107 protein-coding genes (2 of these 107 cut by a window edge) are annotated in these 115,343 nt (G+C 42.5%); 60 read left to right on the top strand and 47 right to left on the bottom strand.

Annotated elements, in window-relative coordinates; translation table 11 throughout:
- From AN394_RS00825 to AN394_RS00805, 5 genes are all read right to left on the bottom strand, one after another.
- Positions 1–1,893, bottom strand: the 5' portion of a protein-coding gene (locus tag AN394_RS00825; protein ID WP_055020577.1) for an ABC transporter permease. The gene continues 558 nt to the left of window position 1, outside the view; only the first 1,893 of its 2,451 coding nucleotides appear in the window; it begins with the start codon at positions 1,891–1,893; its stop codon lies off the left edge, out of view.
- Positions 1,893–2,645, bottom strand: coding sequence for an ABC transporter ATP-binding protein (locus tag AN394_RS00820; RefSeq protein ID WP_054562941.1), 753 nt, complete (start codon positions 2,643–2,645; stop codon positions 1,893–1,895). The genes AN394_RS00825 and AN394_RS00820 overlap by 1 nt, the downstream gene beginning before the upstream one ends.
- Positions 2,642–3,919 (bottom strand): efflux RND transporter periplasmic adaptor subunit, encoded by a 1,278-nt coding sequence (locus AN394_RS00815; RefSeq protein ID WP_054562940.1) that lies wholly within the window; start codon positions 3,917–3,919, stop codon positions 2,642–2,644. Before AN394_RS00815 ends, AN394_RS00820 begins: the two co-directional genes overlap by 4 nt.
- A 153-nt stretch (positions 3,920–4,072) precedes the next feature.
- Positions 4,073–4,735, bottom strand: coding sequence for a response regulator transcription factor (locus AN394_RS00810; RefSeq protein WP_054562939.1), 663 nt, complete (start codon positions 4,733–4,735; stop codon positions 4,073–4,075).
- Between the two features lie 112 nt (positions 4,736–4,847).
- Positions 4,848–7,139 carry a TonB-dependent receptor gene (locus AN394_RS00805; RefSeq protein WP_055020576.1) on the bottom strand — a complete coding sequence of 764 codons (2,292 nt, stop codon included), beginning with the start codon at positions 7,137–7,139 and terminating at the stop codon, positions 4,848–4,850.
- A gap of 295 nt (positions 7,140–7,434) precedes the next feature.
- Between AN394_RS00805 and AN394_RS00800 the strand changes: the two genes are divergently transcribed.
- From AN394_RS00800 to AN394_RS00740, 13 genes are all read left to right on the top strand, one after another.
- The gene (locus AN394_RS00800; RefSeq protein WP_055020575.1) at positions 7,435–8,736 is read left to right on the top strand and encodes a GntP family permease; all 1,302 of its coding nucleotides are present in this window, start codon (positions 7,435–7,437) and stop codon (positions 8,734–8,736) included.
- Between the two features lie 9 nt (positions 8,737–8,745).
- Entirely contained in the window at positions 8,746–9,933 is a 1,188-nt protein-coding gene (locus AN394_RS00795) for a homoserine O-acetyltransferase (RefSeq protein ID WP_054552325.1), read from the top strand.
- Between the two features lie 4 nt (positions 9,934–9,937).
- Complete coding sequence (locus tag AN394_RS00790; protein WP_055020574.1) at positions 9,938–10,699, top strand: 3-hydroxybutyrate dehydrogenase; 762 nt, start codon at positions 9,938–9,940, stop codon at positions 10,697–10,699.
- Between the two features lie 9 nt (positions 10,700–10,708).
- On the top strand, positions 10,709–11,416 hold the full coding sequence (locus AN394_RS00785) for a CoA transferase subunit A (protein WP_054552327.1): 708 nt from the start codon (positions 10,709–10,711) through the stop codon (positions 11,414–11,416).
- Between the two features lie 11 nt (positions 11,417–11,427).
- Entirely contained in the window at positions 11,428–12,087 is a 660-nt protein-coding gene (locus AN394_RS00780; protein ID WP_054562936.1) for a 3-oxoacid CoA-transferase subunit B, read from the top strand.
- 227 nt (positions 12,088–12,314) lie between these two features.
- Positions 12,315–13,556, top strand: coding sequence for an OprO/OprP family phosphate-selective porin (locus tag AN394_RS00775; RefSeq protein ID WP_055020573.1), 1,242 nt, complete (start codon positions 12,315–12,317; stop codon positions 13,554–13,556).
- 12 nt (positions 13,557–13,568) lie between these two features.
- Positions 13,569–14,534, top strand: a complete 966-nt coding sequence (locus AN394_RS00770) for a tripartite tricarboxylate transporter substrate binding protein (protein WP_370316435.1) — start codon at positions 13,569–13,571, stop codon at positions 14,532–14,534.
- A gap of 9 nt (positions 14,535–14,543) precedes the next feature.
- Positions 14,544–15,008: a tripartite tricarboxylate transporter TctB family protein gene (locus tag AN394_RS00765; RefSeq protein WP_054562934.1), complete on the top strand. Its 465-nt coding sequence runs from the start codon at positions 14,544–14,546 to the stop codon at positions 15,006–15,008.
- Positions 15,009–15,011: 3 nt separating this feature from the next.
- On the top strand, positions 15,012–16,550 hold the full coding sequence (locus AN394_RS00760; RefSeq protein WP_054552331.1) for a tripartite tricarboxylate transporter permease: 1,539 nt from the start codon (positions 15,012–15,014) through the stop codon (positions 16,548–16,550).
- Between the two features lie 14 nt (positions 16,551–16,564).
- Positions 16,565–18,187: a sensor histidine kinase gene (locus AN394_RS00755; protein WP_055020572.1), complete on the top strand. Its 1,623-nt coding sequence runs from the start codon at positions 16,565–16,567 to the stop codon at positions 18,185–18,187.
- Between the two features lie 37 nt (positions 18,188–18,224).
- Positions 18,225–18,953: a response regulator gene (locus tag AN394_RS00750; RefSeq protein ID WP_055020571.1), complete on the top strand. Its 729-nt coding sequence runs from the start codon at positions 18,225–18,227 to the stop codon at positions 18,951–18,953.
- Between the two features lie 209 nt (positions 18,954–19,162).
- Positions 19,163–21,250 carry an elongation factor G gene (fusA, locus tag AN394_RS00745; RefSeq protein WP_054552334.1) on the top strand — a complete coding sequence of 696 codons (2,088 nt, stop codon included), beginning with the start codon at positions 19,163–19,165 and terminating at the stop codon, positions 21,248–21,250.
- Between the two features lie 434 nt (positions 21,251–21,684).
- On the top strand, positions 21,685–22,101 hold the full coding sequence (locus tag AN394_RS00740) for a hypothetical protein (RefSeq protein ID WP_150114711.1): 417 nt from the start codon (positions 21,685–21,687) through the stop codon (positions 22,099–22,101).
- Positions 22,102–22,186: 85 nt separating this feature from the next.
- On the opposite strand, the gene AN394_RS00735 is transcribed toward AN394_RS00740, so the two are convergent.
- The 12 genes from AN394_RS00735 to AN394_RS00680 form a co-directional block, all read right to left on the bottom strand.
- Positions 22,187–24,973, bottom strand: coding sequence for an ExeM/NucH family extracellular endonuclease (locus AN394_RS00735; protein ID WP_055020569.1), 2,787 nt, complete (start codon positions 24,971–24,973; stop codon positions 22,187–22,189).
- A gap of 132 nt (positions 24,974–25,105) precedes the next feature.
- A complete protein-coding gene (gene hemB, locus AN394_RS00730; RefSeq protein WP_055020568.1) occupies positions 25,106–26,116 on the bottom strand; it encodes a porphobilinogen synthase in 1,011 nt (336 codons plus the stop codon).
- 13 nt (positions 26,117–26,129) lie between these two features.
- A complete protein-coding gene (locus AN394_RS00725; protein ID WP_082422923.1) occupies positions 26,130–27,986 on the bottom strand; it encodes a diguanylate cyclase in 1,857 nt (618 codons plus the stop codon).
- A gap of 1 nt (position 27,987) precedes the next feature.
- The gene (locus AN394_RS00720; RefSeq protein WP_055020567.1) at positions 27,988–28,770 is read right to left on the bottom strand and encodes a TatD family hydrolase; all 783 of its coding nucleotides are present in this window, start codon (positions 28,768–28,770) and stop codon (positions 27,988–27,990) included.
- Positions 28,770–29,309 carry a hypothetical protein gene (locus AN394_RS00715; RefSeq protein ID WP_054562926.1) on the bottom strand — a complete coding sequence of 180 codons (540 nt, stop codon included), beginning with the start codon at positions 29,307–29,309 and terminating at the stop codon, positions 28,770–28,772. The genes AN394_RS00720 and AN394_RS00715 overlap by 1 nt, the downstream gene beginning before the upstream one ends.
- Complete coding sequence (gene tatC / locus AN394_RS00710) at positions 29,310–30,050, bottom strand: twin-arginine translocase subunit TatC (protein ID WP_054552341.1); 741 nt, start codon at positions 30,048–30,050, stop codon at positions 29,310–29,312.
- A 50-nt stretch (positions 30,051–30,100) separates the two neighbouring features.
- Complete coding sequence (gene tatB / locus AN394_RS00705; protein WP_054562925.1) at positions 30,101–30,433, bottom strand: Sec-independent protein translocase protein TatB; 333 nt, start codon at positions 30,431–30,433, stop codon at positions 30,101–30,103.
- Positions 30,434–30,438: 5 nt separating this feature from the next.
- The gene (gene tatA / locus AN394_RS00700; protein WP_054562924.1) at positions 30,439–30,678 is read right to left on the bottom strand and encodes a Sec-independent protein translocase subunit TatA; all 240 of its coding nucleotides are present in this window, start codon (positions 30,676–30,678) and stop codon (positions 30,439–30,441) included.
- 76 nt (positions 30,679–30,754) lie between these two features.
- The gene (gene ubiB / locus AN394_RS00695) at positions 30,755–32,356 is read right to left on the bottom strand and encodes a ubiquinone biosynthesis regulatory protein kinase UbiB (protein ID WP_054562923.1); all 1,602 of its coding nucleotides are present in this window, start codon (positions 32,354–32,356) and stop codon (positions 30,755–30,757) included.
- Between the two features lie 17 nt (positions 32,357–32,373).
- Positions 32,374–32,979, bottom strand: a complete 606-nt coding sequence (locus AN394_RS00690) for an SCP2 domain-containing protein (protein WP_055020566.1) — start codon at positions 32,977–32,979, stop codon at positions 32,374–32,376.
- A gap of 28 nt (positions 32,980–33,007) precedes the next feature.
- Positions 33,008–33,763 (bottom strand): bifunctional demethylmenaquinone methyltransferase/2-methoxy-6-polyprenyl-1,4-benzoquinol methylase UbiE, encoded by a 756-nt coding sequence (gene ubiE, locus AN394_RS00685; RefSeq protein WP_055020565.1) that lies wholly within the window; start codon positions 33,761–33,763, stop codon positions 33,008–33,010.
- A gap of 121 nt (positions 33,764–33,884) precedes the next feature.
- Entirely contained in the window at positions 33,885–34,871 is a 987-nt protein-coding gene (locus AN394_RS00680; protein WP_055020636.1) for a GGDEF domain-containing protein, read from the bottom strand.
- A gap of 359 nt (positions 34,872–35,230) precedes the next feature.
- Here AN394_RS00680 and AN394_RS00675 point away from each other — a divergent pair, with 359 nt between their 5' ends.
- Positions 35,231–37,009 carry a DUF885 family protein gene (locus tag AN394_RS00675; RefSeq protein ID WP_055020564.1) on the top strand — a complete coding sequence of 593 codons (1,779 nt, stop codon included), beginning with the start codon at positions 35,231–35,233 and terminating at the stop codon, positions 37,007–37,009.
- Between the two features lie 112 nt (positions 37,010–37,121).
- Complete coding sequence (locus AN394_RS00670; protein ID WP_055020563.1) at positions 37,122–38,606, top strand: FMN-binding glutamate synthase family protein; 1,485 nt, start codon at positions 37,122–37,124, stop codon at positions 38,604–38,606.
- Positions 38,607–38,657: 51 nt separating this feature from the next.
- On the opposite strand, the gene mtnK is transcribed toward AN394_RS00670, so the two are convergent.
- A complete protein-coding gene (mtnK, locus tag AN394_RS00665) occupies positions 38,658–39,875 on the bottom strand; it encodes an S-methyl-5-thioribose kinase (RefSeq protein ID WP_055020562.1) in 1,218 nt (405 codons plus the stop codon).
- A 146-nt stretch (positions 39,876–40,021) separates the two neighbouring features.
- Here mtnK and mtnA point away from each other — a divergent pair, with 146 nt between their 5' ends.
- A complete protein-coding gene (gene mtnA / locus AN394_RS00660) occupies positions 40,022–41,050 on the top strand; it encodes an S-methyl-5-thioribose-1-phosphate isomerase (RefSeq protein WP_055020561.1) in 1,029 nt (342 codons plus the stop codon).
- Position 41,051: 1 nt separating this feature from the next.
- On the opposite strand, the gene AN394_RS00655 is transcribed toward mtnA, so the two are convergent.
- The 5 genes from AN394_RS00655 to AN394_RS00635 form a co-directional block, all read right to left on the bottom strand.
- On the bottom strand, positions 41,052–43,214 hold the full coding sequence (locus AN394_RS00655; protein ID WP_055020560.1) for a winged helix-turn-helix domain-containing protein: 2,163 nt from the start codon (positions 43,212–43,214) through the stop codon (positions 41,052–41,054).
- Positions 43,215–43,309: 95 nt separating this feature from the next.
- Positions 43,310–43,651 carry a gamma-glutamylcyclotransferase family protein gene (locus AN394_RS00650; protein ID WP_055020559.1) on the bottom strand — a complete coding sequence of 114 codons (342 nt, stop codon included), beginning with the start codon at positions 43,649–43,651 and terminating at the stop codon, positions 43,310–43,312.
- A 1-nt stretch (position 43,652) separates the two neighbouring features.
- Positions 43,653–44,195, bottom strand: a complete 543-nt coding sequence (locus AN394_RS00645) for an acireductone dioxygenase (RefSeq protein ID WP_055020558.1) — start codon at positions 44,193–44,195, stop codon at positions 43,653–43,655.
- On the bottom strand, positions 44,192–44,878 hold the full coding sequence (mtnC, locus tag AN394_RS00640) for an acireductone synthase (protein ID WP_055020557.1): 687 nt from the start codon (positions 44,876–44,878) through the stop codon (positions 44,192–44,194). Before mtnC ends, AN394_RS00645 begins: the two co-directional genes overlap by 4 nt.
- Positions 44,875–45,504 carry a methylthioribulose 1-phosphate dehydratase gene (locus AN394_RS00635; protein ID WP_055020556.1) on the bottom strand — a complete coding sequence of 210 codons (630 nt, stop codon included), beginning with the start codon at positions 45,502–45,504 and terminating at the stop codon, positions 44,875–44,877. The genes mtnC and AN394_RS00635 overlap by 4 nt, the downstream gene beginning before the upstream one ends.
- A gap of 99 nt (positions 45,505–45,603) precedes the next feature.
- Here AN394_RS00635 and AN394_RS00630 point away from each other — a divergent pair, with 99 nt between their 5' ends.
- The 3 genes from AN394_RS00630 to AN394_RS00620 all read left to right on the top strand — a co-directional run bounded on the left by AN394_RS00630 (position 45,604) and on the right by AN394_RS00620 (position 48,988).
- Positions 45,604–46,746 (top strand): methionine aminotransferase, encoded by a 1,143-nt coding sequence (locus AN394_RS00630; RefSeq protein ID WP_055020555.1) that lies wholly within the window; start codon positions 45,604–45,606, stop codon positions 46,744–46,746.
- On the top strand, positions 46,734–47,507 hold the full coding sequence (locus tag AN394_RS00625) for an amidohydrolase (protein ID WP_054562910.1): 774 nt from the start codon (positions 46,734–46,736) through the stop codon (positions 47,505–47,507). The genes AN394_RS00630 and AN394_RS00625 overlap by 13 nt, the downstream gene beginning before the upstream one ends.
- Positions 47,508–47,572: 65 nt before the next feature.
- Positions 47,573–48,988 (top strand): mannose-1-phosphate guanylyltransferase/mannose-6-phosphate isomerase, encoded by a 1,416-nt coding sequence (locus AN394_RS00620; protein ID WP_200910006.1) that lies wholly within the window; start codon positions 47,573–47,575, stop codon positions 48,986–48,988.
- A 365-nt stretch (positions 48,989–49,353) separates the two neighbouring features.
- Here the strand turns inward: AN394_RS00620 and AN394_RS00615 are convergent, their stop codons facing one another.
- Both AN394_RS00615 and AN394_RS00610 read right to left on the bottom strand, forming a co-directional pair.
- Positions 49,354–49,785, bottom strand: a complete 432-nt coding sequence (locus tag AN394_RS00615; RefSeq protein WP_055020553.1) for a TIGR02444 family protein — start codon at positions 49,783–49,785, stop codon at positions 49,354–49,356.
- The gene (locus tag AN394_RS00610; RefSeq protein WP_054562907.1) at positions 49,772–51,691 is read right to left on the bottom strand and encodes an ATP-binding cassette domain-containing protein; all 1,920 of its coding nucleotides are present in this window, start codon (positions 51,689–51,691) and stop codon (positions 49,772–49,774) included. Before AN394_RS00610 ends, AN394_RS00615 begins: the two co-directional genes overlap by 14 nt.
- Before the next feature lie 129 nt (positions 51,692–51,820).
- Here AN394_RS00610 and AN394_RS00605 point away from each other — a divergent pair, with 129 nt between their 5' ends.
- On the top strand, positions 51,821–52,024 hold the full coding sequence (locus AN394_RS00605) for a YheV family putative zinc ribbon protein (protein ID WP_054562906.1): 204 nt from the start codon (positions 51,821–51,823) through the stop codon (positions 52,022–52,024).
- Between the two features lie 23 nt (positions 52,025–52,047).
- On the opposite strand, the gene AN394_RS00600 is transcribed toward AN394_RS00605, so the two are convergent.
- Positions 52,048–52,260 (bottom strand): SlyX family protein, encoded by a 213-nt coding sequence (locus AN394_RS00600; RefSeq protein WP_054554490.1) that lies wholly within the window; start codon positions 52,258–52,260, stop codon positions 52,048–52,050.
- Positions 52,247–53,245 (bottom strand): WD40 repeat domain-containing protein, encoded by a 999-nt coding sequence (locus tag AN394_RS00595; protein WP_055020552.1) that lies wholly within the window; start codon positions 53,243–53,245, stop codon positions 52,247–52,249. The genes AN394_RS00600 and AN394_RS00595 overlap by 14 nt, the downstream gene beginning before the upstream one ends.
- A 200-nt stretch (positions 53,246–53,445) precedes the next feature.
- Between AN394_RS00595 and fkpA the strand changes: the two genes are divergently transcribed.
- Positions 53,446–54,201, top strand: coding sequence for an FKBP-type peptidyl-prolyl cis-trans isomerase (gene fkpA / locus AN394_RS00590; protein WP_054562904.1), 756 nt, complete (start codon positions 53,446–53,448; stop codon positions 54,199–54,201).
- A gap of 54 nt (positions 54,202–54,255) precedes the next feature.
- On the opposite strand, the gene AN394_RS00585 is transcribed toward fkpA, so the two are convergent.
- On the bottom strand, positions 54,256–55,302 hold the full coding sequence (locus tag AN394_RS00585; RefSeq protein ID WP_200910005.1) for an LD-carboxypeptidase: 1,047 nt from the start codon (positions 55,300–55,302) through the stop codon (positions 54,256–54,258).
- A gap of 142 nt (positions 55,303–55,444) precedes the next feature.
- Positions 55,445–55,915, bottom strand: a complete 471-nt coding sequence (locus AN394_RS00580; protein ID WP_055020550.1) for an Rsd/AlgQ family anti-sigma factor — start codon at positions 55,913–55,915, stop codon at positions 55,445–55,447.
- 612 nt (positions 55,916–56,527) lie between these two features.
- Here AN394_RS00580 and hemE point away from each other — a divergent pair.
- Positions 56,528–57,592: a uroporphyrinogen decarboxylase gene (gene hemE, locus AN394_RS00575; protein ID WP_054562901.1), complete on the top strand. Its 1,065-nt coding sequence runs from the start codon at positions 56,528–56,530 to the stop codon at positions 57,590–57,592.
- Positions 57,593–57,651: 59 nt separating this feature from the next.
- On the opposite strand, the gene sthA is transcribed toward hemE, so the two are convergent.
- Both sthA and AN394_RS00565 read right to left on the bottom strand, forming a co-directional pair.
- Entirely contained in the window at positions 57,652–59,082 is a 1,431-nt protein-coding gene (sthA, locus tag AN394_RS00570) for a Si-specific NAD(P)(+) transhydrogenase (protein WP_055020549.1), read from the bottom strand.
- A 13-nt stretch (positions 59,083–59,095) separates the two neighbouring features.
- Positions 59,096–60,229, bottom strand: a complete 1,134-nt coding sequence (locus AN394_RS00565; RefSeq protein WP_054562899.1) for a fatty acid desaturase — start codon at positions 60,227–60,229, stop codon at positions 59,096–59,098.
- Positions 60,230–60,345: 116 nt separating this feature from the next.
- Between AN394_RS00565 and fabR the strand changes: the two genes are divergently transcribed.
- The 7 genes from fabR to AN394_RS00530 all read left to right on the top strand — a co-directional run bounded on the left by fabR (position 60,346) and on the right by AN394_RS00530 (position 67,790).
- Positions 60,346–60,975, top strand: a complete 630-nt coding sequence (fabR, locus tag AN394_RS00560; protein ID WP_054562898.1) for an HTH-type transcriptional repressor FabR — start codon at positions 60,346–60,348, stop codon at positions 60,973–60,975.
- 357 nt (positions 60,976–61,332) lie between these two features.
- Entirely contained in the window at positions 61,333–62,880 is a 1,548-nt protein-coding gene (leuA, locus tag AN394_RS00555; RefSeq protein WP_054562897.1) for a 2-isopropylmalate synthase, read from the top strand.
- Positions 62,877–63,953, top strand: coding sequence for a 3-isopropylmalate dehydrogenase (gene leuB / locus AN394_RS00550; RefSeq protein ID WP_054554475.1), 1,077 nt, complete (start codon positions 62,877–62,879; stop codon positions 63,951–63,953). The genes leuA and leuB overlap by 4 nt, the downstream gene beginning before the upstream one ends.
- A gap of 58 nt (positions 63,954–64,011) precedes the next feature.
- Positions 64,012–65,412, top strand: a complete 1,401-nt coding sequence (leuC, locus tag AN394_RS00545) for a 3-isopropylmalate dehydratase large subunit (RefSeq protein WP_054562895.1) — start codon at positions 64,012–64,014, stop codon at positions 65,410–65,412.
- Positions 65,412–66,011, top strand: coding sequence for a 3-isopropylmalate dehydratase small subunit (gene leuD / locus AN394_RS00540; RefSeq protein ID WP_054562894.1), 600 nt, complete (start codon positions 65,412–65,414; stop codon positions 66,009–66,011). Before leuC ends, leuD begins: the two co-directional genes overlap by 1 nt.
- A gap of 168 nt (positions 66,012–66,179) precedes the next feature.
- Positions 66,180–67,106, top strand: coding sequence for a hypothetical protein (locus AN394_RS00535; protein ID WP_327077748.1), 927 nt, complete (start codon positions 66,180–66,182; stop codon positions 67,104–67,106).
- Between the two features lie 90 nt (positions 67,107–67,196).
- Positions 67,197–67,790, top strand: a complete 594-nt coding sequence (locus AN394_RS00530; RefSeq protein ID WP_055020547.1) for a hypothetical protein — start codon at positions 67,197–67,199, stop codon at positions 67,788–67,790.
- Between the two features lie 2 nt (positions 67,791–67,792).
- Here the strand turns inward: AN394_RS00530 and AN394_RS00525 are convergent, their stop codons facing one another.
- On the bottom strand, positions 67,793–68,158 hold the full coding sequence (locus AN394_RS00525) for a hypothetical protein (protein ID WP_055020546.1): 366 nt from the start codon (positions 68,156–68,158) through the stop codon (positions 67,793–67,795).
- 127 nt (positions 68,159–68,285) lie between these two features.
- On the opposite strand from AN394_RS00525, the gene AN394_RS00520 reads away from it, so the two are divergent.
- Positions 68,286–68,732: a TerB family tellurite resistance protein gene (locus AN394_RS00520; RefSeq protein WP_054554468.1), complete on the top strand. Its 447-nt coding sequence runs from the start codon at positions 68,286–68,288 to the stop codon at positions 68,730–68,732.
- 16 nt (positions 68,733–68,748) lie between these two features.
- On the opposite strand, the gene AN394_RS00515 is transcribed toward AN394_RS00520, so the two are convergent.
- The gene (locus AN394_RS00515; RefSeq protein ID WP_055020545.1) at positions 68,749–69,318 is read right to left on the bottom strand and encodes an NADPH-dependent FMN reductase; all 570 of its coding nucleotides are present in this window, start codon (positions 69,316–69,318) and stop codon (positions 68,749–68,751) included.
- A gap of 130 nt (positions 69,319–69,448) precedes the next feature.
- Here AN394_RS00515 and AN394_RS00510 point away from each other — a divergent pair, with 130 nt between their 5' ends.
- A complete protein-coding gene (locus AN394_RS00510) occupies positions 69,449–70,342 on the top strand; it encodes a LysR family transcriptional regulator (protein ID WP_054562888.1) in 894 nt (297 codons plus the stop codon).
- Here AN394_RS00510 and norR read toward each other — a convergent pair.
- Positions 70,339–71,901, bottom strand: a complete 1,563-nt coding sequence (gene norR, locus AN394_RS00505; RefSeq protein WP_055020544.1) for a nitric oxide reductase transcriptional regulator NorR — start codon at positions 71,899–71,901, stop codon at positions 70,339–70,341. The genes AN394_RS00510 and norR overlap by 4 nt on opposite strands.
- A gap of 156 nt (positions 71,902–72,057) precedes the next feature.
- Here norR and AN394_RS00500 point away from each other — a divergent pair, with 156 nt between their 5' ends.
- Both AN394_RS00500 and hmpA read left to right on the top strand, forming a co-directional pair.
- Complete coding sequence (locus AN394_RS00500; RefSeq protein ID WP_055020543.1) at positions 72,058–73,290, top strand: NnrS family protein; 1,233 nt, start codon at positions 72,058–72,060, stop codon at positions 73,288–73,290.
- Between the two features lie 20 nt (positions 73,291–73,310).
- Positions 73,311–74,474 (top strand): NO-inducible flavohemoprotein, encoded by a 1,164-nt coding sequence (hmpA, locus tag AN394_RS00495; RefSeq protein ID WP_055020542.1) that lies wholly within the window; start codon positions 73,311–73,313, stop codon positions 74,472–74,474.
- Positions 74,475–74,507: 33 nt separating this feature from the next.
- Here hmpA and AN394_RS00490 read toward each other — a convergent pair whose 3' ends face one another.
- The 3 genes from AN394_RS00490 to AN394_RS00480 all read right to left on the bottom strand — a co-directional run bounded on the left by AN394_RS00490 (position 74,508) and on the right by AN394_RS00480 (position 77,250).
- The gene (locus tag AN394_RS00490; RefSeq protein WP_055020541.1) at positions 74,508–74,882 is read right to left on the bottom strand and encodes a hypothetical protein; all 375 of its coding nucleotides are present in this window, start codon (positions 74,880–74,882) and stop codon (positions 74,508–74,510) included.
- Positions 74,875–76,497, bottom strand: coding sequence for a S41 family peptidase (locus AN394_RS00485; RefSeq protein ID WP_055020540.1), 1,623 nt, complete (start codon positions 76,495–76,497; stop codon positions 74,875–74,877). Before AN394_RS00485 ends, AN394_RS00490 begins: the two co-directional genes overlap by 8 nt.
- A gap of 99 nt (positions 76,498–76,596) precedes the next feature.
- Positions 76,597–77,250: an endonuclease gene (locus tag AN394_RS00480; protein WP_082422930.1), complete on the bottom strand. Its 654-nt coding sequence runs from the start codon at positions 77,248–77,250 to the stop codon at positions 76,597–76,599.
- A gap of 116 nt (positions 77,251–77,366) precedes the next feature.
- Between AN394_RS00480 and AN394_RS00475 the strand changes: the two genes are divergently transcribed.
- A complete protein-coding gene (locus AN394_RS00475) occupies positions 77,367–77,720 on the top strand; it encodes a VOC family protein (RefSeq protein ID WP_054562881.1) in 354 nt (117 codons plus the stop codon).
- On the opposite strand, the gene AN394_RS00470 is transcribed toward AN394_RS00475, so the two are convergent.
- Positions 77,695–78,420, bottom strand: coding sequence for a hypothetical protein (locus tag AN394_RS00470; protein WP_055020538.1), 726 nt, complete (start codon positions 78,418–78,420; stop codon positions 77,695–77,697). The two genes, AN394_RS00475 and AN394_RS00470, sit on opposite strands and share 26 nt — an antisense overlap.
- A 158-nt stretch (positions 78,421–78,578) precedes the next feature.
- Between AN394_RS00470 and AN394_RS00465 the strand changes: the two genes are divergently transcribed.
- Positions 78,579–78,959 (top strand): hypothetical protein, encoded by a 381-nt coding sequence (locus AN394_RS00465; RefSeq protein ID WP_054554459.1) that lies wholly within the window; start codon positions 78,579–78,581, stop codon positions 78,957–78,959.
- A gap of 7 nt (positions 78,960–78,966) precedes the next feature.
- Here AN394_RS00465 and AN394_RS00460 read toward each other — a convergent pair whose 3' ends face one another.
- Positions 78,967–79,404 carry a PaaI family thioesterase gene (locus tag AN394_RS00460; protein ID WP_054562879.1) on the bottom strand — a complete coding sequence of 146 codons (438 nt, stop codon included), beginning with the start codon at positions 79,402–79,404 and terminating at the stop codon, positions 78,967–78,969.
- Between the two features lie 161 nt (positions 79,405–79,565).
- Between AN394_RS00460 and lexA the strand changes: the two genes are divergently transcribed.
- From lexA to AN394_RS00435, 5 genes are all read left to right on the top strand, one after another.
- Positions 79,566–80,183 carry a transcriptional repressor LexA gene (gene lexA, locus AN394_RS00455; protein ID WP_054554457.1) on the top strand — a complete coding sequence of 206 codons (618 nt, stop codon included), beginning with the start codon at positions 79,566–79,568 and terminating at the stop codon, positions 80,181–80,183.
- A 437-nt stretch (positions 80,184–80,620) separates the two neighbouring features.
- Positions 80,621–81,763 carry a cytochrome c oxidase subunit II gene (gene coxB, locus AN394_RS00450; RefSeq protein WP_054562878.1) on the top strand — a complete coding sequence of 381 codons (1,143 nt, stop codon included), beginning with the start codon at positions 80,621–80,623 and terminating at the stop codon, positions 81,761–81,763.
- A complete protein-coding gene (gene ctaD / locus AN394_RS00445) occupies positions 81,763–83,358 on the top strand; it encodes a cytochrome c oxidase subunit I (RefSeq protein WP_055020537.1) in 1,596 nt (531 codons plus the stop codon). The genes coxB and ctaD overlap by 1 nt, the downstream gene beginning before the upstream one ends.
- Complete coding sequence (locus tag AN394_RS00440) at positions 83,358–83,888, top strand: cytochrome c oxidase assembly protein (RefSeq protein ID WP_054554454.1); 531 nt, start codon at positions 83,358–83,360, stop codon at positions 83,886–83,888. Before ctaD ends, AN394_RS00440 begins: the two co-directional genes overlap by 1 nt.
- A gap of 37 nt (positions 83,889–83,925) precedes the next feature.
- Positions 83,926–84,801, top strand: coding sequence for a cytochrome c oxidase subunit 3 (locus AN394_RS00435; RefSeq protein ID WP_055020536.1), 876 nt, complete (start codon positions 83,926–83,928; stop codon positions 84,799–84,801).
- Here AN394_RS00435 and AN394_RS22470 read toward each other — a convergent pair.
- Positions 84,701–85,012 (bottom strand): DUF2909 domain-containing protein, encoded by a 312-nt coding sequence (locus tag AN394_RS22470; protein ID WP_082422922.1) that lies wholly within the window; start codon positions 85,010–85,012, stop codon positions 84,701–84,703. The genes AN394_RS00435 and AN394_RS22470 overlap by 101 nt on opposite strands.
- Before the next feature lie 14 nt (positions 85,013–85,026).
- Here AN394_RS22470 and AN394_RS00430 point away from each other — a divergent pair, with 14 nt between their 5' ends.
- The 13 genes from AN394_RS00430 to AN394_RS00370 all read left to right on the top strand — a co-directional run bounded on the left by AN394_RS00430 (position 85,027) and on the right by AN394_RS00370 (position 97,084).
- A complete protein-coding gene (locus AN394_RS00430; protein WP_055020535.1) occupies positions 85,027–85,776 on the top strand; it encodes an SURF1 family protein in 750 nt (249 codons plus the stop codon).
- On the top strand, positions 85,757–86,251 hold the full coding sequence (locus tag AN394_RS00425; RefSeq protein ID WP_055020534.1) for a hypothetical protein: 495 nt from the start codon (positions 85,757–85,759) through the stop codon (positions 86,249–86,251). Before AN394_RS00430 ends, AN394_RS00425 begins: the two co-directional genes overlap by 20 nt.
- Positions 86,252–86,271: 20 nt before the next feature.
- Positions 86,272–87,261 carry a heme A synthase gene (locus tag AN394_RS00420; RefSeq protein WP_055020533.1) on the top strand — a complete coding sequence of 330 codons (990 nt, stop codon included), beginning with the start codon at positions 86,272–86,274 and terminating at the stop codon, positions 87,259–87,261.
- Between the two features lie 9 nt (positions 87,262–87,270).
- Entirely contained in the window at positions 87,271–88,179 is a 909-nt protein-coding gene (gene cyoE / locus AN394_RS00415) for a heme o synthase (RefSeq protein ID WP_054562873.1), read from the top strand.
- A complete protein-coding gene (locus tag AN394_RS00410; protein WP_055020532.1) occupies positions 88,176–88,793 on the top strand; it encodes an SCO family protein in 618 nt (205 codons plus the stop codon). Before cyoE ends, AN394_RS00410 begins: the two co-directional genes overlap by 4 nt.
- 169 nt (positions 88,794–88,962) lie before the next feature.
- Positions 88,963–89,235, top strand: a complete 273-nt coding sequence (locus AN394_RS00405; RefSeq protein ID WP_055020531.1) for an STAS domain-containing protein — start codon at positions 88,963–88,965, stop codon at positions 89,233–89,235.
- A gap of 9 nt (positions 89,236–89,244) precedes the next feature.
- Positions 89,245–89,607 (top strand): response regulator, encoded by a 363-nt coding sequence (locus AN394_RS00400; protein ID WP_054562870.1) that lies wholly within the window; start codon positions 89,245–89,247, stop codon positions 89,605–89,607.
- A gap of 15 nt (positions 89,608–89,622) precedes the next feature.
- Positions 89,623–91,704: a chemotaxis protein CheA gene (locus AN394_RS00395; protein ID WP_055020530.1), complete on the top strand. Its 2,082-nt coding sequence runs from the start codon at positions 89,623–89,625 to the stop codon at positions 91,702–91,704.
- On the top strand, positions 91,701–92,186 hold the full coding sequence (locus tag AN394_RS00390) for a chemotaxis protein CheW (protein WP_054562868.1): 486 nt from the start codon (positions 91,701–91,703) through the stop codon (positions 92,184–92,186). The genes AN394_RS00395 and AN394_RS00390 overlap by 4 nt, the downstream gene beginning before the upstream one ends.
- A 29-nt stretch (positions 92,187–92,215) precedes the next feature.
- A complete protein-coding gene (locus tag AN394_RS00385) occupies positions 92,216–94,543 on the top strand; it encodes a methyl-accepting chemotaxis protein (protein WP_055020529.1) in 2,328 nt (775 codons plus the stop codon).
- Between the two features lie 65 nt (positions 94,544–94,608).
- Complete coding sequence (locus AN394_RS00380; protein WP_054562866.1) at positions 94,609–95,427, top strand: protein-glutamate O-methyltransferase CheR; 819 nt, start codon at positions 94,609–94,611, stop codon at positions 95,425–95,427.
- Entirely contained in the window at positions 95,424–96,041 is a 618-nt protein-coding gene (gene cheD / locus AN394_RS00375) for a chemoreceptor glutamine deamidase CheD (RefSeq protein WP_054562865.1), read from the top strand. Before AN394_RS00380 ends, cheD begins: the two co-directional genes overlap by 4 nt.
- An 8-nt stretch (positions 96,042–96,049) precedes the next feature.
- A complete protein-coding gene (locus tag AN394_RS00370) occupies positions 96,050–97,084 on the top strand; it encodes a chemotaxis response regulator protein-glutamate methylesterase (RefSeq protein WP_055020528.1) in 1,035 nt (344 codons plus the stop codon).
- On the opposite strand, the gene AN394_RS00365 is transcribed toward AN394_RS00370, so the two are convergent.
- The gene (locus AN394_RS00365; protein WP_055020527.1) at positions 97,071–98,102 is read right to left on the bottom strand and encodes a polysaccharide deacetylase family protein; all 1,032 of its coding nucleotides are present in this window, start codon (positions 98,100–98,102) and stop codon (positions 97,071–97,073) included. The genes AN394_RS00370 and AN394_RS00365 overlap by 14 nt on opposite strands.
- On the opposite strand from AN394_RS00365, the gene dinF reads away from it, so the two are divergent.
- Positions 98,079–99,413 (top strand): MATE family efflux transporter DinF, encoded by a 1,335-nt coding sequence (dinF, locus tag AN394_RS00360; RefSeq protein ID WP_082422921.1) that lies wholly within the window; start codon positions 98,079–98,081, stop codon positions 99,411–99,413. The genes AN394_RS00365 and dinF overlap by 24 nt on opposite strands.
- Before the next feature lies 1 nt (position 99,414).
- Here dinF and AN394_RS00355 read toward each other — a convergent pair whose 3' ends face one another.
- Together AN394_RS00355 and nfuA are read right to left on the bottom strand one after the other, a co-directional pair.
- Positions 99,415–99,684, bottom strand: coding sequence for a hypothetical protein (locus AN394_RS00355; protein WP_054562862.1), 270 nt, complete (start codon positions 99,682–99,684; stop codon positions 99,415–99,417).
- Positions 99,685–99,698: 14 nt separating this feature from the next.
- Entirely contained in the window at positions 99,699–100,274 is a 576-nt protein-coding gene (gene nfuA / locus AN394_RS00350; protein WP_054554437.1) for a Fe-S biogenesis protein NfuA, read from the bottom strand.
- Positions 100,275–100,418: 144 nt separating this feature from the next.
- Here nfuA and AN394_RS00345 point away from each other — a divergent pair, with 144 nt between their 5' ends.
- The gene (locus AN394_RS00345; RefSeq protein ID WP_055020526.1) at positions 100,419–102,971 is read left to right on the top strand and encodes a M14 metallopeptidase family protein; all 2,553 of its coding nucleotides are present in this window, start codon (positions 100,419–100,421) and stop codon (positions 102,969–102,971) included.
- 6 nt (positions 102,972–102,977) lie between these two features.
- On the opposite strand, the gene AN394_RS00340 is transcribed toward AN394_RS00345, so the two are convergent.
- On the bottom strand, positions 102,978–103,694 hold the full coding sequence (locus tag AN394_RS00340; RefSeq protein WP_055020525.1) for a ComF family protein: 717 nt from the start codon (positions 103,692–103,694) through the stop codon (positions 102,978–102,980).
- A gap of 58 nt (positions 103,695–103,752) precedes the next feature.
- Between AN394_RS00340 and bioH the strand changes: the two genes are divergently transcribed.
- The 5 genes from bioH to AN394_RS00315 all read left to right on the top strand — a co-directional run bounded on the left by bioH (position 103,753) and on the right by AN394_RS00315 (position 112,022).
- On the top strand, positions 103,753–104,490 hold the full coding sequence (bioH, locus tag AN394_RS00335) for a pimeloyl-ACP methyl ester esterase BioH (protein ID WP_055020634.1): 738 nt from the start codon (positions 103,753–103,755) through the stop codon (positions 104,488–104,490).
- A 101-nt stretch (positions 104,491–104,591) separates the two neighbouring features.
- The gene (locus AN394_RS00330; protein ID WP_054554434.1) at positions 104,592–104,900 is read left to right on the top strand and encodes a hypothetical protein; all 309 of its coding nucleotides are present in this window, start codon (positions 104,592–104,594) and stop codon (positions 104,898–104,900) included.
- 5 nt (positions 104,901–104,905) lie between these two features.
- Positions 104,906–105,772, top strand: a complete 867-nt coding sequence (locus tag AN394_RS00325) for a putative metalloprotease CJM1_0395 family protein (RefSeq protein WP_055020524.1) — start codon at positions 104,906–104,908, stop codon at positions 105,770–105,772.
- A gap of 208 nt (positions 105,773–105,980) precedes the next feature.
- Positions 105,981–106,712: an outer membrane beta-barrel protein gene (locus AN394_RS00320; RefSeq protein WP_055020523.1), complete on the top strand. Its 732-nt coding sequence runs from the start codon at positions 105,981–105,983 to the stop codon at positions 106,710–106,712.
- Positions 106,713–107,021: 309 nt separating this feature from the next.
- A complete protein-coding gene (locus AN394_RS00315; RefSeq protein WP_235576227.1) occupies positions 107,022–112,022 on the top strand; it encodes a S8 family serine peptidase in 5,001 nt (1,666 codons plus the stop codon).
- 123 nt (positions 112,023–112,145) lie between these two features.
- Here the strand turns inward: AN394_RS00315 and AN394_RS00310 are convergent, their stop codons facing one another.
- The 3 genes from AN394_RS00310 to AN394_RS00300 form a co-directional block, all read right to left on the bottom strand.
- A complete protein-coding gene (locus AN394_RS00310; protein ID WP_055020521.1) occupies positions 112,146–114,461 on the bottom strand; it encodes a Tex family protein in 2,316 nt (771 codons plus the stop codon).
- A gap of 135 nt (positions 114,462–114,596) precedes the next feature.
- The gene (locus AN394_RS00305; RefSeq protein ID WP_054562855.1) at positions 114,597–115,178 is read right to left on the bottom strand and encodes a CBS domain-containing protein; all 582 of its coding nucleotides are present in this window, start codon (positions 115,176–115,178) and stop codon (positions 114,597–114,599) included.
- A 49-nt stretch (positions 115,179–115,227) separates the two neighbouring features.
- Positions 115,228–115,343 carry the final stretch of a hypothetical protein gene (locus AN394_RS00300; RefSeq protein ID WP_054562854.1) on the bottom strand. Its footprint extends 190 nt past the window's final position, so 116 of the gene's 306 nt are visible here — the last part of the coding sequence; its start codon lies beyond the right edge, outside the window; its stop codon occupies positions 115,228–115,230.

Genomic DNA, 115,343 nt, shown 5'->3' with positions numbered 1-115,343 from the left:
AATGTGACGACCAAACGATTCATCGTAGTATTTAGGGTGATTAAAATCTTCGGTTACACCCACTACTTCATACATCTTTTCTTCTAAGCCTTGGTAGCTCTTGCCGATGATATTTCGATAGTCTTGGCTTGGTAATAAGTTCTCTGCAACGCTAACTGATACCAGTATCTCGTTGGTTTCACCACGTATAGCTTGTTCGCTAAAGGTGCGGCCAGCGAGAATTTTGGTGTTAACTAACGCAAAGTAATCAGGCCCTACCCACTGACTAGGGAAGAAAATTGAGCTTTTACCGTTTACATCAGTCAGGGTGTTGGCATTTTGTCTTTGCGAAACAGGGCTGTGACCCAGGGCAACATCATCAATACCTTGGCTATCAAGCAAAACCTGCTTGTATTGCAGCATGTGTTCGTAGCGTTCAGCCAATGACATTTGATTATTTGGCTGGAACAGGTTGGCAAAATATAGGTTTTCGGTATCACTGCCGAGCGGACGGTTTATCGTGCCCATGGCTTTACTCACTACCATCACTGAAAAGCTAACGAGCAACGCGGCAACAAACATTTGTGAGCCAATTAAAATACGCACTGTACGACCTGATACCTGCGAAACTCCGCCTTTACCACTGTTCTGCATTTGCGTATTTAGGGTTTTGTAATTTACCAAACGCGCTGTAATTACAGAGAAAATATAAGCAAGAGCAATACAAAGTATGATGGCAACAATGACCAACGTGCTATCCACGGCCAAGCTATTAACCAGTGGTAATCGGCCTTCTGCTAGTACTTTAAATAAACGTATGCCCCATACCGATAAAAACAGCGCAATGCTTACCGATAAGGTCATTAAAATCAGTGACTGTAAAAAGATACTTTTAAATAATGTGCTGCGTTTTGCACCTAACACCGCCTGCAAAGCGAGGGTTTTATGTTGAGCAAGAGCGCGCGAGAAGAATAAAGTGCTTACATTAAGTACCGCAATAATCAGTAGCCCTACTGCACCGGCTAACATCATTAAGCTTAAGTCATCGTTATTACCCAGCTCAACGTCACGATACGGGGTTACTTCAGGTTTTACATCGGTGATACCACCATTGTTTAGCCACTCCGATTTAACCGTATCAATTTGCTGTTTTAAATCGACTTTAACTTGATCTATGGTGACCCCAGGCTTTAAAACTGCAATCAGTTTTAGGTTTTTAAAAGTGTTTGTCCATGGGCTTTGCCAATCATCATTGTGAAAGAAACGGCGGTCAGCACTTGATGGAAACCATACTTCAACATCGCTTGCTTTAAACATGTAAGGAGGGCTGAATGAGTCATCAACAACACCCACGATACGGTGAACATAATCGGTTTCACCCGCCATGACTGAAAGTGTTTTACCAATAATGTTCGGGTCGCTGTTGTAATGCTTGCGCCAAAAGTTAGCAGAGATAACAACGCGGTCATCAGGTGTTTCTAGCGTTTCTCCAAGGTCAAAACCTTGTCCCATTAAAAATGGTGTGTTTAATAAGTCAAAATAGTTGCCGCCAACATACAGCACAGGCTCTTTCGGTTCGCCATCTAGGTTTGCAAAGATTTGCTCACCCGCATTGATCATCATACTTTGTTCAAAGCTTTGATTATGCTTAAGCCAATGCACCATCGATTGATAGCTTTGAAAGCCAGTAGCATCGTAGTCATCATAGGTAAGTGATTGCTCAACCACTACCATGCGGCTTTCATCGTACACATCAAGGGGCTTTAAAAAGTAGCTGTTAACAAGGCTAAGCACCACAAACAAGGTGGCCAATGTTAAAGCAAGTGTTGCGATAACTGCAGTGACAAAGCCCGGTGCATTCATTAATGATGCCCACGCTAAGCTTAATTGGGCGCGTGTTTTGGTTAATTTCATTACATCACCTCAGCGCTTTCAAGTGCATGCTCAGTATTGTCGCTGCTAGGTGCTTGGCGAGCTTCAGAGTAGGAAACAATTTCACCATCTAGCAATTTAAGTTGCGTTTTAGCACGTCCGGCATAACGTAAATCATGGGTTACCATGCAAATCGTGGTGCCTTTTTTATTCAGCTCATCAAGCAAGTCCATGACGGCATCACCATTTTTTGAATCTAAGTTACCAGTTGGCTCATCCACCAATAAAATGCTTGGCTTGCCTGCCAGTGCGCGGGCAATAGCAATACGCTGTTGCTGACCACCAGATAATTGATTTGGTTTGTGCTGAGAGCGGTGGCCCATCTCAACTTCATCAAGGGCCTGTTTTACCGCAAGCTCAATTTCGCTCGGGCTCATGGCTGGCTCTCGATAAGTGAGCGGCAGTGCTACGTTGTCAAACACCGATAATTCATCAATTAGGTTAAACGACTGAAATATAAAACCAATGTGAAGGTTTCTAAGTTCAGCTTGCTGATCCATATCAAGTGTTTTTGTGTCGACTTCTTTAATGAAATAGTCGCCAGCAGTTGGGCTATCGAGTAAGCCTAATAATGACAGCAACGTCGATTTACCACAGCCAGATGGGCCGCTAATGCAGATATAGTCACCTTGATTAATATTCAGGCTGATGTCTTTTAATGCATAGGTTTCAACATTTTGGCCGCGATAAACTTTGGCGATTTTGTTTAATGAGATAAGCGTATTGGTTTTCATAAACTGTCCTGTTCGATTTTTATTGTTGCCAAATGCTGCCATTTAGAAAGGTCTGAAATGATCAGCTGTTCGCCCACGGTGGCACCGCTCAAAAGTTGAATTTGATTGTCACTGAGTGTACCAAATTCGATATAGGTTGGCGTTGCTAACTGGGTATTTGGATTAAGTTTAAATAGCGTGGCTTCGCTATTTGCTTGTGCTTTTTGCGGCACGTTAATGGTTAACGCATCGGGAATAATGTTGCTAACCACATAGCCTTCAATGCTTAAATCGGGGCGGGCATTGGCTGGTAGTGTGCCCTGTAAATCAAGTTCGATAATGACTCGACCATCGGTAACGATAGGGTCAATTCGGGTGACTTTGGCATCAACTTCACCGTGATCTGCTTGGCTAAAGGTGTTTACTTTCGCTGCCATATTGAGTGCCACTTTTTCGGCATCAGCTTGCTTAACGCTTAGCTCTGCTTTGAGTGCTTTGTTTGATCCAACCACCGCAAGGCGGGTACCGGGCACGAGATTTTGGCCAAGTTCAACATTCAATTCTTGCAGCATGCCATCGATACCTGCCGTTATTTGCAGCTGATCAAAAGCGTGTTGCTCAACTTGATAATTAAGCTCAAATTGGCTTAATAGTTCTTGCTGTATTTTGCTACGTTGTAAGTGCATTTCTTTAAGCTGTGCAAGGCGTTGCTGCTCGATACTTACGCGCTCTGTAAGCTGTGCAACGTTTAGCATGCTTCGTTTGTAATCGAGGCTTGAAACAATCCCTTGCTCGATCAGTTTGCTTTCAGCATCGACTCTAAGTTCTGCACTTTGCAGCTCACTTTTTAATATGGCGAGATTTGCTTGGCGCTCAAGTAGTTCACTTTGCTGGTTAATTCTTTGCTCATTAACACTGGCTTTTTGGCGAGCAAGTTCTAGCCGAGCGACCGATAAACGCTGCGCTTGCTGTGGGTTGACGAGGCTTAAAATCACTGTGTCTTTTTTAACGATAGTGCCGGGGTAAACATGGATAGCTTCGACCATTGCAGTATCGGTATTGGTTAAATAACGTTGATACTTTGGCTTTAAACGGCCAAAGCCACGTATTTTTACCACAAAATCGGCTTGTTCTACGGTTGCTATTTGCAGTTGGCTTGCAGCAACCACAGTGGGTGTCGCCCATTGATACACCATTAAAGCGCCAAGAGCCGATACGCCAATAGCTGCACTAGCCAGCCATTTTTTAGCTTTTGATTGCTGAGGTTTGCGTTTTAGTGTGCTGTCTAAATCCATGATACTGAGAAATGTAAATAATCATGGAGTAGCTAAGGCGAGTTCTGTGCCAAAAATTAAGGTGTTGAAAAGTAATAACTTTTCGTTTTTTGGAACGTGAGCTTTTCCCATTACTGGGAAAGCGAGTTTTAAAACTGGGAGTGAATGCTTAAATTAGCTTTCTTCGATTTTGCCAACCTGCGAAAGCTGATTAAACAAAATGCCCGCTTGAGTACGGTTATAAACATTGAGTTTGCGTAAAATCGCTGACACATGTTGTTTGATTGTGGTTTCTTGAATCGACATTTCAAAGGCGATTTGTTTATTCAATAAACCGTCGGCAATCATCGCTAGTACGCGGTATTGCTGGGGGGTTAGTTTTTCAAGGTTACGAGCAAATTCGCTTTGTTCGTCGTTGATCACCACATCGGTTAAATCCACTTCAGGTGGTAACCAAGTGTCGCCATTGAGTACATGACTAATTGCTTCACTGATAACATCTAAAGAAGATGACTTTGGAATATAGCCAGCAGCGCCAAGGCTCATAGCTTGTTTGATTATGGCGGGTGTCTCATTGGCTGAGACCATGATCACTAAGATATCAGGGTAGTGGTTACGCAGTTGCGAAAGGGCTTGTAGGCCATTTGCACCAGGGATCGTAAGGTCTAAAAATATTAGTTCAATCTCAGGGTGAGCGCTTAACAGTGTAAACAAACCATCAATGTCACTGGTCTCTTTAATATGTTCTTCAGGCACTGATGTCGCCGCAGCTTGACGCAGCGCACTTCTAAATAACGGGTGATCATCGGCGATTATAGTGTTCACAGCTAAAGACATTCCCTCGATTCTCCAATGCGTTATGTTATAAGTGATTTTGCGCTTTGAAACAAGGTTTGCCTGAAGGGAAGTTTCAGACAAACCTTTCTCACACAAGGATTTAGATTCTATTTTAGAAACGGTAACCAACAGTGAAGGCTACAGTGCGAGGATCGCCGTAATAACCAATCAGGGTATTATCACCACCTAAACCTGGGGTGTATTTGCTGATATCTGTTGGGTCTGTTGGATCAGGTGCCACGAATTGGTAACCACCAATCATGTACTCTTCATCCGTTAAGTTTTTACCGTAAAGACCTGCAGTCCAGTGACCATCTGTGCTGTACCAAGTGATACCCATATTAAAGATACCGTAAGCATCTTGCGTTAATAGGCTATCTTCTTCGAATAGCGCGTAGTCGCCTCTGTGGTAGTAGTTACCATTGACAACAAAATCACCCATTTCTGTGTACATACGGTACGTTGCACCCAGGTTAAAGGTTAAATCAGGTGTGTTTGATACCGTAAAGCGGTCTGATTTATCGAATGCTTCACCGGTTTCTGGGTCGTAATCAATTACGTTATCAAAGCTACTATCAATGTAACCCACTGACGCATCAAAGCTGAGTGATTCTGTTGCAACATAGTTAAGTTCAAGTTCAATACCATCTGATGTTGACTCACCAATGTTACCTAAGCGTTGATTTAGATCTGCTGCGCTATCACCCGGTAATACCGAAATATATTGACGATCTTTATGGTCAAGGGTGAATAAGGTGACGTTTGCACGTAAGTTGTTGTTCCACTCACTCTTCATACCGATTTCGAATGAATCAACGATTTCTGGTTTTGCTGCTGGCTCTGCAGTCGTTGCACGTGGGTTGAAAGTACCTGACTTAAAGCCTTGCGCGTAACTTGCAAAGAACATGATGTCACGATTGTATTGGTATTCAACACCTGCACGTGGTGTGAAGCGTGACCATTCTTCTTCATCATCGAGTACTGTTGGAACCAGTTGGCCTTCTGGGCGAGTATAACCTGGTACCCAACCTGATTCTGGGTAAACAATGTCAAAGATTAGACCGTTGTTAACCTGTGCTTCTTTTTTGTCTTTGGTGTAACGCGCACCGAGTGTCATTGACCATTTATCGGTTAAATCAATTGAGCTTTGGATATACGCTGCTTTACTGTTTGAGTTACTACAGCCGCTTACTTCACGAGTTAGACCCGGTGCGCCTAGGCTTTGACCTAAAATACCTAAAATTGCCTCAAATTGACCGCAAGATTCACCATCATAGTAGTAAAGGCCCGAAACCAGTTTATAGTTATCGCCTTGATGATTTAGCTGTAACTCATGAGTGGTTTGCTCATCATCGTAAATAGCAGGTACATCGAAAATTTGCAGTGACGTGTTATCAAAGTCGATATTAGTCGGTGAGTAGCTCTCACGGCTTGAACCAATATATTTAATGCTAGTGCTGTCAGTCATATCCCAACGAGCAGTTAGGCTATAGCCTTCTAGTTCAACTTTATTCCATGTTGGCAAGCTGGTATATGAGTCATACACGCTGTCTGGAACTGGTGCATCAGTAAGAATACTTGGTAGTAAACGGTAACCACCTTTTGCGTTTGATTTGTCTTCTGTTTTATCCCACGCGAAACGGAAGAATAAGTCATCAGTCGGAGTGTATTCGAGTGTAACGCGAGCTGCGGTTACGTCTTTGTTGTAGTTTTCGCGGTCTTGGTTATCAAGAGCCGATGTTAAAAACTCACCAAAGCCGTCACGGTTAAGCGTTGCAAAACCAAAACCCACGTAAAGTTTTTCGTCAACAATCGGTAATTGGCCAGTGATTTTTAAATCTTTCTGGTTATAGCTACCTACAGTGCCTTGAATATTTAAGGTAGCATCACCGCTCATTTCTTTGGTGACATATTTAATCGCACCACCTATGGTATTTTTACCATATAGCGTCCCTTGTGGACCACGTAATACTTCGATTTGTTGCACATCAAGCAGATCAAGCACGGCACCTTGAGGGCGAGCAAGATAAACATCATCAATATAGATACCGACACCTGGCTCATAGCCCCAAAGTGGATCTTGTTGACCTACACCACGAATAAACGCGGTAATTGTAGAGTTAGTACCACGGCTTGCTTGCAAGGTGGTATTTGGCGAGAACTGCTGAACTTCGGTCATAACGACGATGCCATTTTCAGCCAGCTCTTCAGCACCCACTGAGGTTACAGCAACAGGAACTTCTTGCAGGTTTTCAACAGTTTTACGTGCTGTTACCTGAATACGTTCAAGTTCACCTTTTTTTGCTGCAGGTTCGGCTTGTTCTGCCGCTTGAGCACTGACACCTGCCAAAGCAAGTGATACAGCCAGAGTAAGTGGCGCGACTTTTGGGTTAAGCTTTATCATGTTGTATTCCTTGTTATTGTTGTCATTAGTCTTATGGCCACTCACATTGATGTTGCCGAAGACTGAATAAGATTTGCCCGTGTCACCTGTCAGTTAATGTAGAAGATAGTTGCAGAAATTGAATTAGTACCATAGTGCTATACCCGCCACAGCCCTTTATTTATCAAGCAATTAAGCTATTTTTAAAGCAGATAGTACCTTAGTGTTATGTATTTTTTGAACGCTTAGGGTAAGACTGAAAGCATTATTCCGATGTCACCTCATCTGTGTAATAACAATAATTATAGGAATGTCTATGCTGAGCATGATAGGACTGTTAGGCGGTTTAATACTGCTGATCATTTTAACGCTGCGTGGGGTAAATTTATTTATCGCTGCGCCAATCTGTGCACTGTTAGTTGCACTTAGTAGTGGCATGGCCATTTTCCCTGTATCGGCAGATACAAACTTTATTAACGCCTATATGGATGGCTTTGCAGGCTTTTTAAGTGCGTGGTTCTTTATGTTCTTACTGGGTTCTTTATTCGGTAAGTTCATGGAAGACACCGGTGCTGCAGACAGTGTTGCGAGCTACATTGTGGGTAAACTAGGTATGAAGCACGCCGTTCTTGCGGTTGTGATTGCCTGTTCAGTTTTAACCTACGGTGGCGTGAGCGTCTTTATTGTTGCGTTTTCTGTCTACCCAATGGCATTAAGTCTGTTTAAAGATGCAAACTTACCGCGCCGCTTTATTCCAGCAACGCTGGCATTTGGTTCGGTGACCTTTACCATGACTTCGGCAGGCTCGCCAGAAATTCAAAACTGGATCCCGGTTAAGCACCTTGGTACGTCACCCTATGCGGCATGGGAAGTGAGCTTAGTCGTGGCTATTTTTATGGCCACAGCAGGTTACTTTTGGTTAAACAAGATGATCAAAAAGGCCGTTGCTAATGGCGAAACCTTTGAAGCGCGCGATGATGATCCTGTCATTATTGAGCGTCGTCGTCCGCATCCAATTACGGGTGTGATCCCACTGATTGTGGTGCTGCTTTTATCATTTACGCTACATGATGTACTGCAGCAAACCGCGCTTATTGTTGCCTTACTTGGTGGTGTGCTGAGTATTGTGATTATTAACTTTAAGCATTTTCACGATATGGGTAATGCCATTAACGTTGGTACAACCGGTGCTTTAGTGGCAATCGGTAATACCGCTGCAGTGGTTGGCTTTGGCGCTGTGGCGAAAGTATCACCAGCATTTACCGCCGCTGTCGATGTGATGACCCATATGCCGGGGAATGAACTGGTTGGTGCTGCGGTTGCGGTCAGTGTAATTGCCGGCTTAACAGGGTCTGCTTCTGGCGGGCAAGCCATTGCATTACCCCTTGTCGCACCAGGTTATTTAGACATGGGTGTAAACCCTGAACAACTGCACCGAGTAGTGGCAATTAGCTCTGGAGCCCTCGATACCTTGCCGCATAATGGTTATGTGGTCACAACAATACGCGCTATCTGTAAAGAAACGCATCAACGAGCGTATTGGTCAATGGCAGCACTCACTGCGGTTATTCCGCTTATCGGTGTCGCATTGGCACTTGGACTCTTTATTATCTTTTAAGGAACAGCAATGAAAACCAAATTAATAATTTTGCTATGGCTGGTTGTATTTAGTAGCACTGCGTTTGGCGCTGCAAATAAAGCCGACACCATGCTGGTGGAAAAACAGCATTTTACGACAAAAGATTTTACCACTGTGTCTGGTGTGACTTTAGATCAAGTTGATATTGGCTGGGAAAGTTACGGAAAACTAAACGCCAATAAAGATAACGTGATTTTAATCACTCATTACTTCTCAGGTACTTCTCATGCCGCAGGTAAATATAAAGCGGATGACGCCCTACCGGGTTATTGGGATGCGATTATCGGCCCAGGTAAAGCTATCGATACGAATAAATATTATGTGATTAGCTCAGATACCTTAGTGAATGCCAACTGGCATGATGAAAATGTCATCACCACAGGCCCTGCGTCAACGAATCCAAAAACAGGCAAACCTTATGGCTTAGATTTTCCTGTGGTTACGATTACTGACTTTGTGAATGTGCAAAAGCGCTTACTCGACAGCCTAGGTATCACTAAATTACATGCTGTGATGGGCGCATCAATGGGCTCGTTTCAAGCACTTGAGTGGGCAACACGTTACCCAGATAAAGTAGAGCGTTTAATTCATGTGATTGGCGCTGCAACTATGGATGCATGGACAGTTGCGGCACTTGAAAAATGGGCGTTACCAATTCGTTTAGATAAAAACTGGCAGCAAGGTAATTACTACGGCAAAGAGCGCCCGTTAGATGGCTTAGCGGCAACCATGCTTAATATTACACAAGATGCGATGCATCCAATTATTTATAACGCGAGCTTCCCTGACTTTAATGTATTGGATGAAGGTGCATTAAAAGATATTCGCACCTTGCCTAAGTTAAACCAAGTACTCGCTCAACGCGCAATGGCACGAGCGAAAACGCAAGATGCCAACCATGTACTTTATTTGGTCCGGGCATCACAACTATTTACAGCTGGCATGCAAAGTGATTTAACAACGGCACTTAAAAATGTCTCTGCCAAAACATTATTACTACCCGCAACGAACGACTTACTGCTTCGCCCTGAAAACATGCGTACTGTGTTTGACACCATGAAAGCGGCAGGTAAAGACGTTGAGATTTCAGAAATAGAAGGGGGCTGGGGACACCTTGATGGCATTTTCTCAATCGCCCCGAAAGCGCAGCTTATCAGTGAGTTTTTAGAGGAGTAACCCGATGAGCAAAACAGTTTTAATTACCGGTGCAGCCAGTGGTATTGGTCTATATGTTGCCCAGCAACTGGCGATGCAAGGTCACACTATTATTGTGACTGATTTAAATCAGCAAGCAGCACAACAAGCGGCGATAGGCATTGTTGAGCAAGGTGGTAGCGCCGAAGGGTATGCCCTTAATGTGGCAGATAGTGATGCAATAGAGCAGTTTTTCACTGAGCTTAATCAGCCAATTGATGTACTTATTAATAATGCGGGTATTCAGCACGTGGCAAAGCTTGAAGATTTCCCGGCTGATAAATGGCAGTTCTTACAGCAAGTTATGCTCGTTGGCCCAGCGATGATGACCAAGGCGGTACTCCCTCGTATGCGTGAGCAAGATTTTGGTCGCATCATTAATATTGGCTCAATTCATGCCATGGTGGCGTCTAAATATAAGTCGGCTTATATCGCTGCAAAACATGGCTTAATCGGCTTTGCTAAAACCATGGCACTCGAAACGGGTGATGCCAACATCACGATTAATACTGTGTGCCCAGCCTATGTAAAAACGCCGCTTGTGGAGCAACAAATTGCCTCGCAAGCTAAAGAACATGGCATTTCTGAGCAACAAGTGATCGACACAATTATGTTAGCACCGATGCCGAAAAAAGCATTTATCGGCTTAGATGAGATCCTGCATACCGTTAGCTTTTTAATGGCCGATGCAGCACGCAATATTACCGCCCAAGCAATCGCCATTGATGGCGGTTGGACTGCACAATAGGAGGAGCCAATGGCAGGTTTTGATAAAGTAGTTACAAGTTATAGCGAAGCGATGGCTGGCCTTGAAGATGGCATGACAGTGATAGCCGGTGGTTTTGGTTTATGCGGTATTCCTGAAGGACTAATTGCGCAAATTAAACGTCAAGGCACTCGTGGTTTAACAGTGGTATCGAATAACTGTGGCGTTGATGGTTTTGGTTTAGGAGTGCTACTTGAAGACAAGCAAATCAGTAAGATGGTTGCCTCTTACGTTGGTGAAAACGCGCTATTTGAGCAGCAACTATTAAATGGTGAACTTGAAGTTGAGCTCACACCGCAAGGCACTTTAGCTGAAAAAATGCGTGCTGGTGGTGCGGGTATTCCTGCATTTTATACCGCAACGGGTGTCGGTACACCGGTGGCTGACGGTAAAGAAACCCGCAATATTAATGGTCGCGATTATTTATTAGAGCCAAGCATTACTGGCGACTTTGCGATAGTTAAAGCGTGGAAAGCAGATCGCTACGGTAACTGCATTTATCGTCATACGGCGATGAACTTTAATCCGATGGCAGCAACCGCAGGCAAAATTACGGTTCTTGAAGTTGAAGAAATTGTTGAGCCAGGGGAACTAGAGCCAAGCCAAATTCACACGCCGGGTATCTATATTGACCGAGTGATTAAAGGTGAATTTGAAAAGCGCATCGAGAAAGTTACCACTAAGCAAGAGAATCAATAAGGAGCACGCTGATGGCATTATCACGAGAACAAATCGCTAAACGCGTGGCGATGGAACTACAGGATGGTTACTACGTTAACTTAGGTATAGGTATTCCAACCTTGGTTGCTAATTACGTCCCTGATGGCATCGAAGTGATGCTGCAATCTGAAAATGGTTTACTCGGTATGGGGCCATACCCAAGTGCAGACCAAGTTGATGCCGATATGATCAACGCAGGTAAAGAAACGGTCACCGCTGCAACGGGGGCGGCTATATTTAGCTCCGCAGAAAGCTTTGCCATGATCCGCGGCGGCCACGTTGATTTAACCGTGCTGGGCGCGTTTGAAGTAGACCAAAACGGCAACATAGCTAGTTGGATGATCCCGAAAAAGCTGGTTAAAGGAATGGGCGGTGCGATGGACTTGGTGGCTGGTGCTAAAAACATTATTTGTACTATGACCCATGCCAACAAGCATGGCGAATCAAAACTGCTGACCGAATGTAGTTTGCCGTTAACGGGCGTTGGTTGTATCAATAAAGTGATCACCGATTTGGCACTTTTAGAAATTAAAGACGGTGCATTTCATTTATTAGAGCGTGCGCCAGGTGTCTCGGTTGATGAGATTATTGCTAAGACACAGGGCAAACTTATTGTCTCTGGTGACGTTCCTGAGATGACTTTTAGCTAGTTTTGCGACTTTTAAGCAGCTAATTTGCCTAGATTTTATACTAACCCCCAGTAATGTGCTTTTTGTTCATGGGTTTTATGAACAAAAAGCCATTTATCATCATCAATGCAACTTACCCCCTAAACATTTCGTTAATCTATCGTTAACACTATGCTCCAAACCAGATCGCCGTTTGCAGTCGGCCGATCAACGACAACAAATAACTATAATCTGGTGTGGAGTAATTCATGAAAGCAAGTAACACACAGCTCGCTTTAGCCGTTGCAGCGGCGTTAGCAAGTACATCAGCATTCGCACAAAGCGACACTGAACAACTACAGCAACAACTCGATGCACTTCAAAAAGAAGTGGATTCATTAAAAACATCTAGCGGCTTCAACCTAGAATTTGGTGGTCGCGTGCAACTTGATTACAACTATTTCGACGGTGCTTACAATGCCGACAATGATGGCGCTGGAGGCAGCGACTTCTTCCCACGTCGTATCCGTACTTATGTTGAAAGTGAACATGGCAACTGGGATCACAAATTACTACTCGAATTTTCTGAAGGCACGGCTGAAATCGTGTTAGCGCGTGTACGTTATGCATTCGACAACGGCTTAAAAGTAAAAGCCGGTAAAATTCGTGAAGACATGTCGCTCAATGCGCTAACTAGTTCTAAACACATTAATACTATTGAGCGTAGCACCCTTGCTAACACCTTCTCGCCTTTCTTCCGCTGGGGTATCTCAGCTTATCAATACTTTAAAGATTCAGGCTTACGTTACGCCGTGGGTGTTTACAAAAACGATGCGTTTGGTGCATCGGGCCATGACGAAGATGACAAACTGACATTGGCTGTAACAGGTCGCTTAACTTGGTCTAGTGCAGCACCGGGTGATGTGATTCATTTAGGTGCTTGGCACTCTTATCGTGATATGGGCGACAATGATTTAAGCGCTCGTTTTGCCCGTGGTGAAGTGCGTGAAACCAATGTTCGCTTAGTGGATTACGCAGTCGGTGGTGAAACCGCAGCGCTAAATAGCATGTCGCAAAGCGGTCTTGAATTTGCCTACCAAGCGAATGCATTCACTCTAGAGGCTGAATATGCCAGCCGTTACCTTGATACGGTAGATAGTAGCAACGAGCTTGATGGTGAACGTCTTGATGGCTTTCATGTATCGGCAAGTTACTTCTTAGGCGGTGAGCAGCGCCGTTACAAAGCAGGCTCAGCATTATTTGTACAACCAAAAGGGATTAAAGATGCATGGGAGCTTGTTGCCCGTGTGTCACAAATGAACGCTAGCAGCAAACAGCAAGGTACCGACGTAACCACTTATACATTAGGCACATCATATTACCTAAGCAGCGATATCAAATTTATGGGCAACCTGATTTACAGCGATGTTGATGGTGCTGGTGCTTCTACGCTGGTAGGTGATGAAGATTCAGGTATGGGCATCAGTGCTCGTATGCAGTACTTATTTTAGGAGTCGTGCATTATGACTATGTTTAAATCATTAAAAAGATCTGTTTTAGCAGCTTCATTATTAGTAGCCAGCCCACTGGCATTAGCAAACTTACACTTTTTGGTACCGGGTGGCCCAGGCGGCGGTTGGGATACCACAGCACGTGGTGTTGGTGAAGCAATGGTAAAAGCGGGCATTGAAGATAATGCATCGTTTCAGAATATGTCGGGCGGCGGCGGTGGCCGTGCAATTGCTTACTTGATTGAGTCGGGCACTAAAAAAGGCGATATGTTGATGGTTAACTCAACGCCTATCGTACTGCGCGCATTATCAGGCAAAATTCCTTACAGTTATCGCGATTTAACACCAGTTGCCAGCATGATTGCTGATTATGGTGCATTTGTGGTGCGTAATGACTCGCCATTTAAAACATGGCAAGACGTTATTGATGCAATGAAAAAAGACCCAGGCTCTGTAAAAGTAGCAGGTGGCTCTGCGCGCGGCAGCATGGATCACTTAGTGGCTGCACAAGCGGTTAAAGCGGCGGGTCTTGATGGTCGTCGATTACGTTACATTCCTTACGATGCCGGTGGTAAAGCGAAAGCTGGTTTACTGTCGGGTGAGGTCAACTTACTTTCAACAGGCTTAAGTGAAGCACTCGAAGTCGCTAATGGTGGTCAGGCACGTATTTTAGCGGTGACTTCTGCAGATAAATTGCCAGATTACCCAGCAATTCCAACCTTAAAGTCGCTCGGTTACGACATGGAGTTCGTAAACTGGCGCGGCTTTTTTGCAACCCCAGATTTACCGGCAGACAAACTAGCCGAGTACACAGAAAAGCTACGTAAGCTGCAACAAACTCCTGAATGGGAAGCGGTTCGTGCCCGTAATGGTTGGCTAAATCTATTTCAAGAAAAAGAAGCGTTTATTAAATCGCTTGAGCAGCAAGAAGCGCAATTACGCGTTGTAATGAAAGAACTTGGTTTTATCCGAGGCTAAGGTTAGACGATGTTAAACCGTGAACTAATTGGACCAAGTTTATTCTTGGTCCTCTTTACCCTCTACGCCCTTGTGGCTTGGCAAATTCCACTTATGCCATTTGAAGAGTACGAAAGCGTTACTTCTGCAACCTTACCAAAAGTGTATGCAGTATTTGGTATCGTGGTGTGTGTACTATCGATTGGTGCCAACTTATTAAAGCAAGCGCCTGCAGAAAAAGCAGAGCTACTCAGTAAGGGCAACTTACTACGTACCTTTGCATTGTTGGTTTTAATGGTTGCTTATAGCGCCATGCTTGAACCGTTCGGTTTTTTAATTGCCACCAGTGCATTTTTAATTACGGGCTTTTTTATCATGGGCGAACGCCGTAAGGCAGTGTTGTTGTTTGCTTCTGTGCCTGTGGCCGTGGTTTTTTGGTTTTTAATGACACAAGTACTGGGCATTTACTTAGTACCTGGCAATCTGTGGAGTTAAGTTATGCTTGATGGAATTATGTTAGGTTTGTCGACCGTACTCGACTGGAACAACTTGTTATATGTAATTGTTGGCTGCTTTGTTGGCACGTTCATCGGTATGCTACCGGGCCTTGGCCCAATTACCGCGATTGCGTTGATGATCCCAATAACTTACAGCATCGGTGCTGATTCGGGCATGATTTTAATGGCCGGTGTTTACTATGGGGCTATATTCGGTGGCTCTACTTCTTCTATTTTGATTAATGCGCCGGGTGTGGCAGGCACGGTAGCGTCATCGTTTGATGGTTACCCACTAGCAAAACAAGGTAAGGCAGGTAAAGCCCTTGCGATTGCAGCTTATTCATCCTTTATAGGCGGGACCATTGGCGCCATTTTATTGATGGTGGCTGCGCCATTATTAGCGAAAGTGTCATTAAGTTTCCAATCGCCTGATTATGTTGTACTGATGTTTTTAGGCTTAACGGCTATCGCTGCGTTCTCTAATAAAGGGCAATTCTTAAAAGCCATGATGATGACGGTATTTGGCTTAATGCTGGCAACGGTAGGTATTGATCCCTCTTCAGGTACCGAGCGCTTTACTTTTGGCCAAGCTGATTTATTAGATGGTATTAGCTTTTTATTAGTAGCGATGGCAACGTTTGCGTTGGCTGAGGCGCTGATTAATGTGGCACGCCCTGAAGCTGAACCAGATAAAAAAATTGATGATCCTGATACGCCAAAAATTGGCTCAACAAAACTGACTAAAGAAGAAGTAAAAGACATGGCTCCTGTGGTTGGTCGCTCATCTTTACTTGGTTTTATAGTCGGTGTGTTACCGGGCGCAGGGGCAACCATTGCCAGCTTTATGGCCTATGCCACTGAGCGTAATCTTGCTCCAAAAGCGCTGAAAGATAAATTTGGTAAGGGTTCGATGCGTGGCTTAGCGGCACCCGAGTCGGCTAATAATGCAGCTTGTACTGGCTCATTTGTACCATTACTGACTTTAGGTATTCCAGGCTCTGGTACAACAGCTATTATGCTAGGTGCATTAATTGCCTACGGTATTCAGCCGGGCCCTATGTTAATGCAAGAAAACCCAAGCGTGTTTTGGGCTGTCATTGTCAGTATGTACTTTGGCAATATTGTACTGCTGATTTTGAATCTGCCGTTGATCCCATATTTCGCTAAAGTGTTGGCAATGCCTAAATCTGTGCTGACAGTGATGATTTTATTCTTCAGCTTAATTGGTGTGTACTTAGTGTCATTTAACACCTTTGATTTATTTATGATGGTGGGCTTTGCGCTGGTGGCCTTGGTGCTTCGCTTGTTAGCTTTCCCGATGGCGCCTTTATTACTTGGCTTTATCCTCGGTGATATGATTGAGCGAAACTTCCGTCGTGCCATGATGATTTCAGATGGTTCACTAAGCTTTTTATGGGACCGCCCATTAACACTGAGTATTTTTGTGATTTCGATCTTAGTGTTGTTGTTCCCACTGAAAGACTATATTGTCCAACGTCGTAAAGAAAAAGCAGCTACGCAAGCAGAGCAACATGCGTAGAACAAGGCACTGATATGAGATACACCAATAAGCTAAACCCATTTCAGCATGTGGTTAAAAAACCTAAGCGCTTAGAAACGCGGCTCATCATTTGGGTTACCGGTCTATGTGTTTTACAGGCTGTATTGTTTGGCGCTTTGGTGTATCAGATCACCGCAGAAAGCTTACATAACCACATGGGCGATAAAGCGCTTGCGCTCGCAACCAGTATAGCCTCACGGGATGACGTGCAAAACGCATTGCAAACCAAGCAAGGGCTTGATGAGTTAAATATGCAAATAGAGCATATTCGTGAACTCACCGCAGCCAGCTTTATCGTGATTGGCGATAACAATACCCGCCGCATTGTTCACCCAGACCCCGACAAGCTCGGTAAGCCGATGGTGGGTGGTGACAGTAAAGCGGCACTGCGTGGTGAGCGTTATGTGTCGATTGCAAAAGGAAGTTTGGGCGAGTCTATTCGTGGCAAAGTCCCTGTGCTCTCAGAGCGAGGCGAAGTCATCGGCTTGGTATCGGTTGGCTTTTTAGTGCAATCAATTGAACCGCTTATTCGTGCTCGCAGTGCTGAAATTATGCTTTGGGGTTTGTTGTTAGTCGGTTTAAGTATTTTGGCCGCGGTGTATATTGGTCAACGGGTTCGTAATGCTATTTTTGGTTTACAGCCTGATGAAATAGCACGGTTGTTCTCTGAGCAAGATGCTATTTTGAATACTGTTCGTAGCGGCATTATCGCCCTCGATCCTGAAGGTAATGTACGTAACTTAAATCAACGTGCCTGCGAAATCCTCGGTAAACCGACCAGCTGTATTCATCAACCACTTAAACTTGCAGACTTACTTCCTGAACATAGTGAGTTTTTAATGCATAACCAACAGCGTCCGATTGTTGGTTTTGAATTATTTGCCGCCGATAAACGCATTGTGTTGTCGCGATATGCATTGCAAGTGCAAGGTCAGGCTGATGGTATTTTATTGAGTATGCGCCCTGCGGATGAGCTTGAATATTTATCGCAGCAATTAACCAAAGTGCAAGCCTTTGCTGAGTTATTACGAGTGCAAACGCATGATTACTCGAACAAGCTAAACTTAATTGGTGCGTTAATTCAGATGGGGCAAACGGATCAGGCGATTGAGTTAATTGGTCAAGAAAGTAAAGGCTCGCAAGCGCAGATCCATCATTTACTCGAAAGGATCCAAGATCCGGTACTAGCAGGTTTATTGGTTGGTAAATACCATAAAGCCCGTGAATTAAACGTGATACTTGAGCTTAATCCAGATAGCTTATTAGGATCGATCACCCGTAAAGATATGCTTGAACGGGTTGTCTCGATACTTGGCAATTTGATTGATAACGCAATTGAAGCTGCTATTCGAGCTAGCGATACACGTACCCCTAAGGTTCGTGTTACGGTTGATGAAACCAGCAAAACATTATTGTTTGATGTTGAAGACAGCGGTTTTGGTTTAGGCGATGACAAGGATGTGATATTTACACCACAATACAGTTCTAAGTCAGGGGCTGAGCATGGTATCGGCCTTTATTTAGTTAAAACCAACTTAGATTCGTGTCGTGGTAGTTTAGAAATAGGTGAGTCTGATCTGATGGGGGCACGCTTAAGTGTCTACATTCCAAAATAATAAAAAATGATCAGCCTATAAATAAAAGGTAAAGAACATGACTTACTCAGTTGTCATTGTTGAAGACGAAGTTGAAGTAGCCCAATTATTGGCGCAATACTTATTACTTCCTCATGGCGTTGCTGGCCAACAAGGGACGCGGCAAACACTGCGTCAGGGGCAATATCAGGTTGTGGGTATTGCAGGCAATCTTGCCACTGCGAAAGCGTTATTATCGGCGATTAACGCCGATTTAATTTTGCTCGATATTCATTTACCCGATGGTAATGGCCTTGATTTACTCAATGAATTACGCCGCGAAGAAATGAAAAGCGAAGTAATGCTGTTAACCGCAGCAAAAGAAGTAGAAACACTGGAAAAAGCCATGCAGCTTGGTGCCTGTGACTTCTTAGTTAAACCATTAATGCTAAATCGCTTAGATCAAGCGCTAGCGCGATTTGAAGCAAGGCAACAATGTTTGTCAGATGCCGATGAAGTAACCCAATCTATGGTCGATACTTTATTTGGATCGCAAGAACAGTTAAAAGCCCCAGTTAGGCTGCCAAAAGGGGTGGATCAGCTTACTTTGCAAAAGATCTTAAAAGCTTTTAGAGCGAATATTGGCACGGCTTTTACTGCTCAGCAAATGGGTGATTTAGTCGGCGTAAGCCGCTCAACAGCCCGTCGTTACCTCGAATACTTGCTTGAAGCTGAGCAAGTCAGTGCTGATCAGAGCTACGGAAGTATCGGGCGACCTGAGCGCTGTTATAAAATGACAAGCAGCTAATCGCATCATTTAATAGCCAAATCAGTGCTAAATTAGCGATTTTAGTAGCATAAATTCACTGTTCGGCACGTTAAAAAGTGCCGCTTATCCTGAGCATAGAAAAATTTTATAAAATTGATTGCATTTTAAGCGACTTCGATGGTGATGTTCGCTTTAAGTAATGCTATACTCCCGCCGAATAATTTTTCGACTTTATTAAGAGTAAAATAATGGCAGATTTATCGAAGTACAGAAATATTGGTATTTTCGCCCACGTTGACGCGGGTAAAACTACCACCACTGAGCGTATCCTTAAGCTTACGGGTAAAATTCATAAGACTGGTGAGGTACACGACGGTGAGTCTACTACTGACTTCATGGAACAAGAAGCTGAGCGCGGTATTACAATCCAATCAGCAGCTGTAACTTGTGAGTGGAAAGGCCACCGCTTAAACGTTATCGATACTCCGGGACACGTTGACTTCACAGTAGAAGTATACCGTTCACTTAAAGTACTAGACGGTGGTATCGGTGTATTCTGTGGTTCTGGTGGTGTTGAGCCGCAGTCAGAAACTAACTGGCGTTATGCGAACGAATCAGAAGTTGCACGTGTAATCTTCGTAAACAAATTAGACCGTATGGGTGCTGATTTCTACCGCGTTGTAGGTCAAGTTGAGAAAGTACTAGGTGCTAACCCACTAGTTATGACTTTACCAATCGGTATCGAAGACCAATTCATTGGTGTTGTAGACGTACTTGAGAAAAAAGCATACGTTTGGGATGACACTGGTCTTCCTGAAAACTACGAAGTACAAGACGTTCCAGCTGACATGGTAGACAAAGTTGATGAATACCATGAGATGCTTGTTGAGTCTGCTGTTGAGCAAGACGAAGACCTAATGATGGCTTACATGGAAGGTGAAGAGCCTTCTCTAGAAGACATCAAACGTTGTATCCGTAAAGGTACTCGTGATCTTGCGTTCTTCCCAACATACTGTGGTTCTGCATTCAAAAACAAAGGTATGCAGTTAGTACTAGACGCGGTTGTAGATTACCTACCTTCGCCTACAGAAGTTGACCCACAACCTCTAACTGATCCTGAAACTGGTGAGCCTACTGGTGAAGTAGCAACTGTTTCTGCAGATGAGCCACTTAAAGCGTTAGCGTTCAAAATCATGGACGACCGTTTCGGTGCACTTACGTTCATCCGTATCTACGCTGGTCGCATGAAGAAAGGTGACACAATCCTTAACTCAGCAACTGGTAAAACAGAGCGTATCGGCCGTATGGTTGAGATGCAAGCTGACGAGCGTAACGAACTTACTGAAGCACAAGCGGGTGACATCATCGCTGTTGTTGGTATGAAGAACGTTCAAACTGGTCACACTCTTTGTGATCCTAAGCACGAATGTACACTTGAAGCGATGATCTTCCCTGATCCAGTAATCTCAATCGCTGTTGCTCCTAAAGACAAAGGCGGTAACGAGAAGATGGGTATCGCGATCGGTAAGATGGTTGCAGAAGATCCTTCATTCCAAGTTGAAACTGACGAAGATTCAGGCGAAACCATCCTTAAAGGTATGGGTGAGCTTCACTTAGATATCAAAGTAGATATCCTTAAGCGTACTTACGGCGTAGACCTAGTTGTTGGTCAACCTCAGGTTGCTTACCGTGAAACTATCACGAAAGAAATCGAAGATAGCTACACGCATAAGAAACAATCTGGTGGTTCTGGTCAATTCGGTAAGATCGATTACCGCATCAAGCCAGGCGAGCAAAACTCAGGCTTCACGTTCTCTTCATCAGTTGTTGGTGGTAACGTACCTAAAGAATTCTGGCCTGCAGTTGAGAAAGGCTTCGCATCAATGATGCAAGAAGGTGTTCTAGCTGGCTTCCCAGTATTAGACGTTGAAGTTGAGCTTTTCGACGGTGCTTTCCACGCAGTTGACTCATCAGCAATCGCGTTCGAAATCGCTGCTAAAGGCGCTTTCCGTCAGTCTATCCCTAAAGCGGGTGCACAACTTCTTGAGCCAATCATGAAAGTTGACGTATTCACTCCGGAAGACAACGTAGGTGACGTAATCGGTGACCTTAACCGTCGTCGTGGTATGATCAAAGACCAAGAAGCTGGCGCAATGGGCGTTCGCATCAAGGGTGATGTACCACTTTCTGAAATGTTCGGTTACATCGGCCACTTACGTACTATCACTTCTGGTCGTGGTCAGTTCTCTATGGAGTTCTCACACTACGCACCATGTCCTGCAAACGTTGCTGAAACAGTAATCGCTGCAGAAAAAGAGAAAAAAGCTGCTAAGTAATTAGCTTCTTAACTTCTTTTAAAAAAACCCGCACTTGTTGCGGGTTTTTTATTGCCTAAAAATCGTAAATGTATTGTCGTAATTTTTTCGATTACAAAGTAATCATTTCTTTCCTTTGTATGTTAATTAACCATTCAGCTTTGAGTTATTAATGTACCGGTACAGATATCGCACTTTTAAAGTATTTTCTAAATAGCTAATACGATTTAAGTGCTGCTGATCTTAAATTGTACGATTTTAATACAAATTTAGTTTTCAAGAAATATATAAGCTTATTAGTAAGTTGTAGGCTAATTACTTTGTTCTAGTAAAAAAGTGCTTTTTTGTACCTTGTGTACCTTTTTTAGTCTATGTAAAATGGCGCCCGAATGATTTTTTAATCATTTTGTATTAAACGTCTGCTTATTAAATATTACAACTATAGAAATATACTCATGAAAACGATTAAGTTAAGTCCTAATTGGACTCTACAGGGAAGCAAGATAGCACTGGCTATTCTTGTTGCATTAAGCGTTACTTTGCTAGGAGCATCAATTTTGATGCTATTGTTGCCTGTTCTGCTATTTATTACTCTATTAAATTTTTTAGAACTGCGCTTCTTACACTGTTACAAGGCGGGGATTTGTTATTCGCGAGGATTAGGTAAGCGTTACATCAACGCTGAAGATATTGTCACTGTTGAATTTAACCCAATGGCATTCATCACAGTATTTAAAATTACCTTAGCGAATGGTAAAACACACCAGTTTATGAACTGGCAGATTGATGAGCTGCAACAGATTGACATTGCTAAGCTCTATAAGTCAAAAGCAGGTTGTGCCATAAAGCCTAATCTGCAATGTAAAGCCTAATACTAGCAAGCCTCAATAATGCTAAATTAAGTGAACTGAAATAAAAAAGGCCGCGAAATGCGGCCTTATTCATATGCAGTGTCGTTTATTTTTTCATACGACGACGAAGTGCAAATGGTAAAGCAAGTAAGCTTAACCAAGCAAATGAACCAGAATCATCGTCTTTTGACTCTTCTTCTGTTTCTTCTTCAACTTCTTCAGCTACATCTTCTACTTCATCATCAGCTTCATCGTTTGTGATGTTGATGTATAGCAGTTGTGCTTCTGATAGGTTACCTGCGCTATCTTCTGCACGGATCATCAGCGTAAGCTTGTCTTCTTCTTCGAAGTCTAGCTCTTTAGCCACTGTGATTTCACCTGCAGCACTAATTGCAATCGCATCAGCATGCTCACCTTCAATGCTAAAGCTTACTACTGGGGTGTAATCAGCATCACCATCAGAGAAAACTAGTTGGCCAATCACAGCGCCAATTTCACTATTTTCTACGATTTCGAATGATTGACTCGCTTCGATTACTGGTGCCTGCTCTGCAGGAATAGGCTCTGCAGATTGAATATCAACAATCACTGGGTCGTGATCAGATGCGCGGTATGCATTGTCAGAGTATAGGCTAGCTTGTTGTGTCGATGACTTATACTCAAGGTTGTAGTCTAGGCTGATTGGCTCATCGGCATTGATATGCCAATCCGTAGCAGCGACAACTTTAGCAAGCATAGATTCAGAGACTAGTGCGTGGTCAAGGCTACCAATGCGGCCAGAGAAGCTATAAGAGTAACCTAATGTGTCGCCGTCTAGTTCTGCAACCGCACTCTTCAGACCTTTGTCTGCAAATGCACGGATAGGATCTTCCATCGCATAAGAGTTCATATCACCGACTAGGATGATATCTTCATCTTCAACTTCAGTTGGGTAAGTTGCTAACCAATCAGCATATGCATTTGCACCCGCAACACGGATTTCATTCCAACATGCTTGACCATCGCCTAAGTCAGCATTATTACCTTCAGCGCTACCACAGCCGCCTTTAGATTTTAGGTGGGCAACGGCAACAGTGAAGATTTCTTCGCTTTCAAGAGATTGGAAGCTTTGTGCAATTGGCGGGCGATTACTGTAATCGAAAGGTTCTACTGTAGTATGAGCAGCCTTACCAACTTCAGATACTTTATTTGATCGATAAATCAGTGCTGTTGTGATTGCATCAGTACCAATTTGGTCAACACCGAAATCAACAAATGCGTAGGTATTTTCTGCATCTTCATCATTAAGTGCAGATACTAGGCTAGCAATAGCGCTATTTTCACCGAAACCGTCATTTTCGATTTCCATTAAGCCAATAACATCAGCGTTAATAGCTGTAATTGCGCTAACTAATTTAGCTTCTTGGCGAATCAGCTCTTCTTCGCTATCAGCACCACGGCTAGTAGGGAAGCCTGCGCCTTGGCCATCACCATTGAAATAGTTTAATACGTTGAAGCTTGCTACACGTAGGTCTGCATCTTCGTTAAGCTCTGGAGCATCTGTACGAGGGTTAGTTGCAGTGAATTCAGGTTGTACTGTTGGGTGAATACGGTAACGGTCGAAGCTGTACCCCATTACACCCGTAATCGTATTAACAGTATCGCCTAAACGTAACGTGTTATAGGCATCAAGGCCCGTACCTGGGTAGGCAATAGGATCAAGGTTTTGCTTTGTTGAACCATCGTCGATTAAGATTTGTTTTTTCAGGTTTTCAGCTTCAACAGCATTTGCTGTATCGCCTGGTAGCGCAACTTGAGTACCTTGGTATAAACGCTCAGTACCTAAGTCAACTTCACCATAGCGACCAAGACCGTAGTTGTTATTAACGACTAAAGGTTGATCTATAGTTACTAACATACCTTCGTAAGCTTCAAGGTCTGCCACGTCAGTAACTGGTAAAGAAATAGCGGTTGCGTCAGTAGATAAACCTGTCGCACAGATCTCAACTTGGCTAACATCGCCTAGTTGTGTTGCGCTGTAGTATTCAGCCACGCTACCTTTAACGCGCACATGGTCACCAACAGCAACGTCGGTATCTGCGAAATAAACGAATACACCTTCAGAAGTAAGTGCATTTTCATCAATATCAGCAGCAAGTGAGCTAATGAAGAAGCCTTTTAGTTGGTCATCACCTTGGAAGTCAGCTGTAACAACACCTTCAACTTCTACTTCAGTGTCTATAAGCGGGCTGTCGCCGCCTTCACCTTGAATTGCGCTGATTAAGGTTTTTTCTGCACCACACTCAAGAGGAGTAACTGGCTCTGGTTCAGGCGTTGGCTCTGTGCTCTCACCATATTGACCTATATTGCTGAAATCGTCTTGGTCGAATTGCTCCCACTCATCGCTTGGATTAAACGCTGAGGTTGCATCAGTACGGCCTGAAGTGATTGTAGCTTTACGGCGAAGTGTTTTATTTTGTGTTGAAACGCCGCCTTCATCCCATGCTGAACCTGGATCTACGCCCAGTTGACCAAAGCTATCAACAATTGCACCGTCTTTAGTTAGCACTAATGCGTCATCACCGTTGAAATAAGTGATTGTTGATTCAATGTCCGCATTGGCTTTTAACTCATCTGCAGAGCCTGCATTAACAATAACGTAGGTTGCATTTGCTGCAAGAGTACCGGTTAAAGCTAAGCTGTTATTAGGATCTGCTAAATCGCCATTACCATTTGAGTATAAAGAGATGGTGTAACCGTCAAGCGATAGCTCAGCACCAGAAGTGTTGTAAAGCTCTACCGCTTTATTGTTAGAGCTTCCTTCAACGTATTCAGAGATGATTAGGTTGGCAGAAGCAGGTGCGCTCAGGCTTGCAATCACAAGCGCGAGCGGCGTTAATTTTGTATTTATCATTATTTTTCCCGTGTATGTATTATAAAAGTCCCAATATGGGACACAGTACTTTAAGAAAAATCTATGACAAATTAAATACAAAATGTTAATAAAATAGGAATAATTACCAATTTTTAGAACATTTACTTTAGATTAGTTATTTTTTAACCAAATAGCTGCTTGTTTTGCAAAATAAGTCAGGATGCCATCGGCGCCAGCACGTTTAAATGCTAGTAATGATTCCATGATTATTGCTTCTTCTGCAAGCCAGCCGTTATCAATGGCTGCTTTATGCATGGCATATTCACCACTTACTTGGTAAGCAAAAGTGGGTACACCAAACTCATCTTTTACGCGGCGTACTACATCTAAATATGGCATACCTGGTTTTACCATCACCATGTCTGCACCTTCTTGCAGATCGAGGGCTACTTCACGAATCGCTTCATCTGAGTTGGCTGGGTCCATTTGATAGGTCTTTTTGTCTGCCCCTTTTAAGTTACCTGCAGAGCCTACCGCATCACGGAATGGGCCATAGTAGCTTGAAGCGTATTTTGCAGAGTAAGCCATAATACGAGTGTGGATATGACCTTCGGCTTCGAGTGCTTCACGAATAGCACCAATACGTCCATCCATCATGTCTGATGGTGCGACTACATCCGCACCCGCTTCGGCATGCGATAGCGCTTGTTTAACTAAAATTTCAGTTGTTACATCGTTAATCACATAACCGTCTTCATCGATAATGCCGTCTTGACCATGAACAGTGAACGGGTCAAGTGCAACATCTGTGATCACACCTAATGTAGGAAAAGCTTCTTTAAGTGCGCGAACAGTGCGTTGTGCTAATGCATCTGGGTTATAGGCTTCTTCAGCAAGTAGAGATTTTTTATCGCTCGGTGTTACCGGGAAAATTGCCACAGCAGGGACACCTAATTCAACAAGCTCTTTTGCTTCTTCAAGTAGTAAATCGATAGAAAGACGCTCAATGCCAGGCATAGACTCAATAGCTTCGCGGCGGTTTTTACCTTCTAACACAAATACAGGAAAAATAAGGTCATTAACAGTTAGTTGGTTTTCAGCTATTAGGCGACGAGAGAAGTCATCACGACGCATGCGGCGCATACGTGTATAAGGGAAAAGGTCGAGTCCTGATTGGGCCATGCTTTGTATACTCCTAGTCTGGTAGAGGATAACTCACTACGCGATTTCGACCTGTTTGCTTGGCATGATATAAGGCTTTGTCGGCATAGTCAGTGAATAAACTTGGGTTATTAATGTCTTCAGCAATTGCGCTGTAAACACCTGCACTCAAAGTAAATTTAATCGTTGTTCCGGCAACTATTATATCAGTATTTTGGGCTGCTTTGCGTATTTGTTCGGCAATTTCTAATGCACCTGTCAGTGGCGTATTAGGCAACAGCACGACAAATTCTTCGCCGCCGTAGCGCGCCACTTCATCGAGAGGTCGTTTCAGGTGCTGTTTAATGACATCGGCAGCTGATTGAATGGTTTGATCACCGGTTAAATGACCGTAGGTGTCATTAATTACTTTGAAATGGTCAATATCTAACATGATGATGGCTAAAGGTGTTTGTTCACGTCGCGAGCGGCGAATATCCATTAGTAGCTTTTTATCGAAGTAACGGCGGTTCTTGGTTTTTGTCAGCGCGTCTTCCATATTGAGTTGTTCAAGCTCTCGGTTTTTCTCTTCAAGCTCGCGTAATGTCACTTGTAACTCAAAGGTACGCTCCTCGATATTCGCTTCAAGGTCTTGGCGAGCTTGTTCTTGCAGTTCAAGGCGCTCGCGCATTAAAGTATCTTTAGCTTTGCTCTCAGCTAAGGCATTTTGTTGTGCTGCAACTTCAGCATCGCGCTGCATCAAAAACAGTTTTATAACTGCATAGCTTAAACTTAAGCTACAAACCAAAAAGCAAATAAAGGTAAGTGACAGCACTCCGATATTTAAATTAAACGGGTTAAATACCCCAAGTGCGCTGTAAATAATGGCGCAGAAGAAAGCGAATAGGGCGATTAGAAAAGCGCTACAAGGCTGTTTATACTCACGGTTAAACTGCTTTAGAGCAATACTTGCAAAGATGATAAGCACCACAGGTAAACTTAATAAGCAAAGTGTAATAGCAATATGAATAGGTAAGAACCACATTGTTACAGTAATAAGTACAACCGCCCACGCTAGCCAATACTGAAAGCGATTTAAGCGAGATTTGGTAAAGCCGAATATATAGCCTTGCAAGGGCACAAATAACGCACCACAGATAAAAAATAGAGTCGGAATAGTTAACTGTTGAAACGATGAACCGCTCGGTTGTAAGTAACGATAACCATAGCCATAAAGGTAGGCTAGCGACAACCAAAGTAAGGTAAGTAATAACCCTGTGTAGGCGAAATAGCGGCGTCTAGAGAAGCCATAAAGCACTAAATTAGTGAGTGCGAGAGATAAAATAAAACCGACTAATAAGCCGTATAATAAATTGAACTTACTTTTATGTTTTAGATATTCAGAGGGGCTCCAAAGGCTTAGGGGCACTCTTAAACCACCATTGTTTTTAACTTTGAGGAAGATTTCGGAATGGCTGGCTTTTGGAATAGTTAATGAGGCTAGCAGCGATTCATTTTTAATTTGCCGACTAGCTAAAGGAACGGCGTCACCAATTTTGGTGTTAAATAACACATGCCCACCTTGCAGATGAAAGACGCTTACTTCATCTAGTAAAGGGTTATCTATCGATAATATCAGGGGGACATCATTTAACGATGTGTTTTTTATCGATAGCTTGAGCCACAGAGGCTTTAAAGTCATGCCTAGATTTAAGGTTTCACCTCGGTTTTTCAGCCATTTTACATTAGCATTGCTAAATGCTTGTTGTTGAGTAATAGGATCAAGGGTGTACTCAACATTTAGCGTATGTTGAGACTTAAATTGTGAGCTAACAATAAGTGGGTTAGCCAATAAATAAGGAGTAAATAAAAAAACGAAGAGTACGCCACAAAGTGACCATAGGCGCTTCATCTTAACCCTTTATGGAAAATAATTGCTGAAAGTTTAGTGTAGTTTGTTTTGCCACTTCAGTAAATTCACAGCCTTTTAAATCAGCAATTTGCTGACACACATAAGGAAGGTTCTGAGGTTCATTGCGACGAGACTTCGGTCTTGGTCTAATATTTCTTGGCATTAAAAAAGGCGCATCAGTCTCGATTAACAAGCGTTCTAAAGGGATTGATGGCACTAAGGCTTGTAGTTGCTCACCACGGCGTTCATCGCAGACCCAACCCGTAACACCGATATAAAGCTCCATTGCTAGGTAACTTTGTAGCGCTTTTTCATCCCCCGTAAAGCAGTGCAATACGCCTCGTACTTTGAAGTCACTTAAAATTGCGAGCATATCTTCACTAGCATCTCGCTCATGCAAATACACTGGCATATTCAGCTGCTCAGCTAGCTGCAGTTGGCGTCTAAAAACGCTGCGCTGAACGTCCCGAGGAGAAAAGTCACGATTGTAATCGAGGCCACATTCACCAATAGCAACTACTTCCTGGTTTTGGCTAAGCGTTGTTAAGTGTTCTTCAAGGTGTTCGTCGGCGGTTTTTGCATCATGAGGGTGAACCCCCGCAGTGCAAAATTGCTTAAATTGTTTGGCGAGGTTAAGAGAGGCTTGGCTACTTTGCAGATCGCAGCCGATAAGAAGCAGCTGCGTTACATTTGCCTCAGCGGCACGTTGTAACACAGCTTCATGAATATCATCAAATTGATGATTGCTTAAGTTGACGCCAGCATCAACCAGCGAAATGCTCATTAGTTAGTGCGCTTTACACGAATCGAACGGTTTTGGCCTTCAACTTTTAAAAGGAAAGAATTGAAAACGCCACGTTCAATAACCACAACATCTTGTTTTTTTAGACGTAAGCTATCAGAGCCAACTTGACGCCATTGTTGACCATTATCAAGTTCGATGATGAGTTCACCGTAAGGGGCTTTTTTCACGCTTTTTACACTAGCGCTAATTTGGTCATCGTTTACTTTAGCAACTTCTTTATGCTCTAAACCAAAGTCTTCATTTTTTGTTCTTACGATTTGTTCATTTGTTGCTCCTGCTGCGGCAACAGGTGCTGGGGAAGCAGCTGCAGCTGAGCTTGCAACAGGTTGTTCAATTTGTTTCTTTGTCGCAGGCTTTGATAGTGATTTACCTGCCATCACGTTGTCGTAACAAAGTAAGCGGTTAAAATCATTTTCAACAAAAGTACAGGCTTGCAATGCTTGTAAGTTAACTTCGTTTGCTTGTGCAGTGCCAGTAATCGTTAACAGTGCAACGAATGGAATGAGTTGTTTTTTCATTTATTCCTCTGATTCCTGTTGAGGTTTGGCGGTATAAAATGCAGCCAAAATTAAACCTAATTCAAATAATAACAGCATGGGTAATGCTAGTAATGTTTGTGACAGTACATCAGGAGGTGTTAAAAACATGGCAACCACAAATACACCTACCACGATATAAGGTCGTTTTTCTTTTAAACTTTTCGTTGTTGTTGCGCCACTCCAGCATAACAGCATGATGGCAACAGGTATTTCAAAGGCAATACCAAAAGCAAAAAATAGTTTTAAAGCAAAACTTAAGTAGCTACTAATATCAGGCGCTAATGTCATCATATCAGGGCCAGTGTTAGTGAAAAAACCTAAAATAATAGGTAACACCACAAAGTAGCAAAATGCGATACCACTATAAAATAGCAAAATGCTAGAGGCCAAAATTGGCATTAGCATACGCTTTTCATGTTGATACAAGCCAGGTGCTATAAAACTCCAAACTTGGTGCAGTATCATAGGAATAGCAGCAAATAACGCCACAAATAAGGTGAGTTTAAACGGTGCAAAAAAAGGTGCCGTTACATCCGTTGCGATCATGGTGGCAGTGCTAGGCAAGTTTGCAATAAGTGGTGCTGCAACAAAGCTATATATATCGTTGGCAAAGTACACCAAGGCGATAAATATTAGCAAAATGCTTAACAAAGCTTTCATGAGTCGATTTCGTAACTCAATTAAGTGGCCAACAAAGCCTGTGTGAGCTTGCTCGGTCATAGTTTACTATTCATCATCATTGTTATTGACCACAAAAGCAGAGATTAAATTCACTTTTTTTCGTCATTATTGTTACTTTCTGCTTTTTCAGGCGTGTCTTTTTTGTAACTGTGGGTGACTGACTGAGCAGCCTTTTGAAGTTCGTTTACAGAGTCCTGCAGATCTGGAGATAGTTCTTGCAAGTTTTGTTGCTCTGCTTTTTTTAAGTTTTCGTGAAGCTCATGGATACGGAGTTCTTCGTTCACTTCTGCTTTCACTGAGTTGGCGACTGACTTTAAGGTTTTTACCCAGCGGCTAACCGTGCGAATTGCCACAGGCAAGCGCTCTGGGCCTAATACAATTAGACCCACGATCAGTACGACAACAAGTTCCCACATCCCCATGTTGATTAAGCCTTATGGTCGTCTTTGCTTTTCTCTACGGTTTCTTTGTTTTGCGTGTTAGAAGCTTGTTCTATTTGTTCGCTTTTAGCGCTAGCTTGGTCATCATCAGATACGGCTTTTTTAAAGCCTTTTACTGCGCTACCTAAATCACCGCCGATGCCACGAAGTTTTTTTGTGCCAAATAACAATACGATGATTGCCAAAATAATGATTAATTGCCAAATACTGATACCACCAAAACCCATGGGTTACTCCGTTTTTTCAAATTTATCGAATAGACTTGTCTCGATTATACTCACCAAAACATAAATAGCACTTAGTTTATGCGCTACGCCATGCTGCAATAAAGCCTGCTACAGCAAAGCCTGCGGTAATTGCAGTGGCAACTAAGTCATGCTGCAAATAACATAAGCCTGAAACAATCAAGCAGCTGCCAGCAAAGATGCTGAGTAACAAAGGTTTAGCAGATTGCGGCGCTGGCAATTGTACAGGTTGTTGTTGACGCTTTAAGTTTTGATAAATTAAATCAGGTAATTCAGGCATTTTTTCTGCCCAAAATGGCAAGTTCGCATACATTTTTTTCATTACTGCAAGCGGACCAACTTGTTCTTTGACCCAATCTTCTAGAAAAGGTTTAGCGGTTTTCCATAAATCAAGCTGCGGATACAGTTGTCTGCCAAGGCCTTCAACATACAACAGCGTCTTTTGCAGTAACACTAATTGCGGTTGAACTTGCATATTAAAGCGACGAGCCGTATTGAACAGGTTGACTAACACATGGCCAAACGAGATTTCGGCCAGTGGTTTATTGAAAATTGGCTCACACACAGTACGAATGGCAAACTCAAACTCTTCAATGCTGGTATCGGCGGGTACCCAGCCAGAATCAACGTGTAGTTGTGCTACTTGGCGGTAATCACGGTTAAAAAAGGCAATAAAGTTTTCTGCTAAATAGCGCTTATCTTCACGATTAAGGGTGCCTACAATACCGCAATCAATACCGATATATTTTGGGTTATGAGGGTTTTCGCGAGAAACGAAAATATTACCTGGGTGCATATCAGCGTGGAAGAAACTATCACGGAATACTTGTGTGAAAAATACTTCGACACCGCGCTCAGCTAGCAGCTGCATATTGGTATTTTGTGCCAGCAATGCGTCGGTATCTGATACCGGAATACCGTAAATGCGCTCCATTACTAATACGTTACTGCGGCTGTAATCGCTGTAAACAAAAGGAATGTAGAGCGAATCTGAGTCTTCAAAGTTACGGCGTAGCTGAATCGCATTCGCCCCTTCGCGCATTAGGTCGAGCTCATCGAGCAAGGTTTTTTTGTACTCGTTTACTACCTCAATAGGGCGTAAACGTTTGGCTTCTTTTAATAGCTTAGCAACTAAGCGCGCGACTTTTTGCATTAGCATTAAGTCGGCATCAATTTGCTCTTTAATGTTAGGGCGAATGACTTTAATTACCACATCTTGTGGTGCGCCATGCTCATCAATTAAGGTTGCCGTGTGAACTTGTGCAATCGAGGCTGATGCTAAAGGTGTTTGCGAAAAATCACTAAACAATTCACTAATATCATTAATACCCAGCGCTTTTTCGATAAGCTGCTGGGCAAGTTCACCTTCAAAAGGTTCAACCTGATCTTGTAGTAGTGCAAGCTCTAATGCGACATCATGAGGGAGTAAATCACGGCGTGTTGAAAGCATTTGGCCAAACTTGATCCATACAGGGCCAAGCTCTTGCAGAGCAAGTCGTAAGCGCATACCTGCAGGTTTATCTTTATGTTGGTTACGTAACCAAAATAAGCTGCCACGGGCGAGTTTGGCAAACCAAGGCACTCGTTTACGTGGAATTAATTCGTCTAAGCCATAGCTCAGTAGGGTTTTAGTGATGTAATAAAGACGAGCAGACGACACACAAGTTCCTTAGCGCATTAGCGAGACTGTAACAGCGCGTTAATTCGCATCTCTAATTGAGATACTTGGCTTTTTAATTGGCGGTTTTGCTGTTTAAATTCAGCAAGCTCAAGCGGGTGTATAGTCACTGCTAACTCATCTTGGCAAAGCGTTGTTAAGGTGTTTTCTAACTTACTTTTCGTTTGTGAGCCACGACGTTTTAAAGCTTGAATAGAGAGCCACAACTGTTGCGCTGGGGCATCGCCAATGTACCGAGAAAAATGTTCTGGCCAATCAATATCAAGCTCAGCAAATGCATTACTGAAACCTTGTGCAAGATTTAAATCGCCTTGTAAGTCGAGCTTATCTTGGCGAATTAGTTGCGTGAGCATTGATGGATCTTTAAGCGCCAACAAGGTGTCGATATCGGCGCTGATCATGCAGTCAAAACCACGCTCTTGCGTACTGTATAAGTGAATTTGCTCGTCGCTGTAAACGCACAAAATTGACTGTTGCCAATCACGTATCTCAATCAACAGCTGTTTATCAGCAATTGCAGTAAGCTTACCCTTTAACTGAGGGTCTAACTGCAGCAGTTGATTAATGATTCGTTCGACTAGTGATAACAGAGCGTTTGCTAACATCGCGTTACCTACTTAATTTACAGAATTTTTAGTATTTAAAACCACGGTGAAGGGCAACAATACCGCCAGTAAGGTTTTGATAACTGGTTTGTTCAAAACCTGCATCTTCCATCATGCCTTTTAATGTTTCTTGATCTGGATGCATACGGATTGATTCAGCAAGATATTGATAAGACTCGCCATCATTCGCAACCAGCTCACCCATCTTAGGTAAGATATTAAATGAGTAGAAATCGTAGGCTTTGCTTAATATTTCTTGTTCTGGTTTTGAGAACTCAAGCACGAGTAAACGGCCACCGGGCTTAAGAATACGATACATTGAACGCAGAGCTTTATCTTTATCGGTCACGTTACGAAGACCAAAGGCAATTGTAATTAAGTCGAAGCTGTTATCAGGAAATGGTAATGCTTCTGCATTCATTTGAACATATTCGATATTGCCAACACGACCAAGGTTACGAAGTTTCTCACGGCCAACTTTCAGCATTGAAGAGTTAATATCGCCTAAGATAACCTGACCGGTTTCACCCACTAACTGACTAAATTTAGCGGTTAAATCACCTGTACCGCCGGCAAGATCTAATACATAGTGACCTTTGCGAACACCTGAACTTGCAATAGTTTGGCGTTTCCATAAACGATGAATACCGAACGACATAAGATCATTCATTACGTCATACTTTGCAGCGACTGAGTGGAATACATCTGCAACCATTGATGCTTTGTCGTTTTCAGCAACGGTTTTATAGCCAAAATGCGTGGTCTTTTCTTGATTCTCGTTCATGATTAATCTCTATCGTGGCAATAAAGACTAGTGTACTTGATTGTAGCTGTGGGGTGCAATTTGATTATAACTAAATCATCAGATTAGCATGGCTTTTCATGACTTAGCGCAGTTTTGAACTTTATTGGCCGGCAATAAAACTACTTTGTCCAAGTGACTTGGCTTTAGCGGCCGCTAAAGAGGCTTTACGGGCTAAGCTGTTAAAGTCGCCATCGCCTTCATGTTTAGCGATGCCTAGGGCCAGAGTGATAGCAGGAAGTTTGGTGCCATTTTTTGAGCTGACAAAGCGCAGCTTTTCTACGCCATTTCGTACTTTTTCGGCAATTAAGTTCGCCGTTTCAGGCTCTATATCAGCAAGTAAGATGGTAAATTCATCTTTACTTGTGCGCCCAGGTAAACCGCTTTCTTGTACGTACTTTTGCACTTGCTTGGCGACTTTACTCAAAATGACTTCACCAATGACATCGCCATAGTTTTCAATAAAATGGTTTAAGTTCTCAATGTGAATAGAGATAGCACAAACCGCTTTATTTTGGCCAACCCAAAGTTGGGTTTGTTGATTCAAGTAATGGCGCTTATATAAGCCTGTTTGTTGGTCGGTAATGTGTTGTTTGCGTAATTGAGTGAGTTGTTTTTGGGTTTTTTCTTGCAGTGATTTGGCTTTTGCTATTTCTTGCTTAAATTGACGGTGCTGGTTGAGCAGCACTTCTGATTGCTTACTGAGCATTTTTAATGCGTGACGCGTTTGCTCAATATTGTTTTCATCGATTGAATGCACACAGTCACTAACTTGATCTGCAAAGCGCACAATATTTTGTTCGTTATTGCTAGCATTACGTGAAAGAGTGTTAATGACTGAGTCAACGTTGCGAACAATGGCGGTTTTCATTTTATGGCCTTGCTCTATAAAATCGAAATAAAGCTGTTCTACATAGACACAATCGATGGTTTTTCTTTGTGCGATGGCACGGTCAATAGCGGCGTTAAGTTTTGGGTTAGACTGACTGACGTAGGTGTAAACAACTTGGTAGTTAAGTGGTGACGGCGGTAATGCATGATGTTCTAAAAAGATACATACCTTTGTCATTTTTTCTTGAGCAATAGCCATGGGATCATGGAACATCATTTTTCAATACCACTAAATACGCATATCAACCAATTAATCATCTCTTCCGTAAAGTTTATTTGCTTCCAAGCATAAATACTGAGTCTACAGTAATCTGTAATCAGTCTATTTAAAAGCAAAATCGCTAATTTTGGAACTTAAATTTGTTTCGTTTGTGTCTATTAGCTGATTTTCTCAACAACTTTAACAAGTGTAATTAAAAATTGCTTAAACCTTGCTCATTCTTATTTACACAACGCTGTTAATTTGAGCGTATTTAACCTGAGCTTGGTCGCATTTGCTTGGGTTTTAGCCAGTGCTGCGCTACTTTAGCGATACTGATTAAAACTAAAAAGAATGCTATGAAACAAACACTGTCGCGAACTTTAAACCGTTCTGTTATTGCGGTTGCTTTAGCTTGTACTTTAAGCGCTTGCCAAGTAACAAATATTGATGCTGATCAGCAATTTACTCAAGTAGCCGAAAATATTGTTAATTACCGCCAAAGCATCAGCCCATATGGTAAAGAAAATGGCGTTGATGGTTATTTATTAGAAAATCTATCGGCTGAATTTTTAGAACAAAAATACAAGAAGAATACTGAGTTACTTGCCGAGCTAGACGCTATCGACCGTGATAAGTTATCGGAAGAAAACCGCATTAACCTGACTATTTTGCGTGGCCAAGTGCAAAATAGTGTCGATGAATATGTGTTTAATGCGCACTATATGCCGCTGACATCTGAGTATGGCTTCCATTCTAGCCTATCATTTATGATATCAAGCTCAGATTACACAAAACCACAAGATTACCAGCTATATCTTGCTAAATTACAGCAAATTCCCCGCTATTTTTCGCAAAATATCGGCTGGATGCGTAAAGGTCTTGAAGTGGGTTTAACCCAACCAAAGGCTGTTTTAGAAGGTTATCCAGACTCAATCACGGCTTATATTGTTGATGATGCGACACAGTCTGAATTTTACAAACCATTTTTAAATAACACGGCAGGTTTAAGTGATAGCGAGTTTGCAGCGCTACAAAAGCAAGCGCAAACCATTATCAAAGAACAAGTTATTCCGGCATATCAAGGTTACTTAACTTTCTTTAACAATGAGTATCAACCGGGTGCACGTACAGATATTGGTATTTCAAGTACACCGAATGGCAAAGCGTTTTACGAAAATCGCGCTAAGTACTACACCACCACAGATATGACGCCAAAAGAAATCCATGAGCTGGGTTTACAAGAAGTTGCGCGTATTCGTGCAGAAATGGAAAAAATTATTGAGAAAGTAGGCTTTGAAGGCTCGTTTGCTGATTTTGTGCACTTTTTACGTACTGATCCGCAATTTTACGCAAAAACACCAAAAGATTTACTAAAAGAAGCGTCTTACATCGCCAAGAAAATGGATGCGCAGTTACCTAAGTTATTCCACACCTTGCCAAGAATGCCGTACGGTGTTGCGCCAGTGCCAGAGAGTATTGCCCCTAAATATACAACCGGCCGTTACTCAGGTTCTCGCCGTGATGATCAAGCGGGTTATTACTGGGTTAATACTTATGCGCTAGATAAGCGCCCGTTGTATGTTCTTGAAGCATTAACTTTACACGAAGCTGTACCAGGGCATCATTTACAAATCTCGCTAAATGCAGAACTTGAGTCATTACCAAGTTATCGCCGTAATGCATATTTGTCGGCATTTGGTGAAGGTTGGGGCTTATATTCGGAGTTTTTAGGTATCGAGGCGGGCTTTTATCAAGACCCATACAGTGATTTTGGTCGTTTAACCTATGAAATGTGGCGTGCAGCACGTTTAGTAGTTGATACAGGTATGCATATGTATGGCTGGAGCCGCGAACGCGCAATGAAGTTTATGAGCGAAAACACCGCGCTTTCATTACACAACGTGAAGACCGAAACTGACCGTTATATTTCATGGCCTGCACAAGCGTTGTCATACAAAATTGGTGAGCTAACAATTAAACGTTTACGCCACGAAGCTGAGCAAGCACTTGGTCAAGATTTCGATATTCGCGAATTCCACCATCAAATATTACGTCATGGCTCAGTGCCAATGTCAGTGCTTGAAGAGCAAATTCAACTTTATATTAAAGCTGAATTAGCCAAACGAGCAGCATAGCGGCATAAAAGAAACGAAAAGGCGTGACTTACATCACGCCTTTTTTGTTTATTGCACGTAATATAAACACCTTATATGCTTTGAAGGATGTCATTTCACAAAGGGGCCTTGGATGAGTGATTTTATAATTTTTAGTATCGATGTTTTTGCCAGCTTGTTTATTTTTGCACTCGGCATAGGTTTGCTTGTGATTGTGTGCTTTTACATTAGTGATGTGACGCAATCTAAGCAGGCGATTCGCCGTAATTACCCGGTGATCGGCCGCTTTCGTTATTTTTTTGAACGCCAAGGTGAATTCTTCAGACAATACTTTTTTGCCATGGATAGGGAAGAGCTACCATTTAATCGTGCTGAGCGAAGCTGGGTTTATCGTGCTGCGAAAAATGTTGACCGTACTACGGCCTTTGGTTCAACCCAGAGCCTTGAAGCAACAGGTACTGTGATGTTTATGAACTGTGCGTTTCCGACTTTAGATGAAGACGCACTCGACCCGAGCGAAGTCACGTTAGGACCTTACTGCCAAGCTCCTTATACAACAAACTCGTTATTTAATATTTCAGGTATGAGCTTTGGTGCCTTATCTAAACCCGCTGTTCGCGCACTATCGCGAGGTGCAAAGTTAGCAGGTTGTTGGATGAATACCGGTGAAGGAGGGCTCAGCCCTTACCACCTTGAAGGTGGCGCTGATATTGTGTTTCAGATTGGCACGGCAAAATATGGTGTACGAGATGAGCACGGTAAATTAAGCACCGAAAAACTCAAAGCGATTGCTGAGCACGAACAAGTTAAAATGTTCGAAATTAAAATGAGTCAAGGCGCTAAACCCGGTAAAGGGGGGATGTTACCAGGGCGCAAAGTGACTGCTGAAATTGCAAAAATTCGGGGTATTCCTGAAGGGCATGACTCGATTAGTCCAAATGGTCATCCAGAGATTAAATGCCCAGCAGATTTACTCGATATGATTGAAACGGTACGCAGTACCACAGGTAAACCAACTGGTTTTAAAGCGGTGATTGGTGAATACACTTGGCTCGAAACCTTGTTCAGCGAAATTAATAATCGTGGTATTGAATCTGCCCCTGACTTTATCACTATTGATAGTGCCGACGGTGGCACGGGCGCTGCCCCTCAACCCTTGATGGATTCAGTTGGTTTACCGCTACGAGAGAGCCTGCCTTTGGTTGTTGATCTGCTAAAAAAACATGGTCTCAGAGAGCGAGTGAAAGTGATTGCATCGGGTAAGCTAATCGTACCGTCAAAAGTGGCTTGGGCATTGGCGCTAGGGGCTGATTTTATTGTGTCGGCGCGTGGTCATATGTTTTCGCTTGGTTGTATTCAGGCTCTACAATGTAATAAAGATACCTGCCCGACCGGTATTACGACTCATAATGAACGCTTACAGCGAGGCCTTGATGTGACCGATAAGGCACAACGAGTCGCCAATTATAATAAGTTTATTCATTATGGTGCAGGGCTGATTGCTCACTCATGTGGTGTATCAAGTGCTCGCGAGTTAGCTCGCCAGCATGTGCGAGTAGTACAAGAAAATGGTTTATCAGAGCCGCTCGATAAAATGTATGAGCACTACAATAAATAATCTAGTTGAATAATTAAAAGGCGCATTGAGCGCCTTTTTACTTTTTGACTATCAGTTTAATAAACTGATTAATAAAGAAAAGAACTCGTCTTTATTGTTACAGCTTGTGGCATTGAGCATCAGTTGCTCGCCAAGTACGAGCGTTTGCTGTTGTACTGCTAAACGAGCTTGTGCATCTTCAATACCGTCTATATCTGCAACATGGGCTAAACCAATAGTACGGCGAATAAGTTCAGCGCCACAGTAGCCAATCGCATCACGCAATACGTGTTGTAAGTAATCTTCGCTAAAGGCGCGGTTTGCAAAGCTAATATCAGTTGCTTCGCTGCTTGCTAGGTTTAACCAATTTTGCTCAAATTGGCTATAACAGTCTTGTAAGCAGGTTAATAAATGGGTTTGATACTGGCGGCGTTTTGCTTGCTCTGTAATACGGGCGTTTTGGGCACAGTAATTTAGTAGCAAGTTACCCATAAATGAGCCGATATCAAAGCCAACAGGGCCAAAAAAGCCGAACTCTGGGTCGATCATTTTAGTGGTTTTGCTATCAACAAAAATGCTGCCACTATGCATATCGCCATGCAATAAAGTTTGCGGGCATGATAAGAACTTAGCTTTTAATTTCGCTGCGGCCAGTTTTAAAGCATCATTATTTCGAATACTTTCGACGTGCTCATTAAGCTCTGTTGGGAAATTATTGCGCTCATGCTCAATGTACGGATCAGTAAAGAATAAGTCTTCTGTGATCTTACATAAATCAGGATTAATAAATTGACTGACTTTGGCTTTTTTATCTTCAGCAGATAAGTAAAAGTCTGAGTTATAAAAGCCTGTTCGGCTTAAGTAGAGCGCAACATGACTGGCCAATAATGGAAATTGCTCTGCGTTGATTTGTGCGCCACGTAAAATTTGTAACTCACCTAAATCTTCTAACACGGTTAATGCCAGCTCTACATTGTGATGCAATATCGCCACGGTATGCTCTGGGCATAACTTACCATGATTAATCAATACTTCGGCTTCGATTCTGGCGCGGTCTAACGATAATGGCCATGACTCACCTACGCAGCGGGCATAAGGGAGTGCTTGCTTTAGAATTACACTGTTGTTGTGCTGATCAGCAACCCGAAAAACTAAGTTTAAGTTTCCGTCTCCAAACTCGTATGCAGTCAGTGCTGCATCAGCAGGGAAGACTGAAATTAGTTCATTTTTAACAAGTTCTTTAATGTAATCAACAGCATGCTCTGCATTAAAGGCAGTGTATTTAGCCATGGCTCTATCTCGTAATACAATTAACTTTGAGCATTCTATACCTTGTAAGCGTTTAGATGTCCATACATCTAGCTTGTTAGTTATCAAAACTGATGTAAAATAACTATTCACTTAAATTAGTTATTCATTAGTTATTCGGATTCAGTATGCAAGATCTCATCGCCAGCAGTATTAAATATCAGCAAGGTACGCTAACCGTGCTTGATCAGTATTTATTGCCACATCAACAGCATTGGCATGTATGTAACGATGTTGAAACGATGAAAGATTTGATTCTGACTTTGAAAATCCGGGGCGCACCTTTAATCGGCTTAGGTGCGAGCTTATTGGTTTCACACCTAGCTGAGCAAGGCATGAGTCAATCAGCACTTGCGGTTGCTATAGATGAGCTTGAAGCGACACGCCCAACAGCGGTAAACCTTATGCACTGCATGGCCAAGTTACGCGTAGCGCTAACAGAGACTGATTATGTTGCAGCTGTTGTCTCTACTGCTGAGCAGTTATTTAAAGAAGATATTGCCCTTTGCGATAGCATGGCAGAACGTGGTGCGGCTTTGGTAAATAAGGGAGATAACATTTTAACGCACTGTAATACTGGTGCGTTAGCGACTGCAGGTGTCGGCACTGCATTAGGGGTTATTTATAAAGCTCAGCAACGCCATGGTGATATTCATGTTTGGGTTGATGAAACACGACCGCTACTGCAAGGCGGTCGTTTAACGGCTTTTGAGCTTGAGCGCTGGCAAATTCCTTATACCTTGATTTGCGATAACATGGCGGCGAGTTTAATGGCTGCGGGCAAAGTAGATAAAATCTTTGTAGGTGCAGACCGTATTGCTGCAAATGGTGATTTTGCCAATAAAGTCGGCACTTATAACCTTGCTGTGTTAGCGCATTTCCATAACATTCCATTTTATGTCGTTGCGCCACTTACTACACTTGATACACAAACGGTGTGTGGTGCAGATATCGAAATTGAGCAACGCAGACCCAACGAAGTGCGAGGTGTTAGTGGTAGTTTTGGTGAAGCAATGTGGGCACCGACTAACGCAAAGGTTTATAACCCGGCATTTGATGTGACACCGGCGAGCCTAGTCACAGGCTGGGTGCTCGATAGCGGAGTTTATAACCAGTCCGATATCGAGCAAGGTATTCTAAAACAGTTAAAGTCGTAAATTACTCTGCGCTTTTTTTAGTGTAGAGCTCAATGCTATTTTGATTGTTGGCAGTTAAGAAGGTCACTGCCAGCTTGTCGTTTTTAGCATTAAGGCGCGATATATAGTGAGAAGGCTTCATTTGAAGTACTGACTCAACGCCCTGCATTGTGGCTAAATTAATGCTGAAAACTTCAGTATCAGTGGCGATATACAAACTATGTAGGTTACTTGCCATCGACACAATAGAAGGCTTTAACTCAGTTAGTTTATCTGGTGTAGTCAGCTCACTATAGGTGTTGTTATCGCTGTCTAAAAGCAGGTATTTATCGTATTTAGAATGCACAATCAGCTGTGTATCGTCATACCATGCAATAGCTAGGGGTGTATCTATAGTGCTTTTAATCACTTCATCGCTGTTGGTGTGAAGAATCATTATTTGATTTAGCTGATTGCTAAGATCGGTATATAGCACGGCAATCTTGTTACCCCTTATAGCTGCCAGCTTGGTACTACCAGGAAGTGTCCAGTGCTTAATTTCTGAGAAATCAGCAGCATTTAATAATGTTAATTGCTGATTGGTTTTATTAAAGCTAACAAGTCGGCTACTGTCACTATTTGCTGCAATTACTGAACTATCTTCACCAATTTTGCCAGTGATATTGATGTATTGGTTTGTTTTTCTGAGCCAGTGTTGTCGTTCTGAAAACTCAAAGTCAGAGAAGTAAACATCATTATTGGCTAATGCGACTAAGTCGTCTTCATGCTTATTCGCTGTGGCGATGTAACTCATTGTTTTTGAATTAAGGTCAAAGACTGCGGCATCTTTATCGTGAAGGTCAGTACTGATCAACACACTTTCTTTGCTTAAAGGGTAAGCATAATTTGCTCGTTTTACTGGCGCTGTTATAGCGGGTTGTCGACTCATACTATCAAAAGAGAACGATTCAATAGTTGAGGTGCCGCGGCTATACCAAATTAGTGAGTTGGTCTGCTCATCATATGTTGCTACCCATGCACGGTAATCGTTGGTAGTTAAAAGCTTTAGCGAGCTGCCATCTAAATTCGCCATGTATATCTCTACTTGGCCAACATTATGGCGCTCAAAGATGATGCGGCTCGGGTTTTTTATAGTTGTTAAAATAAAGTCCCCAGTGCCAGTGATATTGGGTGTGCTAATGCGAATTTCTTCACCGGTTTTTAAATCTTGTGCATATAAAGCATATAAATGAGTTAAGCCACGGTAATTATTACGCCTTGAAATTGCGACATCACCAACTTCAATGTACTGACTTGGCTGAGAATTAAGTAAAGATTGGTTGATACGTGGCTTTATTAACGCTTCACTTGATAACAGGTTGCTTGCTTGCCAAGTGATGCAATCGCTGTAGTCTTTGTTTTCACAAGAGCCGTAAAATAATCGCTCTCCATCCTCAGACCAACCCTGTAAAAAGATATTGCCAGAGGCAATCACGTATTCTTTTTTAGTGGTTAGGTCGACGACAAAAAGACTTTGACCATCATTTTCTAGAATATAAGCAAGCTTAGTTTTGTCATGGCTTAGCATCAAACGATAGTGAGAGCCTTTATGCCATGAAATGGTTTCAGCTTGTAGGTCTAAAAATGGCGCGTCGTTTTGTACTTCATCATTTGCTTTAGGCTGTTGTGAAAATAACCAAATAGCAGTAATCAATAAACCAAGCACTAACGCTGCAAAAGGCCATGGCCAGCGTGAAGAATGCGCTTTTTGTTCATTAATGGCCGTAGGTTTAACTTGAGTATCAGCGTCTTTATCTACTGTTATTACATTTTCTGTTTTTAGCGGCTCTGTACTCACAGTGTGATCAAGAGGCTTAACTTCAATAAATAGGCTATAACCTTTGCGATAATGGGTTTTAATGGTTTGCCCGGGCTGTTTTTCTGATTTAAGAGTTTTTCTTAGTTCAGAGATGGCACGGTTAATGGCATTGTCATCAACAAAGCTTTGTTGCCAAATATTTTCTACCAGCTCTTGGCGAGTGATAATGCGATCATTATGCTCAATAAAGAAACACAGTAATTTAAATAATAAAGGTTCTAGTTCACGCTTATGAGTGCCATCGCTGATGGTTTGCTGCTGAGTGTTAAGTTGCCACTCACCCACATAAATAACGGTATCGCGTAAGGGTGAAAATGCCGACCCCATGTTTAGTCCTTTAGCAAATAATTAGTACTTATTAATGGGGAGGATAATAGCAGCTTTTGTTCTTAATTTGGGTCTTTTTGTTTTATATTTGTAAATTAAAGGCTGTTTTTTGCAACATATAGCCAAGCTTGGTTGTTACATTGGAATGTTTCTGCAATTCGCTGATAATCATCTACTTCGTAAGTATCTGCCTGAGCAAGCTCTTGTTCGGTGATTAAATAGATAGTGCCATTAACAATATCAGTTTGTTTGCCTGTTTTGATTAAAGCCGGGTGAAAACGTTGACCACTACTTTTAAGTACGGCTTCGTCGGTGATCTCGACTTCACCAATGACATACCCAGTTAGCGTAGCAGGTTGACCTTCGAGCAAACGCCCGAAGGTATCAAGCTGAACCTGCGGGTACTGTAAGGTACCGTACGAGAATAGTTTTTCCATGTTAGTCCAGCAGTGGGAAGTTGGTAGCAATAGTTGACTCAGTGCTTTTAGCGACCCAACCTTCGGTATTATTGAATAAGCGAATTGCAGTAAATTCAGGGTCGTTGCCCATATCAAACCAATGTGGGGTAAGTTCTGGTACTGAAATTAGGTCGCCCTGTTGGCAAAGCACTTGATACACTTTGTCGCCTAAGTGTAAGCAGAATAAGCCTTGGCCTTTCACAAAAAAACGAACTTCATCTTCGCTATGTGTATGTTCAAACAAGAACTTACTGCGTAGTTCGCTGGCATTTGGATTACCCTTAGCAAGCGAAATAACATCCACTGTTTGATAGCCGCCTTCAGCTTTTAAGCGCTCTATATCTTTAGCATAAGCAGTTAAAATAGCGCCATGACTGGTCTCTTGGTCAATCTGTGCCGTTGCTTGCCACTGCTCAAAGCGAACGCCAACCGCATTCAGCTCACTCGCAATCGCGCTTAAGTCTTCACTATGAAACAGTATGTCGTTTGCGTTGTTATCGTTATAAATAGTTAATTGACTCATGCTAACAGCTCCGCGCTAAATTCCGAAAAGTCGTTGATATATGGGTGAGCATCACTTACCGCTTGGCCATCGCGAACAAGGTGCAAAGTTCTAAGGCCTGCTGCTTTGGCAGCATCAAGCTCTGCCACCACATCGCTTAAAAACAATACTTCGGCAGCGTCAAATGGCAGCTCGGCGATAATATTCTCATAAGAGCTTTGCTGTTGTTTTGCACCGACTTTAGTGTCGAAGTAATCACTAAATAAAGGTCTAACATCACCGTAGTCAGAAAACTCAAAAATCAGGTGTTGGGCTTTTACTGAGCCTGATGAGTAGACATATAAACTTTTACCAGCATGCTTTTGGGCTTGTAAAAAGTCATAAGCATCTGGGTAAAGGTGGCCAGTAAAATCACCACTTTCGTAGCCCGTTTGCCAAATTAACCCTTGCAACTGCTTGAGTGGGGTAATTTTTTGATCTGTTTCAATCCAATGAATTAAATGTTTAATGACCGTGTCGATATCGGCTTCGGGTTGTTCAATATGTGCTTTAACGGCCTCAATTTGGGCTGCTACTTCTGGGTCGCTTTGATGTGACTTTACAAACTCAGGTAATTGCCCTGCCGCGTAAGGAAATAATACGTCTTTAACAAAAGAAATGCGGGTAATTGTGCCTTCAATATCGGTTAAAATTGCTTTGATCATGGCTGAACTCCAGCTTGAATACCTTCTAGTTTTAGGCGCTCAAGCTCACAGCTAAATAGAAACTCTAATCCTTCTAAATGGCGAAGTACTTCTTTGATATCTCGACCAACGACATATAAACCATGGCCACGAATTAATACAGCATGCTCAATAGGCGTGTGAAGGTGATGATCACTGACCAGTAAGCTTAAACGGTCAATGTCTTGGTCATTATCAAAAATAGGAATAGTTAAGGTATCTAAGTGCGATTTGACACCGCTTAAAGATTTTTGCATTTCGTAGCCATGCAAATTGATAGCGTGGCCTTTGATCACGCGAGATAACACGGTTGCCGCAACAGAATGAGTGTGCAAAACAAATTTAGCTGATGGGATCAGCTTATACATATTTAAATGTAGCTCAGTTTCAGCTGATGGATTGCCAGAGCCTTTAGTACGATTGCCTTCATGATCAAATTCAATAAATGCATGAGTGCCGAGTTGACCTTTATCGAAACCACTTGCTGTGACGACATAACCGCTTGCAGTGCGGGCTGAAAAGTTACCACCAGTAGCAGGGACCCAGCCACGTTGGCTTACCCATTTACCAGCTTCAATTAGTTCTGAAATAGCGGTATTGTTATGCATATATTCCTCGACATTCTAAAAGTTATTTAGACGGCTATACATCTGTTTTAAGCAATGATAGCATCGCTTCGGGCGCAAAACCATCTTTAAGGAACCTCTGTGTTTGAAAGTAAATTGCCGAATTTAGGCACCAGTATTTTTAGTCAAATGACCGCTTTAGCAAATAAGCACCAAGCGCTTAATTTATCTCAGGGTTTTCCTGAATTTGATGCGCCAGAATTACTAAAAAAACAGCTCAATCATTATGTACTTGAGGGGGTAAATCAATATGCGCCTTCAAGTGGGGTTGCAAAGCTACAACAGCAAATAGCGGCTTTGATAGCTAGAAAATACCATAACAACATAAATTACGAGCAACAAGTTACTGTCACTTCAGGGGCAACAGAGGCATTATTCGTAGCAATTCAAGCGCTTGTTAAAGAGGGTGATGAAGTTGTGGTATTTGACCCCGCGTATGACTCGTATCAACCGGCAATTGAGCTTGCTGGCGGTCGCTCAGTTCATGTTGCTTTGCATGCGCCAGACTACAAAATCGATTGGCAAGCTGTAGCCGATGTTATAACAGACAAAACACGTGTCATCATCATCAACACGCCACATAACCCAAGCGGTAAAATCTTTAAAACAGAAGATATTAATGCCCTTAAAGCGCTTGTTACTAAGCATGATTTATTTGTAATTAGCGATGAAGTGTATGAGCACATTACCTTTGATGGCGCTTTGCATTTAAGTGCGCTGACCGACCCTGAGTTATTTGCACGCAGTTTTGTGATCTCAAGCTTTGGCAAAACCTTTCACAGCACCGGCTGGAAGATGGGCTATTGTGTTGCACCTGCTCAGCTCATGGTGGAGTTTCGTAAAATTCACCAATATGTGACTTTTTCAAGCTTTACGCCTGCCCAGCATGCACTAGCTGATATGCTCGAGTTAGAGCCAGAACATGTTGATGAACTTAGTTGCTTTTATCAACAAAAGCGCGACTTGCTCAGCGAAGCACTAGCGCAAAGCCGTTTTAAAATATTACCAAGTGAAGGCACCTACTTTTTATTACTCGATTACAGTGATGTGTCTGATCTTGATGATGTTGAGTTTTGCCATTGGTTGGTCGAGCAAGCGGGTGTTGCAGCTGTACCACTCAGTGTGTTTTATAACAGCGCAAGCAGCGACAAAGTGATTCGTTTATGTTTTGCAAAAAATAATGACACATTAAAACGTGCCGCGGAGATTTTATGCCAACTTTAACCTTAGCTTTAGTGCAGTCATCACTGCATTGGCTTGATAAAAGCGCCAACCTTGCGCACTTTGCAGAGCAGCTTAACAGTTTTAACGAGCAGGTTGATTTAATTGTCTTGCCAGAAACATTTGCCACGGGTTTTGCGATTAATCTAGATTGCAGCGAACCAGAACAAGGCGAGGTACTTAGCTGGTTAAAAGCCACAGCTAAGCAAAAAAATGCTGTGGTTGCAGGCTCTGTTTTAGTTGCAAAAGGCGACAAAAAGGCTAATCGCTTTTATTGGGTTTGGCCAAATGGCGAAGTGAAGTATTACGACAAACGCCATTTATTCTGTTTAGGTAACGAAGGCAATTTCGTCGCAGCAGGCGAGCAGCGCGAGATATTCGCTATCAATGATTTTCGTATTTTACCGCAAGTGTGTTACGACTTACGCTTTCCTGTATTTCAGCGTAATTGCAACGACTACGATGTGATGATCAACGTAGCTAATTGGCCAGCTGCTCGTCGCCATGTATGGGATACCCTTCTAAAAGCACGCGCAATGGAAAACCTTTGTTATGTCGTGGGTGTGAATCGCATTGGTGCTGATGGTAATAATGTTGCCCACAGTGGTGGTACTGCCGTTTATGATTTTAAAGGCGACACCTTGGCGAAGCTTGAAGATGACCAATCGGGCATCATTATTCAGCGCTTAGAAAAATCACCGCTTGATGACTTTCGAAGAGCGTTTCCTGCTCACTTAGATGCTGATCAATTTCAGTTACTGTAATTGCTCGAAGCCGCATACTCAAAAATTTGTTAAACTCATGGTTGGATTATTTACTATAAGCAATCATGAGTCGCAAAATCACCCCCGTTATTCTTGCTGGTGGCATAGGTTCTCGTTTATGGCCTTTGTCGCGTAAAGCGATGCCTAAGCAGTTTTTATCTTTACTAAGCGAAAAATCACTGTTACAGAGCACGCTTTTACGAGTGGCTGACTCACGATTTAATGCGCCAATTTTAGTGTGCAATGAAGAGCATCGCTTTATCGCTAAAGCGCAAGTTGCAGAAATCACAGATAGCTATACTTTATTGCTTGAACCTGAAGGTAAAAATACCGCGCCAGCGATTGCCTTGGCCGCTGAATTTGCATTGCAAAATGGTCTAACCGATCCCTTACTAGTCATGCCTGCTGATCACCATATCAGTGATTTTGATAAGCTTATTGCCTGCTTAGATAATGCGATAGCGCTTTGTCAGCAACAACAATTAGTAACCTTTGCTATTACTCCCACTGAGCCACATACCGGCTATGGTTATATTCGCCAAGGCGAGCCATTAGCCCATGAAGGTTGTTTTAAGGTGGCTGAGTTCAAAGAAAAACCAGCCCTGCAATTAGCCGAAAAATACCTTGCCAGTGGTGAGTATGGCTGGAATAGCGGCATGTTTTTATTTTTACCAGATGTGTACTTAAACGAGCTTAATCGTTTTGCGCCAAAGATTGCTAACAGTATCGCAAAAGCGGCAAGCTTCACCGCAGATTTAGGTTTTCAACGGCCTGTTGCGGATGCGCTCACAGCATGCCCAAGTGATTCTATTGATTATGCTATTTTGGAGCGTAGCGCTAACGTTGCTGTTATTCCTGTTGATTTGAATTGGAGCGATGTTGGCAGCTTTTCAGCATTGTCGAAAATCGCAGAAAAAGACCAGCATGGCAATTATTTAGCTTCGCAAGGGGTGAGCTTAGATAGCGAGAATAATCTACTTATAAGTGAAGCTGACCACACTATCGCGGCGCTCGGCGTGAGTAATAAAGCAATTATACATACTCATGATGCCACCTTAGTGGCAGACAAAAGTGCGCTCGATAAGCTCCCTGATTTACTTAAACAGCTTGCTGTTGTCGATAACGATAAACTAACCCACCATCAAGCCGTATTCAGACCTTGGGGCAACTATCGAACTTTAATTGAAAGCACTGGCTTTAAAGTAAAGAAAATCATCGTAAACAGCGGCGCAAAACTCTCAACTCAACGACATCAGCACCGTGCAGAGCATTGGGTTGTTGTTTCTGGAGTGGCAAGTGTGCGAGTAGGCGATGACGAATTTGAATTAACAGCTGATCAATCTTGTTATATTGCAGCTAAGCAATTGCACAGCCTTGCTAATCAACAAAACACGCCACTGATCGTTATCGAAGTACAAACCGGAGCGATACTTGATGAAACTGACATCGAGCGATTTGATGATAGATATGGAAGGGAGTAGACATAGCTATCAGCTTTCAGCCGTCATACATCAGTTGAGCGTTAGAGTTGTTGAGTGCAGTGTCTTACTCAGCATTCACTCTGTTCATTCTTTGAGTAGGTTGGTTTGAGCGGAGCGAAACCCAACGTAAGCGGAGCTATCAGCTTTCAGCTTTCAGACGTCAGATAAGATCGATGAGGTTGTTAAGTGCGGTGTCTTACTCAGAAATAAAATACCGTAGGAGGCACTTTAGTGCCGAATTAGAACCATTCTCACAATTAGGCTTGACCTAGACTCTTTAAACTTTACTCTCGCTAACTCGCTAACTCGCTAACTCGCTAACTCGCTAACTCGCTAACTCGCTAACTCGCTAACTCGCTAACTCGCTAACTCGCTAACTCAGTACCGACATAAAGCCTTATATTTTCAGCATTTGTGTACTGAGTGAATACCATCGTATTCGCTGTGTTTATCAGTAATTGTTGCTGTTGTTTTTCTAGCTTTAGTTCTGCGCTAAGTAGCTCTTTGCGGATGGTAGGGTAGTCTGAAATCTCGTTTTGAATAGTTTTCAGGTAGGCGCGTGTGGCTCGTAGGGGCTGTAAAGCTTGTTGGTCAAACTCGGCAATGCACGACTCAAGCTCACTCAGTTGAAAGGGTGTTACAGCCAGCTCTAAAGAATCAAGATAATAAAGCAGCAGGCAAAGGTTAACATTTTTGCCTTGCTGGTCTTGATAGCCTAGTAGCTTTGCTTGCATGCCGTCTTTACTGTAAAGCTTGCATGCAAACTGCCAAAACTGTTCGCTGTTAAGCGGTTTCATCGGCAAAGGCCTGCTCTTTTTCTTCAAGTTCTTCAAGTGCTATGAGTAGCTCTTCTTCAACGTCATTAAGCTTGGGTGTTAAGCTTGCTTGCTTAGCGAGTAGCTCTGTCAGTTTGGCTTTATTTTCATCATTGTATAAGTCATTGTCGGCAAGTGCGTTTTCGATTTCACCAAGCTCTGTAGAGTACTTATCAAGTTGCTTTTCAAGCTTTTCGATTTGCTTTTTCAACGGCTGCACTGACTTTCTGAACTCAGCTTCTAAGCGCTTTTGCTCTTTGCGGTTAACGCTTGAATGGGCTTTAGGGGCATTATCTTCAGGGCTTTTAGCAGCTTCTTTATTGGCATTCAGTAGCCATTGGTAATAGGCATCAAGGTCATAACCAAATTGTGTTACTTCGCCGTTATCAACGAGGTAATACTCATCAGCGGTATTTTTAAGCATATGACGGTCGTGCGATACGGTAACCATAGCGCCTTCAAAGCCTTGCAGCGCCATAACTAAAGCATGGCGCATTTCTAAATCTAGGTGGTTAGTCGGCTCATCCAGTAACAGTAGGTTTGGCTTTTGATACACCAGCATAGCTAGCACTAAACGGGCTTTTTCACCGCCAGAAAATGGCGCAACTGGCTCAAGAGCTTTATCGCCAAAGAACGCAAAGCCACCTAAAAAGTCACGCAGTGATTGCTCTGGAGCTTGCGGATTTAAACGTTGTAAATGGGTAACCGCGCTGGCTTTTAAATCAAGTGACTCAAGTTGATGCTGCGCAAAGTAACCAATATTTAAGCCCTGATGCTGAAATACTTCACCTGCTTGAGGTTGTAAATCGCCAGCTAATAACTTAATCAGTGTTGATTTACCCGCACCATTTCGGCCAAGCAGCGCAATACGGCTACCCGGCACAAGGTTTAGCTTGATGCTGTGTAAAATTGTGGTGTCGCCATAGCCTGCTTTGGCTTGGTCGAGAGTCATTAACGGGTTTGGCAGCGCTGTAGGCTCGGCAAATTCAAAATCAAAGGGTGAGTCAACATGGGCTGGGGCCAGCTTTTCCATACGCTCTAGGGCTTTTACGCGGCTTTGTGCTTGCTTAGCCTTACTGGCTTTTGCTTTGAAGCGTGTAATGAATTTTTCTAGATGAGCAATTTGTTCTTGTTGCTTTTCGAACATCGCTTGTTGTTGTAATAAGCGCTCTGCTTTTTGGCGTTCGAATTGCGAGTAATTGCCTTTATAAACATTTATTTTTTGTGCGTCTATGTGCCAAATTTGGTCAACAACGGCATCTAAGAACTCTCGGTCATGGGAAATAAGCACTAGCGTGCCTGTGTAGGCACGTAAAAAGCGTTCTAACCAGTAAACAGCATCGAGATCTAAGTGGTTGGTTGGCTCATCCAACAGTAATAAATCGGCATCACGAATAAGTGCTTGTGCTAAGTTTAAGCGCATACGCCAACCACCAGAAAAGGCGCTCACTGGGTTGTCTATTTGCTCATTACTAAAACCTAAACCGTGTAATAGCTCTCCTGCTTTTGCCTCAATGCTATAGCCTTGAATATGTTCTAGGCCAATATGTGCTTTTGCTTGCGCATCGCCGTCGTTATTTTGCTCAGCTTCGCGTAGTGCAATTCTTAGCGCGTAATATTCAGGGTGACCTTGTAATACATAATCTAGAGCGCTGATTTCGAGCGCGGGTGTTTCTTGCTTCACAGAAGCAATTGACCAGTCTTTAGGAATTTGGCATTCACCGGCATCGAGTTGCAATTCAGACTTTAATAGCGCGAACAGCGTTGATTTACCACAGCCATTAGCGCCCACAAGGCCGACTTTATGTTCTGGGAATAAGGTTGCAGAAGCCCCTTTAAGTAAGGCGTTACCACCACGTAGAAGTTCGATGTCTGAAATTTGGATCATGAATGTTTACTTGCACAGCACTGATTTAATTGTCGCTATCATAACACGGATCACATTAGCCTTCGCAATCGTATCAAACAGAGAATTATTAGGCTAAAATAGCCGCCTACATGCCACGGGAGATCATCTATGAGACAAAAGAAACGCTTTATTGCTGGCGCATCATGCCCTGAGTGTAAGGCCATGGATACCATGATGCTTTATAAAGAACATGATGTGGAAAAAGTGGAGTGCGTACAGTGTGGCCACAAAATGACGCAACCAGAGCAGGCAGTGCAAGCCTCAACACGCCAATTTGAGCAAGTGATTGGTGTATTTAAGCCGGGCGATTAATTCCCGGCTCTATCACTACCTAATTAATAGTGCGGCGGTGGCGGCTCTTGCATTTGTGACATTAAAGATGGCTGCTGTGCTTCTTTAATCTTTTCTGCAAGTAACTCTGTCTGGCGTTTCATTTTAGCCAGCTGCTGTTGGTGCGCTTTAAGCTCATCGTTTAATATTTCAATTGTTTCATCTTGAAAAGCGACTTTCGCTTCAAGTTCCATTAGACGATCTTCAATTGTATTCATTTGATTCTCTTAGATTAAAACTTTCAGCGAATCCGCTGGAGCTTTCGGTTAATAACGCTTGGTTGTTATCAGTAAACGCAACATCTAACACCACGGCTGATTTCGGGCGGCTTCCTTCTCGAGGAATCACTTGCCACGTTTGTAATTTTTTACCCGACTCTAGCTGCCATAAATCAACCAATCGATTGGGTGAACCTGTGGCAATTAAAGTGCCTTCATCGTTAAAACGGACGGCGGTAAAAATTTTCTGACGCGCAATATACGCCAGTTTGCTAACAAGATCACCTGTAGTCAGTTGCCATACATTTGCTTGCTTCATACTGTCTGCGGTAAATGCGTAACGACCTTGTGGATCAAGGGTGACTTGAGTAACGCGACTTGGGTGATTAAAGCGGTGGATCACTTGCCCTGTGCGAGTATCCCAAAAGTAAGCAACATAATCATTTGAGCCGCTAATGGCGTAGTGACCGTTAGGTGATAGATCAACAACATTGACTTTTTCTTGGTGGCCAAGGAACTCTATGCGCCTGCCACTCTCTAAGTCGAGGTAAACGACTACACCATCGGCGCGACCATATAATACACTGCGCCCTTGGTTACTTATCGCGATATCTCGAATTGTTGAGGCGTGTATTTTGTAATAACCCGTGTTGTTGCCCGTGGCAATGTCCCACACTGCAAAGGTGGACTTCTCAGCGGTAACTGCATGGCTATTGTCGAACGAGATAGCAACAGTATGAACTAGGCTATCTTGATTTTGTTGTTGGAACCATTGGTATTTTAGCACCTGTTGTTGATTATCCCACAGTGCGACCCCATGGTGTATTGATGAGATTAAGCTGTATTTACCATCGTGCGACAGCGCGGAGGCGAAGGCGCCTTTAGCCGCATGCTCATAGCGTGCAGTTGATTGCTCATGTTGCTCAGAGCAGGCTACAACTAAGCAAAGGCTGAGCAGATACAAAAAAGTACGAAATATCGACATATTACGAGTATTTCCCCTTAACTCTTAGTGATTGAGAGGTTAGACTAGGTCTCGTTGAAGGCCTAGGTTGTTAGTCTAATCGCTGATCATGCATAGGCATGACGTTAGTTATTAGACAAGCAGCCTACCATGTAGGTCGTTAATCTTTAACTAGTAATAATACAATAATTGACAACTGCAAAGTGTGTCGGAGATATAAAATGAGAAAGACGATTAAATTGTCATTGATTGCAGCGTCAGTTTTAGCGCTTACAGCTTGTAATCAGGAAGCAAAAAAAGAACAGCAAGCTGAAGTTAAACTAGAGACTGAAGCTCAACAACAAGCATACGGTATTGGTGCATCTGTTGGTAATTTCTTAAACCAAGACCTTGCTGATAAAAAAGCGCTAGGTGTTGAACTAGACGAAGCACTTCTTAAGCGTGGTTTTGAAGACGCACTAGCGGGTAACGCTAAACTTGATGACGAAAAAATTCGTGAAGTGTTAACTGCACTTGATCAAAGCATTCGCACTAAACAACAAGAAAAAGCGAAAGTAGAATCTGAAAAGAGCAAAGCTGAAGGCGAAAAATACCTAGCTGAAAACGCGAAGAAAGAAGGCGTTACAGTAACTGAATCTGGCCTACAGTACGAAGTGATCACTGAAGGTGAAGGCGAAAAGCCAGTAGCAACTGACGTTGTTAAAGTTCACTACAAAGGCACTTTATTAGACGGTACTGAGTTCGATAGCTCTTACTCACGTAATGAGCCAACTACTTTCCCACTTAATCGTGTGATCCCAGGTTGGACTGAAGGTTTACAATTAATGCCAGTTGGCTCTAAGTACAAGTTCACTATTCCATCTGAACTTGCATACGGTGAGCGTGATCTTGGTAAGATCCCTGCAAACTCAACGCTTGTTTTCGAAGTAGAATTACTTGAAATCCAAAGCGATGACAAAGCTGTACCAGCTGAGTAATATTTAACTCAATAAAAAGGGCTTTTTAGCCCTTTTTTTATGCGCAAATTTTTATTAACTAAATGCCGCTTCTTTCATTTTTAATGTGCCACTATCTGCATCAAGCTCAACCACGGTGCCAACAGGCAGGATAAATTGGCGCTTAATATGGCCAATCATGGCCCCACGATAAGCAGGAATTCCCAGCGGTTTTATATAATCTGCAAAAATATCGTCAAGGGTTAAAGAGCCATAACCTCGGCCAGGCTTACAGTCATTACAATCACCAAATACAAAGCCTGCAATTTTATCCAGTGCGCCCATAAGTTTTAGTGTGCTCATCATCCTGTCAATTCTATACGGTGCTTCGTCGATATCTTCTAAAAATAAAATTGCGCCATTAAAGTCAGGTAAATAATTCGAGCCTGCGAGGGCTGTCAGTACTGTTAAGTTGCCACCGATTAATCGTCCAGAGGCTTTACCTGGTGTAATCGTTTGGGTCAGGTACTGAGTGTTAACAAGCTCATCATCGGCTTTTGGTAAGTTTTGAAAATGCATTAGCTTACGCGCTTCGAACATGCTCTTAAATTGCGCAACATGAAACGGGTTCCAGTCACTCGATGCATTTGGGCCATGAAAGCTGATTAACCCAGCTTGAGACAGTAATGCATTGTGAAGAGCGGTAATATCTGAATAGCCCATTAGAGGTTTTGGGTTGTTACGGATCATTGCGTAGTCGAGCAAAGGTAAAATACGGGCAGCGCCTGAACCGCCACGTAAACACAAAATGGCATCAACCTCTTTGTCGCTGAATAAACTATTTAAGTCGCCGGCTCGCATTGCATCAGTGCCAGCTAAATGCCCACGTCTTGCTAAAATGTTTGGTGCAAGCTTAGCCTTGTAACCCAGTGCTTCTATAACGCCTTGTGCTAATAAAATATCAGCGTGCGCAGCAGTGGCAGCTGAAGGGCTACATATCCCAATTGTGCCGCCTTTAGGAAGAGCTTTTGGCTTGATTAATGTTTGGGTACTAGCATTCTGTGCCGCCATTAAAGGAGCTGATGTCAGACTTGCGCCGGCGGCAAGAATTGAAAGTGACTTTAAAAATGACCGTTTATTCATAGCGAGCCTCATGTTTTTATAGTATGAGTATCGCATTGAAGAAAGTATTTCAAATATTTGTTACGAAATGGAATAGATGATTCTTTTTGGCAAGGCGAAAACACTTCAGCAGAGAGTGTTTCTCTGCTGTGCAACTAAGCTGTTAGCTGGTGTGATTAGAATATAAGTTGTCGATTAACTCATCTTCTAGCTCAAAGCGCAGTTCAAGTGCTTCGCCTAAGATTGATAGGTCTTTATCAAACTCATCAAGCAAGTCATCTTTGTCAACTTCTGCGTATTTGTCGTTAAAGTCGAGTGCTACATCTGTGGTTTCAGAAATGCGCGGGTATAAGGTATTCGCCAGCTTTTGGCTCTCAGGACCTTTTTCTTCACACGCTTTGGCAATGTCGTCGTAAATTTCGAAATGGCCAGCAGAAAGGTAATCCATCAGAATTTGGCAAAAGTTTTGAATTTGCAGCTGATCAGGAAGGGCATGATCTTTCTTTTCGTACGGTGAAAAGCCTGCAATACGGCAGAACAACACAAGCAGCTCTTGACGTTCTGTGAGCCATTTGTCGATTACAGAGTGACTACCACCCCACTTTTGTTGAGCTTTTTCCAAACGCGTCAGCATATTTCATCTCCTCGCTGAGTAGGTTTTCCTTTGTATATATAAAAAGGAAATATGACACAAAGATCAACTAAATTCTTAGTGTCTAATTGCAACAGATTGTAAAAGTCATTCTAAAGACATACTTTTTAGCGCTGAGTAGGCCAAAAAATAACCTCATTTTAAGAGTGGACTTTTTTTGCTCTCATTGCAGTGTATGGGAATTGATTCAAAACTACTAGTATTAATTTTGCAATTTTTATCTAAGCGGATGAGTTGTAATTTGCTGATTTAGAAAAGAAAAAACCACCAAAATTGGTGGTTTAATTCTTTTTCTTAGACTTGTTAAAACAAGCGTTCTTATTATTATGGGAAGATTGTTGTTCTTATTGTTATAAGATTTTTATTATTGTTTTTGTTAACGCGGGGTAAGTTATACCAAGCTTTTTTGTATGTTGCAAATTTATTAATGAAAAGTTTTAAATTTATTTTATTTTCGCTCAAAAAACGCACATTATGCTTAGGCTGGCTTAAAAAACATGATCTATATCTAGCCTTGATTATCTATCCATAGTGAGACGCGCAATATGGTGATACAATCTGCTCAATTTCATTCAGTTCTAGGATTCTATACGCATGAGCGAATTAAAAAACGATCGTTATTTACGTGCACTACAAAAGCAACCTGTTGATGTCACACCGGTATGGATGATGCGCCAAGCTGGCCGCTATTTACCTGAATACCGTGCTACACGTGCCCAAGCAGGCGACTTTATGAGTTTATGTAAAAACGCTGAACTTGCTTGTGAAGTAACGTTACAGCCATTACGTCGTTATCCGCTTGATGCTGCAATTCTATTCAGTGATATTTTAACTATTCCTGATGCTATGGGCTTAGGTCTTTACTTCGAAACAGGTGAAGGTCCGAAATTTGAACGTCCGATTTCTTCATTAGCAGATGTTAAAAAAATCCCAAATATCGATCCAACTGATGAGCTTGGTTATGTGATGAATGCTGTAAGTACGATTCGTCGCGAATTAAAAGGTGAAGTACCGCTAATTGGTTTCTCTGGTTCACCTTGGACACTTGCTACTTACATGGTTGAAGGTGGTAGCAGCAAAACATTCGGTAAAATCAAGAAAATGGCCTTCGCAGAGCCACAAACACTGCACCTATTACTTGATAAATTAGCTGACTCAGTAATCGACTATTTAAACGCGCAAGTTAAAGCGGGCGCGCAATCGTTAATGGTATTTGACTCATGGGGCGGTGTATTAAGCCCACGTGACTACAATGAGTTTTCATTACAATACATGCACAAGATTGTTGATGGCTTAATTCGCGAACATGATGGCCGCAAAGTACCAGTGACGTTATTTACTAAAAATGGTGGTCAGTGGATTGAAGCAATTGCAGCAACTGGCTGTGATGCAGTAGGTCTAGACTGGACTATTAACATCGGTGATGCAAAACGTCGTGTTGGCGATAAAGTAGCGCTGCAAGGCAACATGGACCCAGCAATGTTACATGGTACGCCTGAGCGCATTCGCCAAGAAGTTGCCACTATCCTAGAAGACTTTGGTACAGGTTCTGGCCATGTATTTAACCTAGGTCACGGTATTACACCAGATGTAGACCCAGAAAATGCAGGTGTATTTATCAACGCCGTTCATGAATTCAGTGGTAAATACCACAAATAAGCAAAAGCTAATCGTAAAAAAGCCCGCATTAAGCGGGCTTTTTGTTGTAATTTACTTCGCTACTTAAACAAACGGTTTAAACCATTTAATGCAGCTACGCGATAGGCTTCTGCCATGGTCGGGTAGTTGAACGTGGTATTTACAAAGTAATCAATGTTATTACCGCCGTTCTTTTGTTCCATAATAGCTTGACCGATGTGAACGATTTCAGAGGCACGCTCACCGAAGCAGTGCACACCCAGTACTTCTTTGGTATCAACGTGGAATAAAATCTTTAAGCTACCCACCTCGGTGCCAGCAATTTGTGCACGCGCTAAATGTTTAAATTGAGCACGGCCTACCTCGTAAGGGACTTTTGCAGCTGTTAACTCTTGCTCTGTTTTACCCACTGAGCTCATTTCAGGGATCGTATAAATACCTGCTGGAATATCAATGATCAGCTTTTCATCACAGTTACCACTTGCAATCGCATCGGCTGCAATACGGCCTTGGTCAAATGCCGCACTTGCAAGGCTTGGGTAACCAATAACATCGCCTACAGCATAAATGTTGTCGACTTCTGTTTGGTATGTTTCATTCACTCTAAGCTGGCCACGACCATCTGCTTTTAGGCCTACAGCTTCAAGGTTTAATGTGTCTGTGTTACCAGTACGACCATTGGCAAATAAAATACAGTCAGCTTTTACGCGCTTACCTGATTTTAAGTGCATTACCACACAGTCATCACGGGTTTCTACACGATCAAACTCTTCATTATGGCGAATAACAATACCGCTATTCCAAAAGTGATAGCTTAGAGCATCTGAAATTTCTGCATCCATAAAGGCAAGTAGGCGGTCACGGGTATTCACTAGGTCAACCTTGGCGCCTAAACCTTTAAAAATAGAGGCATACTCACAACCAATTACACCTGCACCATAAATCAGCACACGATGAGGGTCATCTTCAAGGCCTAAAATGGTATCGCTGTCGTAAATACGTGGATGTTTAAAGTCTACACCCGGTGGACGGTAAGGGCGCGAGCCAGTAGCAATAACGATTGTTTGTGCAGTAAGAGTTTCAAACGAACCGTCTAGGTGTGTCACTTTGATAGTGTGTTTATCAATAAACTCAGCATCACCTTGATACATATGAATGCGGTTACGTTCATAAAAGCTGCTGCGTAAATTAGATTGCTTTGAAATGACGTTACTTGCGTGACGCAAAATATCTGGGAAAGTTAAGCGGTTAGGGCGCTCACTAATATTAAATAGCGGGTTTGCTTTATATTCAATATAACGACTTACAGAGTGACGTAATGCTTTTGACGGGATAGTACCCCAGTGCACACAACCGCCACCTACTGCTTCTTGACGCTCAATAACAGCGACTTTTTTGTTACTTTTAGATAGGTTCATGGCGGTACCTTCACCGCCAGGACCTGTACCTATGATGATCGCATCATATTGATAAGATGGAGTATCTTTTTGCTTTACTTGTTGTTTGGCCACAGCCGCTCCTATGTTAACTAAAAGAGGCTTTTAACAACCTCGCATTTAGTGCAAGCCAAGCCTGCTTTTGGTTTTCCCAAGCGGCTTCAAGCTCGTGATATTGTGTCATTAATGCTGATTTTTCACACTGTTTCATCATTTTATTACGTTTGATTTCTAACACGCGTTTTTGCAAGGCACAGAAGTGTTGCAGTTTTTTCAGCAGTAAATCGTACTCAGATTGTAATAATGTAAGCTTATCTTGCGCTAAAGGCAATTTTGCAAGGCGACCTTGAGTCTTATTCATCAAGGTTTCTGCTTTGGCTTTTTCGATTCGCTCAATCGGTGTGCGCTTTAATTTTGAAGCAAGACCGATTGCAGCTAGAGAGCGGATTATCCACTTAGTTGGATCATAGTGATACCACTTAATGCCATTGCGATAGTCGCTAGCAAAAATGTGATGGAAGTTATGATAGCCTTCACCGTATGTGAATAGCGCTAAAAAGCCATTATCACGGGCGGTGTTTTTTTCTGTGTACGGACGTGAACCCCAAATATGCGCCAGCGAGTTGATAAAAAAGGTAAAATGTTGGCTCAATACTAAGCGTAGTAAACCAACCAGTAATAACATGCCCCATACATCGCCAAGCATTAAACCAAGTAGTAAAGGAATACCAAAATTAGTCGCGACGACTAACTTCATATAGTGACGGTGTTGCCACATAACGACTTTGTTTTTTTGTAAGTCACGACAGTTACTGTAGTTACCGTATTGCTCGCCTTGATAATCGCGCAGCATCCAACCGATGTGGCTATACCAAAAGCCATTAGTAGCGGCGTAAGGGTCTTTGATTGGATCATCAACTTGACCATGGTGAATACGGTGATCGCTACTCCAGTGCAAGGCGCTATTTTGTAATGCAAAAGCACCACCTAAGGCAAAAATCACTTCAATAACAGGATGCACATCATAGGCTTTGTGTGCCCATAAACGGTGATAACCTGCAGTAATAGAAAGTCCGGCGTAGAACATACAGCCAACAAAGGCTATCCACTGTGTACTGGTGTATCCGTAGCTAAAGCCATACCAAGGAACAAGGGTGATCGCGGCCAAAAATGTAAGGCTAAAAAATAGCACATTGGTCCAAATAATCGGTGGTTTTTTCATCTGAATAAATCTCGGCGTACAGTTGTACGCTAAAATAGTGTTTCATTCTCTCCGCGTCAAGTATTAGACTAGCTCATTAACCGAAAAATCATTAAAAGTTCACGCTGGGAGTTTCCATGTCGGGTGTTAGAGCGCAACAGAAACAAAAAACACGACAAGCACTAATCGAGGCCGCATTCAATCAATTGAGTGCCGATCATAGTTTTTCTAATTTAAGCTTACGTGAAGTTGCCCGTGAAGCAGGGATTGCACCCACCTCTTTTTATCGCCACTTTAAAGACATGAATGAGCTCGGTTTGACCATGGTTGATGAAGCTGGTTTAACACTTCGCCAGCTTATGCGCCAAGCGCGTCGCCGTATTGAGAGTGGTGGTAGTGTGATCACGACATCAATCGTTACCTTTATGGAGTTTATCGATAACTCGAGCAACCAATTTAGATTGTTATTGCGTGAGCGCTCAGGAACTTCAAAAGCATTTCGTGCCGCGGTTGCTCGTGAAATTAAACATTTCATTTTAGAGCTTGCGCATTACCTTGAAAGCGAAACACCATGCGACCCAACTCATGCATACATTCAAGCCGAAGCCATGGTGACTTTAGTATTTAATGCCGGTGCCGAAGCCCTCGATATTGAAGGGACACAACGCGAAGAGCTGGTTGAACGTTTAATCTGGCAATTACGTTATATTGCTCGCGGTGCCACTTTATACGTGCGTGATAGTAATCAATCGCAAAAGTTAATCTAAGCAATAGAGGCTTTACCTTCCGAAACTTTAAACGTTCAACACACTCAATGAGGGTTAATTAACCTTAAAAATGTATTTTTGTGGATTTTTAATTTCATTAAGGCGATTTAAAAATCGCTTTTGTGGAAAAATTATGCTTGCAAGCAAGTTTTTTGAATGTTAAAAATACAGCCACTGAACACACATTTAGTAAATTAAGATGCAAATTACACATTCAATTACATTAAAACTAAACCTCTTACTGCTTAAATCAGTGAGCGGGGCTTAGTGTATTTGCATTTGTAGAACATTAAAAAACCCCGCAACCGCGGGGTTTTTTTTATCTCGCTAATGGGTCATTGGGAACGAGGACAGTTTATGAAAGATAAGGTTTGGATTTTTGACACAACGTTACGTGATGGTGAGCAAGCATTAAAAGCAAGCCTAACCGAAGACGACAAAATTCAACTTGCGCATACCATTAGCCGCTTAAATGTGGATGTAATGGAAGTGGGTTTTCCGGTATCTAGCCCGGCAGATTTTCGCTCTGTACAGCGCATTGCGACTGAAGTGAAAGGGCCGATTATTTGTGGCTTAGCACGTGCTGTAGCAAAAGATATTGAAGCATGTGGTGAAGCACTTCGCCCAGCAGAGCAGGGCCGTATTCATACATTTATTGCAACCAGTCCATTACACCTTGAGCACAAATTACGTATGAGCTTAGACGATGCAACGGCAATGGCTGTTAAGTCGATTAAACTTGCGCGTAACTACACGGATGACGTTGAGTTTTCGTGTGAAGATGCAGGTCGTACACCGCATTGGGATTTATGCCGTATCGTTGAAAGTGCTATTGATGCGGGTGCATCAACTATCAACTTACCTGACACCGTAGGCTATGTAACGCCAGACGAATACGCTGCGATGATCCACCACTTAATGAACAATGTGCCAAATATCGACAAGGCGCGTTTAAGCGTGCATTGCCATAACGATTTAGGTTTAGCGGTTGCTAACTCAATCGCTGCAGTACAAGCCGGTGCTCGCCAAATCGAATGTACAATAAATGGTATTGGTGAGCGTGCAGGTAACTGCTCGCTTGAAGAAGTCGCGATGATCATGAAGATGCGTGAAGACCACTTAAAAGTGCATACCGATATTCGCAGTGAAGAGATTTACCGTGCTTCGCGCCAAATAGCGAAAATTTGTAATATGCCAGTGCAACCAAACAAAGCAATTGTTGGTGAAAATGCCTTTGCACACAGCTCAGGGATCCACCAAGACGGCGTATTAAAAGCACAAAACACTTACGAAATTATGTCGCCAGAAAGTGTTGGTGTACCAAATAACCAATTAAACATGACTTCGCGTTCAGGTCGTCATGTTATTGAACATCGTTTAGAAGAGTTAGGCTATCAAAAATCTGATTACGATATGGATAGCTTATACAGCAGCTTCTTAGCATTAGCAGACCAAAAAGGCACTGTGTATGACTATGACTTAGAAGCGATGATTTACTTTAATCAAATCAAAGATAAAGACGAAAAGTACCAGCTTGAGTTTGTGAACTCTACGTCTAACTCACAATCGGTGGCGAGCTCAACAATCGGCATGACAATTGATGGTGAGTCTAAGCAAGAGGCAGCAACAGGTAATGGTCCTGTAGAAGCATCATTCTTAGCAATTGAGCGCTTAACGGGTATGTCGGTTGAGATGATTGAATATAACCTAGAAGCAACAGGCCAAGGTGCCAGCTCACTAGGGCAAGTGAATATTATAGCTAAATATGATGGTCGCCCTTATCACGGTGCGGGCATTGCAGCGGATGTGGTTGAAGCGTCGGTACGCGCCATGATCCGCGTTTATAACTTAATTTATCGTGCACAAAAAGTGTCTGATTTAAAACAACAGAGGAAAGCAGGATGAGTCAATCGAATTACAGTATCGCAGTATTAGCAGGCGACGGGATTGGTCCAGAAGTTATGGCAGCAGCAGAAACCGTCTTGGATGCTGTAAGCGAAAAATTTGGTTTTACTTTGACTCGTCATCATCACGCAATTGGTGGTGCTGCCATTGATGAGTTTGGTCAGGCGCTACCGCAAAGTACATTGAGTGCTTGTGAAAATGCCGATGCGATTTTATTTGGCTCGGTAGGCGGCCCTAAGTGGGAAAACTTACCACCGAATGAGCAACCAGAGCGAGCTTCACTGTTGCCGCTGCGTAAGCATTTTGGTTTGTTCTGTAATTTACGCCCAGCACAATTATTACCAGCACTAAGCGCTGCGTCACCGCTTCGTGCAGATATCAGTGCACAAGGCTTTGATATCTTATGTGTTCGCGAGCTAACAGGCGGTATTTATTTCGGTGAAAAAGGCCGCAGTGGCGAAGGGGAACAAGAAGCTGCTTTCGATACCCAAACATACTCACGTAAAGAAATTGAGCGCATCGCACGCTTTGCCTTTGAAGCCGCTAAGCTGCGTAGTAATCATGTTACCTCGGTTGATAAAGCGAATGTGTTAGCGACCAGCGTACTTTGGCGTGAAGTGGTCTCTGAAGTAAGCAAAGATTACCCAGAAGTAAGCCTTGACTACATTTATGTTGATAACGCGGCAATGCAGTTAGTAAAACAGCCAAGCCAGTTTGATGTATTACTTTGCGATAACTTATTTGGCGACATTTTGTCTGATGAGTGCGCGATGATCACCGGCTCTATGGGCTTATTACCATCAGCGAGTTTAAATCAGTCTGGCTTTGGTTTGTATGAGCCAGCTGGTGGCTCAGCACCTGATATCGCTGGTAAAGGGGTTGCAAACCCAATCGCACAAATTTTAAGTGCTGCGCTTATGTTGCGTTACTCACTAGGGCAAGATGAAGCGGCTCGTACGATTGAAAAAGCGGTAGCAGAAGCGGTTGAAGCTGGTGTTGGTACGCCAGATATCTACCCAAATGCAGGATACACCACCAGTGATGTTGCTGCGGCAATTGTGGCACGTATTTAATTAAAAATTGTTTGCGCTGAGCTCGTCACTCAGCGTAACTAAAATGAGGGAATAGCAAGTGGCCCAAACCTTATACGATAAAATTTGGCAAGCTCATGTAGTCGCCAGCATAAATGATCAAACCGATTTACTTTATATCGACCGTCACCTCGTTCATGAAGTTACATCGCCGCAAGCCTTTGCGGGTTTGCGTGAGAAAAACCGTAAAGTACGTTGCCCAGAAAAAACCTTTGCGACCATGGACCATAACGTTTCAACAAAAAGTCGCTCATTAGATGCTGCGAGTGAAGTGTCGAAAAATCAATTAATGGCACTGGATGCAAACTGTAAAGAGTTTGGTATTCAACTTTATGATTTAAATTCGATTAATCAAGGTATTGTGCATGTAATGGGGCCTGAGCAAGGTATTACCTTACCGGGCACAACCATAGTGTGTGGTGACAGCCATACCTCTACCCACGGTGCATTTGGAGCACTAGCGCACGGTATCGGTACTTCAGAAGTTGAGCATGTTCTAGCCACTCAAACACTGCAGCAGAAAAAAGCCAAGTCATTAAAAATTCAAATAAATGGTCGCCTTCGCCCAACTGTTACTGCCAAAGATTTAATCATGGCGGTGATTGGTAAATTAGGCACTGCGGGTGGTACTGGCTATGTTGCTGAATTTTGTGGCGAAGGAATCGAAGCGCTGTCTATGGAAGCGCGCATGACGCTTTGTAATATGAGTATTGAAATGGGTGCAAAAGCGGGGTTAATCGCACCAGATCAAACAACTTATGATTATTTAAAAGGTCGCCCATTTGCACCACAAGGTGCTGACTTTGATAGTGCCGTTGCCTATTGGCAAACACTAAAAACTGATGAAGGCGCAGAGTTTGATCATGTTGTTGAATTAGAGGCTGCTGATATTCAACCGCAAATTACTTGGGGTACCAGCCCTGAGCAAGTGATTGGCGTAGATGAATTCATTCCTGATCCTGAGCAAGAACCAGATCTAATCAAAGCTGATGCAATCCGTAGCGCACTAAAATATATGGGCTTAACAGCAGGCGATAAATTGTCTTCAGCAACTGTTGATACCGTGTTTATTGGCTCATGTACAAATAGCCGAATTGAAGATTTACGTGCTGCCGCGCAAATTGTAGAAGGTAAGCAAGTTGCAGCGGGTGTTGAAGCGCTGATTGTTCCTGGTTCTGGCCTTGTAAAAAAACAAGCCGAAGACGAAGGCCTTGCAGATATCTTCAAAGCAGCTGGCTTTGAATGGCGAGAGCCAGGTTGTTCAATGTGCTTAGCAATGAACGACGATAGATTAGAAGCCGGTAAACGCTGTGCGTCGACCTCTAATCGTAACTTTGAAGGTCGCCAAGGTCGCGGTGGCCGCACTCACTTAGTGAGCCCAGCAATGGCAGCGGCAGCGGCAATTCATGGTCGTTTTGTTGATATCAGAGGAGAAGCCTAATGAGCGTATTTTTTAGTGGCTTAATGGCCCCGTTAGATAAAAACAATGTTGATACTGACCAAATTATTCCAAAGCAGTTTTTAACGTCGACAAGCCGTGATGGTTTTGATGCGGCGCTTTTTTACGATTGGCGTTATTTAGATAACGGCGAGCCAAACCCTGAGTTTATTTTGAACCGCCCTTGTTACCAAGGTGCGCAAATTCTTTTAACTCGCGACAATTTTGGTTGTGGTTCATCGCGTGAGCACGCGCCATGGGCATTAAAGCAATATGGTTTTGAAGTGATCTTAGCGGAAAGCTTTGCCGATATTTTCTTTAATAACTGCGGCAATAACCAAATGCTTGCTATCGCATTACCTGCAGAAACACTTGAGCAATTATTTGTGCTGAGTGAGCAGCATGATGATATTCATATCGAAGTTGATTTAGAAAACCAACAACTTCGTAGCGATAAGTTTGACACTATTCACTTTGATATTCGCCATGATATTAAAGAGCGTTTATTAAGTGGCTTAGATTTTATCGGTGTGACTGAAACACTTAACAGCCAAATTGATGCCTTTGAGCAGCAACTTGCAGCAGAACGCCCTTGGCAATAACCTGTTTTTCCATGTGAACCTAAACGCGGCCAAGGCCGCGTTTTTATTTGTTTCTAAAAAAGAAAGTTGCTAATTTGGTTGGTAAAATAACGAAAACAACAAATAACTATGTGGCCTCTTTCTCCTAAATCTATCGGCATCTTGATGGGTGTGCTTTATGGAATCAGCATGCGCATCTTTCTTGAAGTTAGCGAAACGTTTAATTTCGGTAGCCTTGTTACTATTTCGTTTATGTTTTTAGTGCCTGTGGTTATTGGGTTTATACGGGTACATTTTGAATATAATCAACTGTCGCCGATGACATATGGAAGAATGGCGGTAGTCGCTTGGCAGCCTATTTTTGTGTTCTTATTTGTCAGCGTAGTAACTCTTTTAGAAGGAAGTATCTGCGTTGCAATGGCCCTCCCTGCATTTATGTTTTTTGCTAGTATTGGCGGTATGTTAGCAGGGCTATGTCATCGCCTTTGGGAAAAGAAAAGCAACAAAGCGGTGATGTCGGTAGCTTTGTTGCCGTTGATCCTTTCTCCTTTAGAGCTCAACTTTTTACACTTATCGAAAACTTACGAAGTTAAAAATACAATTGTTATCAATGCGCCTGTTGATGTTGTGTGGCAACAATTAGCTAATGTTAGCCAAATTCATGAGGGCGAATATCCAAGTTCATTTTCGCAATTAATTGGTATTCCTAGGCCAATTCAAGCTGATATGAGTGGTGATGGGGTAGGTGCAATTAGAACCAGCCAGTGGCAGAAAAATGTTGTATTTAAAGAGGTAATAACCGAGTGGCTGCCGAATGAGAAAATGCTATATAACTTTGAGATTGACCCTGAGTTAATTCCTGATCATGCACTTGATCAGCATGTGAAATTAGGTGGTGAATATTTTTCGCCGCTACATGGCGGTTATGAGTTAGTTACAAGTGGTAATAATCAAACGCTGTTAAGCCTTAAAACGACGGTACTTGATAACACTAACTTTGGCATTTATTCACGAGTCTGGGGGGAAGTGATCTTTCAGGATTTTCACCGAGCACTTCTCAAGTTAATGAAAGATCGCGCTGAAAATGACAACATATTAGTTGTAAAAACAGGATGACCACTCGCTGCCTAGCAGCTTATCGTAATTGTTTTCTTTATGGCCTTTTAACCATTAGCCTAGGCTGAAATTTTATTTAGGGAACACACCATGAAATACTTAGTAGCATCGATGCTCGTGGCAGCATCATCAGTAGCGGCTGCACGACCTGCACCATTAGTGTCAATTCCAAGCCATGATGGCTTTTTTGATAATATTGCTGCCCATTGCGGTAAAGCTTACGAAGGTAAAGTGAGCGTTGATAACGCTGCTGGCCCGAGCTCATTTGCGGGCAAAAAGTTAGTAATGCATGTACGTCGTTGTAACGAGCGTGAGTTACAAGTGCCATTTCATGTGGGGGATGATGCATCTCGTACTTGGATCATCACAAAAACGGGCAGTGGTTTGAGTTTAAAGCATGACCATCGTCATAAAGATGGCAGCGATGATAAATCAACCATGTATGGTGGCCATACTCTTGATGCGGGTTTTGCTAACGCGCAGTCGTTCCCGGCTGATCAGTATTCAAAAGAGTTGTTTTTGAGCCAAGGTATTCCGCAATCAATGGGTAACACGTGGCAAATGTATATTTACCCTAAGCAATTTACGTATCGCTTAGTGCGTGAAGGGCGTGAATTTCGTGTTGATTTTGACTTAACTAAACCTATCACGCCGCCAAGCGCGCCGTGGGGATATGAAGACTAGTGCTATTTAGCTTCGTCTTCACACTGTAAAACAACCGTTAAAGGTGGCTGATAGGCGCGTGGTTTAGTTGGAAAACGTTCATACTCCTGCACCCCATCAGTCACTCTTAGCATAAATGGTTTGTCTCTACATAAGCGACTTGCATGGCGCAGTAAGAATACGCTTTGATTGCGAAAGTGCTTGTAGTCGTCAGACTGAATTTCGAGGTGATAGCGGCCGTCGGCCAATTTAGTTTGGTGGTAATGGACTTTTTCGTCGAAGTCATAGAGCTTTTCGGTTTCGCCTTTTGCTGCCTGCGCATTACTGCACCCCGCTAACATTAAAACGGCGCTGATTAATAGTGCTTGTGTACTTCTCACTTCACTCATAAACACTTAACTCCATGTGATTAATACCTTGCTTCATTGAGATGTTGAACCTGAGTTAGCATCCATAGTCAAACTAAGGTAACGTTACGTCTTACATGTAGTCTAACACCCAAAAAGGGAAAATGTGATGCTCAATAAAATAAAACAGCTGTTTTCAGCGCTGAATGATACCCAATCTAGCATTACTGAGCATGACCTAAAAACCGCCGTTGCTGCGTTATTAATTGAGGTTATGCGTGCAGATAATGAGTTACAAGATGATGAGCAACAGACCCTGAATGAGACCTTAAAGAAGTATTTTTCGCTTAACGAGGAAGAGGTTCAAGAGTTAGTTGCAAGTGCATCGCAAAGCCTAGATGATGCAATAGATTATTTTCAGTTTTCAAAGCAAATTAATGCCCAGTGCAGCGCCGAGCAGCGTATTGATATCATCGAGCTGTTGTGGCGTTTAGCCTACGCAGATGGCAATTTAGATAAGCATGAAGAAATGGTTATTCGCCGCGTCGCAAGCTTACTGTATGTAACTCATGAAGACTTTATCGCTGCTAAGCTAGCAGCGACAAAACTAAGCTAAGGCTATTAAATCAGGCTTAGTTATTTAATTTGCTTGCTACGCTAACAAGTTGTTGGGCAAGATTGGCAACTTGCTCGGCTGTATCAGCATCGCTGATGCGGCCTTGTTCATCTAATTTGGTGTGGATAGCAGGCACTGCAAGTTGATCTGCAAGCACTAAACTACCAATACCCGATAAAATATCACGTACGTGATTTAAACCACGTAAGCCACCTAAACCACCCGGTGACGATGCATAAAGTGCTGTGACTTTATTTCGAAATGCAGGCACTGCGCCTTGCTCTGTACGAGATGCCCAATCGATTGCGTTTTTAAGTGGCGCTGTAATTGAGCCATTATATTCTGGGCTTGCTAATAAAATGCCATCAGCTGAGCGAAGCTTATCTTTTAATAATTGTGCGCCAGCAGGTGTACCTTGCGCTTCAATATCTTCATCAAATAAAGGTAAGTCTAAATCGCTTAATTTAATCACTTCTACTTCAGCACCACTTTCGAGGGCGAAGCGTGCAGCTTCATTAATCAGTTTTTGATTAAAGCTGTCTTTACGTAGGCTGCCTGCTAGGGCAATAATTTTTGGTGCTGTCATGATGGCTTCCTTTTTTAAGCTTCACTATTGATATGCTCGCTGTTGATATACTCACTGTAGCAAAAAACAGCTTGCAGAAAAGCCAAATAAACGCAAAACTTATGTGCGTATATGCACACAAGGAGCCGTTATGGCGATTCAATTTGATGATTGGCAAGATGTAAAAGTCGCTTATGAGGTGGCAAGGCTCGGCACGTTAACCGCTGCTGCCGAATCGTTAGGTGTTCACCACAGCACAGTGCTTAGAAGAATCAATAATTTAGAAGATAACCTTGATGCGCGGTTATTCCACCGCCATGCCCGTGGCTATACAGTGACAGAAATCGGCGCTAAGTTGTTTGCGACTGCAAAATCGATTAACGCTGAACTTGAAAAACTTCACAACGATATTATTGCCGCTGATAGCCAACTGCGAGGCAGTTTATTATTAACTACGGTTAGTGGTTTTATTGATGTGCTTAGTGATGTCTGTGAGCAGTTTCAAAGTCTGCACCCGCAAGTGCAACTCGAAGTTATTCTTGATCAAAACCGTTTACGCCTTGATCACGGTCAGGCGCATATTGCTGTGCGAGCGGGTCCTCGGCCTGATGAAGGCGACTATATTGCCCAGCATTTAGCTGAACTTTCGTCAGGGTTTTATGCCTCTAAAAGTTATATTGAAAAGTATGGCATGCCAAAGAATATTGAGCAGTTGCAACAACATAGTTTTGTTTCTGGGGTGGCTGGGTATAACGGTAAAGTGCCTTATTTTGCATGGGTTGATCAGCATATTGAACCTTCGCAAATTAAGTTACGGGTGTCTGAAACATCAGAAGCTACACGGGCGATTGTGAGAGGCTTAGGAATTGGTGGTTTACAGCATGAAGTGGCAAGCCAATACCCTGATCTGCTGCCAGTGCTTCCTAAAGAGCTAAACTGGCCAACGGATCTTTGGCTGGTAACGCATCACTTGGTGCATCGCACAGCCAAAGTCCAAGCATTTAGTCAGCTTTTAAAAGCCTATTTTAAAGATTTAAAAGCTTAAACAGACTTTTTAACGCTAATGCCTAGCCGTTTGGCTAGGCGCACAAGGTTGGCTCTATCAACACTTAAGCTACGTGCTGTGGCAGCCCAGTTTAGGTTATGTAGTTCAAGCTGTTGCATAATCAATTGATAACTAAAAGCGTCAGTTGCCTCTTTCAGCGATAAGCGAGTGGCTTTTTGTTCGTTAACTGCAACAGGGCTTGGTGCGGCAACGGCGGTTTTAGCAATATCACAATGCTCAGGCTCGATTGTGACAATGCTTTGTTGCCATTGCTGTTGTTTGGCTTTGAGTGCGGCGCGACTGATCACATGTTCAAGCTCTCTCACATTGCCTGGCCAATCATATTGACGCAGTAGTAACTGTGTATCGCTACTAAGCTTAAGTTGTTTAATTGCCAATTTTTTAGATGTTTGCTCAATAAAAAAGCCTGCCAATAAAATAACATCGTTATCGCGCTCTTTTAGTGGTGCAACATATAATGGGTAAACGCTTAAGCGGTGATAAAGGTCTGCACGAAAGCGCCCCGCAGCGACTTCTTGTTTTAAATCGCGGTTGGTTGCTGCAATCACTCTGACATCAACATAACGGCTTTGATCTTCCCCGACGGTTTGTACTTCACCACTTTGTAATACGCGTAATAACTTACTTTGCATAGCAAGCGGAAGCTCGCCGATTTCATCTAAAAACAGGGTACCACCATCGGCGAGTTGAAACTTACCCTGGCGCGCAGTATGTGCGCCAGTAAATGCGCCTTTACTGTGACCAAAAAACTCACTTTCGGCTAAGTTCTCTGGTAACGATGCGCAGTTTAAGTGGATCAACGGCATGTCACGGCGTTTTGAGTTTAAATGGATATTGCGCGCAACGAGTTCTTTACCTACGCCTGTATCACCTTGTATTAATACACTAAATTCTGAGGCAGCTACGAGCTGGATATCATTTTTAAGGGTCTGCATTACTTGGCTATTACCAATAATTTCGACACCTTCTCGTGTTAGTGCCTCAAGGTTAAGCTGCTGCGCAACTTGATGGTTGTGCTGTGCGTGCTGCACAAAATGCTGCAAGGTTAAGGCATGCTCAACATAACCTGCGGCTAGCTGTTTTAGTTGATTGAGCTCGTTCATTGCTAAAGCGTCAAAGGCATGTTCATCTAAACTATCAAAGGTCAAAACACCCAATAGTTCGTTATTGTCTTTGCTGCTCAGCAGCGGCACACCCATGCAGGCATGAACAGGAAAGTCTCCATGCTGGCTTTGTAATAAACCATCGTAGGGGTCGGGTAGGCCACAATCTTTGGCAAATTTTAGCGGTTCACTGCCACGGCATATTTCAAATAAGCGCGGATGCTCCGCTATTTTAAAGCGTCTTCCTAACGTATCGTCTGACAACCCATGAAGGGCTACGGGCTTTAACACATCGCCTTGTTTCAATAATAAGGCAACTGCATCACATTCAAGCCAATCATTAATGCAACTCAACAGATAACTGAAATTATGATCAACACCGCTTGCTTTGGTAAGTGCAAGTGCAACATCAAGAAGGGATTTTTTGAACTTCATGTCAATTTGACCTGAATGTGTTTTATTGATGTTTTTAATGGTGTGTCATTTTGACTTATTTATCAAGTGTCCAAATTTAATGCATTGATATTTAATGACTTTTATTTTTGGCTCGAACTGTGCAACAGCTAGGGAAATTAAACGCTGAGAGCACTAATGAAAGTCATTAATTTAACTGAACCTATGCCAACTAAGATCAAATTTTATCAACTCAGCCAGTGGCCGTTATGGGCATTAGCATTTCGGCCTTTTTTCTTGGCGGCAGGTGCCTTAGCTGTGTTTGCAATGAGTTACTGGTTTTTAATCTTGGCGGGTTATGCACAGTGGCATCTAACAATGCCCGCAACGCTTTGGCATGCTCACGAAATGCTGTTTGGCTTTGCAGGCGTGGTTGCCATGGGCTTTTTGCTCACCGCCGCACAAACATGGACAGGTGTGGCGAGTGTAAGTGGTATTAAGCTTTGTTTGCTGAGCATGGTTTGGCTTGCTGCAAGGCTTAGTTTTTTTATTGAGATCGCAGGGTTCGAGCAGCTAAACCTTTATCTTGTTAGTGCGCTACAACTCGTTTGGTGGCTAGCTGGAATTATTATTCTAGCTGACATGCTGATACAGGCAAAAAGCAGCCATAACTACTTATTTGTTGTCATCGCATCTTTGCTCTGTGCGCTCAATGTGATTTTTTTGAGCTTAGTTGTACTTAATAAAATGTCGCTGGCACTGGGAGTTGTTGATACCGCTGTACTTATCATGACACTGCTAGTTGGTGTTGTGGCTGGGCGAGTTGTGCCATTTTTTACCGCACGCGGCCTTAACCTAAGTGAACAAGTTAGAACCCCCAAGCTCGATAATTTAGTCGTATTTAGCTCATTTTTCGCCATTGCGTGGTTTTTTATGAGTCAACTATTTTTTAGCGCAATGAGCACTGGTTGGGTTTTTGCTTGGCTTGCTTGTTTACATTCAGCCCGGTGTGTTTTGTGGTGGCATAAAGGCATTCTAAAAGTGCCTTTGCTATGGTCATTACATGTGGCTTATTGGGCTTTATCGGTTGGTTTAATACTTATCGCGCTGAGCTATTTCAGCCCTATTATCTTATTCAAAGATGCGCTTCATCTGATCACTGTTGGCACCATAGGTGTGATGATTATCGCCATGATGGTACGTGTCTCTCACGGTCACACAGGGCGTGCATTACAAGCCCCTGCGTACATTAGTTTGGCATTTTTACTCATTACGATAGCTGCCATTGTACGTTCGTTACTTCCTGCTTATTTAGGTCATCACCTTGCATGGCAGTTAAGTGCGTTGCTGTGGGTTGCTGGCTTTAGCTTATTTTTATTTCATTGTGCGCCCATCTTAGTGAATCGTCGTGTTGATGGTCGCCGCGGTTAATCTCTCCAATAGGAAAAACTATGTTATCTGAAAAAACGATCCAGATTGTTAAAAGTACTTTGCCGTTGCTTGCACAAGCAGGCCCTCAAGTGACTGAGTATTTTTATGATCGTATGTTTAGCTACAACCCTGAGCTTAAAAATATTTTTAATATGACACATCAGCAATCGGGCTCTCAGCAATTTGCGCTGTTTAATGCCTTAGCTGCCTACGCGGCAAATATTGATAACTTGGCAGTGTTAAAAGGTGCGCTTGCGCGCATTAATCATAAACACACCAGTTACCATATTTTGCCAGAGCATTATCCTATTGTAGGTGGACACTTAATTGCGACTTTAAAAGAGTTATTGCCAGAACAATTTACCCCTGAGGTTGAGTATGCATGGCGTGAAGCCTATTCATTATTAGCTGATGTATGTATTAATGAGGAGATGTCGCTATATCAAAAAACCAAAAAGGCACCGGGAGGTTGGTTTGGTACTCGTACTTTCACTATTACAGAAAAACGTATGGAGTCATCGCAAATTTGTAGTTTCACCTTAACGCCTGTCGATACAAAGCCTGTAGTGGCGTATTTACCGGGCCAATATTTAGGGATTAAAGTAACGTCTGCAAACAGTGATTTAACGCAAGTTAGGCAATACTCTTTATCGCAGCAAAGTAATGGTCGTAATTACCGTATTAGTGTGAAAAAAGAAGGCTTGGTATCTAACTACCTTCACAGCTTAACTGAGGGGGATGAGGTAGAAATTTACCCACCTGCAGGCGACTTTGTGCTTCGCGAAATTGACTCGCCTATTGTTTTGATTTCAGCAGGAGTTGGTCAAACCCCGATGATGGCGATGCTCGAAACACTATTAAGTAATCAACCTAATCAGCCAATTCATTACCTGCATGCTTGCGACAGTGAGACGCAGTTTGCCTTTAAAGAGTATTTATTTAAGCAACAGCAAGCGCACGCTTCATTACATTGTGTTACCTGGTTTAAAGATGGCAAGAGGGGCGATTTTGCGGGCTTAATGGATGTAAACCACATCGCTGACAGCTTACCAATAAGCAAAGGTGACTTTTACCTGTGTGGCCCAATCGCATTTATGGTAATGATAAAAGAGCAACTACTAGGTATTGGGGTTGCAAGTGAACGCATTCATTATGAGGTGTTTGGCCCTCATCAAAGCCTATGATGTAAAAGGCGCAGCTGAAGCTGCGCCTTTTTGTTAGTTAACTTCGCACTCTACATTAGGAAGTGGAATACGGAGCTCTTTTTTGGGGTAGTAAAGCAGGCATTGCTCGCCCGCCTTTTGCAACACAAACTTCTCAGAGGGAATTGAATGGGCACCCATAATTGGCAGGCCATCAGGCCCTTTGTTGGTGCCGTGGTCAATCAGTAACTCTGCGCTTTTAGTAAACACATCATCGGCTAAGGTGACCAGTGCACCGCCCTTAGCAGACTGAATAGCCTGCTGTATATCAGTAATCACTCCCGGGTTTACCCGAACAAGCGTGGCATCTTGCGGTTGCTCCGCTTGAGTACTTTTACAGCCAGCTATGCTTGCCAGTAAGGTGCAGGTTAATAACAGTGGTTTATTCATTATCACCTTCCTTAGCTGGTAGCGGACGGGTTAAATCCATATTATTTTTGTAAAGTGTAGTATTAGCTTTTAGCGCAATACCAGCTTCATCAGCAGCATAAGATGAGGTTGTCGCTTGCTTAGCTGTGACACTTTGCGTTACCACTGGGCAACTATCATTCTCAATATGATAAAGCGCTGCACTCAGAAGTGTTTCATCACTATCACCTAACTGGTGGTTAAAGTCGTCATCGAGTTCACAGCCTTTTACATCTGCATCGAATTGCGGTGAAGGAGTTGGTACTAAGCCGTCAGAGTATTCGCCAAAGCCTTTGTAATTCACACCCGTTAGCTGAATGGTGTAGTAAGTGGTTGCACAGTTATGCGTTGGGGTAAAACCATATGGTTTACCGCAGGTTTTACCACCTATTAAAACAACTTCAGTATCTATGCCTTTTAAGCCATTGATAAGTGCTTCTGATGCTGAACACGTATTATCAGTGCTGAGTACATAGACTTTCGATAAATTTAAGTCAGGGAGAATGTTACCTGTTCCCTCGAAAGTAGAATAATCGACTTCAATATCAATAAACGGGTATGGGTCGCTCTCGGGCTGCTTGTCATTTTCAATGACTTGATAGTAAAAATAGTCACTCGTATTGGCTGGACCTGCAATCATATAGGCAAGTTGTGAAGAAAGCGCTAATAAACCACCGCCATTGTATCTAAGGTCGATCACAAGCTCGTCGATATTGTCGGTTTTGAACTTATTCACAGCACTTATCAGCTCAGGCTGAGCAATACTTATATGGCTGTTAAACTGCATGTAGCCAACTTTAGTGCCATCTCCTGTGGTAATAGTATCGACATTTTGTACAGGTGTTTGGGTTATATTACCTGCGACTAGAGTAAACGATTTTTCGGTGCCATCATTACTGCGTACAACAAAATTGTGCGAGTCGCCAGCTGTCGGCCCAAATAGCGCTTCATTTAGAATATCTACGCCTTGTTGGGTATTAGTGTCAATGCTGACGTCGTCGACCATTAAAATAGTATCACCGCGTTGTAAGCCTGCATTTGCAGCTGGTGAGTCACTCTCTAAATAGGCTACACGTAACTCTCGTGGCGGAACATTACTGATAAATGCCCAGTTAATTCCATAGCCAGAAACGACCCCAGATTGAGCCTCTTGAAAATACTCATCTGTCGGCCTGCTGAAATGGAATTGATCTTTATAAGCACCAGAGTCTGTTTTTTCGAAGGTTTTTAATTGATCAAAATAAGCGGAGACAGAGCTGAAGTTATCTGGGTCATTGTCTTCTATTTCATCGTACCAAAGATAGGTTTCGTCACTCCATGAACGAAGCCACATCTTCTCAGTAAACTCAGAGCCTGCTGTATCTGGGTAAGGTTGATTATCGTTATATGGATCATTGCCAGTTCGCGGTACAGCGCATTGATCTTTAAATTCGCTTGATGGCTCAAAGACACCAGCCGTCCAAGTGGGTTCAGAAGTTGTTGGTGGTGGATTCGTGGTATCGGTATTGCTCGATGAGCCACCACCGCCGCAGCCAGATAAAGACATGCCTGAAGCCGCTAAGAAGACAGCTAAAGCGAGATTGTTATTTTTAAACATGGTGCTTCCTTTCTTATATAAATTGTTTAAAAACTAACAATTACTTAATCTGAAAGCAATAAATTATAGTGTCTAAAATGTAAACGAATGTGCTGCTAGTTATAAAGATTTGCGATTGCTAATTTCAGCTATTTCAAGCTTTTGCCACGATTCAAATAATTTACGTTGTTTATCAGATATTTTTAAGCCATAGGTTTTTTGCATATAAAAATAGGTATCGGCTATTTGCTTTCTTGCATAAATGGGTGGCTCAAATACACGTTGCTTAAAGTCGACTTTTACAGGGCATGCTCCGTAACTTGCACTTGATGTTGACACCATGCCGTAGCGAAAGTTTGAACGGTCAGCATTGATCTCGCCTATAGCAGGTGCAAGGTTATTAATGTCAGCTTCCATTTGACGAAACTTTTCACTGACCTTTTTACAGTTTTTGCGACCGCCATCCTGCCAGCATTGTAATTGATGACCAAACTCCCAGGCAGGCACAATGTGCTCCCACTCTATTCTTTTTGCGCGAGCATTCTCTTTTCCTGAACGGGTGACAGAGTTTCTAGGAATATAACCACACGCATCAGGGTCTGGCACAAGTTTTTTACCTTGGCGCTTGATATCGCAACCACAATATAAGCTTTTACTATTGCTTGGTAGATTCTTAATTAAATGCTTTTTGGTACTGTAAAAGCTCGAAAACTCTTTAGCGGATATAGGAAAAGTGAAAATAAAACAAAGGGCTAAGTATAGAAATAAACGCATATCCATCACATCAGTGAACTACAGGAACAGCTATTCTAGAGCGACTATTCTAAAAAGGAAAAGTTTTTCAACTCAGCTATAGTTGTTAGGCCGTTTTTATTAAAGGAATTACAACCATGTTATTAGGTGCTTTTTCTGTAAGTCTAAATGTAAAAGATATTCGTGCTTCAAAGCAGTTTTATGAAAAGCTAGGTTTCAAAGAGTTTGCTGGGGAGATAGAACAGCATTGGCTAATAATGAAAAACGGTGAACATTTAATTGGTTTGTTTCAAGGTATGTTTGATAAAACCATGCTGACCTTTAATCCTGGGTGGGATCAAAATGCTGAAGCTTTGGATGAATTTGCAACCTTTGAGCAATTAGCTGCACAATTTCAGCAACAAGGATTAGAAATACAAAAGGCCGGTGACGCGAGTTTTATTATCACCGACCCAGATGGCAATCCTATTTTGATTGACCAACACGTGTAGCTGGCTTTTTACGTTTAATTCGAACGTTTTGTAGTAACAAGAAAACTCCTGTAATACAAAATAGTACGCTGGTGGCTGAGAAGCTGATGAGTAGTGGATTGTTAAAGTTCTCACGCTCATCATAATCCATAATGTGTAGCATCCAGAAAAAGTCGAAAATGCGCCACAGGGTGCTGCGCACAGTTATAACTTTACCGGTTTGGCTATCTAAATATAAGGTTGTTGTTAACCAATCATCGAAGCTAATTTGCCAAACATTGGCTTTGTGACCGACTTCTCTAGGCCCTTTTGTTAATAACTGCGCTTGCGTTATTTTTGCGTCAATAAGCAGGTGAGCTTGCGCATTTTCAATGATTTGCGCTTTACTCGGTGCAGGCATTTTAGCACCTGTTCTGCCATCAAAAATAAACGTACCGCTAGAGGATGTAACTTCTATAATCGGGGTATTTAAAAAATGGCTATATTTAATACCCTCGATTTGCTCGAATTGCGCTGTTATTTTATCAATTGAAGCAGGGTAGTCCGACAATAAAAATGGACTACTTAAACTGCGATTAGCCAGATGCTTACCATGCACTTTTTCAAGTGGTAATGAGCTCATCACAAGCCCACCTAAAATCCAAAAAAAGATCTGCAAAGCAAGTAAGTAGCCAAGCCATTTATGCCCTTTACGAGCATACTTAAACAGGCGTTTATTCATTATTACCCCGTTATTATTGTTATGTGAGCGCTATTTTAGGTTGTTTAGCTAGATTGCCAATGCGGCATAATGTCGCATTAACTGTATTCTAGATTTGGTATATATACAAAACTGAGTTAAAGTTTCAGTCGATATAAATAGAGGGTAAAAACGAGAGTATGTCGGAAATTCAATTTTTAAATGTAGATCTGGAGCTTGAATCAAAGCACGATATTAGTGCGCTTGTTGCTGATTTGAAGAAAAACGCCATGGTTTTACATTATGACCAAGATGAATACCGCCAACTAGCACGTATTGAAGCAACCGCAGATATCAGCTCTCCTGATAAAGCAATTAACCAGCTTTGCGAGCTTATTGAGTCTTGCTCGCGCAATGCATTAAAACAGTGGTTATCGTGCTCAAAGCGTACATTTGATATAGGCTTTGAATCAGGTAATTCGCCTAAATGCTTTAACCAACCCCTGCATGCCGATACCTTGTTACGTATCTCTGCAATTGGCGCAGGGATTGAAATTACTATTTATCCTGTCGAAAAATAGCCTGAATTTATCGCTCTACAACAGCTGCGGTCATTCTTGATACGCAGCAAAGCTCTCCTGCGGCATTGGTAATTTTAATATCCCAAACAGAAGTTCGCTTACCTAAATGCAGCGGTCTAGCAGTTGCTGTTAACGTTCCTTTGCGTGACGCTTTCATGTGGTTGGCATTAATTTCTTGGCCAACAGCATAAAACTTATTGAAATCAACCACGAAATTGGCTGCATAGCTTGCCACTGTCTCTGCTAATACAACGTTTGCTCCGCCATGGACCATGCCCATAGGGTTATGATGCTCAGGAATAGCAGGCATGGTTGCCATTAAATAATCATCGCCAATTTCAGTTACCTCAATGCCCATAGTTTTCATTAAAGTGCCTTGACCGGTAATCCCTTGTTCAAGCTCTTTGCAAAGCTCTAACGTGATTGGTTGGTGCCAAATACTCATTGTGTTTCCTTAGCCTGCTAATTAAAGCTAATACCTTATGGCATCTTTCGGTGTGGTTCAATGTTAGTTTTGTAGCAATATGATGGGGTTAATTTAAATTTGCGATTTTCAAATAACTGTATATACTCACAGTTAAATGTACTGTATGGAAAACCAGTTGTATGCGCCCATTAACTAAACGCCAATCGCAAATTTTAGAACTAATTAAAGTCTTTATTAAAGATACAGGCATGCCACCTACGCGTGCTGAAATAGCTCAAACATTGGGTTTTAAAAGTGCCAACGCTGCTGAAGAACACCTAAAAGCACTGGCAAAAAAAGGCATGATCAAAATGAAGCCTGGGGCGAGTCGCGGTATTCAGTTAATTGAAGAAGATGAGCCAGAGCAGTTAGGCTTACCTTTAATTGGCCGTGTTGCAGCTGGTGAACCTATTTTGGCTCAAGAGCATGTTGAAAGTCACTGCCAAGTTGATCCTTCATTATTTAAACCTGCTGCCGATTTCTTACTGCGTGTAAATGGTATGAGTATGAAAGACATTGGTATTATGGATGGCGATTTGCTTGCAGTACACAGAACACAAGTTGCTGAAAACGGGCAAGTAGTTGTAGCTCGAGTCGATGAAGATGTAACAGTTAAGCGTCTAGAAAAAGCGGGTCGCAAAGTACTTTTACACGCTGAGAACGAAGAGTTTTCGCCTATTGAGGTTGATCTTGAGCATGAGTCGTTCAACATCGAGGGGTTAGCGGTAGGTGTTATTCGTAACGCTGACTGGATGTAAGCGTTCCCAATTTGGTGCATCAAATTGACTCAATTTGGTGCGCCGCTGAAATTTTACTACTTAATTAGGATTTGTGAATCCTTACTCTTCATTTAAAGCCTTATATGGCGCAGTTTTCCTCTCTTTTTATATTTCGTTCTTACTCCTAAACATTAAATAACGCGCTGATTATAGTTGTTATTTCTGCACCAAAATAAACATTTATTATCATTAAAACTTGCTTATTGGTCATTTTTTAACTAATTGGTTAATACACTGTATTAACACCTAATTAATAAAAAGACACAAAAATGTGCGAGGTGTTAGTCAAGGGGTCGGTATCATAAGTGGGTCAAAATGATACGTAGTCGCTCTGAACAATAAGAAAAACGAATGGGCACCTTGTTGTATCGCCTTTTCGCTTTGCGTCTTGCAATAGCATCTAAAGGAGCCGTCACATGGGTAAACTGCGTTACGCCTTGTGGCTTATATTGTTTGCACTTCCTGAGCTTGCATTGGCAAATAGCCAATACAATATGCGTAAAGGGGTGACCGATATAAGTAATAATGTTTATGAGTTACACATGACGATATTTATTATCTGCTGTGTAATCGGCATCATCGTATTTGCGGTGATGTTTTGGGCTTTAATACACCACCGTAAATCCAAAGGGGCCAAGCCTGCCCAATTTCATGAAAGTACAAAAGTTGAAATACTTTGGACTGCCATTCCATTTGTCATCTTAATCGCCATGGCTGTGCCTGCCACAAAAACCTTAATTGCCATGGAAGATGCTTCTAAAGCCGATATCACCATTAAAGTGACTGGCTCACAATGGAAGTGGCATTACGAGTACATGGGTGAAGACATTGCTTATTACTCGATTCTATCTACTCCTAAAGATCAAATAGACAACCAAGCAGAGAAAACTGAGCATTATTTGCTTGAAGTAGATAAACCGCTAGTACTTCCTATCAATAAAAAAGTTCGCTTTTTAATGACCTCAGACGATGTAATTCATTCATGGTGGGTGCCTGATTTTGCGGTTAAAAAGGATGCAAATCCTGGGTTTATCAATGAAGCGTGGACACGTATTAACGAGCCAGGAGTATACCGTGGTCAATGTGCTGAGTTATGCGGTAAAGATCACGGCTTTATGCCTGTTGTGGTGAAAGCCTTACCTGAAGATGAATTTGCTAATTGGCTTGCAGATGCCAAGCAAGAAAAAGCCAATGCGGCCGCAGCAGATGCTGCTTTGCTTGATCAAACATTACCGAAAGAAGAGCTTATGGTCTTAGGTGAGCAAGTGTATATGGCAAGCTGTGCTGCATGTCACCAACCTACCGGTATGGGCTTACCAGGCGTTTTTCCAGCACTTAAAGGCAGCCCGATTGTATTAGGTGATGTAAAAGATCACATAGATATCGTGTTACACGGTAAGCCTGGCACAGCAATGCAAGCGTTTGATAAACAGCTTTCAATTAAGCAACTTGCTGCGGTTATTACTTATAAGCGAAACGCGTGGGGTAATGATACCGGCGATGTTATCCAACCGAGTCAAATTCAAGCCGCGATTGATGCAGCAGCGGAGGCGAACTAATGAGTAATGTTATTAACGAGCAAGCAAATGGGCATGCGCATCACGACCATCATCATCCAGCTAAAGGTTTTAAGCGCTGGCTATACACTACCAACCATAAAGACATTGGTAGTTTATACCTGATTTTTTCTCTAACTATGTTTTTAATAGGTGGAGCCATGGCAATGGTGATCCGTGCTGAACTCTTTCAGCCTGGATTACAGCTAGTCGACCCGCACTTTTTTAACCAAATGACCACAGTACATGGTTTGATTATGGTGTTTGGTGCCGTTATGCCCGCGTTCACTGGGCTTGCAAACTGGATGGTGCCTATGATGATAGGCGCACCAGACATGGCCTTACCACGTATGAATAACTGGAGCTTTTGGATATTGCCGTTCGCATTTTTAATTCTATTGGCTTCGTTACTTATGCCTGGTGGTGGTCCTGCGTTTGGTTGGACTTTTTACGCACCACTATCAACAACTTACAGCAACGATAACACTGCACTTTTTGTGTTTGCCGTACATATCATGGGTATCAGCTCAATTATGGGGGCGATTAACGTTATCGTGACTATCGTCAACTTAAGAGCGCCAGGTATGACGTGGATGAAGCTGCCGCTATTTGTTTGGACATGGTTAATCACTGCATTCTTGTTAATTGCTGTTATGCCTGTCCTAGCAGGGGCAGTCACAATGGTGTTGACCGATAAATACTTCGCAACCAGCTTTTTTGATGCAGCCGGTGGGGGCGACCCTGTGATGTTCCAGCACATTTTCTGGTTCTTTGGGCACCCCGAAGTGTACATCATGATTTTGCCGGCCTTTGGCATTATATCGACTATCGTACCGACCTTCTCGCGCAAAAAGCTATTTGGCTATGCGTCTATGGTGTATGCAACTTCATCGATTGCGCTGCTAAGTTTTATCGTTTGGGCACATCATATGTTTACCACAGGGATGCCTGTGGCAGGCGAGTTGTTTTTCATGTACGCCACCATGCTTATCTCGGTACCAACGGGCGTTAAAGTGTTTAACTGGGTGGCCACCATGTGGCGCGGTTCGATTAGCTTCGAAATTCCGATGATGTTTGCCATCGCCTTTATTGTGTTATTCACCTTAGGTGGTTTCTCTGGCTTGATGCTTGCGATTACACCAGCAGATTTTCAGTATCACGATACCTATTTTGTGGTGGCTCACTTCCATTATGTGCTTGTGACGGGGGCTGTGTTCTCAATTATGGCGGGAGCCTATTATTGGCTACCGAAATGGACTGGCAACATGTACAACGAAACGCTGGCGAAATGGCATTTTTGGTTATCGCTAATCAGTGTCAACGTGTTGTTCTTCCCTATGCACTTTGTTGGCCTTGCTGGTATGCCGCGTCGTATTCCTGACTATGCTCTGCAATTCGCTGACTTTAACGCCATTATCAGTATTGGTGGTTTTGCATTTGGCTTATCGCAACTGTTGTTTGTATTGGTGGTATTTAAATGTGCTCGAGGTGGCGAAAAGGCACCTGCCAAAGTATGGGATGGAGCTGAAGGTTTAGAGTGGGAAGTCGATTCTCCAGCGCCTTATCACACCTTTGAAACACCGCCGGAGATTAAGTAATGAACCATGCACCTTTGCTAAAAAAACTGCTGATTACATGCTTGCTCATGTTCGCATTTGCTTTTGCAATGGTGCCGCTTTACGACGTGTTTTGCGACGTTACAGGGTTGAATGGTAAGCCATCATTAGAAAAAGCGAGCGCGAGTGAATCAATAAATACACAGCGCCAAGTTGATGTCAGCTTTACCACTCACGCCCAAAGCGGCGCGCCATTTAAGGTGCAGTCTGAGCAATACAGCGTGGCGGTACAACCTGGTGCCATGCGTGAAGTTAAATTCTCAGCAAAGAACACCAGTAATGAAGACAAAGTCATGCAAGCAATTCCATCAGTATCACCGGGTAAAGCGGCAAAGTACTTACATAAAATCGCCTGTTTTTGCTTTGATCAGCAGCCAATGAAAGCCGGTGAAGAAATGGAATTTACCTTGTTGTTTTATGTTGATACTGAGTTACCCGACGATGTTGAGGAACTGACGTTGTCGTATACCGTGTTTGATATTAGCGGGCATGTTGTGGCTAAAAACGATTAAAAGCCGCCAAGCTAATTGCTAATTGGGAGCAAACAAAATGAATCAAAATTATGAAAAATACTATGTTCCAGCCGAGAGTCCTTGGCCAATAGTTGGTGCCATCGCGATGTTTTTAATTGCTGTTGGTGCTGGTTTAACTGTGATGCAAGTAAGTGGTGAGGGCAGTAGTGGCCAGTATGTCTTGTATCTAGGCATCGCCATATTAGTTTATATGGTTTTTAGCTGGTTTAGAAACGTTATTGAAGAGTCTCATAAAGGGCTTTACTCAGCACAAATGGACCGCTCATTCAGACAAGGTATGAGCTGGTTCATATTCTCTGAGGTTATGTTCTTTATGGCGTTTTTTGGCGCTCTTTTTTACGCACGTATGATTTCGGTGCCTTGGCTCGGTGGCGCTGGTAATAATGCTATGACCAACGAAGTACTCTGGCCAACCTTTGAAGCCGTATGGCCACTATTAACTACGCCAGCGGGCGAGACCACACAGGCTATGGGCTGGCAAGGTCTACCTCTGATCAACACGCTTATTCTGCTTACCTCATCGGTCACAATTCACTTTGCTCATGTTGCTATTGAAAACAATAAGCGCGGCGCTCTAAAGGTATTTTTATCTTTAACTGTGCTACTAGGTGTGATTTTCCTTGGCTTACAAGTATACGAGTATATGCATGCATACCAAGATTTAGGCTTGACCTTAGATGCGGGTGTTTATGGGAATACCTTTTTCTTGTTAACGGGCTTTCACGGTATGCACGTGACATTAGGCACCATTATTTTATTTGTGGTGCTACTTAGAATTTTTAAAGGCCACTTCACGAGTGAAAAGCATTTTGCTTTTCAAGCGGCTGCTTGGTATTGGCACTTTGTTGATGTGGTGTGGTTGTGTTTATTTGTATTTGTGTACGTGCTGTAGCTTTGTGAAGCGGCGACGGGTTGGTGTGAATAAAGCCCAATTTCATTGCGGCAATGATGAGCACCAGCACAATACCTGAAAACAGCACTCGACGACCTAAGTAATGCGACATGGGTTTCGAGTGCTCTTTTGCTGACATCATCACAAACAGCGCTCTAAATAGGTTGAACAGAATATAAAGTAATAACAAAACAATAATGATTTTAATCATATTAGGTATTCCAAATGCAGTTAATTTTATGGCGTAAACAAAAGCTTAGCTCAATTATCGCAATTTGCGTTGTGATACTTGCAGTGCTTATTTGTTTACGACTAAGCGTTTGGCAATACCAGCGAGGAGAGCAAAAACAGCAGCAACTAAGTCAGTTAGCCGTTTCGAAAGAGCAAGGCGTTTTGAGCTGGCAAGAGCTGCAAAATTTACCTAGAGAGCTGAATAAAACGGGCTTGCAAGTCAAGGTATCTGGCGAGGTAAATAAACAACAGTACTGGCTACTTGATAATCAAATTTATCAGGGGCAAGTGGGCTATGACTTACTAGTAGCGATGACAATTACAGGTGAAAGTGCGCCTTTAATTGTTAACTTTGGTTGGCTAAAAGCCCCAACAAACCGCAGCCAGTTGCCAACCGTTGAATGGCCAGAATCAACAAAGTTTACGGCTACAGTGCAATTGAAACAAGGCAACTTACAAGGCTTCACACTTGCCGATGAGATTGGTGCAGAACAAGGCTGGCCTAAGCGTATTCAAGGCATCGATTTAGCAATTTTTAGTGCTCAATTAGCAAAGCCCTTACAAGACTTTATTGGTTATCGCAATGAAGCAGATGGTATTGCAACTCCGCATTACCAGAGTGTCGTGATGGGGCCAGATAAACATTACGCCTATGCCGTGCAGTGGTTATTAATCGGCTTAGCGTGTGTAGTTATTGCTTATTTTGCGATGAGAAGGAGAGGTTATGAAAATAAACCCGCTTAGTTTATTCGTTTTATGCTGTTTTGTGCCGCTGGCACTTGCTTATGCAGCATTAAAGCTTGAGTGGTTACCGAGTGGTTCGAGTAATCATGGTGAGCTTTTAAGCGAAGAAATTAAATTAGCTGATTGGCAACAAGGCGATCCTAAACAATGGACAATTGCGCTTAATTATCCAAAAGAGTGCAGTAAAGTTTGTGCAAACCAATTAGCCAGTCTAGATAACCTATATGTCGCTTTAGGTAAAAATCAGCAAAAAGTGGATGTGGCGGTACTGACAAATCAACAGCAGGTATCGGCAAGTTGGCGTCAATTAGCAGTAAGTCCTGCGCTCAAAGCGGGAGACTTATACTTGGTTGATCACATGGGCTTAGTGGTTTTGCATTACCCCTACACGGCTGAGCCAGAACAAAATAGACTGATTCAAAAAGGCTTACTTAAAGACTTAAAGAAACTACTTAACTATGCGCGTTCAAGTTAAACCTCATTAAGGGGATAAAGATGTATAAAAATTATAAATATTTAGTCTTAATTACGGTTTTCTTCTCTATCTTAGTTGTTGGGCTTGGTGCCTATACACGGCTGAGTGATGCTGGGCTTGGTTGCCCTGACTGGCCTGGTTGCTATGGATTTTTAACTGTGCCAAAACATGAAACTGCTCTGTTACATGTTGAACAAAACTACCCTGATATGATGTTTGAAGCAGCAAAAGCATGGAAAGAAATGATCCATCGCTATTTTGCCGGTGCCCTTGGTTTACTTATTTTAGCCTTGTTTGTTTTTGCCTGGTTAAAACGCCAATATCCAAATACGCCGGTTAAACTGCCATTAGCACTATTATTATTGGTGGTATTCCAAGCCGTATTGGGCATGTGGACTGTCACTATGAACCTACAGCCTTTGGTTGTTATGGGGCATTTGCTCGGCGGTTTTAGTATCTTGTCGTTGCTGTTTTTATTGTATCTACGTTTAAAGACCGACCCTGTTGCTAGCAGTGATAGCGGCGCAAAGCCATATTACCGGTTAGCGCTGGTGGGCTTGGTGGTGCTAATACTGCAAATTGCATTGGGTGGCTGGCTTGCAGCAAATTACGCCGCTCCGCATTGTAATGGCTTACCGCTGTGTAGCTACGGACAACCGTTTTCTTTGAAGAGTGTGTTTCAGCTACCGCTTGAGCACAGCACCTATGAATATGGCGTTTTATCGCAGCAGGCGCGTATGTCTATTCATCTGCTACACCGTATTTGGGCGCTGGTTACTTGTGTGGTGTTAGCGCTGATCATGTGGCGCATATATTCACGCTGTTACTCTCGAAAAATTAAGCACTGCACAGTCACTGTATTAATCGCTTTGTTGTGCCAAATCTGTTTAGGCCTAGCTGTTGTGCACTGGCACTTCCCATTAAGTGTAGCGCTTGCGCACAACCTAATGGCCGCATTGTTACTGCTTAGCATGGTAAGACTATGCTTCCACTTAAAAATAAGAACCTAGGAGGCTGTGATGGCATTATTACTAAGCTCAGAAAAATCATTATTTATTCAAAGCTCAGAGTTACTTAAAGATTACTTAGCTATCAGTAAATTTAAAGTAGTTGCCATGCTTGTACTAACTGCTTGGGTTGGTTTGGCATTGGCTCCCGATGTTGGGCGAGGGGTATTTGTGCAGCTTGCAAGTTTGCTAGGTATTGGCTTGCTGTCGGCTGCTGCTGCCGTGATCAATCATGTTGTTGATAGTGAAATCGACAGCAAAATGGCACGTACACGTCATCGTCCTGTGGCAAAAGGTCGGCTCAGTAAACAACATGCTTTGAGCTTTGCTGCAACTATAGGAATACTAGGTTTTGTTATGCTTATGGTATGGGCGAATACGCTCACCGCCATTCTTACTTTGTTTGCGCTTGTCGGCTATGCCTTTATTTACACCTCGTTTTTAAAGCGTGCCACACCGCAAAATATTGTTATTGGTGGTTTGGCAGGTGCTATGCCGCCGTTGCTGGGGTGGGTATCTGAAACAGGCCATATGGCTGCAGCTCCTTGGCTGTTAGTGATGATTATATTTACTTGGACTCCCCCGCATTTTTGGGCCTTGGCGATTGCACGTAAAAGTGATTACGAGCGGGCAAAAATTCCTATGTTGCCTGTTACTCACGGTATCGAATTTTGTAAAACTTGCGTTGTTGGCTACAGCATTTTGCTTGCTTTGGTATGTGTGCTGCCTTATTTAATTGGCATGTCAGGGCTAATTTACTTATTAGGTGCAAGCGTTTTAAACGCGATATTCATTTATAAAGCGTTAAAACTAAAAATTGCCCCAAAAGATGATACAGCAATGGACTTATTTCGTTTTTCAATCGTGCATTTAATGCTACTCTTTATCGCCTTATTCATTGATAAATGGTTAGTTTTATGACGCGAATCGTCGCTTTTTTATGTTTCAGTGCGGTATTGTTTGTAACCGGTTGTGGTAAAAACAACAACGCACCTGAAGTCGAAGCACTGGTTTATGAGCAGGCAAAGCCGATTAGTCCGTTTTTATTAACCGATCAACATGGTGCGCCCGCTGATAACAGTCAGTTTATGGGGCATTGGAATTTGGTCTTTTTAGGCTATACCAGTTGCCCTGATATATGTCCAATGACACTGGCGAAGTTAACTGCAGTGCAAAAGCAGCTAAGCCAAGATTACAAAGTGCAGGTATGGTTTGTTGCCGTAGATCCAAAACGTGATACAACCGAAAAGCGCAAAGCCTACATTGATTACTTTAATCCTGATTTTCTTGCAGTATCAGGTCCGCACAAGCAACTTTTTCCATTTGTTAGAGAGCTTGGCTTAATTTACGCAATTAACGATAGTGATGAGCAAGAGTATGCCGTTGATCATAGCGCGTCGGTAGTGATGGTTGATGGCGATGGCTCGGTACGTGCGATTTTTAAGCCTGAATTTAAACAAGGCAGCGTGCCATTAATAAACGGCACAACTTTGACTGAAGAGTTCAAAAAAATAGCAGATTATTACGCAAAGTAAACTTTCTTGGTTAAGGGAGTCATTTTCCGCAAAAGAAAAGCTTCCTTTTTTGATATAAATGTCTAAGCTACTAAAAAATTTTACTATTTTTTGATTCAAATTATGGCATTTTTATTTAGTCAGTCTAAGCTTTTGTTATGAATTGTTTAAAGCAGGGAAGGTATAAGTAATGTTAAAGCTCCCTACAGAATTAGCTATTAGTCAGGTCGAAACACTCCATCAAGATTTGCTCCAAGAGTTGTCAGCAAATGATGATATCTGTTTGGATATCAGTGAAGTGACCCGTGCTGACACAGCATCAATTCAGCTTTTATGTGCATTACAGAAGCATTTGCTTTCGGTGCAACACAAAATTATTTGGGTTGGCGAGAGTAAGCCGTTGCAAAAGGCAATTAATAGTTTGGGCTTAAGCCATTATCTTGTGCTTGAGAATGCCAATTAAGAGGTTTTTATGAAAAGAATTTTAGCAGTAGACGATTCTGCATCTATGCGCCAAATGGTTGGTTTTACGCTTAAAAAAGCTGGCTTTGATGTGACAGAAGCGAAAGACGGCAGCGAAGCTTTAAATATCGCAAAACAACAAGGCTTTGATGCTGTTATTTCTGATGTAAATATGCCGGTAATGGATGGTATTACCCTTATTCGTGAATTACGTAGCTTACCTAATTATAAGTTCACACCTTTACTGATGCTGACCACAGAGTCGGGTCTTGATAAAAAGTCTGAAGGTAAAGCTGCTGGTGCAACTGGTTGGATTGTTAAGCCATTTAATCCTGAGCAATTGTTAGCGGTATTGAAAAAAGTGATTCGCTAATAATAGGAGCGGGGCATGAGTATAGATCTAAGCCAATTTTTTGAAGTATTCTTCGAAGAAAGCTTTGAAGGACTCGACGCTATGGAGGCTGAGTTATTAAACTTAGTGCCTGGCGAAGAAGACTTAGAGACGATAAATACAATTTTTCGCGCTGCGCATTCAATAAAAGGAGGCAGCGGTACCTTTGGTTTTAGTGCTGTTGCAGACTTTACTCATGTTCTCGAAACGCTGTTAGATCAAATTCGTGAAGGTTCACGAGATCTTACTGCTGAGCATGTAAATTTACTTTTAAAATCAGTTGACTGTTTACGGGCTTTACTCAGAACTCTACAAGCTGAGCAGCAGCCAGACTTAACTGAAGCTGATGAATTGCGTATTAAGTTTGAAGAAATTCTTGGTATGCGTGCTGCAAGTAAAGAGACTGAGCAAGCGCCAGAAGCTGTGAGCGAAAGCAGCTTTAATACCTATCAAATCGATTTCAAACCACATCATCATTTATTTAAAACCGGTAATGAACCACTGTACATGATCAGTGAATTAGCGGAATTGGGTGAGCTTGAAACACAAGCCTTTCAAGATGATGTGCCAGATATTACGAACCTTGCCCCTGAAGATTGCTTTCTGTCGTGGCGCTTTTTCTTAACCACAGATAAAGAACAAAGCTGCATCGAAGAAATTTTCGAATGGGTTGAAGATGATGCTGATATCACCATCACACTATGCGGTGGCTTGTTTGGTGATGAAGAGATAACAGCAGCTGAGACTGTTACTGAAGATGTAGCGCCAGCGCAAGAGGTTGAGCCTGCAGCAGTTAAACCAGCTACAGATCCTAAAAAGCCAGCGCCAGTTAAAGCAACCACAGCCAATGCAGAATCAACCTCAATTAGGGTTGGTATCGACAAAGTTGATTCATTGATCAACATGGTGGGTGAATTAGTGATTACCCAAGCGATGTTAAGTCAATTGGGTGAGCAAGAGATCACTGAAGCAACTATAGCCTCATTACAAGAGGGCTTAGCACAACTGGCACATAATACCCGTGACTTACAAGAAAATGTCATGCGTATTCGCATGTTACCAATAAGTTTTGTGTTTAGTCGCTTTCCTCGCTTAGTACGCGATATCTCGCAAAAGCTTGATAAACAAGTTGAGCTTAAATTACTTGGTGAACAAACCGAACTAGATAAAACGGTGATGGAGAAACTTTCTGACCCCATGGTGCATCTAGTGAGAAACTCCCTAGATCATGGTTTAGAAACCGTTGATAAACGTGTTGCAGCGGGTAAAGACCCTGTTGGTACTGTTACGCTCAATGCGTTTCATCAAGGCGGTAATATCGTTATCGAAATTATGGATGATGGTCAGGGCCTTAATACCACTAAAATTCGTGAAAAGGCGATTAAAAACGGCCTAATTTCAGAAACTGATGAGTTGTCTGATAACGAAATCAACGAGCTTATTTTCTTACCAGGATTTTCTACAGCCGATCAAGTCAGCGACTTATCAGGTCGTGGCGTTGGTATGGATGTAGTAAGGCGCAATATTGAAGCGCTCAGCGGCTCTGTTGAAGTGGCTTCTGCACCGGGAGTGGGTTCGACATTTACAATTCGCCTACCGCTAACGCTGGCTATTTTAGATGGGCAGTTAGTCCGGATTGCTGAACATACTTATATTATCCCACTGATTTCGATAATTGAGTCATTGCAAATCGATATTAGTAAAGTGAGTCGGGTAGGCAAAGACTTAGATGTACTGCGCTTACGTGATGAATATATTCCAATCTTAAGGCTCTACAACATTTTTAATCATAAAGGGGCGATAGAAACGCTCGATAAAACTTTATTGGTTGTTGTTGAAAGTGACAACCAAAAAGTAGGTTTATTGGTTGATGACTTATTGTCGCAACAGCAAGTGGTGATCAAAAGCTTAGAGGCCAATTATCAAAAAGTTGATGGCGTCTCAGGGGCGACAATTCTAGGGGATGGTCGTGTTTCTTTGATTGTTGATATTAGTGGTTTGATTAAATTATCTGGGCTTAGAAAGCCTGGGAGCCAAGAATTGATTATTGAATCAAAAGCGAATTTGGAGGCGTCATGATTGCACAGCACGACGACCTGCATAACAAGCTAAACCTTGAACAAGATCAAGATGTAAAACAGTTTTTAACCTTCTTCATGGCTGAAGAAGAGTATGGTGTTGATATTTTAACGGTGCAAGAAATTCGCAGTTGGGAAGAAATTACGGTGATCCCTAATTCACCGGATTTCGTCAAAGGGGTTATCAACCTGCGTGGCACCATTGTGCCGATTATTGATTTAAGGCTTCGTTTTGGTATTTCAGCCATCGAATACGGGCCGTTAACCGTTGTAATTGTTCTAAAAGTACAGCTTGAAAATACATGTAAAATTATGGGCATCGCCGTTGATGCCGTCTCGGATGTCTATAGCATTGCTGAGCATGAAGCGAAGGCAGTGCCACATTTGTCTGACTCAGACAACGCGCAATTTGTTGCGGGTTTAGTCAATGTGGGTGAGAAAATGGTCGCATTACTTGACCTACAAAAAACAATGGACATTTAACTGGGTAGATTAACAAGAAGGTGAAGGGTATGGGATGGTTTAGCAGTCCTAAAAATGTTGAGTCGGAAAATGATTTAGTTATTGCGGCACTTAAAAAGTCGCAAGCGATGATTGAGTTTCAACCATCGGGGCAGATCATTACTGCCAATGCTAATTTCTTAAACACCATGGGTTACCGACTCGAAGAGATCCAAGGGCAACACCACTCTATGTTTGTTGCTGAAAAAGAGTCGCAAAGCCCAGAATATCAACAGTTTTGGCAGCGATTACGCAGCGGTGAATTCTTTGTTGATGAATTTAAGCGTGTCGGTAAAAATGGCAAACAAGTGTGGATCCAAGGCACCTATAACCCAATTATTGATAGCAATGGCAATGTCACCAAAGTTATTAAATTTGCCAGCGATATAACTGCGCAAAAAGAGCTTGAACGTCAGTCAAAGCGTGATGCCGATTTATCAAATGCGCTGCGCGTTTGCCAAGCTAATGTGATGATTGCTGACAACGATTTAAAAATTATCTTTGTTAATGAGCAAGTAAAGCAAATGCTGCAAGCTCGCGAATCAACGTTACAAACAGTGCTACCGAGCTTCTCTGTGGCTAACCTAATTGGAACTTGCGTTGATGATTTTCATAAACAACCATCACACCAACGTGAGTTGCTAAAAACCCTATCTGAACCATACAAAACCACATTACGTTTAGCGGGGCTTATTTTTAGCTTGATTGCGACTCCTTGGGTGAGCGCATCTGGTAAGCGTTTAGGGACTATTGTTGAGTGGCAAGATATTACTGATAGCGTAAATAAAGCGGAAGCGGAAAAGCGTGCAGCAGAAGAAAATCTTCGTGTTCGACGCGCGTTAGACCGTGTGGCAACTAACACCATGATTGCTGATTCTGGCAACAACATTATTTACATGAACGAAGCCGTTCTGAACATGATGAAAATTGCTGAAAGTGATTTACGTAAAGACTTACCTAATTTCAATAGTAATAATCTAGTGGGTCAAAATATCGATGTATTCCACAAGAATCCAGCACATCAACGCAATATGCTTGCTAAGTTAAGTGATACTTACAGCACGGAAATTCAAGTTGGCGGCCGTACTTTTGGTTTGGTCGCAAACCCTATTTTTACCCCAGAGAACGAACGTATTGGTACGGTTGTTGAGTGGGAAGACAGAACTGCTGAAGTCGCGATTGAAAAAGAAATTGCGGGTCTGGTTGCTGCCGCGGGGAGTGGTGACTTAGAAGCCCGTGTAGAAGAAGCGGGTAAACAAGGTTTCTTCTTACGCCTAGCACAGGGCTTAAATAGCCTAGTTAGTATTGTTGATGATGCAGTAAAAGACACAGGCAATATGCTGGATGCTATGGCAAACGGTGATTTATCAAAACGTATTGAACAAGACTATCAAGGTTCATTCGATAAGTTAAAACGTGATGCAAATGCCACGGCTGATAAGCTTACTGAAGTGATTAATCGCATTAATACCTCAGCAACCTTGGTTGCTAGTGGTGCAGAAGAAATCTCGCAAGGTAATGCTGATTTAAGTCAACGTACTGAAGAGCAGGCTTCATCACTTGAAGAAACAGCATCAAGCATGGAAGAGATGACCAGTACGGTTCGCCAAAATGCTGATAATGCAAAAGAAGTGAATGAACTTGCTGAAGAAACACGTACTAAAGCGCAAAAAGGTGGCGAAGTTGTAAATCGCGCTGTAACCAGTATGTCAGCAATTAATGAATCAAGTAAGAAGATTGCAGACATCATCAGTGTCATTGATGAAATTGCTTTCCAAACAAATCTACTTGCGCTTAATGCCGCTGTCGAAGCAGCACGAGCAGGTGAGCAAGGCCGTGGTTTCGCGGTTGTTGCTGGTGAGGTTCGTAACTTAGCGCAACGTTCAGCTGCTGCTGCAAAAGAAATCAAAGAATTGATCCGAGACAGTGTTGGAAAAGTTGAAGATGGTACATTACTAGTTAATGAATCGGGTTCAACATTACAAGAAATTGTTACGGCGGTGCAAAGAGTTACAGCAATGATTTCTGATATTGCCCAAGCTTCTGAAGAGCAAAGCTCTGGTATTGAGCAGGTCAATAAAGCCATTGCCCAAATGGATGAAATGACCCAGCAAAATGCAGCATTAGTTGAAGAAGCCTCTGCCGCGGGTGAATCAATGGCAGAGCAAGCGAATGATATGCGCCGCTTGTTAAACTTCTTCTCGTTATCGAATAACGAGATGGATATTACAAGCCGTGCAAGTTCAGCGCCTGCAGCTAAACAGCCAAGCTCACCAGTGCGTTCGGCACCTAAAGGTAATAACTTTGTTGACCCTAGTGATGAGTGGGAAGAGTTTTAAAACTCTTCCCAATTAAATTCTAACTAGTTAATTGCATCTAATGTTACAGCTGCAGGGTCAAGCACATGAAAGAGTTTTTACTAACGGATAGTGACTTTAAAGCTATTTCGTCACAAGTGTACGATGCTTGCGGCATTGTTTTAGCTGAGCATAAGCGCGAGATGGTTTACTCGCGCTTAGCAAGGCGTATTCGCCAACATAAGCTTAAGAACTTTAAAGAATATTTAGACTTTCTTGAAGAGAATAAAGAACAAGAGTTTAGTGAGTTTATTAATGCTATAACTACTAATCTGACTTCTTTCTTTCGTGAGCCACATCACTTTAGTTATCTAAAAAATACCATAGTCCCCAAACTGCTGATTAGTAATGCTAAACAAAAGCGTGTAAGGGTGTGGTCTGCTGGCTGCTCGACCGGCGAAGAGCCTTATACCATTGCTATGACCTTAAGCAGTCTATTTCCATCTGATTGGGATGTGAAAATCCTAGCTACTGACTTAGACTCAAATGTGCTCGCTAAAGCACAGGCTGGCACCTATACCGCTGCCAATGTGAATGGTTTAGACAAAAGCCAACTTAAGCGCTGGTTTCTAAAAAGCCATGACGGTCAGTTATATAAAGTAAAACCCGAACTACAAAAGAATATTTTCTTTAAACGTCTAAACTTATTACAGAGCTGGCCTATGAAAGGGCCGTTTGATGTTATTTTTTGTCGCAATGTAGTTATCTACTTCGATAAGCCGACGAAAGATACTCTATTTAAACGTTATTACGATTTGTTGACCAATTCAGGTCATTTATTCTTGGGGCATTCCGAAACACTGGGTAAGGACCACAAAGAGTTTAAGAATTTAGGCCAAACTATCTATCAAAAAGGTGGTCTATGAGTAGTCATTTTAAACCTGTATTGTCTGGTTTTGAGCACGTTAAACGGTTTTGGGATGGCAAGCGCCATAAAGTGGTTGCTAAAGTATTACCAGGCGAATTTTATGTGTCTAAGTCTGATGAATTGATCACAACTGTGTTAGGGTCGTGTATTGCTGCATGTATTTACGATGAAGGCTTAGGTATTGGTGGTATGAATCATTTTATGCTGCCGGCGGAAAAAGGCGTTGATCCGAGTAACGCACACAGTCTTAATTGCCGTTATGGTAACTGGGCAATGGAATACTTGATCAATGAAATCCTAAAAAATGGTGCTTCTAGACGCAACCTCAAAGTAAAGCTGTTTGGCGGCGGGAAAATAATCCGCTCAATGACAGATATTGGTGTTGGCAACATTCGTTTTGCAAATGCCTATGTACTTGAGGAGGGTTTAGATTTAGTATCCCATGATGTTGGCGGGCCTTGGCCACGTAAGGTGATGTTTGATCCACAAACAGGCAAGGCGCAGGTTAAGAAAATGCGTGAATTGCATTCTGATAAGCTTGAAAAACGTGAAATTAAATACTTACACGATATTGAGCAGCAAGATGCAGAAACGGATATTGAATTATTTTAGGAGAGCAAATGATCAAAGTACTCATAGTTGATGATTCTGCTTTGATCCGTGGTTTACTCAAGGAAGTGCTCGAGCAAGCGCAAGACATTCAGGTCGTTGGCGCGGCAGAAGACCCTTATCAAGCCCGAGATTTAATTAAGCGCCTTAATCCCGATGTCTTAACGCTTGATATCGAAATGCCGAAAATGGATGGGTTAAGTTTTTTAAAAAACTTGATGCGCCTTCGTCCTATGCCAGTTGTGATGATTTCTACACTGACTCAAAAAGGCTCACCAATCACACTTGAAGCCCTCGAAATTGGTGCTGTTGACTTTATTGCTAAGCCAACAATCAATGTCACTGAAAATCTGCAGCGTTATGCCCATTTATTACATCAAAAAGTGCGTACTGCAGCTGGCGCTAGAGTGCGAGCTTTTAAAGAAACAAAAGTTGAAGACGACAGCTCTTTAACAGCATTGCAATTTAAGGCAAACAGCGTGCTTGCAATTGGCGCTTCAACAGGCGGCACAGAAGCAATTAAAGAAGTGCTCGTGCGTATGCCAGAAAGCTGCCCACCGATTGTTATTACACAGCATATCCCTCCAGTATTTAGTACCTCGTTTGCAATGCGCATGGATAGAACGTGTAAAATCAACGTTAAAGAAGCTGAGCATGGCGATAAGCTACAATCAGGCTGGGCGTATATTGCACCGGGCGATCAGCATTTGAGTGTAGTAAAAAAAGCAGGCGGCTTGTTTTGTCAGCTTGATTCAAGTGAGCTGGTTAATCGCCATCGTCCAGCGGTTGATGTGCTATTTAACTCCTTAGTCGTGGCTTGCCCTAAAGCGACGGTAGCTGCGTTATTGACCGGTATGGGCAGCGATGGCGCAAAAGGCATGCTTGCATTAAATCAAGCTGGGGCTTACACCATAGCACAGGATGAATTGTCGTCAGTGGTATGGGGCATGCCTAAAGCCGCAGTAGAGCTTAATGCGGCTAATGAAGTGGTTCGCCTTGATAAGGTTGCAGCGCAAATGCTAAAACAAGCTGCTAAGGTACAATAACCCAAGGTTGAGAGAACCAGTAGTAACTGCCTTTTTTCGCGATAGAAGGGGCTGTGCAGTTAAAGCGAGAGCGGCCTTTTTTCAGTTTTTCAGGTGAGGTGATCTTCACCGTATCTTTACTAAGCCAAGTTAAGTCTGCTTGGCCAATACCAGAGACATAACAAGCAAACTGACTTTTATGAAAGTCCTGCATATCAAATTGAATGCTTATACTTGGTGGGTTTTCGTTTGTAACGCTATCTGAATAGCTGAGCTGTTTGATTGCGAATGCTTGAGAGTCGAGTTTAGTGGCAAGCGTATCAAGCTTTGAATAAAAGCCCGATGCCGGAAAGCGTGGTAATCGGGTAAAGTCAGAATGGATACCTACAGCACCCGAATGTTGACCTATACCAACAAAGCCTAGCGATTTTACTAATTGTTGCAATGAATTATTAAATTCACCATAAGGGTAAGCAAGGTATTTAAAATCGTGGCCAATTTCTTCTTTAATGCGTTGCTGGGCAGATAAAATATCTTTTTTAGTACGTGCAAGCCATGCTTCTTCACTCTCGCCATGCTGTTTGCGATGCAAGTAATTATGAACTTGTGTGTGGTTACTGATTAAGGCGCCTTTATTAGATAGCTCCTTTAACTGCTGCCATGTCATTACATAGCTTTTGCCTTCATCAATTAGTTTGGGATTTACGAAAATAGTATACGGATAGCCAAACTTCTCTAAGATAGGCGCTGCTTCTTCATAGTTATTTTTGTAGCCATCGTCGAAGGTAATCGCGACAGTTTTATCTGTTAGCGGTTGGCCTGCTTGTAACGAGGTGATGAGTTCATCTAGTGGAATAACGTTGAAGTTATTATCTTTTAAATATTGCATATGTTCAGTGAATGTTTCGCTGCTGACACTGGTTACCGCAGGAAGGCTTTCACTGACGTGGTGATACTGTAGAATGACTGCGCCATGGGCACGCAAAGATAAACCTAACAGGACTGCAAATACTAAATGAAACATTTTCTTAAACGTCATAAGGCACACCATAAAAGTTTACTGTTATTAGCCGGTCCGATGATTTTATCAAATATTACCGTGCCAATGTTAGGTTTAGTTGATACAGCTGTAATCGGCCACTTAGGAAGCGCTCACTATTTAGCTGGTATAGCGCTTGGCTCAGCAGTTATCTCGTTATTATTTTGGCTAGCAGGCTTTTTGCGCATGAGCACCACAGGATTAGTTGCACAGGCCTATGGTAAAAGCGATCACACCTTACTTGCTGAGCTATTAAAGCGCAGCTTGTTACTAGCAACAGCAGTAGCGCTGTTATTAATAGCGCTGAGTATACCTATTCAATCCTTAATGGCATATTTATCAAATGCTAATGAAGCTGTTTTAGAACAAGCAAATAGCTATTTTTCGATTCGTATTTTTAGTGCACCCGCTGCTTTGTGTAACTTGGTTTTACTTGGTTGGATGCTAGGTGTTCATTATGGCCGCGGGCCATTCTATTTATTACTTATCACCAATATAACCAATATTGTGCTTGATATTTATTTTGTGGTGTTTCTTGATTGGGGTGTGGCTGGAGCTGCGTGGGCATCTTTAATCGCTGATTATATCGCCCTTGCTTTTGCACTGATGTTAGTTGTACAGCTCGCTAAAAAGCAAGGTGTTAACCTTGCCGTGAAAGCCTGGTTAAGTGTTACTAAGTTACTTGATTTAGTAAGCTTAAATCGCGATATTTTTATTCGCTCATTAGCACTCCAGCTATGTTTTAGCTTTATGACTTTTTATGGCGCACGTATCGGAGAAACAACCTTAGCGGCTAATGCCGTGTTACTAAACTTTTTAATGTTAGTGAGCTTTGCGCTTGATGGTATTGCTTATGCGAGTGAGGCAAAGGTCGGTAAAGCGAAAGGTGAGCACAGCGCTAAGCAGATTAAGTTATGGGTTAATTTGAGCTTGTTTTGGGGTGGGTTATTTGCACTGTTTTATAGCCTTATATTTTTATTATTTGGCGAGGCAATTATTCGCTTACTTACCGATGTGCCCGAAGTTATCAGCCTTGCAACGGTTTATCTTCCTTGGGTGATTATATTGCCTATCGCGGCGATGGGCTGCTTTTTATTTGATGGCGTATTTGTCGGTTTAACCCGTGCTAAAGACATGCGTAATACTATGCTATTTAGTGCTCTAGTGGGCTTTTTTGGACTGTTTTGGGTAGTGAGTAGCTGGCAAAATCATGGTTTATGGTTTGCGATGACCAGCTTTATGCTAATGCGGGGGTTAACGTTGTGGTTTCGCTACCGTAAAATTATCAATAATCAGCAATTATTAGATTAAATTACTTCCACAAATCAGGGTCGTGATTTTTGGGAGACGAGCGCTCTAAAACTTGCGCAAAACGGTTGGCAAAAATACCTAAGTAGCCCCAACCAGCAAAGAATAAAGCCACTGCTAGTATGGCTAGGCCAATTAATTGAAACAGTGCGGGTCCATAGTAACCTATGGCAATAAAAATCACGGCTAGCACAAACAGTGCTAGGCCGCGAAGAAAGCGTTTTAAGCTTAACTTGGGGTCGCTGCCTAAGCGAAATACCCATTTTTTAAGCATGCTTAATATACCGGTTAGTAGTAAGAGTGCTCACCAGATTGGTGATCAGTAATGTCTCTTACACCGTTGATTTCGTCAAACTTGGCGATCATTTCTTTCTCGATGCCTTCTTTTAGTGTGACGTCAATCATTGAACAACCGTTACAGCCACCGCCAAATTGCAGTACCGCGATACCGTCAGCAGTAATTTCCACTAGGCTAACTTGGCCGCCGTGGTTAGCGAGCTGTGGATTCACTTCAGTTTCAAGCATGTGTTGAACACGTTCTTGCAGTGATGCATCGTCGCTAAGTTTACGTGCTTTTGCATTTGGCGCTTTAAGCGTTAACTGAGTACCCATTTTGTCAGTTACAAAATCGATTTCAGCTTCTTCTAAGAAAGGGGCGCTTTCTGCATCAACAACGGCATCAAAACCATTGAATGGTAGACGAATATCAGTCGCTTCAACGGCGTCTTCTGGGCAGTAAGAAACACCACACTCAGCCTGCGAAGTACCTGGGTTTACTACAAACACACGAATGTTTGTTTGTTCAGCTTGGTCTGCTAAAAGTTTAGCAAAATGAGATTGTGCAGATTCAGAAATAGAGATCATAAAACGGACTATACTTGACTAAATTACTCGGATACTGTGTATCATACTCCGCTCATCGTGTTGTCGCCAGTGTTGAGCGTAAAAAGTTGCATCTATTTTATCGAATGGTAGCGTTAAAACATCAAATAATTACGGGTGCTATCTATGCGTTTCATAATAACAATATTAACCATGCTAGTGAGCGTCAGCGCATTAGCAAAACCTCTTTCTTATTACTTTGAACAAGATGTGAAATTTGACCCAAGTATTCCGACTCCTGAGCAGGTGTTAGGCTACGAGGTGGGTGAGTGGCATGTACGTCACGATCAACTTGTGCAATATATGCAAGTTCTTGCTGAAAAAAGTGACCGAATGAATTTTAAAGTAATCGGTCGCACTCATGAACAGCGTCCACTGGTGATGCTAACGGTTACAGCGTCCGACAAACTTGGCCAAGTTGAGCAAATCCGCAAGGCGCATTTGGCTCGCCTAAATGGTGAAGCGAGTGACTCAAGCAAACAGCCTGCGGTTGTTTGGATGGGTTACAGTGTTCACGGTAATGAATCATCAGGAAGCAACGCATCGCTTCTCGTTGCGTATTACCTTGCAGCCGCACAGGGCCCAGAAATCGATGCCTTACTTAACAACACGGTTATTTTACTAGACCCATCATTAAACCCAGATGGCTTAGCACGTTTTGCTAATTGGGCAAACAGCAACCGTGGCATGAAGTTGTCATCAGATCCACAAACTCGCGAGCATATCGAAAGTTGGCCAAGTAGCCGTACTAACCATTACTTGTTTGATTTAAACCGTGACTGGTTGTTACTGCAACACCCTGAATCACGTGCACGTATTGCACAGTTTCACCAATGGAAGCCGAATATCCTAACTGACTTCCATGAGATGGGCCCAAACAGCACTTACTTTTTCCAACCAGGGATCCCAACTCGTAAGCACCCAATCACGCCAGAAGAAAATGTCACGCTGACTAAAGCAATTGCAAACTATCATGCAAAGACACTTGATGAGCACAATGCACTTTACTTCACTGAAGAAAGCTTTGATGACTTTTACTATGGGAAAGGCTCAACTTACCCAGACGTAAATGGCGGTGTAGGCATCTTATTTGAACAAGCGAGCTCGCGTGGTCACTTACAAGAAACTATTAACGGCCCGTTAAGCTTCCCGTTTACGATTAAAAATCAGTTATTAACTAGCTTATCGACGTTCCAAGCGGCGATTGATAACCGTACAGACTTACTTGATTATCAAGCAAAATTTTACAACAAAGCAGTTGATCTTGCTGATGATGAAGACTTTAAAGGGTATGTTGTCAAAGGCGGCGCTGATCAAAGTCGCATGCAATACTTCCTTGATTTACTTAGACAACATCAAATCAATGCGTACATGTTAGAAGAGCCGCTAAAAGTAAACGGTCAAAGCTTTTCTGAGCAGAGCTATTATGTACCATTAGCACAGCCACAATTTCGTTTAATTAAAGCGATTTTCAGTGAGCAACAGCGTTTTGTTGATAATACGTTTTATGATGTGTCTGGCTGGACACTTGCTCATGCCTTTAATTTAGAATTTGCAAAGGTAAGCAGCAACTGGGGCTTAAATGTGGCAAAAATGCCTTGGCAGCAAAGTGTTAAGTCAAGCTTTGCAGCATTACCGCAAAGCTATGCCTATGCATTTAAATGGGATGATTACCTAGCGCCAAAAATGCTTAATAGCTTGCTTGAACAAGGTGTGAAAGCACGCGTGGCATTAAGCCCACTTACAGCAAAAACGCCATCAGGTGAAATAGCTTTTGAACCAGGTAGTATTCTTGTTCCTGCTGGTCTGCAAACTGATAGCAACTGGGTTAGTTATTTAAACCAAGCACAGAATGAGTTTGGCATTGAAATTACGCCAATTAGTTCGGGCTTAACGGTTAAAGGTGCTGATTTAGGTTCTCGTGCAATGGCGGTTGTGAAAGCGCCTAAAGTATTACTCGTGGGTGGTCAAGGAACTAGCCAGTATGAGCTTGGTGAAGTGTGGTATTACTTAGATCGTTTTGTTGGCACCGCGCCAAGCATTATCGAAATGGAGCGCTTAGGTAACATCGACCTTGAGAACTACAGCCATATTATTTTAGCGCACGGAAATTTTAATCGCCTTGATGATGCGACTAAAGTGGCTATTAAGTCGTGGGTTCGTAAAGGCGGTGTTATTTGGGGTCACAAAGGTGGTGCTAAGTTCTTAGCTGATCAGCAGCTACTAAAAGCAAACTACTTATCTCGTCGCGATGTAGCCAGTGCCTTTGATACAACAGGACTTACTTATGCTGATAAAGATGACTTAGCTGGTCGTCAGCGTATTGCCGGTGCAATTTTTAATACCTCTGTGGATTTATCTCATCCACTTACGTATTCGCTGAACCGTAATACATTACCAGTATTTAAGAATAGCACTTGGCTACTTGAGAAATCAGACTCACCTTTTGTTAATGTGCTTACTTACACAGATAAGCCGCTTTTAGCTGGCTTTACTGATGACGTAAATGTAGAGCAAGTAGCGGGCGCGGCAGGCCTCATTGCGCATTCATATGGTAAAGGCAGTGTGATAGGCATGACAGATAACCCAGTATTCCGTGGTTACTGGTACGGCACGAGTCGATTACTAAGCAATGCCTTATTTTTTGGTAATGCCTTTCATGCCTCTGGTGATAAATAATCACACTTAATCATAATGCAGGTTGCCTAACCCTGTTAGACAAGTGAGCATAGCCCATACCTGCTTTGCCCCTGCATTTTTTATGGCTTCTGTCGCAGCATTTATGGTTGCGCCAGAGGTCATCACATCATCAATAATTGCCACGGTTTTTCCTGTTAAATCTTGCTGACAAAAAAACGCATTTTGTAGATTTTTAACTCTTTTCGCTTTACTTAACTGTGATTGCGCTTTGGTTGCTTTTTGCTTGTAAAGAGCCGTGCTAACAGTACATTGTTGGTTTTTCAAAACAGGCAGCCAAGTTTGGCTTACCTGATTAAAGCCGCGTGCCAAAAAGCGCTGATTATGCAGAGGCAGCACAATAAAAAGATCGGGCCAATTTGTATTAACTTGACGAGCTAATTGCAGCTGTTTCTCTACTACTTGTTGTAGTGCCACACGAAAATATTGCTGGTCATTAAATTTCAATTGCTTGAGCCAAAGCTTAAAAGGCGCTTGATACCAAGCACAGGCAATTAAATGATCAAAATTACTATCAGGAAATGCATCACATATATCTGGTCGGTGTAACAAATTTGGATGGCGTGTAAGGTCAAATAAATTAAGGTCATCTAAACAATACTGACACAAAGCTTGATCAGCCTGTATGTGATTTTGGCAGCTAATGCAAAAGTTGGGGAATAGTGCGTCTAGCCCTAGTTTTAAGGCATGAGGTAAGTGAGACATTGCATTCATTCCTTTAAACGCTATTATGAGCGCTAAGTGTGGTTGGGAAATACAAAATATGCAAAATGAGATGGTGCTATTACATGGCTGGGGAATGAACCAAGGGGTTTGGCAAGTGATCAAACCTGAGCTTGAGTTTTTTCATGATGGTGAAGTCCGTTGTCTCGATTTACCTGGCTTTGGTAACGCGCAGTCAATCCCTACACCTTACACTTTGCACGCTGCAGCTGAGCAACTAAGTACACAGCTAAATGAAAAGTCTATTCTTGTTGGCTGGTCGTTGGGCGGGCTTTTTGCCTTGTATATTGCAGCACATTGGCCTGACAAAGTCGCAAAGGTTGTGTTGGTTGCCTCAACGCCTTTTTTTGCGCAAACCGACGAATGGCCGGGTATTAAACCTGACGTATTGAACGCATTTAAAGATCAGCTAGTTAGTCACAGAGAAAAAACGATAGAACGGTTTTTGGCGATACAAGCAATGGGCAGTGAATCAGCTCGAGATGACATTAAGCAACTTAAAGCACTTTTAAACCAATACCCTGCGCCTCAAGAGCAAGCTTTAAGTGCGGGCTTAGACATTTTACAGCAGGATGATTTACGGGAACTATTCGCTAACCTTAGCGTACCTGTGCGTGGTATTTTCGGTCGCTTAGATTCATTAGTACCTTATCGCGCGATTGAAAAAATGCATGCCTTACACCCTCAGTTTGAATATGAAGTTTTAGATAAGGCCTCACACGCGCCTTTTATTTCACATAAAGCGTCATTTATATCAGCACTGAAATCAATGTGTTAAGCAAAACTCGCTGAGAGGCCAGAAAAATAGCGGGATTTAGCTTTATTTTGCTCGTTTTATGAGCGATACTTAACGGGTAGATCTTACTGTTGGAGGGTGTTATGCCAATCAGTTCTGTTTTTAATAATGCGGTAGAAGGTTATAACCGTGCAAGCCAAGGTATCGAAAAGGCGAGCGCTGAGATTAGCCGTGCCTCAATTGATCAGCAAGATGATGCCCAATTAGCTCAACAACGCCAATTACAAGCGGCAACTCCAAATGAAGCTGTAACTCCGCCAGTTTCACAACCTGCCCCAATTGATGAGTCGCTCGTTAATTTAAAAGTTGAAGAGTTTAATGCAAAAGCCAATATCAACACGATTCAGACTGCTGATGAAGTGCTCGGTACATTAATAGATATTAAAGTTTAGTACTTATGAATATCGTCACTCCGTTTCCTTCGATTAATATCAACACAGCGAATGTGCACACCGAAAGTGCTCGCCGTGATAATCAGTTACGTGAAGTGATCCCGCCTCCTGCTGCTACCAAGCCGAGTAACGCAGAAAATAAAACCCTGAATGATGGCGACAAAACCAAGCAGCCAGGTTCTGAAGCTGGTACGTATGATGCTAAAGGTCGTCTAGCTGAAGACAAAGTGATTGAAGAACGTCAGCAAGGTGGTGAGCAGGGTGAGCCTGAACAATCAGAGCAAGAACAGCAAGAAGCTAAACAAGAGCAGCAAAAAGAGCAAAAGGTTGCAGAGCAAGAGCAACAAGACACTGAGCAAATTAAAGAGCTAAAAGCCCGCGATACCGAAGTGCGTATTCATGAACAAGCGCATGCAACCGTAGGGGGGCAATATGCTGGCTCACCAAGTTATGAGTATCAACGCGGCCCTGATGGTACAAACTATGCCGTGGGCGGTGAGGTGCAAATTGACGTTGCTGAAATCAAAGGCGACCCAAAAGCTACAATTGAAAAAATGCAAACGGTGCGTGCAGCTGCGCTTGCACCTCAAGAGCCTTCAAGTGCTGATCGCTCAATTGCTGCCGATGCCACACAAAAGCTTATGGCAGCGCAAGCTGAGCTTGCCAGTCAATCAGTTGATGACGATGCTGACTCAGGCAAATCGACCTTCAAAATAAACAGTGAGTATGCCGAAGATAGCGCTACTCAAACCAGCGAAACTAAAACAGCCAAGCGTGATGTAGAAGTAGACGAGCGTGCCGCACGTATTGCTAATTTTTATCAAGCGGCTACCTCGCCCACGAACCAAAACCAGTTCTCTGCCTTTATTTAACTAATATCAATTAACAGTATCAGTTAATCACTTTGTGGTTAAAACTTGTCGCTAACGAAGTTTAAATACTACATAACTACTCACTTAATTTATTAATGACTCTAACAGTTTCTTACATTTAGACTACAAAAACGAATGTTGTTTCCATTGCGGGTCCTTGCTCGCTTTGGTAGATTGTCCACGATTTATAATTAGGATGATTTAACAAATGAAATACACTCTTCTTGCTTGCGCATTATCACTTGCTTCTACCGCTGTCATGGCAGAAAACACCTCACTTCTAAGCTATGACTTTGTTGAAGCCGGATATAAAAAGACAGAAATTGATGACTTCGATGAGCTATCTCCTAAAGGTTATGGCTTTAATTTCAGTAAGCAGTTTGCTGAGAATTGGTATGTTACAGGTCATTATTCAATTTTAAATGATGATGTGACTGCAACGAATGAATTCAATGGCTCAGGTGTTTACGATAGCAATGATAATTATTTAGGTGATACTGTCATAGCTTATACTTTCGATTATGATGTTGACATGACCCGATACGAAATTGGTTTAGGTTATATTTATTCGCTATCCGATCGCACTAAAGTTGATTTTTCAGCAAAGATTGGCCAGTTAAAGATAGAAACTGACCTTAATGTTAAAGAAGTTGTATCATACCAAGATCAAGTTTTTAATAGCTTTTCAGAGAATCACTCAAATTCAGAAACCGCAGATATTTTGTCTGCTAACGCGCAAATCAGACATCTATTAACTGATTCATTTGAGATCAACGCTGGCGTTGGCTACGAGCGTTTGCACGACGAAGAGAGCGAAAATAATGCTGTATTTCATGTGGGGGCAAACTATGCCTTTACACCAGCTTGGCTGATAAGCGCAAGCTATCGTGATGCAAATGATTACTCAGACCTTGCACTTTCGGTTCGTTATAACTTCTAATTTTTTAGCAGCTAGGGATGCCTTTCTCTAGCTGTTTTCACTACTCACTTTGTTTCTGTAATCGTATTTTGTACAAAACGCTACATTTTGTATAAATATCCTTCAATGCGTTTATTTTTACCGCTCTGGTGTTTGTTTAATGTTAATTTTGTATCTCAAGTGTGTACAGGCGGGTTTGACCATGTAAATCCCCCTCTGTATATGTTTGCCTGCTAAATAATTTAGTGTGTCAGCTCAAGCAATTTATGAGCTGTTTAGAATTAAATCAGTGGGAATCATATGCAACCTTGCAATAAGAAAATCGCACACTTGAAAAAAAGTTCAGTAGCCGTACTTACAGCCTTGTATGTCGGCGCTACAGGCTATGCTGCGGCAGAGCCGGGCTTTAACAAAGTGTCTGATAAAGGCTTTTATCAGCCAACATTTACAGCTGAAGATATCGCGAATTATCAACAAGAAAAACAAATCGAAGATCATCCAAGCTTACTCAAAGGAAGTGCTCAACGCTTAAACCAGCACTATCAAAGTCAGCAGCCAGAACATGTTTTTCAACCTCAAGATGGGGTGACAGGCATTCAAACATACATTGTACAAATGCATGATGAACCTGTAGCAAGTTATCAAGGTAATATTCAAGGCTTCAGCGCTACAGCTATTACTGAATCTCGCTCTTTAATGGTTAAAGAGCGTATTGATACAGCGTCGCAAAGTGTACGCGCGTATCAAGGTTTTTTAAAGCAACGTCAAACAGCAGTATTAAGTAAGGCGCGTGCAATAGGTGCCAATATTGCGATTAAAAAGCAATTTACTCTTGCAAATAACGCGGTAGTGGTCGAAATGACACAAGCTGATGCAGAGCTACTTGCGACACAATCAGGCGTAAAGCGTATTACTCCTAACCGCATTTTTGAATTACGCACAGACCGTGGTCCTGAGTTTATTGGTGCTGATCAATTATGGCAGGGTGCAACACCGGCTTCATCGGTAGGTGTTAAAGGTGAAGGTATGGTCGTAGGTATTATTGATACAGGTATCAATACAGACCATCCAGCATTTGCTAGCGACGAAGAGTACAGTGAGAAAAATCCACTAGGTGCAGGTAACTTTGTAGGTGACTGTGAGGAAGAACCTGAGCTATGTAATGACAAGCTAATCGGTGTTCGCTCATACCCAGAAATCACTGCAATGAATGCTGATTATCAATTTGCACGTGCAGATCGCCGCCCTGAAAATGGTGAAGACTATAATGGTCATGGCTCTCACACAGCAAGCACTACGGCGGGTAATTACATCGAAAACACACCGCTTCAAGCTGCAACAGGTGAGACAGTAAGTGATGGTGAAAACTTACCATTTACGTTTGAAAGTACCAGTGGTGTGGCACCTCGTGCGCATATCATTTCGTACCAAGTTTGTTATGCAGGCCGTTCTGGCGATCTTTACTCAGGCTGTCCTGAATCAGCAATTTTATCTGCATTTGAAGATGCGATTGAAGATGGTGTCGATGCAATCAACTTCTCAATTGGTGGTAGCGAAAGCTTCCCATGGGAAGATCCAATGGAAATGGCTTTCTTAAGTGCACGCGAAGCGGGCATTTCAGTGGCAGCTGCAGCGGGTAACTCGGGTCCTTATTATATTTCAGCGGATCATACATCACCGTGGGTAACCACTGTTGGTGCATCAACTCATGACCGCGTGATGGATTTAGGTGTTAAAACCATAAATAACTTCCAAGGTACTCGCACGCCTTATGCTGGTGAGTATACAGGTAAGAGTTTCTCTGGCGGTATTACTGGCGAAGTTGTTCTTGCTGAAAAATACGACGATCCTAATGAAAGTGATGGTTACGATGCAGCAAGCTGTAACGCACCTTTCCCTGCTGGCACGTTTACAGCAGACCAAATTGTAATCTGTTTACGTGGTGACATTGCGCGTGTTGATAAAGCAAAGAACGTGGCAGCTGGTGGAGCGGGCGGCTTTATTCTACAAAACATTAGTTCTGCAGAGAGCCTTGTTGCTGATAACTATGTGATCCCAGGTATTCACTTACCATCAAACGCACGCTATACAATTCGTAATTGGGTTAATGCTAACCCTGATGGCGCAGCTATTGCGACAATTGGCGAGCCAGAAAATAACTATTCATTTGATGAAGAAGCAGGTAATCAACTTGCTACCTTTAGTTCTATGGGACCAAGTTATTACATCAATAACCTTGTTCCAGACGTGACTGCACCAGGTGTTGATATTTATGCTGCGAATGCTGATGACCAACCATTTACAGCTTATCCAAGTGCTTCTGATTGGACTTTCATGAGCGGTACCTCAATGGCTACGCCACATGTTACGGGTGCAATGACGCTAATGATGCAAATGCACCCAGATTGGACGCCAGCAGAAATTCAATCAGCGCTAATGATGACGGCAAATAAAGTACGTATTTCTAACGGCGTTACTTTAATTGACCCATACTACAACTTCATGGCTGGTGGCGGTGCGATTGACGTAGCACAAGCTGCCAATGCGGGTCTTATCATGGATGAGACTATTGAAAACTATCATGATGCGAACCCGCGCAATGGTGGTTTAGTAGAGTGGCTTAACCTACCTTCGTTAGTTAACCAAGACTGCGAACTTGAATGTACGTGGATGCGTACAGTTAAGGCAACAAAAGATGGTACTTGGGATGCAACGGCTTATGGTTGGGCTGTTGAAGGTGAAGAAGAAAGCTCTGGTGTAGAAGTTAGCGTAACACCAAGTAATTTCACACTTCAAGCAGGTGAAACACAAGATGTGATGGTTACTATGAAGTTGCCAAATATCATCGAGTCGAAGCTTGATCCTGTTGAAGAAGGTGCGCCTTGGGACAATATCTTAAATAAAGATGCTTGGTTCAACGGTAAAGTGTTATTCAAGAACACTGATGGCGACTCACCTGATGCTCATTTCACATTAGTTGCGAAAAACGTCATTGATGAGCTACCAACCATGGTTGATATCGATATGGCACGTGCAAGTGCATCAGAATCAATCGTAGTTAATACCGATAGCTACAGTGAATTTACGCCGACTTATTATGGTCTAGTAAAACCAACGGAGATTACCGCAAATATCTTAGGTGTTTCACCTTATGTGACAAAAGACCGCGTTGAAAAAGCGTGGGATATCCAAGCGTTTGAAGTACCAGAAGGTACAAAACGCTTAATGGTTAAAGTTGCATCTACCGAGCAAACTACAGATTTAGCAGACCTTGTTGAACCTCGTTGGCAAATGAAAAAAGCACACTTGATAGTGGGTTATGATGCTAATGAAAGCGGCTCATTCATGGTTTCTGATGAAGAGATTGCGGAAGATTCTACTGCACTGATCAAAGCGCTAAATGAAGAGATGATTTGTTACTCTTCAAGCAGTGTTGAAGATAACTATTGTAATATTATTGACCCTAAGCCTGGTAAATACTGGTTTGCGACTGCAGCTCTAGCAGGTTCACGTGATGTTGGTTATCAAACAGTGACTCATTACGCCATTGTTAAAGAGCAAAATACCGGTGAATTCAGTGTATCAGCGCCACAGCAGCACAGCGGCAATGGTAACTATGAAATTGCTGTAAATTGGGATTTACCAGATGCGCAACCGAATGATGTTTATTATGGCGGCTTTGCATTAGGTAATGCAGAGGGGGCTGAAGGCACCCTTGGTTTTACATCGGTTAACTTAAAGCGTGATGCAGAAGCACTTACCCTAAATGTTGATCAAGACACTGCTCGCGCTATGGACTTAGTTAACGTTAATGTAAAACTTAAAGCTAACTATGAATCTAAGGCGCGTGACTATTCATTGTCATTAACGATTCCTGATGGCATGCAAGTTTGGCCTGAAACGCTAACTTCAAACAATGAAGAAGTTGCAGCTTCGTTAGTTGTAGAAGGCAACACGTTAACTATTCAAGGTACACAAGACGCAACGCGTAACGTACAACGTGATTATGTGGTAACTAACAACATCACTAATGAGATGTGTAAAACGCCAATGATTGATGAATTCTCGACAGGGGGATATATCGATTTATGGGGTGATTTCCGCATTCAACCTGAAGCTGCTTGGTATGAAGGTGGCTCAAATGTGTACTTTGATGTGCCAATTGATTGGTTATTCTATAAAGAAGGTGCGAAGTTTGAAATTTACAACCAAGTAAATAATAACGAAGTACGTTTACACCCAACAGGTGCAATGCAGTTCACACCTATTTGGTGGATGATGAGTGCACACCGCGGTCCAGGTTTCTTAGTTGAAGCATTGGCACCATTCTGGCGTGGTTCGTTTGAAATCGAAAATCTTCGCCATCCAACGGATCCAACAGGTCTAACGATTGCTTCTCAGTATAAAGAAGAGCGTCCTGACTTAGGTGATCTCGTATTCATGGAATTCGATAATGTGACTGATAAATACACAGGCGACACGTTTGACTATGAAGTGATTTTACGTAGTGGTATCGATGACCATGAAGGTATGTTCGAAGCTATTTTTGCTTACGATAACCTAGGCGCAGGTGTTGATGAAGGGACTATCTTTATTGAAGGTGGTGATAGTGTTTACTCTACAACTGCTGGCTTTAAAGACGGTGCATTAAGCAATGTGGTTGGTTATGACGACCTTGGCAAGATCTTACAAGATGACTTAGTGATCTGTTTTGATTATGTTGGCCCAGAGCAAAGTGAAGTTGAGTTTAACTTTACTGCTACGGTTATGCCTGATGCGAAAGGTTCTGTGCAAGATATCACCCTTGATTACCAACTAGGTAGCCAAGAAGGTGGTATGTTAATGCACTCAATCGGCGTACAAAGCAACCTGAAAATGAGCGACATCGCTGATATGACGGTAGCAGAAAATGGCCGTATCGATGGTGTTGACGTGATGGTTGTTGATGCAGACCAGTCGCCAAATGAATTAGTGGTAACCGGTGAGAACGTTACGGCTGAAGTTGACGGAATGTCGTTTAACTTAATCCCTGATGCACATTTCCATGGTGAAACAATGGTAACAGTCACAGTGCAAGACAAAGCTAACCCAGCAGACAAAGTAAGCAAAGAGTTCTTGCTTATGGTTGAGTCTGATGGTGTAGAGCTTGGTTGTACTGATGCTGCTGCGACTAACTATGATGCGACTGCGAATGAAGATGATGGTAGCTGTGAATTCGCTTCACAAGTAACACCAGAAACTGAAGCGGAAACTAAGAGTTCTTCAAGCGGCTCATTAGGTCACTTCATTGTGTTACTACTGCCATTACTTGCACTTCGTCGTCGTAAGTAATAGCGATAAAGGCTCAGTTTATTGAGCCTTTCATAGCAACGAGACTGATTAAGTTGCTATACAAATAAAAAACCGCGTAAGTTTACACTTACGCGGTCTTTTTCGACTTATGCCTACAGTCTATTATTTTTTCACTTTTGCATTGGCAAATGCATCTGCAAAGGCATTACCCATGGCAACATTGCCAAATTCGCGTTTTTGCTTAGGTGCACTTTTCGCTTTCGCAGCTGGCTTAGGTTTGCTAGCTGGTGCGGCTTTATTGCTGGTATCAACATCATCATCTAAACGCATGGTAAAGCTAATACGTTTACGAGCAGCATCTACTTCAACTACTTTTACTTTTACAATATCGCCAGCTTTAACCACTTCACGTGGATCAGAGATAAACTTGTTAGTAATCGCAGAAATATGCACTAAACCATCTTGGTGTACGCCCACATCAACGAAGGCACCAAAGTTAGCAACGTTAGACACTACACCTTCTAAAATCATACCTGGTTTTAGGTCGTTAATAGTTTCAACACCGGCTTTAAATTCAGCTGTTTTAAACTCAGGACGCGGGTCACGACCCGGTTTATCAAGTTCTTTGATAATGTCGGTAACAGTTGGTAAACCAAATTTTTCGTCTGTGTAGTCGTTTGCAACGAGCTTATTTAGGATGTCAGAGTTACCAATTAGGCTGTTTACATCTAAGCTGTTCTTCTCGCAGATACGCTTAACAACCGGGTAGGCTTCAGGGTGAACTGACGAGTTATCAAGAGGATCTGAGCCTGTGCTGATACGTAAGAAACCGGCAGCTTGCTCAAAGGCTTTAGGCCCTAAACGTTCAACTTTTTTCAGTTCAGAGCGTTTGCTGAATGAGCCATTCGCATCACGGTAGCTAACAATATTTTGTGCTAAGGTTTTGTTTAAGCCAGATACGCGGGTAAGTAGTGGCACCGACGCCATATTTAGGTCTACACCTACTGAGTTTACACAGTCTTCAACCACTGATGTTAGCGTTTGACCAAGTTGGCTTTGCGATACATCGTGCTGATATTGACCTACACCGATTGATTTAGGCTCAATTTTTACCAGCTCAGCAAGTGGATCTTGTAAGCGACGCGCAATAGACACAGCACCACGTAGTGAAACATCAAGGTTAGGGAATTCATTAGCGGCAAACTCAGATGCCGAATAAACAGAAGCGCCTGCTTCACTAACCATCACTTTATTAAGTTTAAGCTCAGTGTTGGCTTTAATCAGTTCAGCTACTAATTTGTCAGATTCACGTGAAGCCGTGCCATTACCAATAGCGATTAGCTCAACTTTATGCTGGCGGCATAATTGCTCAAGAGTACGAAGCGATTTGTCCCAATGATTTTGTGGTGCGTGCGGGAAAATCGTTTGTGTTGTTAACAGCTTGCCTGTGCTATCTACAACGGCAATTTTACAACCAGTACGTAAACCAGGATCCAGACCTAACGTGGTACGTGGGCCTGCAGGAGCGGCCATTAATAAATCTTTTAAGTTCTTAGCAAAAACGTCAATTGCGCCGGTTTCTGCTTTTTCGCGCATTGCACCTAAAAATTCATTCTCAAGGTGAAGGCTTAACTTAATTTTCCATGCCCATTGCACTACGCCCATTAACCAAGCGCTTGCAGCAGAATTGCTAACATCTAAGCGATAATGATCGGCAATCATTTGTGCGCACACTTGCGCCGGATTTTCTGCGCTAGGCTCTGGGTTGATACTAAGTTGTAATACGCCTTCATTGCGAGCACGTAGCATAGCAAGTGCACGGTGTGATGGTACTTTTTTAAGCGGTTCTTGATGCTCGAAGTAGTCGCGGTACTTTACACCTTCATTTTCTTGACCAGCAATTACAGTACTTTCAATCTGACCATGTTGTGCGATATGGCTACGGAATTTAGCTAGCAATTTTGCGTCTTCAGCAAAGCGTTCCATTAAGATAAATTTAGCACCATCTAGCACTGCTTTATTATCTGCAAAACCTGCATCAGCATTAATGTAATCACTTGCTTGTTGTTCTGGGTCGAGACTTGGGTTGTTAAATAGCGCATCGGCAAGCGGCTCAATGCCCGCTTCAATGGCAATTTGCCCTTTTGTACGACGTTTAGGTTTGAAAGGCAGATATAAATCTTCAAGCTCAGTTTTACTGTCAGCGTTATTAATATCAGCACTTAGTTCGGCTGTTAGCTTGCCTTGCTCTTCAATAGTATTAAGGATAAAGCTACGGCGTTCTTCTAATTCACGTAAATACGATAAGCGCTGTTCAAGTAAACGTAGTTGCGTGTCATCTAAGCCACCAGTTACTTCTTTACGATAACGGGCGATAAAAGGAACTGTGGCACCTTCATCAAGTAATTTGATTGCAGCAACAACCTGTGGTTGCTGGGCACTTAGCTCGGTTGCTAAGCGTGCAGAGATATTGCTCATGCATAAACCTTTTTAAAAATAGAAAATCAGTAAAACTGAAGATTAATTGCCTGAATAATATCACAATAAGAAGGCCTTAAAAGCACTGCTTTTAAGGCCTGCAAAAATAGTCTTACACAACGCAGATTTTAACGCTTAGTGCGGGTGATCAACCTGCTGTAATACTTCGCTAAAGCCATTAGCAATAGGGTTGATATTAACAGGAATATGTAATTTTTTAGCGATCTCTCGAGCTGAAATCAAACCACATATTTCTTGTTTAGCACTGGTTACTAATAAGAACATCATACCTTGGTGTTCCATGGTTTGCAGTGCATCGCCAATACTTGCGTAGCTGATGCTTTGCAGGCTCACACCAGCTAAGCTGCTAAGTGGCGTCATTACATCGTGTAAAGTAATTTCTTCACGGTGTAAGTTCAAGCGCTGTGCAAGGATCATAATTTTTGAGCTTTGCAGATCGGCACTAGAAGTAATACCGAGTAGTTTATCTTCGTTATCAACCACTAAAATAAAATCTGAGCAACAGCTATTTGTTTGCTTTAAAGCATCAACAATAGTGGTGCTGTAATGTGCACGTAAAGGATCTTTTTTAGTAAAGCTATTAAGTACTTTTAAAGCTGAAGAAGTGAGATCTAGTGTTGGCTCAACTTCATTCACTGCATTAGATAATGCGCCATTAGAGATATCTTGAAGACGTAATTCTTTGAAATTATTCATTTTGGTCACCATACATTTTAATAAAACTGAAATAGAAAATTTGAGTTAATTAAAAAGCAGGTGGCCCTCGCTGGTGCGCGCTATAAACAGACACCTTATTACAAGGGTGAACATACGAAACCACACGTGCATCTGGCAGTGGTTGGGCTACATTAGCAACGAACG

The sequence above is a fragment of the Pseudoalteromonas sp. P1-26 genome (genome assembly GCF_001401795.1).
Classification (GTDB): domain Bacteria; phylum Pseudomonadota; class Gammaproteobacteria; order Enterobacterales; family Alteromonadaceae; genus Pseudoalteromonas.
The sequence above is the reverse complement of the archived record's forward strand: the minus strand, read 5'-3'. Positions and strand labels throughout refer to the sequence as shown.

Bases quoted from the DNA above. Each gene is read 5' to 3' on its own strand.
- bioH (WP_055020634.1), top strand. From the start codon at position 103,753: ATGCAAAATGAGATGGTGCTATTACATGGCTGGGGAATGAACCAAGGG.
- AN394_RS00365 (WP_055020527.1), bottom strand. From the start codon at position 98,102: ATGACGTTTAAGAAAATGTTTCATTTAGTATTTGCAGTCCTGTTAGGT.
- AN394_RS00430 (WP_055020535.1), top strand. From the start codon at position 85,027: ATGCAGTTAATTTTATGGCGTAAACAAAAGCTTAGCTCAATTATCGCA.
- AN394_RS00760 (WP_054552331.1), top strand. From the start codon at position 15,012: ATGCTTGATGGAATTATGTTAGGTTTGTCGACCGTACTCGACTGGAAC.
- AN394_RS00650 (WP_055020559.1), bottom strand. From the start codon at position 43,651: ATGGAAAAACTATTCTCGTACGGTACCTTACAGTACCCGCAGGTTCAG.
- AN394_RS00620 (WP_200910006.1), top strand. From the start codon at position 47,573: ATGAGTCGCAAAATCACCCCCGTTATTCTTGCTGGTGGCATAGGTTCT.
- AN394_RS00720 (WP_055020567.1), bottom strand. From the start codon at position 28,770: ATGAGCATTTCGCTGGTTGATGCTGGCGTCAACTTAAGCAATCATCAA.
- AN394_RS00385 (WP_055020529.1), top strand. From the start codon at position 92,216: ATGGGATGGTTTAGCAGTCCTAAAAATGTTGAGTCGGAAAATGATTTA.
- AN394_RS00530 (WP_055020547.1), top strand. From the start codon at position 67,197: ATGAAATACTTAGTAGCATCGATGCTCGTGGCAGCATCATCAGTAGCG.
- cheD (WP_054562865.1), top strand. From the start codon at position 95,424: ATGAGTAGTCATTTTAAACCTGTATTGTCTGGTTTTGAGCACGTTAAA.
- leuA (WP_054562897.1), top strand. From the start codon at position 61,333: ATGAAAGATAAGGTTTGGATTTTTGACACAACGTTACGTGATGGTGAG.
- AN394_RS00325 (WP_055020524.1), top strand. From the start codon at position 104,906: ATGAATATCGTCACTCCGTTTCCTTCGATTAATATCAACACAGCGAAT.
- AN394_RS00490 (WP_055020541.1), bottom strand. From the start codon at position 74,882: ATGAATAAACCACTGTTATTAACCTGCACCTTACTGGCAAGCATAGCT.
- AN394_RS00715 (WP_054562926.1), bottom strand. From the start codon at position 29,309: ATGAAAAAACAACTCATTCCATTCGTTGCACTGTTAACGATTACTGGC.
- AN394_RS00330 (WP_054554434.1), top strand. From the start codon at position 104,592: ATGCCAATCAGTTCTGTTTTTAATAATGCGGTAGAAGGTTATAACCGT.
- AN394_RS00500 (WP_055020543.1), top strand. From the start codon at position 72,058: ATGAAAGTCATTAATTTAACTGAACCTATGCCAACTAAGATCAAATTT.
- AN394_RS00770 (WP_370316435.1), top strand. From the start codon at position 13,569: ATGACTATGTTTAAATCATTAAAAAGATCTGTTTTAGCAGCTTCATTA.
- AN394_RS00680 (WP_055020636.1), bottom strand. From the start codon at position 34,871: ATGGCTATTGCTCAAGAAAAAATGACAAAGGTATGTATCTTTTTAGAA.
- AN394_RS00535 (WP_327077748.1), top strand. From the start codon at position 66,180: ATGCGCATCTTTCTTGAAGTTAGCGAAACGTTTAATTTCGGTAGCCTT.
- AN394_RS00510 (WP_054562888.1), top strand. From the start codon at position 69,449: ATGGCGATTCAATTTGATGATTGGCAAGATGTAAAAGTCGCTTATGAG.
- AN394_RS00390 (WP_054562868.1), top strand. From the start codon at position 91,701: ATGATTGCACAGCACGACGACCTGCATAACAAGCTAAACCTTGAACAA.
- coxB (WP_054562878.1), top strand. From the start codon at position 80,621: ATGGGTAAACTGCGTTACGCCTTGTGGCTTATATTGTTTGCACTTCCT.
- AN394_RS00405 (WP_055020531.1), top strand. From the start codon at position 88,963: ATGTTAAAGCTCCCTACAGAATTAGCTATTAGTCAGGTCGAAACACTC.
- norR (WP_055020544.1), bottom strand. From the start codon at position 71,901: ATGAAGTTCAAAAAATCCCTTCTTGATGTTGCACTTGCACTTACCAAA.
- AN394_RS00585 (WP_200910005.1), bottom strand. From the start codon at position 55,302: ATGAATAAACGGTCATTTTTAAAGTCACTTTCAATTCTTGCCGCCGGC.
- fusA (WP_054552334.1), top strand. From the start codon at position 19,163: ATGGCAGATTTATCGAAGTACAGAAATATTGGTATTTTCGCCCACGTT.
- AN394_RS00400 (WP_054562870.1), top strand. From the start codon at position 89,245: ATGAAAAGAATTTTAGCAGTAGACGATTCTGCATCTATGCGCCAAATG.
- AN394_RS00785 (WP_054552327.1), top strand. From the start codon at position 10,709: ATGGCAGGTTTTGATAAAGTAGTTACAAGTTATAGCGAAGCGATGGCT.
- fabR (WP_054562898.1), top strand. From the start codon at position 60,346: ATGTCGGGTGTTAGAGCGCAACAGAAACAAAAAACACGACAAGCACTA.
- AN394_RS00340 (WP_055020525.1), bottom strand. From the start codon at position 103,694: ATGTCTCACTTACCTCATGCCTTAAAACTAGGGCTAGACGCACTATTC.
- AN394_RS00815 (WP_054562940.1), bottom strand. From the start codon at position 3,919: ATGGATTTAGACAGCACACTAAAACGCAAACCTCAGCAATCAAAAGCT.
- AN394_RS00410 (WP_055020532.1), top strand. From the start codon at position 88,176: ATGACGCGAATCGTCGCTTTTTTATGTTTCAGTGCGGTATTGTTTGTA.
- AN394_RS22470 (WP_082422922.1), bottom strand. From the start codon at position 85,012: ATGATTAAAATCATTATTGTTTTGTTATTACTTTATATTCTGTTCAAC.
- AN394_RS00725 (WP_082422923.1), bottom strand. From the start codon at position 27,986: ATGAAGCGCCTATGGTCACTTTGTGGCGTACTCTTCGTTTTTTTATTT.
- AN394_RS00735 (WP_055020569.1), bottom strand. From the start codon at position 24,973: ATGATAAATACAAAATTAACGCCGCTCGCGCTTGTGATTGCAAGCCTG.
- AN394_RS00625 (WP_054562910.1), top strand. From the start codon at position 46,734: ATGCCAACTTTAACCTTAGCTTTAGTGCAGTCATCACTGCATTGGCTT.
- AN394_RS00515 (WP_055020545.1), bottom strand. From the start codon at position 69,318: ATGACAGCACCAAAAATTATTGCCCTAGCAGGCAGCCTACGTAAAGAC.
- AN394_RS00460 (WP_054562879.1), bottom strand. From the start codon at position 79,404: ATGAGTATTTGGCACCAACCAATCACGTTAGAGCTTTGCAAAGAGCTT.
- AN394_RS00525 (WP_055020546.1), bottom strand. From the start codon at position 68,158: ATGAGTGAAGTGAGAAGTACACAAGCACTATTAATCAGCGCCGTTTTA.
- AN394_RS00425 (WP_055020534.1), top strand. From the start codon at position 85,757: ATGAAAATAAACCCGCTTAGTTTATTCGTTTTATGCTGTTTTGTGCCG.
- AN394_RS00310 (WP_055020521.1), bottom strand. From the start codon at position 114,461: ATGAGCAATATCTCTGCACGCTTAGCAACCGAGCTAAGTGCCCAGCAA.
- AN394_RS00670 (WP_055020563.1), top strand. From the start codon at position 37,122: ATGAGTGATTTTATAATTTTTAGTATCGATGTTTTTGCCAGCTTGTTT.
- AN394_RS00675 (WP_055020564.1), top strand. From the start codon at position 35,231: ATGAAACAAACACTGTCGCGAACTTTAAACCGTTCTGTTATTGCGGTT.
- AN394_RS00775 (WP_055020573.1), top strand. From the start codon at position 12,315: ATGAAAGCAAGTAACACACAGCTCGCTTTAGCCGTTGCAGCGGCGTTA.
- AN394_RS00605 (WP_054562906.1), top strand. From the start codon at position 51,821: ATGAGACAAAAGAAACGCTTTATTGCTGGCGCATCATGCCCTGAGTGT.
- AN394_RS00345 (WP_055020526.1), top strand. From the start codon at position 100,419: ATGCGTTTCATAATAACAATATTAACCATGCTAGTGAGCGTCAGCGCA.
- AN394_RS00485 (WP_055020540.1), bottom strand. From the start codon at position 76,497: ATGTTTAAAAATAACAATCTCGCTTTAGCTGTCTTCTTAGCGGCTTCA.
- AN394_RS00480 (WP_082422930.1), bottom strand. From the start codon at position 77,250: ATGCGTTTATTTCTATACTTAGCCCTTTGTTTTATTTTCACTTTTCCT.
- AN394_RS00355 (WP_054562862.1), bottom strand. From the start codon at position 99,684: ATGCTTAAAAAATGGGTATTTCGCTTAGGCAGCGACCCCAAGTTAAGC.
- lexA (WP_054554457.1), top strand. From the start codon at position 79,566: ATGCGCCCATTAACTAAACGCCAATCGCAAATTTTAGAACTAATTAAA.
- AN394_RS00380 (WP_054562866.1), top strand. From the start codon at position 94,609: ATGAAAGAGTTTTTACTAACGGATAGTGACTTTAAAGCTATTTCGTCA.
- cyoE (WP_054562873.1), top strand. From the start codon at position 87,271: ATGGCATTATTACTAAGCTCAGAAAAATCATTATTTATTCAAAGCTCA.
- AN394_RS00465 (WP_054554459.1), top strand. From the start codon at position 78,579: ATGTCGGAAATTCAATTTTTAAATGTAGATCTGGAGCTTGAATCAAAG.
- AN394_RS00440 (WP_054554454.1), top strand. From the start codon at position 83,358: ATGAACCATGCACCTTTGCTAAAAAAACTGCTGATTACATGCTTGCTC.
- dinF (WP_082422921.1), top strand. From the start codon at position 98,079: ATGAAACATTTTCTTAAACGTCATAAGGCACACCATAAAAGTTTACTG.
- AN394_RS00395 (WP_055020530.1), top strand. From the start codon at position 89,623: ATGAGTATAGATCTAAGCCAATTTTTTGAAGTATTCTTCGAAGAAAGC.
- AN394_RS00750 (WP_055020571.1), top strand. From the start codon at position 18,225: ATGACTTACTCAGTTGTCATTGTTGAAGACGAAGTTGAAGTAGCCCAA.
- AN394_RS00740 (WP_150114711.1), top strand. From the start codon at position 21,685: ATGAAAACGATTAAGTTAAGTCCTAATTGGACTCTACAGGGAAGCAAG.
- AN394_RS00435 (WP_055020536.1), top strand. From the start codon at position 83,926: ATGAATCAAAATTATGAAAAATACTATGTTCCAGCCGAGAGTCCTTGG.
- AN394_RS00690 (WP_055020566.1), bottom strand. From the start codon at position 32,979: ATGTTAGCAAACGCTCTGTTATCACTAGTCGAACGAATCATTAATCAA.
- AN394_RS00370 (WP_055020528.1), top strand. From the start codon at position 96,050: ATGATCAAAGTACTCATAGTTGATGATTCTGCTTTGATCCGTGGTTTA.
- leuB (WP_054554475.1), top strand. From the start codon at position 62,877: ATGAGTCAATCGAATTACAGTATCGCAGTATTAGCAGGCGACGGGATT.
- tatA (WP_054562924.1), bottom strand. From the start codon at position 30,678: ATGGGTTTTGGTGGTATCAGTATTTGGCAATTAATCATTATTTTGGCA.
- ubiE (WP_055020565.1), bottom strand. From the start codon at position 33,763: ATGAACGAGAATCAAGAAAAGACCACGCATTTTGGCTATAAAACCGTT.
- AN394_RS00470 (WP_055020538.1), bottom strand. From the start codon at position 78,420: ATGAATAAACGCCTGTTTAAGTATGCTCGTAAAGGGCATAAATGGCTT.
- AN394_RS00635 (WP_055020556.1), bottom strand. From the start codon at position 45,504: ATGCATAACAATACCGCTATTTCAGAACTAATTGAAGCTGGTAAATGG.
- AN394_RS00320 (WP_055020523.1), top strand. From the start codon at position 105,981: ATGAAATACACTCTTCTTGCTTGCGCATTATCACTTGCTTCTACCGCT.
- AN394_RS00580 (WP_055020550.1), bottom strand. From the start codon at position 55,915: ATGCTGACGCGTTTGGAAAAAGCTCAACAAAAGTGGGGTGGTAGTCAC.
- AN394_RS00610 (WP_054562907.1), bottom strand. From the start codon at position 51,691: ATGATCCAAATTTCAGACATCGAACTTCTACGTGGTGGTAACGCCTTA.
- mtnC (WP_055020557.1), bottom strand. From the start codon at position 44,878: ATGATCAAAGCAATTTTAACCGATATTGAAGGCACAATTACCCGCATT.
- tatB (WP_054562925.1), bottom strand. From the start codon at position 30,433: ATGGGGATGTGGGAACTTGTTGTCGTACTGATCGTGGGTCTAATTGTA.
- AN394_RS00795 (WP_054552325.1), top strand. From the start codon at position 8,746: ATGAAAACCAAATTAATAATTTTGCTATGGCTGGTTGTATTTAGTAGC.
- nfuA (WP_054554437.1), bottom strand. From the start codon at position 100,274: ATGATCTCTATTTCTGAATCTGCACAATCTCATTTTGCTAAACTTTTA.
- leuD (WP_054562894.1), top strand. From the start codon at position 65,412: ATGAGCGTATTTTTTAGTGGCTTAATGGCCCCGTTAGATAAAAACAAT.
- AN394_RS00765 (WP_054562934.1), top strand. From the start codon at position 14,544: ATGTTAAACCGTGAACTAATTGGACCAAGTTTATTCTTGGTCCTCTTT.
- AN394_RS00820 (WP_054562941.1), bottom strand. From the start codon at position 2,645: ATGAAAACCAATACGCTTATCTCATTAAACAAAATCGCCAAAGTTTAT.
- AN394_RS00805 (WP_055020576.1), bottom strand. From the start codon at position 7,139: ATGATAAAGCTTAACCCAAAAGTCGCGCCACTTACTCTGGCTGTATCA.
- fkpA (WP_054562904.1), top strand. From the start codon at position 53,446: ATGAGAAAGACGATTAAATTGTCATTGATTGCAGCGTCAGTTTTAGCG.
- hemB (WP_055020568.1), bottom strand. From the start codon at position 26,116: ATGGCCCAATCAGGACTCGACCTTTTCCCTTATACACGTATGCGCCGC.
- AN394_RS00565 (WP_054562899.1), bottom strand. From the start codon at position 60,229: ATGAAAAAACCACCGATTATTTGGACCAATGTGCTATTTTTTAGCCTT.
- ctaD (WP_055020537.1), top strand. From the start codon at position 81,763: ATGAGTAATGTTATTAACGAGCAAGCAAATGGGCATGCGCATCACGAC.
- AN394_RS00800 (WP_055020575.1), top strand. From the start codon at position 7,435: ATGCTGAGCATGATAGGACTGTTAGGCGGTTTAATACTGCTGATCATT.
- AN394_RS00305 (WP_054562855.1), bottom strand. From the start codon at position 115,178: ATGAATAATTTCAAAGAATTACGTCTTCAAGATATCTCTAATGGCGCA.
- AN394_RS00615 (WP_055020553.1), bottom strand. From the start codon at position 49,785: ATGAAACCGCTTAACAGCGAACAGTTTTGGCAGTTTGCATGCAAGCTT.
- AN394_RS00810 (WP_054562939.1), bottom strand. From the start codon at position 4,735: ATGTCTTTAGCTGTGAACACTATAATCGCCGATGATCACCCGTTATTT.
- mtnA (WP_055020561.1), top strand. From the start codon at position 40,022: ATGCAAGATCTCATCGCCAGCAGTATTAAATATCAGCAAGGTACGCTA.
- AN394_RS00755 (WP_055020572.1), top strand. From the start codon at position 16,565: ATGAGATACACCAATAAGCTAAACCCATTTCAGCATGTGGTTAAAAAA.
- AN394_RS00790 (WP_055020574.1), top strand. From the start codon at position 9,938: ATGAGCAAAACAGTTTTAATTACCGGTGCAGCCAGTGGTATTGGTCTA.
- AN394_RS00595 (WP_055020552.1), bottom strand. From the start codon at position 53,245: ATGTCGATATTTCGTACTTTTTTGTATCTGCTCAGCCTTTGCTTAGTT.
- tatC (WP_054552341.1), bottom strand. From the start codon at position 30,050: ATGACCGAGCAAGCTCACACAGGCTTTGTTGGCCACTTAATTGAGTTA.
- hmpA (WP_055020542.1), top strand. From the start codon at position 73,311: ATGTTATCTGAAAAAACGATCCAGATTGTTAAAAGTACTTTGCCGTTG.
- hemE (WP_054562901.1), top strand. From the start codon at position 56,528: ATGAGCGAATTAAAAAACGATCGTTATTTACGTGCACTACAAAAGCAA.
- AN394_RS00520 (WP_054554468.1), top strand. From the start codon at position 68,286: ATGCTCAATAAAATAAAACAGCTGTTTTCAGCGCTGAATGATACCCAA.
- AN394_RS00655 (WP_055020560.1), bottom strand. From the start codon at position 43,214: ATGGGGTCGGCATTTTCACCCTTACGCGATACCGTTATTTATGTGGGT.
- mtnK (WP_055020562.1), bottom strand. From the start codon at position 39,875: ATGGCTAAATACACTGCCTTTAATGCAGAGCATGCTGTTGATTACATT.
- AN394_RS00600 (WP_054554490.1), bottom strand. From the start codon at position 52,260: ATGAATACAATTGAAGATCGTCTAATGGAACTTGAAGCGAAAGTCGCT.
- AN394_RS00645 (WP_055020558.1), bottom strand. From the start codon at position 44,195: ATGAGTCAATTAACTATTTATAACGATAACAACGCAAACGACATACTG.
- AN394_RS00780 (WP_054562936.1), top strand. From the start codon at position 11,428: ATGGCATTATCACGAGAACAAATCGCTAAACGCGTGGCGATGGAACTA.
- AN394_RS00475 (WP_054562881.1), top strand. From the start codon at position 77,367: ATGTTATTAGGTGCTTTTTCTGTAAGTCTAAATGTAAAAGATATTCGT.
- AN394_RS00420 (WP_055020533.1), top strand. From the start codon at position 86,272: ATGTATAAAAATTATAAATATTTAGTCTTAATTACGGTTTTCTTCTCT.